113 protein-coding genes and 2 tRNA genes (1 of these 115 cut by a window edge) are annotated in these 115,343 nt (G+C 37.5%); 64 read left to right on the forward strand and 51 right to left on the reverse strand.

What is annotated here, in order from left to right; all coding sequences use genetic code 11:
* A protein-coding gene (hemW, locus tag NOX80_RS01475) for a radical SAM family heme chaperone HemW (RefSeq protein WP_256551569.1) crosses the window boundary here: on the reverse strand, window positions 1-151 show its start. Its footprint begins 977 nt before the window's first position; 151 of the gene's 1,128 nt are visible here — the first part of the coding sequence; the start codon lies at window positions 149-151; its stop codon lies beyond the left edge, outside the window.
* Window positions 152-158: 7 nt separating this feature from the next.
* Window positions 159-713 (reverse strand): crossover junction endodeoxyribonuclease RuvC, encoded by a 555-nt coding sequence (gene ruvC, locus NOX80_RS01480; protein WP_256551570.1) that lies wholly within the window; start codon window positions 711-713, stop codon window positions 159-161.
* Window positions 714-736: 23 nt separating this feature from the next.
* On the opposite strand from ruvC, the gene NOX80_RS01485 reads away from it, so the two are divergent.
* Both NOX80_RS01485 and NOX80_RS01490 read left to right on the forward strand, forming a co-directional pair.
* The gene (locus NOX80_RS01485; RefSeq protein ID WP_256551571.1) at window positions 737-1,681 is read left to right on the forward strand and encodes a hypothetical protein; all 945 of its coding nucleotides are present in this window, start codon (window positions 737-739) and stop codon (window positions 1,679-1,681) included.
* Window positions 1,669-2,811 (forward strand): glycosyltransferase family 2 protein, encoded by a 1,143-nt coding sequence (locus tag NOX80_RS01490; RefSeq protein ID WP_256551572.1) that lies wholly within the window; start codon window positions 1,669-1,671, stop codon window positions 2,809-2,811. Before NOX80_RS01485 ends, NOX80_RS01490 begins: the two co-directional genes overlap by 13 nt.
* Here NOX80_RS01490 and NOX80_RS01495 read toward each other — a convergent pair.
* Complete coding sequence (locus NOX80_RS01495) at window positions 2,792-3,271, reverse strand: hypothetical protein (protein WP_256551573.1); 480 nt, start codon at window positions 3,269-3,271, stop codon at window positions 2,792-2,794. The two genes, NOX80_RS01490 and NOX80_RS01495, sit on opposite strands and share 20 nt — an antisense overlap.
* A gap of 92 nt (window positions 3,272-3,363) precedes the next feature.
* Between NOX80_RS01495 and NOX80_RS01500 the strand changes: the two genes are divergently transcribed.
* Window positions 3,364-3,864, forward strand: coding sequence for a DUF456 domain-containing protein (locus NOX80_RS01500; protein WP_256551574.1), 501 nt, complete (start codon window positions 3,364-3,366; stop codon window positions 3,862-3,864).
* Window positions 3,865-3,930: 66 nt separating this feature from the next.
* Here the strand turns inward: NOX80_RS01500 and NOX80_RS01505 are convergent, their stop codons facing one another.
* From NOX80_RS01505 to NOX80_RS01515, 3 genes are all read right to left on the reverse strand, one after another.
* Entirely contained in the window at window positions 3,931-5,373 is a 1,443-nt protein-coding gene (locus tag NOX80_RS01505; RefSeq protein ID WP_256551575.1) for a T9SS type A sorting domain-containing protein, read from the reverse strand.
* A 112-nt stretch (window positions 5,374-5,485) separates the two neighbouring features.
* Window positions 5,486-6,949 carry a tetratricopeptide repeat protein gene (locus tag NOX80_RS01510; protein ID WP_256551576.1) on the reverse strand — a complete coding sequence of 488 codons (1,464 nt, stop codon included), beginning with the start codon at window positions 6,947-6,949 and terminating at the stop codon, window positions 5,486-5,488.
* Window positions 6,950-6,960: 11 nt separating this feature from the next.
* Window positions 6,961-8,430, reverse strand: coding sequence for a hypothetical protein (locus tag NOX80_RS01515; protein ID WP_256551577.1), 1,470 nt, complete (start codon window positions 8,428-8,430; stop codon window positions 6,961-6,963).
* Between the two features lie 596 nt (window positions 8,431-9,026).
* On the opposite strand from NOX80_RS01515, the gene NOX80_RS01520 reads away from it, so the two are divergent.
* Both NOX80_RS01520 and NOX80_RS01525 read left to right on the forward strand, forming a co-directional pair.
* Window positions 9,027-9,728, forward strand: a complete 702-nt coding sequence (locus NOX80_RS01520) for a S24 family peptidase (protein WP_256551578.1) — start codon at window positions 9,027-9,029, stop codon at window positions 9,726-9,728.
* Between the two features lie 265 nt (window positions 9,729-9,993).
* Entirely contained in the window at window positions 9,994-10,710 is a 717-nt protein-coding gene (locus NOX80_RS01525) for a LexA family transcriptional regulator (protein ID WP_256551579.1), read from the forward strand.
* A 328-nt stretch (window positions 10,711-11,038) separates the two neighbouring features.
* On the opposite strand, the gene NOX80_RS18595 is transcribed toward NOX80_RS01525, so the two are convergent.
* From NOX80_RS18595 to NOX80_RS01575, 12 genes are all read right to left on the reverse strand, one after another.
* Window positions 11,039-11,278 carry a GIY-YIG nuclease family protein gene (locus NOX80_RS18595; RefSeq protein WP_371926069.1) on the reverse strand — a complete coding sequence of 80 codons (240 nt, stop codon included), beginning with the start codon at window positions 11,276-11,278 and terminating at the stop codon, window positions 11,039-11,041.
* 113 nt (window positions 11,279-11,391) lie between these two features.
* Window positions 11,392-11,631: a GIY-YIG nuclease family protein gene (locus tag NOX80_RS01530; RefSeq protein ID WP_256551580.1), complete on the reverse strand. Its 240-nt coding sequence runs from the start codon at window positions 11,629-11,631 to the stop codon at window positions 11,392-11,394.
* A 113-nt stretch (window positions 11,632-11,744) separates the two neighbouring features.
* A complete protein-coding gene (locus NOX80_RS18600; RefSeq protein ID WP_371926070.1) occupies window positions 11,745-11,984 on the reverse strand; it encodes a GIY-YIG nuclease family protein in 240 nt (79 codons plus the stop codon).
* A 51-nt stretch (window positions 11,985-12,035) separates the two neighbouring features.
* A tRNA-Asp gene (locus NOX80_RS01535) sits at window positions 12,036-12,112 on the reverse strand.
* Window positions 12,113-12,395: 283 nt separating this feature from the next.
* A tRNA-Asp gene (locus tag NOX80_RS01540) sits at window positions 12,396-12,472 on the reverse strand.
* An 86-nt stretch (window positions 12,473-12,558) separates the two neighbouring features.
* Window positions 12,559-13,485, reverse strand: a complete 927-nt coding sequence (locus NOX80_RS01545) for a DUF58 domain-containing protein (protein WP_256551581.1) — start codon at window positions 13,483-13,485, stop codon at window positions 12,559-12,561.
* Window positions 13,486-13,600: 115 nt separating this feature from the next.
* Entirely contained in the window at window positions 13,601-13,918 is a 318-nt protein-coding gene (gene trxA, locus NOX80_RS01550; protein WP_136404020.1) for a thioredoxin, read from the reverse strand.
* Window positions 13,919-14,074: 156 nt separating this feature from the next.
* The gene (gene dnaE, locus NOX80_RS01555; RefSeq protein WP_256551582.1) at window positions 14,075-18,577 is read right to left on the reverse strand and encodes a DNA polymerase III subunit alpha; all 4,503 of its coding nucleotides are present in this window, start codon (window positions 18,575-18,577) and stop codon (window positions 14,075-14,077) included.
* A 104-nt stretch (window positions 18,578-18,681) separates the two neighbouring features.
* Window positions 18,682-20,265 (reverse strand): MFS transporter, encoded by a 1,584-nt coding sequence (locus NOX80_RS01560; RefSeq protein WP_256551583.1) that lies wholly within the window; start codon window positions 20,263-20,265, stop codon window positions 18,682-18,684.
* Window positions 20,266-20,267: 2 nt separating this feature from the next.
* The gene (locus NOX80_RS01565) at window positions 20,268-21,317 is read right to left on the reverse strand and encodes an HlyD family secretion protein (RefSeq protein WP_256551584.1); all 1,050 of its coding nucleotides are present in this window, start codon (window positions 21,315-21,317) and stop codon (window positions 20,268-20,270) included.
* A 38-nt stretch (window positions 21,318-21,355) separates the two neighbouring features.
* Window positions 21,356-22,714, reverse strand: a complete 1,359-nt coding sequence (locus NOX80_RS01570) for a TolC family protein (RefSeq protein WP_256551585.1) — start codon at window positions 22,712-22,714, stop codon at window positions 21,356-21,358.
* 147 nt (window positions 22,715-22,861) lie between these two features.
* Window positions 22,862-23,545: a DUF6252 family protein gene (locus NOX80_RS01575; RefSeq protein ID WP_256551586.1), complete on the reverse strand. Its 684-nt coding sequence runs from the start codon at window positions 23,543-23,545 to the stop codon at window positions 22,862-22,864.
* 252 nt (window positions 23,546-23,797) lie between these two features.
* Between NOX80_RS01575 and NOX80_RS01580 the strand changes: the two genes are divergently transcribed.
* From NOX80_RS01580 to NOX80_RS01600, 5 genes are all read left to right on the forward strand, one after another.
* Complete coding sequence (locus NOX80_RS01580; RefSeq protein ID WP_256551587.1) at window positions 23,798-24,355, forward strand: 30S ribosomal protein S16; 558 nt, start codon at window positions 23,798-23,800, stop codon at window positions 24,353-24,355.
* A 16-nt stretch (window positions 24,356-24,371) separates the two neighbouring features.
* The gene (gene rimM / locus NOX80_RS01585) at window positions 24,372-24,902 is read left to right on the forward strand and encodes a ribosome maturation factor RimM (protein WP_256551588.1); all 531 of its coding nucleotides are present in this window, start codon (window positions 24,372-24,374) and stop codon (window positions 24,900-24,902) included.
* A 17-nt stretch (window positions 24,903-24,919) separates the two neighbouring features.
* On the forward strand, window positions 24,920-25,627 hold the full coding sequence (locus NOX80_RS01590; RefSeq protein WP_256551589.1) for a tRNA1(Val) (adenine(37)-N6)-methyltransferase: 708 nt from the start codon (window positions 24,920-24,922) through the stop codon (window positions 25,625-25,627).
* A 241-nt stretch (window positions 25,628-25,868) separates the two neighbouring features.
* Window positions 25,869-27,047, forward strand: coding sequence for an acyl-CoA dehydrogenase family protein (locus tag NOX80_RS01595; RefSeq protein ID WP_256551590.1), 1,179 nt, complete (start codon window positions 25,869-25,871; stop codon window positions 27,045-27,047).
* Between the two features lie 169 nt (window positions 27,048-27,216).
* Window positions 27,217-28,002 (forward strand): DUF3050 domain-containing protein, encoded by a 786-nt coding sequence (locus NOX80_RS01600; RefSeq protein WP_256551591.1) that lies wholly within the window; start codon window positions 27,217-27,219, stop codon window positions 28,000-28,002.
* A 33-nt stretch (window positions 28,003-28,035) separates the two neighbouring features.
* Here the strand turns inward: NOX80_RS01600 and NOX80_RS01605 are convergent, their stop codons facing one another.
* The 8 genes from NOX80_RS01605 to NOX80_RS01640 all read right to left on the reverse strand — a co-directional run bounded on the left by NOX80_RS01605 (window position 28,036) and on the right by NOX80_RS01640 (window position 36,586).
* Window positions 28,036-28,368, reverse strand: coding sequence for a 2Fe-2S iron-sulfur cluster-binding protein (locus tag NOX80_RS01605; protein WP_256551592.1), 333 nt, complete (start codon window positions 28,366-28,368; stop codon window positions 28,036-28,038).
* 2 nt (window positions 28,369-28,370) lie between these two features.
* Entirely contained in the window at window positions 28,371-29,429 is a 1,059-nt protein-coding gene (locus tag NOX80_RS01610) for an NAD(P)/FAD-dependent oxidoreductase (protein WP_256551593.1), read from the reverse strand.
* A gap of 176 nt (window positions 29,430-29,605) precedes the next feature.
* Window positions 29,606-29,845, reverse strand: a complete 240-nt coding sequence (locus tag NOX80_RS01615) for a NifU family protein (RefSeq protein ID WP_256551594.1) — start codon at window positions 29,843-29,845, stop codon at window positions 29,606-29,608.
* A gap of 2 nt (window positions 29,846-29,847) precedes the next feature.
* The gene (locus NOX80_RS01620) at window positions 29,848-30,978 is read right to left on the reverse strand and encodes an Mrp/NBP35 family ATP-binding protein (RefSeq protein WP_256551595.1); all 1,131 of its coding nucleotides are present in this window, start codon (window positions 30,976-30,978) and stop codon (window positions 29,848-29,850) included.
* Between the two features lie 333 nt (window positions 30,979-31,311).
* Window positions 31,312-33,714 carry an ABC transporter permease gene (locus tag NOX80_RS01625; RefSeq protein WP_256551596.1) on the reverse strand — a complete coding sequence of 801 codons (2,403 nt, stop codon included), beginning with the start codon at window positions 33,712-33,714 and terminating at the stop codon, window positions 31,312-31,314.
* 2 nt (window positions 33,715-33,716) lie between these two features.
* Window positions 33,717-34,460, reverse strand: a complete 744-nt coding sequence (locus NOX80_RS01630) for a GIN domain-containing protein (RefSeq protein ID WP_256551597.1) — start codon at window positions 34,458-34,460, stop codon at window positions 33,717-33,719.
* A 25-nt stretch (window positions 34,461-34,485) separates the two neighbouring features.
* Window positions 34,486-35,199: an ABC transporter ATP-binding protein gene (locus NOX80_RS01635; RefSeq protein WP_256551598.1), complete on the reverse strand. Its 714-nt coding sequence runs from the start codon at window positions 35,197-35,199 to the stop codon at window positions 34,486-34,488.
* Window positions 35,200-35,344: 145 nt separating this feature from the next.
* Window positions 35,345-36,586, reverse strand: coding sequence for an efflux RND transporter periplasmic adaptor subunit (locus NOX80_RS01640; protein WP_256551599.1), 1,242 nt, complete (start codon window positions 36,584-36,586; stop codon window positions 35,345-35,347).
* A gap of 147 nt (window positions 36,587-36,733) precedes the next feature.
* Between NOX80_RS01640 and NOX80_RS01645 the strand changes: the two genes are divergently transcribed.
* Both NOX80_RS01645 and NOX80_RS01650 read left to right on the forward strand, forming a co-directional pair.
* Window positions 36,734-38,089, forward strand: a complete 1,356-nt coding sequence (locus NOX80_RS01645) for a sigma-54-dependent transcriptional regulator (RefSeq protein ID WP_256551600.1) — start codon at window positions 36,734-36,736, stop codon at window positions 38,087-38,089.
* A gap of 11 nt (window positions 38,090-38,100) precedes the next feature.
* Window positions 38,101-39,450, forward strand: a complete 1,350-nt coding sequence (locus NOX80_RS01650) for a sensor histidine kinase (protein WP_256551601.1) — start codon at window positions 38,101-38,103, stop codon at window positions 39,448-39,450.
* Window positions 39,451-39,454: 4 nt separating this feature from the next.
* On the opposite strand, the gene NOX80_RS01655 is transcribed toward NOX80_RS01650, so the two are convergent.
* Genes NOX80_RS01655 through trmB form a run of 3 tightly spaced genes read right to left on the reverse strand, consistent with a single transcriptional unit; the run spans window position 39,455 to window position 41,100 of the window.
* A complete protein-coding gene (locus tag NOX80_RS01655; RefSeq protein ID WP_256551602.1) occupies window positions 39,455-39,787 on the reverse strand; it encodes an MGMT family protein in 333 nt (110 codons plus the stop codon).
* On the reverse strand, window positions 39,787-40,413 hold the full coding sequence (locus tag NOX80_RS01660) for a LysE family transporter (protein ID WP_256551603.1): 627 nt from the start codon (window positions 40,411-40,413) through the stop codon (window positions 39,787-39,789). Before NOX80_RS01660 ends, NOX80_RS01655 begins: the two co-directional genes overlap by 1 nt.
* Before the next feature lie 12 nt (window positions 40,414-40,425).
* Window positions 40,426-41,100 carry a tRNA (guanosine(46)-N7)-methyltransferase TrmB gene (trmB, locus tag NOX80_RS01665; RefSeq protein ID WP_256551604.1) on the reverse strand — a complete coding sequence of 225 codons (675 nt, stop codon included), beginning with the start codon at window positions 41,098-41,100 and terminating at the stop codon, window positions 40,426-40,428.
* A gap of 238 nt (window positions 41,101-41,338) precedes the next feature.
* Here trmB and NOX80_RS01670 point away from each other — a divergent pair, with 238 nt between their 5' ends.
* Window positions 41,339-42,415 (forward strand): glycosyltransferase, encoded by a 1,077-nt coding sequence (locus NOX80_RS01670; RefSeq protein ID WP_256551605.1) that lies wholly within the window; start codon window positions 41,339-41,341, stop codon window positions 42,413-42,415.
* Here the strand turns inward: NOX80_RS01670 and NOX80_RS01675 are convergent.
* Window positions 42,380-43,423: a sensor histidine kinase gene (locus tag NOX80_RS01675; protein ID WP_256551606.1), complete on the reverse strand. Its 1,044-nt coding sequence runs from the start codon at window positions 43,421-43,423 to the stop codon at window positions 42,380-42,382. The genes NOX80_RS01670 and NOX80_RS01675 overlap by 36 nt on opposite strands.
* Window positions 43,424-44,107, reverse strand: a complete 684-nt coding sequence (locus tag NOX80_RS01680; RefSeq protein ID WP_256551607.1) for a response regulator transcription factor — start codon at window positions 44,105-44,107, stop codon at window positions 43,424-43,426.
* 188 nt (window positions 44,108-44,295) lie between these two features.
* Between NOX80_RS01680 and NOX80_RS01685 the strand changes: the two genes are divergently transcribed.
* The 9 genes from NOX80_RS01685 (at window position 44,296) to NOX80_RS01725 (ending at window position 57,286) form a co-directional block, all read left to right on the forward strand.
* Window positions 44,296-47,046, forward strand: a complete 2,751-nt coding sequence (locus tag NOX80_RS01685; RefSeq protein WP_256551608.1) for a TonB-dependent receptor — start codon at window positions 44,296-44,298, stop codon at window positions 47,044-47,046.
* A 198-nt stretch (window positions 47,047-47,244) separates the two neighbouring features.
* The gene (locus NOX80_RS01690) at window positions 47,245-48,423 is read left to right on the forward strand and encodes a hypothetical protein (protein ID WP_256551609.1); all 1,179 of its coding nucleotides are present in this window, start codon (window positions 47,245-47,247) and stop codon (window positions 48,421-48,423) included.
* A gap of 112 nt (window positions 48,424-48,535) precedes the next feature.
* Entirely contained in the window at window positions 48,536-48,862 is a 327-nt protein-coding gene (locus NOX80_RS01695; protein ID WP_256551610.1) for a T9SS type A sorting domain-containing protein, read from the forward strand.
* 111 nt (window positions 48,863-48,973) lie between these two features.
* A complete protein-coding gene (locus NOX80_RS01700) occupies window positions 48,974-49,765 on the forward strand; it encodes a T9SS type A sorting domain-containing protein (RefSeq protein WP_256551611.1) in 792 nt (263 codons plus the stop codon).
* 136 nt (window positions 49,766-49,901) lie between these two features.
* On the forward strand, window positions 49,902-50,732 hold the full coding sequence (locus tag NOX80_RS01705) for a T9SS type A sorting domain-containing protein (protein ID WP_256551612.1): 831 nt from the start codon (window positions 49,902-49,904) through the stop codon (window positions 50,730-50,732).
* A 129-nt stretch (window positions 50,733-50,861) separates the two neighbouring features.
* A complete protein-coding gene (locus tag NOX80_RS01710) occupies window positions 50,862-51,872 on the forward strand; it encodes a hypothetical protein (protein WP_256551613.1) in 1,011 nt (336 codons plus the stop codon).
* 12 nt (window positions 51,873-51,884) lie between these two features.
* Complete coding sequence (locus NOX80_RS01715; RefSeq protein WP_256551614.1) at window positions 51,885-55,235, forward strand: PKD domain-containing protein; 3,351 nt, start codon at window positions 51,885-51,887, stop codon at window positions 55,233-55,235.
* 36 nt (window positions 55,236-55,271) lie between these two features.
* Window positions 55,272-56,222, forward strand: a complete 951-nt coding sequence (locus NOX80_RS01720; RefSeq protein WP_256551615.1) for a hypothetical protein — start codon at window positions 55,272-55,274, stop codon at window positions 56,220-56,222.
* Between the two features lie 83 nt (window positions 56,223-56,305).
* Entirely contained in the window at window positions 56,306-57,286 is a 981-nt protein-coding gene (locus NOX80_RS01725; RefSeq protein ID WP_256551616.1) for a LuxE/PaaK family acyltransferase, read from the forward strand.
* A gap of 35 nt (window positions 57,287-57,321) precedes the next feature.
* Here the strand turns inward: NOX80_RS01725 and tyrS are convergent, their stop codons facing one another.
* On the reverse strand, window positions 57,322-58,614 hold the full coding sequence (gene tyrS, locus NOX80_RS01730) for a tyrosine--tRNA ligase (protein WP_256551617.1): 1,293 nt from the start codon (window positions 58,612-58,614) through the stop codon (window positions 57,322-57,324).
* Between the two features lie 124 nt (window positions 58,615-58,738).
* Here tyrS and NOX80_RS01735 point away from each other — a divergent pair, with 124 nt between their 5' ends.
* Window positions 58,739-59,752 (forward strand): NAD-dependent epimerase/dehydratase family protein, encoded by a 1,014-nt coding sequence (locus NOX80_RS01735; RefSeq protein ID WP_256551618.1) that lies wholly within the window; start codon window positions 58,739-58,741, stop codon window positions 59,750-59,752.
* Here the strand turns inward: NOX80_RS01735 and NOX80_RS01740 are convergent.
* The 3 genes from NOX80_RS01740 to NOX80_RS01750 are packed head-to-tail and all read right to left on the reverse strand — an operon-like array spanning window position 59,730 to window position 62,189.
* The gene (locus tag NOX80_RS01740; protein ID WP_256551619.1) at window positions 59,730-60,107 is read right to left on the reverse strand and encodes a DUF4296 domain-containing protein; all 378 of its coding nucleotides are present in this window, start codon (window positions 60,105-60,107) and stop codon (window positions 59,730-59,732) included. The genes NOX80_RS01735 and NOX80_RS01740 overlap by 23 nt on opposite strands.
* Before the next feature lie 4 nt (window positions 60,108-60,111).
* Window positions 60,112-61,452 (reverse strand): dihydroorotase, encoded by a 1,341-nt coding sequence (locus tag NOX80_RS01745; protein WP_256551620.1) that lies wholly within the window; start codon window positions 61,450-61,452, stop codon window positions 60,112-60,114.
* A gap of 14 nt (window positions 61,453-61,466) precedes the next feature.
* Window positions 61,467-62,189 carry a polyprenol monophosphomannose synthase gene (locus NOX80_RS01750; RefSeq protein ID WP_256551621.1) on the reverse strand — a complete coding sequence of 241 codons (723 nt, stop codon included), beginning with the start codon at window positions 62,187-62,189 and terminating at the stop codon, window positions 61,467-61,469.
* 106 nt (window positions 62,190-62,295) lie between these two features.
* On the opposite strand from NOX80_RS01750, the gene NOX80_RS01755 reads away from it, so the two are divergent.
* Window positions 62,296-62,961, forward strand: coding sequence for a DUF4271 domain-containing protein (locus NOX80_RS01755; RefSeq protein ID WP_256551622.1), 666 nt, complete (start codon window positions 62,296-62,298; stop codon window positions 62,959-62,961).
* Window positions 62,962-62,981: 20 nt separating this feature from the next.
* Window positions 62,982-63,740 carry a uroporphyrinogen-III synthase gene (locus tag NOX80_RS01760; RefSeq protein ID WP_256551623.1) on the forward strand — a complete coding sequence of 253 codons (759 nt, stop codon included), beginning with the start codon at window positions 62,982-62,984 and terminating at the stop codon, window positions 63,738-63,740.
* A gap of 547 nt (window positions 63,741-64,287) precedes the next feature.
* On the opposite strand, the gene pckA is transcribed toward NOX80_RS01760, so the two are convergent.
* Both pckA and NOX80_RS01770 read right to left on the reverse strand, forming a co-directional pair.
* Window positions 64,288-65,901 (reverse strand): phosphoenolpyruvate carboxykinase (ATP), encoded by a 1,614-nt coding sequence (pckA, locus tag NOX80_RS01765; RefSeq protein ID WP_256551624.1) that lies wholly within the window; start codon window positions 65,899-65,901, stop codon window positions 64,288-64,290.
* An 80-nt stretch (window positions 65,902-65,981) separates the two neighbouring features.
* Window positions 65,982-66,368: a DUF423 domain-containing protein gene (locus tag NOX80_RS01770; protein ID WP_256551625.1), complete on the reverse strand. Its 387-nt coding sequence runs from the start codon at window positions 66,366-66,368 to the stop codon at window positions 65,982-65,984.
* A 136-nt stretch (window positions 66,369-66,504) separates the two neighbouring features.
* Between NOX80_RS01770 and NOX80_RS01775 the strand changes: the two genes are divergently transcribed.
* Together NOX80_RS01775 and NOX80_RS01780 are read left to right on the forward strand one after the other, a co-directional pair.
* On the forward strand, window positions 66,505-67,857 hold the full coding sequence (locus tag NOX80_RS01775) for a saccharopine dehydrogenase family protein (protein WP_256551626.1): 1,353 nt from the start codon (window positions 66,505-66,507) through the stop codon (window positions 67,855-67,857).
* An 85-nt stretch (window positions 67,858-67,942) separates the two neighbouring features.
* On the forward strand, window positions 67,943-68,413 hold the full coding sequence (locus NOX80_RS01780) for an Lrp/AsnC family transcriptional regulator (protein WP_136403967.1): 471 nt from the start codon (window positions 67,943-67,945) through the stop codon (window positions 68,411-68,413).
* Between the two features lie 49 nt (window positions 68,414-68,462).
* On the opposite strand, the gene NOX80_RS01785 is transcribed toward NOX80_RS01780, so the two are convergent.
* The gene (locus tag NOX80_RS01785) at window positions 68,463-69,158 is read right to left on the reverse strand and encodes a zinc metallopeptidase (RefSeq protein ID WP_256551627.1); all 696 of its coding nucleotides are present in this window, start codon (window positions 69,156-69,158) and stop codon (window positions 68,463-68,465) included.
* 95 nt (window positions 69,159-69,253) lie between these two features.
* Complete coding sequence (locus tag NOX80_RS01790) at window positions 69,254-72,163, reverse strand: leucine--tRNA ligase (protein ID WP_256551628.1); 2,910 nt, start codon at window positions 72,161-72,163, stop codon at window positions 69,254-69,256.
* 183 nt (window positions 72,164-72,346) lie between these two features.
* Here NOX80_RS01790 and NOX80_RS01795 point away from each other — a divergent pair, with 183 nt between their 5' ends.
* Genes NOX80_RS01795 through truB form a run of 4 tightly spaced genes read left to right on the forward strand, consistent with a single transcriptional unit; the run spans window position 72,347 to window position 75,025 of the window.
* Entirely contained in the window at window positions 72,347-73,222 is an 876-nt protein-coding gene (locus tag NOX80_RS01795; protein ID WP_256551629.1) for a cell division protein FtsX, read from the forward strand.
* A 22-nt stretch (window positions 73,223-73,244) separates the two neighbouring features.
* A complete protein-coding gene (locus NOX80_RS01800) occupies window positions 73,245-73,502 on the forward strand; it encodes a DUF3098 domain-containing protein (protein WP_256551630.1) in 258 nt (85 codons plus the stop codon).
* Window positions 73,503-74,321, forward strand: a complete 819-nt coding sequence (locus NOX80_RS01805) for an undecaprenyl-diphosphate phosphatase (RefSeq protein WP_256551631.1) — start codon at window positions 73,503-73,505, stop codon at window positions 74,319-74,321.
* Entirely contained in the window at window positions 74,321-75,025 is a 705-nt protein-coding gene (truB, locus tag NOX80_RS01810; protein WP_256551632.1) for a tRNA pseudouridine(55) synthase TruB, read from the forward strand. The genes NOX80_RS01805 and truB overlap by 1 nt, the downstream gene beginning before the upstream one ends.
* Before the next feature lie 34 nt (window positions 75,026-75,059).
* On the opposite strand, the gene NOX80_RS01815 is transcribed toward truB, so the two are convergent.
* Complete coding sequence (locus NOX80_RS01815; RefSeq protein ID WP_256551633.1) at window positions 75,060-75,662, reverse strand: thioredoxin family protein; 603 nt, start codon at window positions 75,660-75,662, stop codon at window positions 75,060-75,062.
* Between the two features lie 109 nt (window positions 75,663-75,771).
* Between NOX80_RS01815 and NOX80_RS01820 the strand changes: the two genes are divergently transcribed.
* The 6 genes from NOX80_RS01820 (at window position 75,772) to NOX80_RS01845 (ending at window position 81,860) form a co-directional block, all read left to right on the forward strand.
* Complete coding sequence (locus NOX80_RS01820) at window positions 75,772-76,551, forward strand: patatin-like phospholipase family protein (RefSeq protein ID WP_256551634.1); 780 nt, start codon at window positions 75,772-75,774, stop codon at window positions 76,549-76,551.
* Window positions 76,552-76,660: 109 nt separating this feature from the next.
* The gene (pyrH, locus tag NOX80_RS01825; protein ID WP_256551635.1) at window positions 76,661-77,368 is read left to right on the forward strand and encodes a UMP kinase; all 708 of its coding nucleotides are present in this window, start codon (window positions 76,661-76,663) and stop codon (window positions 77,366-77,368) included.
* Between the two features lie 24 nt (window positions 77,369-77,392).
* Complete coding sequence (gene frr / locus NOX80_RS01830; protein ID WP_256551636.1) at window positions 77,393-77,956, forward strand: ribosome recycling factor; 564 nt, start codon at window positions 77,393-77,395, stop codon at window positions 77,954-77,956.
* A gap of 160 nt (window positions 77,957-78,116) precedes the next feature.
* Entirely contained in the window at window positions 78,117-79,550 is a 1,434-nt protein-coding gene (gene asnS / locus NOX80_RS01835; protein ID WP_256551637.1) for an asparagine--tRNA ligase, read from the forward strand.
* A gap of 205 nt (window positions 79,551-79,755) precedes the next feature.
* Window positions 79,756-81,219, forward strand: coding sequence for an RNA polymerase factor sigma-54 (rpoN, locus tag NOX80_RS01840; protein ID WP_256551638.1), 1,464 nt, complete (start codon window positions 79,756-79,758; stop codon window positions 81,217-81,219).
* A gap of 26 nt (window positions 81,220-81,245) precedes the next feature.
* The gene (locus NOX80_RS01845; protein ID WP_256551639.1) at window positions 81,246-81,860 is read left to right on the forward strand and encodes a hypothetical protein; all 615 of its coding nucleotides are present in this window, start codon (window positions 81,246-81,248) and stop codon (window positions 81,858-81,860) included.
* Here NOX80_RS01845 and NOX80_RS01850 read toward each other — a convergent pair whose 3' ends face one another.
* Together NOX80_RS01850 and NOX80_RS01855 are read right to left on the reverse strand one after the other, a co-directional pair.
* Window positions 81,861-82,565: a porin family protein gene (locus NOX80_RS01850; protein WP_256551640.1), complete on the reverse strand. Its 705-nt coding sequence runs from the start codon at window positions 82,563-82,565 to the stop codon at window positions 81,861-81,863.
* A 73-nt stretch (window positions 82,566-82,638) separates the two neighbouring features.
* A complete protein-coding gene (locus tag NOX80_RS01855; RefSeq protein ID WP_256551641.1) occupies window positions 82,639-83,313 on the reverse strand; it encodes a response regulator in 675 nt (224 codons plus the stop codon).
* 94 nt (window positions 83,314-83,407) lie between these two features.
* Between NOX80_RS01855 and NOX80_RS01860 the strand changes: the two genes are divergently transcribed.
* The 23 genes from NOX80_RS01860 to NOX80_RS01970 all read left to right on the forward strand — a co-directional run bounded on the left by NOX80_RS01860 (window position 83,408) and on the right by NOX80_RS01970 (window position 102,259).
* Entirely contained in the window at window positions 83,408-84,124 is a 717-nt protein-coding gene (locus NOX80_RS01860; protein WP_256551642.1) for a LytR/AlgR family response regulator transcription factor, read from the forward strand.
* Window positions 84,125-84,425: 301 nt separating this feature from the next.
* Window positions 84,426-84,689 carry a hypothetical protein gene (locus NOX80_RS01865; RefSeq protein WP_256551643.1) on the forward strand — a complete coding sequence of 88 codons (264 nt, stop codon included), beginning with the start codon at window positions 84,426-84,428 and terminating at the stop codon, window positions 84,687-84,689.
* Between the two features lie 172 nt (window positions 84,690-84,861).
* Window positions 84,862-86,835 (forward strand): ATP-binding protein, encoded by a 1,974-nt coding sequence (locus tag NOX80_RS01870; protein WP_256551644.1) that lies wholly within the window; start codon window positions 84,862-84,864, stop codon window positions 86,833-86,835.
* Window positions 86,836-87,684: 849 nt separating this feature from the next.
* Window positions 87,685-88,248: a DUF7677 family protein gene (locus NOX80_RS01875; RefSeq protein WP_256551645.1), complete on the forward strand. Its 564-nt coding sequence runs from the start codon at window positions 87,685-87,687 to the stop codon at window positions 88,246-88,248.
* A gap of 18 nt (window positions 88,249-88,266) precedes the next feature.
* Window positions 88,267-89,007, forward strand: a complete 741-nt coding sequence (locus tag NOX80_RS01880; protein ID WP_371926071.1) for a YqjF family protein — start codon at window positions 88,267-88,269, stop codon at window positions 89,005-89,007.
* A 27-nt stretch (window positions 89,008-89,034) separates the two neighbouring features.
* Entirely contained in the window at window positions 89,035-89,409 is a 375-nt protein-coding gene (locus NOX80_RS01885) for a hypothetical protein (RefSeq protein WP_256551646.1), read from the forward strand.
* A gap of 70 nt (window positions 89,410-89,479) precedes the next feature.
* Complete coding sequence (locus NOX80_RS01890; RefSeq protein ID WP_256551647.1) at window positions 89,480-89,947, forward strand: hypothetical protein; 468 nt, start codon at window positions 89,480-89,482, stop codon at window positions 89,945-89,947.
* 59 nt (window positions 89,948-90,006) lie between these two features.
* Window positions 90,007-90,597: a hypothetical protein gene (locus NOX80_RS01895; protein ID WP_256551648.1), complete on the forward strand. Its 591-nt coding sequence runs from the start codon at window positions 90,007-90,009 to the stop codon at window positions 90,595-90,597.
* 88 nt (window positions 90,598-90,685) lie between these two features.
* A complete protein-coding gene (locus NOX80_RS18605; RefSeq protein WP_371926072.1) occupies window positions 90,686-91,120 on the forward strand; it encodes a c-type cytochrome in 435 nt (144 codons plus the stop codon).
* A gap of 85 nt (window positions 91,121-91,205) precedes the next feature.
* Entirely contained in the window at window positions 91,206-91,823 is a 618-nt protein-coding gene (locus NOX80_RS01905) for a class I SAM-dependent methyltransferase (protein ID WP_256551649.1), read from the forward strand.
* A 26-nt stretch (window positions 91,824-91,849) separates the two neighbouring features.
* Window positions 91,850-92,305, forward strand: a complete 456-nt coding sequence (locus tag NOX80_RS01910; protein ID WP_256551650.1) for a hypothetical protein — start codon at window positions 91,850-91,852, stop codon at window positions 92,303-92,305.
* 84 nt (window positions 92,306-92,389) lie between these two features.
* Complete coding sequence (locus NOX80_RS01915) at window positions 92,390-92,914, forward strand: hypothetical protein (protein ID WP_256551651.1); 525 nt, start codon at window positions 92,390-92,392, stop codon at window positions 92,912-92,914.
* A 39-nt stretch (window positions 92,915-92,953) separates the two neighbouring features.
* Complete coding sequence (locus NOX80_RS01920; RefSeq protein ID WP_256551652.1) at window positions 92,954-93,547, forward strand: hypothetical protein; 594 nt, start codon at window positions 92,954-92,956, stop codon at window positions 93,545-93,547.
* Between the two features lie 157 nt (window positions 93,548-93,704).
* Complete coding sequence (locus NOX80_RS01925) at window positions 93,705-94,472, forward strand: hypothetical protein (protein ID WP_256551653.1); 768 nt, start codon at window positions 93,705-93,707, stop codon at window positions 94,470-94,472.
* Between the two features lie 419 nt (window positions 94,473-94,891).
* Window positions 94,892-95,464, forward strand: a complete 573-nt coding sequence (locus NOX80_RS01930) for a hypothetical protein (protein WP_256551654.1) — start codon at window positions 94,892-94,894, stop codon at window positions 95,462-95,464.
* An 84-nt stretch (window positions 95,465-95,548) separates the two neighbouring features.
* On the forward strand, window positions 95,549-96,766 hold the full coding sequence (locus NOX80_RS01935) for an ankyrin repeat domain-containing protein (protein ID WP_256551655.1): 1,218 nt from the start codon (window positions 95,549-95,551) through the stop codon (window positions 96,764-96,766).
* A 7-nt stretch (window positions 96,767-96,773) separates the two neighbouring features.
* A complete protein-coding gene (locus tag NOX80_RS01940; protein ID WP_256551656.1) occupies window positions 96,774-97,301 on the forward strand; it encodes a hypothetical protein in 528 nt (175 codons plus the stop codon).
* Between the two features lie 7 nt (window positions 97,302-97,308).
* Entirely contained in the window at window positions 97,309-97,923 is a 615-nt protein-coding gene (locus tag NOX80_RS01945) for a hypothetical protein (RefSeq protein WP_256551657.1), read from the forward strand.
* A 2-nt stretch (window positions 97,924-97,925) separates the two neighbouring features.
* Window positions 97,926-99,593 (forward strand): hypothetical protein, encoded by a 1,668-nt coding sequence (locus NOX80_RS01950; protein ID WP_256551658.1) that lies wholly within the window; start codon window positions 97,926-97,928, stop codon window positions 99,591-99,593.
* Window positions 99,577-100,251 (forward strand): hypothetical protein, encoded by a 675-nt coding sequence (locus tag NOX80_RS01955; protein ID WP_256551659.1) that lies wholly within the window; start codon window positions 99,577-99,579, stop codon window positions 100,249-100,251. The genes NOX80_RS01950 and NOX80_RS01955 overlap by 17 nt, the downstream gene beginning before the upstream one ends.
* A gap of 2 nt (window positions 100,252-100,253) precedes the next feature.
* Window positions 100,254-100,817 (forward strand): hypothetical protein, encoded by a 564-nt coding sequence (locus NOX80_RS01960; protein WP_256551660.1) that lies wholly within the window; start codon window positions 100,254-100,256, stop codon window positions 100,815-100,817.
* A gap of 9 nt (window positions 100,818-100,826) precedes the next feature.
* Window positions 100,827-101,576, forward strand: coding sequence for a hypothetical protein (locus NOX80_RS01965; protein ID WP_256551661.1), 750 nt, complete (start codon window positions 100,827-100,829; stop codon window positions 101,574-101,576).
* A gap of 74 nt (window positions 101,577-101,650) precedes the next feature.
* Window positions 101,651-102,259 carry a hypothetical protein gene (locus NOX80_RS01970; protein ID WP_256551662.1) on the forward strand — a complete coding sequence of 203 codons (609 nt, stop codon included), beginning with the start codon at window positions 101,651-101,653 and terminating at the stop codon, window positions 102,257-102,259.
* Window positions 102,260-102,343: 84 nt separating this feature from the next.
* Here the strand turns inward: NOX80_RS01970 and NOX80_RS01975 are convergent, their stop codons facing one another.
* The 5 genes from NOX80_RS01975 to NOX80_RS01995 form a co-directional block, all read right to left on the reverse strand.
* Window positions 102,344-103,033 (reverse strand): VIT1/CCC1 transporter family protein, encoded by a 690-nt coding sequence (locus NOX80_RS01975; protein ID WP_256551663.1) that lies wholly within the window; start codon window positions 103,031-103,033, stop codon window positions 102,344-102,346.
* Window positions 103,034-103,042: 9 nt separating this feature from the next.
* Window positions 103,043-103,852, reverse strand: a complete 810-nt coding sequence (locus NOX80_RS01980; protein WP_256551664.1) for a phosphatase PAP2 family protein — start codon at window positions 103,850-103,852, stop codon at window positions 103,043-103,045.
* Complete coding sequence (locus tag NOX80_RS01985; RefSeq protein WP_256551665.1) at window positions 103,849-105,039, reverse strand: efflux RND transporter periplasmic adaptor subunit; 1,191 nt, start codon at window positions 105,037-105,039, stop codon at window positions 103,849-103,851. The genes NOX80_RS01980 and NOX80_RS01985 overlap by 4 nt, the downstream gene beginning before the upstream one ends.
* A gap of 12 nt (window positions 105,040-105,051) precedes the next feature.
* Window positions 105,052-109,395, reverse strand: a complete 4,344-nt coding sequence (locus NOX80_RS01990) for a CusA/CzcA family heavy metal efflux RND transporter (RefSeq protein ID WP_256551666.1) — start codon at window positions 109,393-109,395, stop codon at window positions 105,052-105,054.
* Between the two features lie 97 nt (window positions 109,396-109,492).
* Entirely contained in the window at window positions 109,493-109,879 is a 387-nt protein-coding gene (locus tag NOX80_RS01995) for a hypothetical protein (protein WP_256551667.1), read from the reverse strand.
* Between the two features lie 369 nt (window positions 109,880-110,248).
* Between NOX80_RS01995 and NOX80_RS02000 the strand changes: the two genes are divergently transcribed.
* The 4 genes from NOX80_RS02000 to NOX80_RS02015 are packed head-to-tail and all read left to right on the forward strand — an operon-like array spanning window position 110,249 to window position 113,041.
* A complete protein-coding gene (locus NOX80_RS02000) occupies window positions 110,249-110,680 on the forward strand; it encodes a thioredoxin family protein (RefSeq protein WP_256551668.1) in 432 nt (143 codons plus the stop codon).
* 9 nt (window positions 110,681-110,689) lie between these two features.
* Window positions 110,690-111,613: an FAD:protein FMN transferase gene (locus tag NOX80_RS02005; protein WP_256551669.1), complete on the forward strand. Its 924-nt coding sequence runs from the start codon at window positions 110,690-110,692 to the stop codon at window positions 111,611-111,613.
* Window positions 111,610-111,837 carry a DUF4266 domain-containing protein gene (locus NOX80_RS02010; protein ID WP_256551670.1) on the forward strand — a complete coding sequence of 76 codons (228 nt, stop codon included), beginning with the start codon at window positions 111,610-111,612 and terminating at the stop codon, window positions 111,835-111,837. The genes NOX80_RS02005 and NOX80_RS02010 overlap by 4 nt, the downstream gene beginning before the upstream one ends.
* A 25-nt stretch (window positions 111,838-111,862) precedes the next feature.
* Window positions 111,863-113,041 carry a DUF3570 domain-containing protein gene (locus NOX80_RS02015; protein ID WP_256551671.1) on the forward strand — a complete coding sequence of 393 codons (1,179 nt, stop codon included), beginning with the start codon at window positions 111,863-111,865 and terminating at the stop codon, window positions 113,039-113,041.
* A 258-nt stretch (window positions 113,042-113,299) separates the two neighbouring features.
* Here the strand turns inward: NOX80_RS02015 and NOX80_RS02020 are convergent, their stop codons facing one another.
* From NOX80_RS02020 to NOX80_RS02035, 4 genes are all read right to left on the reverse strand, one after another.
* Entirely contained in the window at window positions 113,300-113,587 is a 288-nt protein-coding gene (locus tag NOX80_RS02020) for a hypothetical protein (protein WP_256551672.1), read from the reverse strand.
* Complete coding sequence (locus NOX80_RS02025; protein ID WP_256551673.1) at window positions 113,588-113,845, reverse strand: hypothetical protein; 258 nt, start codon at window positions 113,843-113,845, stop codon at window positions 113,588-113,590.
* 269 nt (window positions 113,846-114,114) lie between these two features.
* Entirely contained in the window at window positions 114,115-114,801 is a 687-nt protein-coding gene (locus NOX80_RS02030; RefSeq protein WP_256551674.1) for a lycopene cyclase domain-containing protein, read from the reverse strand.
* Window positions 114,801-115,256 (reverse strand): sterol desaturase family protein, encoded by a 456-nt coding sequence (locus NOX80_RS02035; protein WP_256551675.1) that lies wholly within the window; start codon window positions 115,254-115,256, stop codon window positions 114,801-114,803. The genes NOX80_RS02030 and NOX80_RS02035 overlap by 1 nt, the downstream gene beginning before the upstream one ends.
* Window positions 115,257-115,343: the final 87 nt, after the last annotated feature.

Consider the following 115,343-nt stretch of genomic DNA (forward strand, 5'->3'; position numbering starts at 1 on the left):
TTTCGTCCTTAAATTCGCTTTTGCGCAATTGTAATTCCTGTACCAAAGCCTGCACCATTTCGTCTTTTTTCTTTAGAGAAGTCGAAAAATGAAAATCGCAGTAATGACACGCCTGCTTACAAAACGGTATGTGAATATAGATTCCTGCCAAATGACTATTATTTTTTTACCCGATCTTCATTTTGTTTTACAAAAGCATCCCAACCGGAATAGCTTTTTCCGGCGGTAATTTTTCCGGAATTAAAGAAATGACAAACAGCCGCAGCCAATCCGTCGGTACTATCCAGATTTTTAGGTAATTCTTTAAGTCCCAACAACTGCTGTAACATTTTAGCCACTTGCTCCTTACTGGCATTTCCGTTACCGGTGATTGCCATTTTGATTTTTTTCGGCTCGTATTCTGTGATTGGAATCTGACGCGACAAACCGGCGGCCATAGCAACCCCTTGCGCTCTTCCGAGTTTCAGCATCGACTGTACGTTTTTTCCGAAAAACGGGGCTTCGATCGCAATTTCATCTGGGTGATGGGTTTCGATTAACTCAATTGTACGTTCAAAAATGATTCTTAATTTGGCATAATGATCATCATATTTAGACAGTTGCAATTCGTTTAACTGTAGAAATTCCATTTTTTTATTGATAACCTTTATCAAACCAAATCCCATAATCGTCGTACCGGGATCAATTCCTAATATGATGCGTTCGTTTGCCAATTTTAATTTGTTATTTTGCAGCGATGATTTCTGTATCCCACAAAGCTAAACAATTCCTGGTTCTTGTAGTCAAACTTTTGATTGTGGGAGCCGCTTTTTATTTTATTTACAATCAACTGATGCAAAACGACCGGCTCGACTGGGATAAATTCATCAATTTGATCAAAAGCAAACAATCTTTTGCCAGTTTTGCCTTTATTTTATTATTGACCTTTTTAAATCGTTTTCTGGAGATTTTGAAATGGCAAAATCTGGTTTCGGTGATTCGGAAAATAACTGTCGGCGAAGCTTCCCGACAAGTTTTAGGTGCTTTAACAGCTGCTATATTTACGCCTAACGGTATCGGAGAATATGCCGGAAAAGCGTTGTTCTTTGAAAAACCCCAAACCAAAAAGATCGTTTTCCTGAACCTTATCTGTAACGGCATACAAATGATATTAACCGTTATTTTCGGGTTATTCGGACTGCTTTATTTTAACGCTTCGTTTCAGGTAATAACACCTCAATCTGTACTTATTTTATTCGGAATACTGGTTGTTGTTATTCTACTTCTGTTTCTCGCCAAACGCCTTACCATTAAAGGTTATTCGATTGAAAAACTGATTCATAAAATCAATGAGATTCCGAAAACCGTACATCAAAAGAATGTATTGCTAGCTATAGCCCGCTATTTGGTATTTTCGCATCAATACTATATTTTGTTTCTCCTTTTTGATGTAGATCTGCCGTATTGGCTACTAATGGCTACTATCACCAGTGTTTACTTTCTGGCTTCATCGTTACCTACTTTTCAATTTCTGGATTTTGCCGTTAAAGGAAGTGTCGCGCTTTATTTTTTCGGATTATTAGGTGTAAACGAATGGATTGTGGTTTTTATCAGTACCTTGATGTGGTTTTTAAATGTCGTTTTACCGGTTGTCATCGGTAGTTATTTTGTTTTAAATTTTAAGTCACCATGGAAATCGTAATCTTGTTTTTTTGCCTGATTTTTATTGATTATCTCATTTTTATCGGCTTACTTATTTATGGTTCTTCAAAGATAAAACGCTTTGAGTCCCCTTCTGAATCCGCGCAAAAAACAACATTTTCAATTGTGGTTCCTTTTCGTAATGAAGCAGATAATCTGCCGGATTTACTTCACTCTTTAACGGCATTGACTTATTCGAAAGATTTATTTGAAATTATTTTTGTGGATGATGCTTCCGAAGACGATTCCGTTCGCATTATCAATACCTGGCGGATGGAGCATACTGCTTTTCATGTGACGATACTGGATAATGTCCGTACAACCAATGCTCCTAAAAAAGATGCTATTACACGTGCCGTCTCCATTTCAAAAAAAGACTGGATTGTGACGACGGATGCTGATTGTATGATTCCTTCCGGATGGTTGCTTACTTTCGACCGTTGTATTCAGCAACACGATTTTAAAATGATTATCGGAGCGGTTTCTTTTCGCAAAGACCCCGGATTGTTATCTCATTTCCAACAAATGGACTTGTTAAGTCTTCAAGGTGCCACTATTGGTAGTTTCGGATTAAACGAAGCTTTTATGTGTAATGGCGCTAATCTGGCTTACGACCGGGATTTATTCGCAGAATTGGATGGTTTTAAAGGTAATTCCAATATTAGTAGCGGTGATGATGTTTTTCTTTTACAAAAGGCTATCGTACGTTATCCGGAGCGTGTTTTTTATCTAAAATCAGAAGCAGCCATTGTACAAACAAAACCACTCAAAAGCTGGACATCTCTTTTTGTACAACATATTCGATGGGCTTCTAAATCGGGTGCTTATCAATCCGATTTTTCAAAAGGATTGGCTATTCTTGTTTTGTTAGCCAACTTTAGTTTATTGGTTTCCACAATTCTTTTCATTACCGGAAAAATAAGCGGACTTCTTTTAGGCATTTTTGTCGTAACAAAACTCTTAATCGACTGGATTCTGATTTTTCAAACCAACCGTTTTTTAAAAATGAAGACGACTTCGATATTGATCAGTAGTATTATTTATCCTTTCTTTTGTGTTTTGGTCGCGTTGTTTTCACTTGGCGGATCGTATTCATGGAAAGGACGGCGATTTACTCTACGTTCAAAATAACCGGAAGTACAAATTGTGTTTTTACCGGAACCCCTCTTTTAATTGCCGGATTGATTTTTGGAAAATCGACTAAGCGACTGTGTAGTATACTATCTATTTTGACCTTGTCATATGCCACACTATCTTTAGGAAACTGCGGTTCAAATTTAATTGTTGCATTGGGAAACACCGTTACTTTTACTGCAATAGTATCAATTTCCGGATATAAAATCGCAAGGGTATCAACATTGAGTTTTTCCTGTATGGTTTGTGTGAGGTATTCGAAAAAACACTGTCGGCGCTGTGTTTCATCCGTAATAGCTTCACAGGCGTCAATGGTTGGAAAGGCATCTACTTTTTTCCAATCTATCTTTTTAAGTTCTTTTTGCAACAGTTCTTCTTCTGACTTCACTTTTTTATCAGAAAACTGACAGGAAGTCATCGCAGCTATTATAAAGAATGAGAACCAGTATTTTTTCATTTTTTATTTTTCTTAAAACAGGTTTACAAATCACTGTTCTTTCTTAAAATGATAAATCGTAACTTTAAGTCGTCAAAAGTACTAAAAAAATTATGGAATACTTCTTATTGATAACGGGTTTCATTTGTATGCTGGTTGGCATTGTGGGTAGTTTTCTTCCCATTTTGCCCGGACCTCCCATTAGTTGGCTCGGATTATTATTGCTTTATCTTACCAAGGGCATTCCGTTTAGTTATTGGATTTTAGGTATTACCTTATTTATCGCAATCGTTGTCGGTATTCTGGATTATATTATTCCGGCTAAAGGCACTAAAAAGTTCGGCGGTAGCCAATATGGTGTTTGGGGAACCAATATCGGATTAGTAATCGGGTTAATCGCTCCGATTCCTTTCGGTTTTATCATCGGTCCGTTTGTAGGCGCTTTGGTAGGCGAACTGATTTACGATAACAAAGACCATCAACGTGCCGTTAAAGCCGCAACCGGATCTTTTATCGGGTTTCTGGCTTCCACTTTTATCAAATTCGTGGTTTGCATGGTTTATTTTGGTCTTTTTTTAGCCAAAGTATGGGATTATCGTCATATTTGGTTTTGATATACCCGACCGATTTTCGCCTTGACACACCCGACCGGTTTTAAAACCGGTCGGGTATGTGTTTGATTAACGTTTTGCGATTTTACTTTTTATCACTCCGTGGTTCGTATAAACTACCGCCGTATATAATCCGGCCGACAAGCTTTCAACTGATATAACTTCAGAGCTCTCCTTTTGCAATACTAATTTACCCAGCGTATCATATACTTCGATTTTTTCGACTTGTATGTTAGCCGGAATTTGGAGATTGATTGTATTTACTGTCGGATTCGGATATAGTTTTACGTTATTGATCTCCGGGTTTACAACTGACAATGTATTCGTCTGATTGATGTACAACTTTGTCAACGTTCCTAATGGCGAATTAGAACCGGCAATTACCACATCCATGTCGTTATCATTATCTACGTCTTCAAAAGCGAAAGCACTATTTGTCATTCCTATAAAAGGTGTATCCGCTACCATTGTAAATTCGGCATTTCCATTATTCAGATATAAATCGGCACGCATATTCGGGTTCCGGTATCCGGTAATTAGAATATCTTTTAAACTATCGTTATTTACATCTGCCAATTTCACGCTACCGTATTGTGCACCGATAAAAGGTGTATTACTTTTTAAAGTAAAATTTCCGCTTCCATCGTTCAGGTATAATTTTGCTACTTTGGCATATACCGGATCGGCGCCGACCATTATTAAATCCATATCGCCGTCATTATCGATGTCTTCAAAAGCAGCTCCTCCGGTAAAAACCGGTTCGATTCCCGGGTTATTCACTTTGGTAAAAATCCCGGATCCGTTATTTTTATACAGTGCCATCCGGATTTGATTATCTGATCCGTCCATTCCGGTTAACATTAAATCAGGATCACCGTCATTATCGATATCCGCCATTGCTATAGCCGGATTGATCAAATTAATTCGAGCCGGGATATTAGCATTAGCCAATGTAAAATTCCCGTTACCGTCATTAACATAAAGGTTTGTTACTGCTCCTCCCTGTGTAAGTCCGGCCATAAATAAATCCGGATCGCCGTCATTATCGATATCCTGAAATAGCACGTCACTTTGACTTACAGCTGTTAGTCCAGAATCCTGAATTTCCGTAAACAAACCGGATCCGTTATTTCGATATAATTTTACCCGCGTTCCATAGTTTCCGCTTGGCGTCACTACCTCGGTTATACCGGTAATCAGTAAATCCTGATCACCGTCACCATCAATATCTGCAAAAGCCGTGCTCCCTTCCCGGATTACCATAAGCCCGGAATTACCAGACGGAGCGAAATTCCCTTGTCCGTCATTCAGATATAAATCTGTACGCAGTAAATAACCTCCGTCAGCACCACTGATCAATAAATCTGGATTGTTATCTCCGTTTACATCAGCAAAAGTCACTGCACTATATTGTACATTGATCAAAGAAGGCATTTCTCTTATAACAAATTCCTGTGCCTTTACCGTTCCCAATGTAAGACAGAACATCCAAAACAAATGCTTTTTTATCATATTATGAATTTATTAGTATTTTATATAAAAATAAAAAACAAAAATTCATAAAAATCAAAATAAAACATGTTTCAAACAATTATAACAAATTTAATTTTCCGCTATCATTTTATTATAGCATTTCAAACCATCCTCTTTTACCTTCATCAATTTGTTCCTTTATTCTTTTTCGAACCCGATAGATTCTGGCTTCTACAGATCGTACCGAAGCATCTGTAATAATAGCAATTTCCTTAACTGAAAATCCCAGTTTTTGCATCGCACATATTTTCATTTCTTCCTCTTTTAATTGCGGTTTCAATTCTGTCAAATGCTCAAAAAAATTCAGGTGAACAATAGCAAATTGTATTAAAAACTGCGGGTCATCTTCTTTAGCCAGTTGTACGATATTTTCTATTGTAATACTGTCAACATCTTTCGCTTTCTCTAACAATTCTTCTTTTTGTTGCAAACGTAATCCGTTAAAATCTACTTCTTGTTTTTCCTCTTTTGACTTCCGTATATACCAAATAATCCTACCTATCAGGAACACTATAAAGACCACAGCAAAGAACAAGGCCGTAACCATTCCCATATTACTTTTTTTAATCTGCTGTTCTGTATTCTTTACCGCTAATTTCACAGGAAATTCACCGATACTCCCCGTAAATACATCAAGGTGGTTGTTTATTTTATGACATTCTAAAAAACACTGATCTGCTTTATCATCATGCCCTGTTTTTTCATACAGCATAGACAATTTATAATACAGCAGGCTTACTAATTCTTTCCTATTTAGTTTTTTTGCCAATGCTAAAGCTTCTTGGTAATTGTCTATTGCGGCCTTATCATTTCCTTTTGCCAGTTCCAGTCTGGCTTTATTTCTGAAAATTTTTAATTGTGCTTCAACACAATTTGTAAATGCGACCTGTTTTTCTGCTTCAGCCAAATAAATCGCTGCCAAATCATATTGTTTTTTTTCTGTACAAACCATAGCCATTCCGGAAGCAGCCAGTGAACGATTACAGTTTTTACTATATCCAGCTTTCATTTTACTAAAAGCATCATCACTTTTTTCATAAAACACTAATGCTGAATCTTGTTTTTCCGTTCGTTCATAGTAGTTGGCAAGATCCTTAAAAACACACCCTTTTTCGTAGTGCATTTTATATTGATCACGGATACTTTCTGAAAGCGTCATTGCTCTTTTAAGAAGTTTATGCTCCTGAAATTCCATTCCCAACGATTTATAACATTCCGCCTCCAGTCGGCAAACGCCACATAGCACTACATTATAACATTGTTTTCCGGCAATGGCTTCACTTTTGACTGCATATTTTAAAGCTTCATCATACTGTCCTAATAACATCATTCCTCTTCCTGACAATAGCAAACTCTTAGCCATTCCCTTTTTATAATCGATCTCACGAGAAGCATTATAACAGTCAAAACTGACAGGAAAAATTTTATTTGGATTATCTTTTTCAAACTGACCAATACTATCAAGTAAATGATCTATTTGTTTTTCCGAATATTTTTGAGAGTAGCACCATTGCGGTAAGAAAACAATCAGTCCGAATAAAAATATTTTTATCATTTTATTTTGTTTTAAAGCTCCTGAAACCATTCATACATATCTTTACCACTTGGTATTTCTAATCTTTTCCTGATTCTGTACTTTCTTGACTCTACTGCTCTCATCGAGCTTCTCGTAAAATCCGCTATTTCGGCAGTGTTAAAATTGAGTCGGATTAACGCACAAAATTTCAGATCTCCGTTAATTCTTAAATTTAATCCGATCAGTTTATCATAGAAATCCGGGTAATATTTTTTAAATTCAATAAGAAAAGCCTGGTTTCCTTCTTTAGCCAATTGCTCCAATCTTACATTATCGATATAATCCGGGGTATTTTTATCTTTTAGTTGATCAAGAGTACTGTTATTTTCTTTTAATTGATCATCAATTATTTTTTTCTCTTCTTTCAGTACGATGTATCTCTTATGAAACTGAAATAATTTAGAAGAGCCTACCAAAACAAGAATAACACATAGCATTATGATGATGAAATACCGGAAGGAGCTTTCCTTCATTTCCTGTTTTTTTTCCTCATCAAAAAAATGAATTGCTTTACTGACATTCTTTTTATACATCCGATGAATGCTATCACTGTATATCATATATTGTCGTCTGTAATACCGGCTACTATCCGTCATTTGTAAAGCCCGGCAAACAGTAAACAATTCATAATACAGTTCTTTTCTATAGGTGACCTTATGTTCCTTTTTAAGAATTTTTAATGACCTTTGAAAATATGATTTTCCGGCATTAAAATCAGCCTCCGAAGATTTTACAATTCCCTGATTATAAAAGAATTCTGCCTTTCCCAGATCATTCTTTAAAGAATCTGAAAATGCCGTTGCTTTTTTCAAATACAACTGCATTTTTTCCAAACTTTTCTGTTTCCGATAAAATGATGCTATTTTCACCAGTATAAAGAAAGTATACTGCTTTTTAAGTGGCTCTAGATTGTCTAATGAATTAAATATTTCCAGGCTTTTTCGATAGGCAACTAATGCTTTTGGTCGTGTTTCCCTATTTTCGTAATAGTTCATTCCAATATCAGCATAGATTATCCCCTCTTGGATTTCTCTGGTCTTTTCATCCGGTAGCTTATCTATATAATACAGGATTTCATCCAATGCTTTTTCAGCCCCTTCATAAAACCCTAAATAGGTCAGACATTTTGCCTTAACCCGTTTTAGTTTTACTTTATCCCAATCGTCCGGCAACGATTTTATTTTCTCTGATTTAGCTGCATATGACAATGCTTTTGCATAATTACCTTTCCTGATATAATACTCGCAAACAAATAAGGTTGCCTTAACGATTCCTTTACCATAATTAATTTGATTAGCATAAGCTAACGCTTTTAAACCTTCATCTAACGACTGGGATGGCGTAATACTGTCCAGACATAATACCCGTCTGAACATGTTATCAAATTCCACTTGCCTTTTCTGTCCGTGTATCAACTGGGACATTGCCGACAATAGTATACACAAAATTAAATTCTTCATAAAATCCCCCTAAATTATCCAATACCCATAATGACAACCTCGTTGCACATATAAAGTTCCATCATTTATATAGCAGACCAAATGTATTCATCTGGCAGATTTGGGGATAAAATGATTCGCTTTTACTAAATAATCAGCAATTATCCAGTATTTACATCGTTCATTGACAGAGTATTTTCAACGCGCAAAGTGACAAAATTAACATTTTTTACATAATATGTTACATATAAAACAACTATAACATAATCTTAATATACCTGCCAATACAAAAATTCTTATTGACGCATTGTCAATTCTCTTCTAATAACTTCACAATTGCCTTGTTCAAAAAACTATACTCTTTTCTCAATTGATCAGCGGTTAAATTCTTTCTATCACCTCTAAGACATTGCCTAACATAATATCCCGTTATGCCGTATTTTTCAGATAATCTATTAATTACAAGCACATTGTATTTGTTACACTTATTTTTTTCCATAACTTTACATATTATTTTAATTGTTTCTGATATAAAATTTTATTAACAAACTCTTTTCTAAATATAAAACAATATTCTAAAAAACACAAGAATATTGTTTAAAAACAAAAAAAATCTTATGAAGCCCATACAACGCGTAAAAAAAATAATACAATACTACAACCTTTCCATCAGCAGTTTTGAGAAGAGAACCAACATGTCAAACAACTCTATACAGACTGCGATAAAGCGAACTGCCAAATTAAAAGACGAAACACTAAACAACATTCTCACAGCTTTTCCTAACATCTCGCCCGAATGGCTTTTAACAGGAAACGGCAAAATGTTACGAAAAGAAAAGATATACCACACAACACCCACCAATAGCATAACCCATGAAAACGCCGGGAGTTATCAAACGACACAAACAAATAGTCGCGACGAAAACTCAAAATTCATCCCTCTAATTTCCGACACAACACTACTTAATATCAGACAGATTCCCTTTATTACACCGGATCATATTATAGAAGAATATCACATACCCAACCTCACAAATGCAGATTTTCTAATTACAATCAAAGGAAACAGCATGAGTCCAAAATACAACAACGGAGATCTTGCCGCCTGTAAGACCATACCAACAGACACTTTTTTACAATGGAATCACATCTACCTGATCAATACTCCACAAGGATTACTAATCAAACGGATAAAAGAGGGCAATAACCAAAACCATGTTTTACTTGTTTCGGAAAACTCAGAATTTCAACCGTTTCAGTTACATAAAAACGAGATAAACACTATCGCCATAGTCATTGGAATTATCCATTTACTATAAGAGTTTCATAATAAGAAACTATTTTACCACTGAATTTCATTTTAGTCTTAAAATCCATTCTTTCCGCTCAACTAAAGAACAATATTCACCCAATAGCAGACATTAGTTCCATATAAACACAACCTTCATTAATCCATTTATATATTTTTTATATTTTTACATATTGATGTTTTTGTTTCTAATAACAAAACAAACGCAATCTCCTCATAACAATCAACCCCAACCCCACAACAACCTATTATTTGAATCTAAACATTTTTTTTACATGAAGCCTATAGAACGCGTCAAAGAAATAATACGATACTACGGTCTATCCATCAGTGGTTTTGAAAAGAAAACACAGATGTCCAACAATTCTATTCAAATCGCCATAAAAAGAACCGCAAGCCTAAAAGACGACACGTTAAACAACATACTAAGGGCTTTTCCCGACATCTCACCGGAATGGCTTTTAACAGGGAATACGACTATGTTTCGAAAAGACAACATATATAAATCACCACCCCAACATTCCGTTACAAATGAAACCAATGAAACCTATCCACCATCGGATAAAGATGTCAATTTCGACAGTGTTTCTCTTAAAAACGCAACACTTATCCCACTAATCTCCGATACTGCTTTTGCAAAAATCAAATACAAAGCTTTGATTGCATCGGAACATATTATTGAGAAATATCATATTCCCGCATTTAAAGACGTCGACTTTCTAGTTACCGTTAACGGAAATACCATGAGTCCGAAATATAACAGCGGTGATCTGGTAGCTTGCAAAAGAGTTCCGATAGACTCCTTTTTGCAGTGGAACCGCATTTACATTATAAGTACCGCTCAAGGATTATTAATAAAAAGAATAAAGGAAGGTAAGGACGAAGATCATCTATTAGCAATCCCGGAGAACCCGGAATTCCTGCCTTTTCAACTACATAAACGCGAAATCAACGCAATCGCTATTTCTGTCGGCGTTATTCATATGGAATAACATTTCAAGATACAAAACCTAAAAAAGAAGGCCCCTCATATTGAGAGGCCTTCTTTTTTTATCGAAAGTTCAAGTCTAAAATAAAACAATCTACAGAAACACCAATCACACCCACCCAGGAGCCTTGTAATACATTATTACATCTTTTCTTTCCACTCATACATAAATTAAATTCCACCTCCATAAACCGCCGATTTTTCAAACTCTATAATACAACTTAATAGACACAAAAAAAGCCCTACATTTCTGTAGAGCTTCCTTTTTACTGGCGGTCTGGACGGGACTCGAACCCGTCTCGTCCCTTAAGACGAGATGACAGACCTATATTCTAACCTTGAAATAATCGTTCAAGAGAAGCTCGATTTAACTTCTTTAAACGCTTTTCTTCTATCAGCGCTTCTTTTTTTGTTTCATACATTTTACTATAGACCGACACCCAATCTGATGCACGCGAAGTAAACCCGCTACCTCCATTTAAATGACGCTCTAAACGCCTATCCAAATTCATTGTAAATCCTTTATAATAAACATCCAGTTCTCTCGAATAAATCACACAAACATAGTACATCTATTAAAGATACAAAAAAAGCCCTACATTTCTGTAGAGCTTCCTTTTTACTGGCGGTCTGGACGGGACTCGAACCCGTCTCGTCCTTTAAGACGAGATGACAGACCTATATTCTAACCTTGAAATAATCGCTCAAGAGAAGCTCGATTTAACTTTTTTAAACGCTTTTCTTCTATCAATGCTTCCTTTTTTGTTTCATACATTTTACTATAAACCAACACCCAATCTGATGCACGCGAAGTAAACCCGCTACCTCCATTTAAATGACGCTCTAAACGCCTATCCAAATTCATTGTAAATCCTTTATAACAAACATTCAGTTCTCTCGAATAAATCACATAAACATAGTACATCTATTAAAGATACAAAAAAAGCCCTACATTTCTGTAGAGCTTCCTTTTTACTGGCGGTCTGGACGGGACTCGAACCCGTCTCGTCCCTTAAGACGAGATGACAGACCTATATTCTAACCTTGAAATAATCGTTCAAGAGAAGCTCGATTTAACTTCTTTAAACGCTTTTCTTCTATCAGCGCCTCCTTTTTTGTTTCATACATTTTACTATAGACCGACACCCAATCTGATGCACGCGAAGTGTACTCGCTCTCTCCATTTAAATGACGCTCTAAACGCCTATCCAAATTCATTGTAAATCCTTTATAATAAACATCCAGTTCTCTCGAATAAATCACATAAACATAGCACATCTATTAAAGACACAAAAAAAGCCCTACATTTCTGTAGAGCTTCCTTTTTACTGGCGGTCTGGACGGGACTCGAACCCGCGACCCCATGCGTGACAGGCATGTATTCTAACCAACTGAACTACCAAACCAGTGCTTGATTGCGAGTGCAAATATAGAACGTTTTTCACGATTTGCAAACATTTTTTAAAGAAAAAATCATGTTTTTTATAACTCCCTGAATTTCAACATTTACAAAACTTAGGACTTAAAAAATCAAAAAAGCCCTCCGGAATCTGAGCACTCAGAAACATAGGAAAGCTTTTCATTGGTCTAACTACTAAACCTGGTACTTGCGTACCTAAACAACACAACTAATCTTAAATATTTTAAGAGGGCAAAAAAGCCTTTCTCTTCGAAAGGCTTCCTCTTTACTGGCGGTCTGGACGGGACTCGAACCCGCGACCCCATGCGTGACAGGCATGTATTCTAACCAACTGAACTACCAAACCAGTGCTTTATTGCGGTTGCAAATATACAACCCTTTTCCATTTCTCCAAATAAAATAATAAAAAAAATCAATATAATTTTACTACAATCAACCAAACTTTTGTTTTTCAACTAAATAGGTTGTCATAATTTTTTCAAATTTTTCATCGACTGATACCGGAACATACTTAATTTTATACTGTGAACAGGTATTGGCGACTTTAGCAAAATAGTCACTAACCAATTTTTCATAGTCATTTTTAACATTTTCAGCAAAAAGATTGATCTGTTCACCCGTCTCCAAGTCAATAAATTTTCGTGGAGCATTGTCAAAATCAAAACGAAATTCCGTTTTTTTATCAATTACATGAAACAAAACTACCTTGTGCTTATTGTGTTTTAAATGTTGTAATGCTTTAAAAAGACGTTCATCATCTTCCCCCTGAAACATATCAGTAAACAAAATCACCATCGATCGTCTGTGGATATTTTCAGCAATCTGATGTAAAAAAGTAATAGTATCCGTATTTTTTGATTCTTTAGGCGATTGCAAGGTTTGCTCCAGCACATTCAATAACATCCGGTGATGCCGCTCGCTTCCTTTTTCAGGAGCATAATATTCATACGTATCCGAATAAATACTCAACCCTACCGCATCCCGCTGTTTTTTTAATAAATTCATTAGTACCGCAGAAGCCAAAACGGAAAATCCGATCTTGTTTTCAAAAAACAGCTGATCCCCTTCCAGCTTCGGATAATGCATGGACGAGGAATTATCCAGAATCAAATGGCATCTTAAATTCGTTTCTTCTTCGAAACGTTTCGTATATAAACGATCGGTTTTAGCAAACAACTTCCAATCGATATGTTTCGTACTCTCGCCGGAATTATACACCTTATGCTCTGCAAATTCGGCTGAAAACCCGTGAAACGGACTCTTATGCATACCTGAGATAAATCCTTCAACAATTTGATTGGCTAAAAGCTCCAAATGCTGAAAACTGGAAATTTTTGCTATTTGATTATCAATTTTCATATTTCCAAAGATAATGAGATAATTTTTATACCTGACAGGTTTTAGAAATCTGCAAGGTATAAAAATATAAAAAGCCCTGCATAGCAGGGCTTTTTATATTGAATAATCGCAAGGATTATAATAATGCATCAATTGCATCACTGTACGTTTGCTTTGGAGCAACACCAACCTGGCGTCCTACCACTTCTCCGTTTTGGAAAACCAAAACAGTAGGAATATTACGTACTCCGTATTTTGCAGCAAACTCCTGATTAGCATCTACATCAACTTTACCGATAACCGCTTTTCCTGCGTATTCCTCGCTAAGTTGATCAATAATAGGAGCCACCATTCTACAAGGACCACACCATGCTGCCCAAAAGTCAACCAAAACCGGTTTATCTGATTTCAATACTAGCTCTTCAAAAGTAGCATCTGTTATTGCTTGTGCCATTTTATTTTCTTTTAGAATTTATTGCTACAAAAATAGCTTTTTATTTTCATTTTTATAAAATCTTCAAATCAGTTTTCATTATGCCCGGATTACTAAAATTGATTTCACATTTTTTTAAGGAATCCTGCACTATTTTTCATCTTGTCAGAAAAAGATTTAGTTCAAACGGAAATTCAGCTGCAATTTTTCCAGTTCCTGCAATAGTTCATTTGAAATATTTATTTTCAGTTTTCGACTTGGCATAGTTAATTTCGTCACTACCCGTATCTCTTCTTTTTCTTCCGGAATTTCTATTTCTACATCCTCAACCGCTTCATCTGTAGTATTTTCGTCTTCATTTACCGGCGCAACCTCAACGGTGCGTTTAATTTTTTCCAGTTCCATCACTTCAAAAGTCACACTATGATCTCCTCTATTCATCTGGAACACTTCATTTAAAGCTGCAATCATATTTTGTTGCAACTCATTAATATTCATTTGAATAATCAATTTTTTCGCAAATGAAGGAAGTACATCCTGTAATGGTTTCACATCTAAAAACTGGATTCTCGGCTCTGTACGCTTTCCTTCTTTATTAACCCAACCTTCTTTTATATTTACTTTAAAGTACATAAAATAATTGGCTACCAGAAAATGACGGTATTTCAGATAATCTTCTCTAAACATCGAAAAGCGGTAACTTTCATCATAACCTTCAAGGTTAAAACTGGCGAATCCCATTCCGTTTTTGGCCACCCTGTGTTCTACTCCGGTAACAATACCTCCGAAACTAAGGTTTTTCCCGACGTGTAATTCCATATTTTTAAGAGCATCCAGATCCGAATTACAGAAATATTTCATTTCAAATTTATAATCATCCAGCGGATGTCCGGAAATATAAATCCCGACCACTTCTTTTTCTTTAGCCAACTTTTCCATTGTACTCCATTCTTCGCAAGGAGGTACAACCGGCTCCGGAATTTGCACATCACTGGATTCTCCGAAAAGACTAACCTGAGATGAATTTTCATTTTCCTGGAATTTTGAGCCATAGCGTATTGCTTTTTCAAGGAAGGTCAGATTGTCCCCATCCGTATGAAAATACTGTGCCCGATGTGTACTGGCAAAACAATCAAATCCTCCGGCCAATGCTAAATTTTCAAATGCTTTTTTATTTGCCGCCCGTAAATCGATTCGCTTCGACAAATCAAATATTGATCTGTATTTTCCGTCCTTTCGATTTTCAACTATTGTATTTACAGCACCACCACCAACACCTTTGATCGCTCCCATTCCGAATCGGACTGCATAATTTTCATTTACCGTAAATTTATAATACGATTCGTTCACATCCGGTCCAAGTACTTCAAGTCCCATCCGCTTACATTCTTCCATAAAGAAGGATACCTGTTTAATATCATTCATATTATTCGACAGTACCGCTGCCATATATTCAGCCGGATAATGCGCCTTTAAAAAAGCCGTCTGGTAGGCAATCCAGGCATAACAAGTCGAGTGGGATTTATTAAATGCATAACTCGCAAACGCTTCCCAGTCTTTCCATATTTTATCCAGTTTTACCGCATCATGCCCTTTGGCTACTGCCTGATCGATAAACTTGGATTTCATTTTATCCAGTACTTCTTTCTGTTTTTTACCCATCGCTTTACGCAATACGTCGGCATCCCCTTTTGAGAAATCGGCAAGTTTTTGCGACAGCAACATTACCTGTTCCTGATATACCGTAATTCCGTAGGTTTCTCCCAAATATTCTTCGCAGGCATCCAAATCGTATACAATCGGTTCATCTCCGTTTTTTCGGCGAATAAAGGAAGGAATATATTCTAACGGTCCCGGACGATACAAGGCGTTCATCGCAATAAGATCGGCAAAAACAGTCGGTTTCAGCTCTTTCATGTATTTCTGCATCCCGGGTGACTCGTATTGGAAAATCCCGACGGTTTCACCTCTTTGGAACAGTTCGTATGTTTCCACATCATCAATCGGAAAGTTTTCAGGATCCAGTTCGATACCGGTTCTGTACTTCACCAATTTCACGGTGTCTTTAATCAATGTAAGGGTCTTCAGACCCAGGAAGTCCATTTTCAGCAATCCGGCACTTTCCGCTACAGAGTTATCAAACTGCGTAACATATAAATCCGAATCTTTCGCCGTAGTAACCGGAACGAAATTAGTGATATCATCCGGTGTAATGATTACCCCACAGGCATGGATTCCTGTATTTCGTAACGATCCTTCCAATGTTTTCGCTTGCTGAATTGTTTCACCGGCCAGATCTTCTTCTCTTGCAATTGCAATTAATTCTTTAACCCGATCAAATTCTTCCGATGATTTCAGGGCTTTTTTCACCAGGTCTTCATCTTCCGAAAGGAAACGCGCCAAATTCCATTTGGACGGCATCATTCCCGGGATCAGTTTTGCAATCCTGTCGGCTTCAAACAACGGCAAATCCAATACCCTCGCCGTATCCCTGATCGCCGATTTGGTTGCCATTTTACCATAGGTAATAATCTGCGCAACCTGATTGGCACCATATTTATTGATTACATAGTCCATTACACGTCCACGGCCTTCGTCATCGAAATCGATATCGATATCGGGCATGGATACACGATCCGGATTCAGGAAACGCTCAAAAAGCAAGTCGTATTTAATCGGGTCAATATTGGTAATTCCAAGACAATATGCTACCGCAGATCCGGCAGCCGATCCCCGTCCCGGTCCGACCGATACATCGAGATTTCGGGCTTCGGCAATAAAATCCTGAACAATCAAAAAGTATCCCGGATATCCGGTTTTTTCAATCGTTAATAATTCAAAATCCAGACGTTCGCGAATAGCATCCGTGATTTCCTCATATCTTTTTGCCGCTCCAACATAGGTCAAGTGGCGTAGGAATTTATTCTCCCCTCGTTTTCCGCCATCTTCTTCATCTTCGGCAACCTGAAATTCTTCCGGAATATCAAATTTCGGAAGTAGTACATCCCGATACAGGGAATACGGTTCAATTTTATCGACAATCTCCTGAATATTGATAATCGCTTCAGGCAAATCGGTAAAAAGCTTTTTCATCTCTTCACCTGATTTGAAATAGTATTCCTGATTCGGTAATCCGTAGCGGTATCCGCGTCCTCTACCTATCGGTGTCGCTTGTTTTTCCCCATCTTTTACACACAGTAAAATATCATGCGCATTGGCATCTTCTTTAGCTGCATAATAGGTATTATTGGTTGCTACAAGCTTAATATTATGTTTTTTAGAGAAGGCAATCAATGTTTGGTTTACCCGATTTTCATCTTCCTGATTGTGGCGCATGACCTCAATATATAAATCATCGCCAAACCGTTCTTTCCACCAAATCAAAGCTTCTTCTGCCTGATTTTCTCCGATATTTAAAATCTTACTCGGCACTTCTCCGTAAAGGTTACCGGTTAAAACAATGATATCTTCTTTGTATTTTTCGACTATGGCTTTGTCAATTCTGGGTACGTAATAAAATCCGTCGGTATAGGCAATCGAAGACATTTTAGCCAGATTGTGATACCCTTTTTTATTTTTAGCCAGTAGGACTACCTGATAACCGTTGTCTTTTTTGGTTTTGTCTTTGTGGTTTTCACAAATATTGAATTCACAGCCTACAATTGGCTTCACTTCAACTTCAGTTGGCTCTTCTCCTTTTTCCTCGGCTTCTTTATTTTTAGCTGCCGCTGTTTTATTATGGTTTAATACCGCGCTTACAAACTGAAACGCTCCCATCATATTTCCGGTATCGGTCATTGCCACAGCCGGCATTTTAAATTTTACCGCTTCTTTTACCAGATCGTTAATTCCGATGGTAGACTGTAAAACCGAAAATTGTGTATGATTATGTAAATGTGCAAAAGCAGCATCTTTTAATTCTTTTTTATCCTCTTCCGATACGGTTTGCCGGTTTACAACTTCTTCTTGTTGTAATCGTTTACGAATAGCATCCGAAGCCGCTTTCAGATTGATATGTTGCAATCCGATCAGCTGAATTTCTCTCGGGTGATTCTGACGGAAATTTAAAAAGTAGTCGGCTTCAACATCCAGTTCCTCTTTTGTAAATATTTCCCTTTTTATTAATTCCAGGAAACAGCGTGTGGTTGCTTCAACGTCGGCCGTTGCATTGTGTGCTTCCGCAAACGGTTCACCGAAAAGATATTGGTGTAATTCTGTAAGCGTAGGCAATTTATATCGTCCTCCTCTACCACCCGGAAGTTTAAGCAATTCAGCCGTTACTTCGGTACAAGTATCCAGAATCGGCATTTGAGCCATTGTACTTCCTATATTCATCCTATGGAATTCACATCCCATGATATTGACGTCGAAACCGATATTCTGACCGACAATAAATTTAGCTTTAGAAAGTGCTATATTAAATTTTTCGAGTACTTCCATCAATCCGATACCCTGCTCCATTGCAAGTTCGGTTGAAATCCCGTGAATCCGTTCGGCATCATACGGAATATTGAATCCTTCCGGTTTTACCAGATAGTCCTGATGTTCAACCAGGTTTCCCATTTCGTCGTGCAACTGCCAGGCAATCTGAATACATCGAGGCCAGTTATCGGTATCGGTAATGGGTGCTGACCAGCTTCGTGGCAAACCTGTTGTTTCCGTATCAAATATCAAGTACATAGCTAAAAATCAGAATTTTAAAATCTGTAGTATTTCAAAAAAAGTAATTTTCAAATGTACTGCTTTTTAAAGAAAGAATATAGCAGAAGTTGTTAACAGCACTGCTAACTTCCCCATACCCTGTTTTTAAAAAGATCGAACGTTTGTTTCAGGTGTCGGTTTAGTAATAATAAGATTACTAAAAACAATAATGCATATCCCATCACGGTAAAAATCTCCATATTCGAAAGCAATACTGCCTGTTTTGAAACCGTATTAATCAGTTGCTGAACCGACAACCGATAAGCATCATCCGTTGTATATCCTTTACTAACAAAACTTTGCGTCACTTTTACCAATCGCTCATTTGTTTCCGGACTTTCGGACAACACAAACTGGCGAAGCTTTGTAAAATGTATTTTTTGAAGCATGACCTGCGCATTCTGCATCAGACAAAAGCCGATTGTACTCCCCCAAAAACGGCCTGTTACACCAATTGTCCCGGAAAAAGGCGCGTATTGAACCGGAACAGAAGACACTGTAAACAACACCAGCGGAACAAATAATACACCCACTGCCACGCCTTGTAATATATACGGAATCACAATATCCGACAAGGCTACATCCGGCACAAAAAGAAACGTAAACCAAAAATGATACACTGCAAAAATTAAAAAACCGATACTAAAAATAAGTCGTGTCGCCACACCTTTTGCCAGAAAAATCCCGGCCAGTATCATTCCGATTACATTTCCGATTACATTTAAATACTGTACCTGCGCCACCCGGGAAGGTTCCCAATTCCAGATTGCAAACATTGTACTATGACACATGTTTAGCGTTGCTCTCGAAATATAAAAAATCACAAAAAGAAAAAAGCCGGTTCTAAGATTTGCATAACGAAATACAGCCATATCAAAGCAAGGTCTTTTTACCAATTGCTGACGTACGATAAACAATCCGCCTGTAATTAAGGCTATTATTAACGCCATGATAATCTGCGGTGAATCCAACCAATATTTTCGTTCGCCGTAAATAAAGAAAAATGAGCCGCACAAAATAGCTGTCAGCACTAAAATATAACTCGCCCAATCGACCTGATACAACGGAATTTTTTTATGAAACCGATTATTGTTAAACGTCAGCATTACCAAAGCCACACATAACACCTGAAACAATGCCGATCCGTACGCCATATAAGTCCAGTCGTAATTTTCAAGCAACCAAACCGCTATATTCATTATAAAAGGAGAAGCCAACAACAAGGCTCCGTAATTACAACTAAAACCAATGATCACTGCATTTTTAGATTTAAATCGAGTGATCAACAATTGACGTAGAGGAATCCAGGGTAAAGCCATCAATATTCCTTCGGCCATTCGCAGCATAATAAAAACCGAATAATTATCTGTATAAGCCGACAATATAAACGTGATCGCCGCCAGACTATAAATGACAATAAAATACTTTTTCGTTGGGAAGAATTTAAACAATCGGCTTTCGATCATAATTGTAGCCAAAAAAGTCCCGTATGTCACACATAGCGAAAACTGCAAATCCTCAACATCAACATCGAGAAAACTAGCCGAGTATGTTACATTAGAAGTATAAACGCCCAACAGTACCATCGAATGCAGCATACAAAAAATAAGGATCAGAATAATTGCCCAGTTCGGAACCCAGGGTTTAAAAACACTATTTTGTGCCATCACTATCGGTGTTCCGCGATCACAATCACATTCATCCCCGCTCGTAAAAACCGGGTTTGCTCGTCATTTTCCATCAGTCGGATGCGAACCGGAATCCGTTGTTCGATTTTTACAAAGTTACCGGTGGCATTATCCGGCGGTAACAACGAAAATCGTGCGCCACTAGCCGGTGATAGCGATTCTACCACACCGCGAAAGACACGCCCTTTTACAGCATCCGCTTTTAATTCCACTTCCTGACCAATTTCCAGGTATTGCACCTGAGTTTCTTTAAAATTTGCCGTTACCCATTTCTCCTTACTCACAATCGACACCAATGTCTGACCTTCCTTTACCATCTGACCCGGCTGTATTGTTTTTTTTCCGACCCAACCATCATATGGCGCTGTAATTACAGTATACGACAAGAAAAGAGAAGCATTGTCCGCCAACGCTTTATTCGACTCCACAACCGCCGTTGCCGTTGGAATTTTCGAATTGGCTTCCGCCGTACTCAACGCTGTTGTACGAATCATTTTTCTTATTTCATCATAACGCGCCTTAGCGGTTTCGTAAGCCGCTTTCACTTGTTCCAATTGCTGTTCAGTAGCCGCTTCTTCCTGCAACAAAGCCTTATAACGCTGATAATCCTGACCCGTTTTCCAGACTTCCGTTTTGGCGGCTGCCAATTGCGATTCCTGTACTGAAGCCGTATTAGACACCGTCGCTACATTTTTTTCCAGTACGTTTATATTTTGCTGAGCATTCGTAACATCAGCCAATGCCCGGTTTAAATGCGATTTATATTCCCTGTTATCAATTACAACCAGCGTATCTCCTTTATGAACCAACTGATTTTCTTCGTAACGAACTTCTTGCACAAAGCCCGTAATCCGCGCCATTACCGGAGTAACATACTGATCGACTTGTGCGTCATTGGTTTCTTCATGGTTGTTATAAAAAATCAGAAACCAGATTCCGATTACGATTCCGCTAAAAACGATAATACTTGCGATAACGGTAATCAATGTATGAAAAGAACGATGTGCCTTTGGCCCCTTTTGTGTCCCCATCTTGTAAAACTGTATTAAGAATATTGAATTTGGAATAATCAGTGTAGCATGTCTGCTGTATGCAGTAATTCGTAGTATTTCATTACCGCATCAATTTTTGTGGCCGTATTTTTAAATCGGGCTTCCAGTAAAGCATTGTCGGCATCAATCATTTCGGTAATTAACACCAATTGGTTCAGGTATTTTAATTTAACTATACGGTAATTTTCAGTCGCCAGAGCCAATGCTTTATCCGTAACCGGAATACGCGCCCTCGTTTCCTGATAGTGTGTATAATCTGCAAAAATCGCATCCTCGACGGCATCTTTTATGATTCCGGCCTCCATTTTTTGCTTTTCCAATTGCTGATCGGCTAATCTGGATTTTGTTTTGTTTTTATGCAGATTCGACAGATTAAAAGTAGCTTCTACACCAACCTGTCCCAACGAATAGAGATACGGATCCGGCGGAAAAAACATATAATTCGGATATTTAAAGCTGTAGTTTCCGAAAAGGCTAATCACCGGAAAATAATTTGCCCGTACCCTTTTCTTTTCCAGCATACCGATTTCTACTTCTTTACCTGCCATTTTCATCTCTTCATTATTCATCGCCTCTTTTAAGAAAAATTCATACGTTTCTCCTTTGTGCAATGCAGAAAGTAATTGTGTAGTATCCAATTCTATTTGCTGCTCTTCTCTAAGCTGCAATATAGTTTTCAGATCATGTAGTGCAATTGCGATATTCTTTTGGTTGGTCAGCGAATCCAATTCCCGATCTGACAGTTGCAACTCCGCACTTAACACTTCATTCTTAGTTACCGTACCATGTTTTTTAAATGACTGAACCTCTTTAAGTCGTTCTTTTTCTTCCTTTATACTTTCCGACAGAATGCCCTGAAGTTCCATCATTTTATAAATATTCAGAAAGGAAGCAACCACTCTTAACTTCACATCATTAGCTGTTTTTTCAGCTTTTAATTCCGCTAATTCCGATTCTTTTTCCGCTATTTTTATGGTAGTACGAATTTTATTCCCGGCATATAACGGCATTCGGAATGAGGCCGAAACATCATAAATTTCCGGAATCGTCTTAGTCACCTGCTTTCCCTGAAGAAAGCCACTTTGAAATTCCGTCAGATTCGTAATTCGGGAGTACAGCGAATGCAATTCCACATCCGGTAATCGCAATTCTTTTTTTTCTTTTACGTTTTCCTTTGTGATATGCTTTTCAATAGCCGCTTTTTGAACAAACCGATTGTTCTCCGTTGCCGTTTGTAATGCATCATGCAAGTTTAACCGGGTAACTTGCTGGGCGTTTATTGTAGTCACCCCTGTAATGATCAGAATAGTCCCTAAAAGGCTACCTGAAATGCTCTTTTTTTTGTGGTCTGAAAAAACCAGCCTGTTGCGATGCATAAGTCCATCAATAAATATGGAGCAAAGTTGGCTAGTTTCCGGCGAGTGTTAAAATCTTAAAAAGACAAATATTTATTCATTTCAGCCATTTGTATTATATAAAAAAACCACCTAAAAAGGTGGCTTATTTTATACGATTGTTTTGTATTAATAAATTGGAATTTTATAGAATACTCCGTTTTGATACGATACAATACTATCATTATCATTTCTAGCATGGAATTTGAATTTTCCGGTAATTGTTCCGTTTTCAATTTTCTCAATAGTAATTTCACCATCGCTTCCCTGAACATTAACCACGCGGAATTTCGCCTGATTATCTCCACCAACAATTGTAACGATGTCACCCGGTACATATCCGTTTCCGCGTAAGCTAATCAAAGCATTCGTTACAACACCCGAAGTTGTTAAAACAGCTACCTGTAAACCCGTTCCGGAACCTCCCGTTGTAAAAGCAGCGGTACTGTTACCATATCCCGTTCCTCCGTTTAATAAAGCAATCTTACTTGCCGGTCCGTTAGTAACACCGGTTGTAAAAATATCTTCCACTCCGTTCATAGTCGAGATAAAACTTGCTCTGTTACTTTGATCTGTAGTTCCTAAAGAATAGGTACCATTTTGAAAAGAAGACGTTCTTAAAACCACTTGCTCATCAACAGTGATTCCCTCAATTGTAACCGATCCGTCAGCTCCGATAGAAGCATGAGCATCAGCAGCTCTCCATAAACCATAATTCTTTTCACCCTGAAGAGACGGATCATTAAACTGTACGTTCTCCTCACAAGAAGTGAATGCTGCCATAAGAACTACAAGGGAAAGTATTTTTTTCATTTTAAATTCAAATTAATATTTGGGTTCTTTTATTTCTACAAAAATAGTTTTTTATAGATAATAAGCTAATAAAATCATAAAAAATCACAAAAGTTCTCAACATATCTTGTTTTCAAAACGATAGTTACCGTTTTTACCTCTAATCCGCTCAGAATATTTATATTATATTGTATTCGTTTGTATTTAAAAGTTTTATATATTTGCACCCTTAATTAACAGAGGTCGAGTACCTCAAAATTTAATCACAAGATTATGTCAGTAAAAATTAGATTACAAAGACATGGTAAAAAAGGGAAACCTTTTTACTGGATCGTTGCAGCTGATGCTCGCGCAAAAAGAGATGGTAAATTCTTAGAAAAAATCGGAACTTACAATCCAAACACTAACCCGGCTACTATCGACTTAAACCTTGACAGTGCTGTACAATGGTTACACAACGGTGCTCAGCCAACTGACACTGCAAGAGCTATCCTTTCTTACAAAGGTGCTTTATTAAAACACCACTTAGACGGAGGTGTTCGTAAAGGTGCTTTAACTCAAGAGCAAGCTGATGCTAAATTAGCTGCTTGGTTAGACGAAAAAGTATCTAAAGTTGACGCTAAAAAAGACGGTTTAATCAAAGCTCAGGCTGATGCTAAAGCTAAAGCGTTAAAAGCAGAGCAAGAAGTTAACGCTAAGCGTTTAGCTGCTGCTGAAGAAGCTGCTAAAGCTGCTGAGGCTGCTGCTACTGAAGAAGCTGCATCTACAGAAGATGTTGCTGAAGAGGCTGCTCCTGCTGTTGAAGAAAACAACGAAGAAACTCAAGCTTAATTTATCCTGCGATTTCATGCGTAAAGAAGAATGCTTCTATTTAGGTAAAATCGCTAAAAAATTCAGCTTTAAAGGTGAAGTTCTGGCTTATTTAGACACGGACGAACCTGAAATGTACGAAGAATTGGAATCAGTTTTTGTTGAATTCAACAATAATCTGGTTCCTTTTTTTATTGAAAGCTGTTCGCTACATAAAAACGATTTTCTAAGAATTCGTTTTGAAGATGTAGAAAGCGAAGAGGAAGCCGACAAATTACTCGGATGTCCTTTATATTTACCGCTAAGTGCCCTTCCTAAACTGGAAGGCAATAAATTTTATTTCCACGAAGTTATCGGTTTTGATGTCGAAGACACCCGGCTAGGGTTAATCGGAAAAATCACTTCCATTAACGACAGTACTGCTCAACCTTTATTTGAAATCATTTTTAACGGAATTGAAATCTTAATTCCGATGATTGATAACTTTATTGTTACGATTGACAGAGCGAATAAAAAAGTGGTTCTTAACACTCCGGAAGGTCTGGTTGATTTATACCTGAACAATTAATTCCGCATTATTTCACTATGTTCCAGTTCAAGCAATTCCGTATAGAACAAGATCGCTGCGCTATGAAAGTAGGCACTGACGGCGTTTTATTAGGCGCCTGGACACCGGTTGATCAACAACCTTACAGCATACTTGATATCGGAGCCGGAACCGGATTAATCGCTTTGATGTTGGCACAACGTAGTTTCGCCGAGCAGATTGATGCTTTGGAAATCGACGAAGATGCTTATGAACAAGCTGTTGACAATTTCGAGAGCAGTCCCTGGAACGACCGTTTGTTTTGCTATCACGCCGCTTTGGATGAATTTGCAGAAGAAATTGAAGACGAATACGATCTGATTGTTTCCAATCCGCCTTTTTACACCGATACTTATCACTCTCAAAATGAGCAACGTGATCTTGCCCGTTTTGAAGATGCCATGCCGTTTGAAGAGCTTGTAGAAGCCGCGTCGGTTTTATTATCAGAAGCCGGTGTTTTCTCCGTTATCATTCCTTTTAAAGAAGAAACACGATTTATCGATTTAGCTAAAGAATCGGATTTATATCCTTTTAAAATTACCCGGGTCAAAGGCACTCCGACTACCGAAGTAAAACGCAGCCTGATTGCTTTTTCACGAAACGAAACGCTTCACCCGGAAACTGACGAATTAATTATTGAAACGGCTCGTCATCAATATACTCCCGAATATACCGAATTGACTAAAGACTTCTATCTAAAATTATAAATCACTTCTTTTCTCTTTTCTCTTTTCTCTTTTTTTTTACAAAATGTTACATTAAAAATAAAATGTTGTTATTTTTAACAAGGTTGTGTTTTTTAAATTTTTCACAGATTTTAAACAAAAACATTTTTAAATCACAGATTCTATATTCTTAAATTTTAATTCAAATCTATATTATAGGATGTTATAGTGTTGAAAAGTTGATTTTGTTTCCTTACTTTTGTGAACCAAAATTTATAAACAAATGAAACCAGACTTATTTCAAGCTCCTGATTATTACCTATTAGACGATTTATTATCAGACGAACATAAATTAGTACGTGATGCAGCACGTGCCTGGGTAAAACGTGATGTTTCCCCAATCATTGAAGAATATGCTCAAAAAGCAGAATTCCCTAAACAAATCATAAACGGTTTAGCTGAAATCGGTGGTTTCGGACCTTATATCCCGGTTGAGTATGGTGGTGCAGGATTGGATCAGATCTCTTACGGTTTAATCATGCAGGAAATTGAAAGAGGTGATTCCGGTGTTCGTTCTACGTCATCAGTACAGTCTTCTTTAGTAATGTATCCGATCTGGAAATACGGTAACGAAGAGCAACGTATGAAATACCTTCCGAAATTAGCAACCGGAGAATTTATCGGTTGTTTCGGATTAACAGAGCCGGATTACGGTTCTAACCCGGGCGGTATGGTAACTAACTTTAAAGATATGGGTGACCATTATTTATTGAACGGTGCCAAAATGTGGATTTCCAATGCTCCGTTTGCTGATATCGCTGTAGTTTGGGCTAAAAATGAAGAAGGAAGAATTTACGGTTTAATCGTAGAAAGAGGAATGGAAGGTTTCTCAACTCCGGAAACACATAATAAATGGTCATTACGTGCATCTGCAACAGGTGAGTTAATTTTTGACAACGTAAAAGTACCGAAAGAAAACCTTTTACCGAATAAATCCGGATTAGGAGCACCGCTAGGATGTTTGGATTCTGCACGTTACGGAATTGCATGGGGTGCTATCGGAGCCGCTATGGATTGTTATGACACTGCTTTACGTTATTCAAAAGAACGTATCCAGTTTGACAAACCAATTGGTGCAACACAATTACAGCAAAAGAAATTAGCTGAAATGATCACTGAAATTACAAAAGCGCAATTATTAACATGGAGATTAGGTGTTTTACGTAACGAAGGAAGAGCAACATCAGCTCAGATTTCAATGGCAAAACGAAACAATGTTGATATGGCTTTAACTATTGCACGTGATGCCCGCCAGATGTTAGGCGGTATGGGAATTACAGGTGAATACTCCATCATGCGTCATATGATGAATTTAGAATCGGTAGTAACTTACGAAGGAACACACGACATTCACTTACTAATTACAGGTATGGATGTTACCGGTTTAAATGCATTCAAATAAGATTTACTATTTTATCCGTTATATTTTAAAAAAGAGCTTTAATAAAGCTCTTTTTTTATGGTCAGAATCACCCACTATCAAGCCTATTGATATCCAAATTAATAAAATCAATGTTAAAAGCTATTCACATAACCTTTAGCTTGTTTATTTTTGTAGCAAACTCTCAACAATGAATATAATATCCATCAACAAAAAGATTCAGCCTCAGAAGGACATTCTACTTAACCATCCTTTATACAGTCAAATTCAAAACATAGACGACCTGCATTGTTTTCTTGAAGGACATGTATATGCGGTTTGGGATTTTATGTCGTTACTAAAAGCTTTACAAGCTAAACTTACCTGCACTACAACTCCCTGGTTTGCTACAAAAAATCCGGAGACCCGTTATTTGATCAATGAAATTGTATTAGCAGAAGAATCCGATATTTCACTTGACGGCAAACGTTTAAGTCATTTTGAAATGTATATCGATGCAATGAACGACTGTAAGGCTAACACCACACAAGTGGCTCATTTCCTTGAGAACGTCGTTAGTACACAAAACATTTTTGTATCCATTAAGCAAAGTGATTTACACCCGAATATCAAAGCGTTCCTTGATTTCACTTTTCGTGTAATTGAAGAAGGAAAACCTCATGAAATTGCTGCAGCCTTTACATTTGGTCGCGAAGATCTGATTCCGGGTATGTTTACAGCGATTCTAAAGTATTTTCAGGAGAATTTCCCGGCAACCGACCTTTCCAAACTAGTTTATTATTTTGAAAGACATATCGAACTGGACGCAGATGATCACGGCCCGATGGCTATGCAAATGATCACTGAGCTTTGCGGTAATGATACTGAGAAATGGGAGGCTGTCGAAAACATATCTGTTCTCGCTCTGGAAAAACGCATCGGTTTATGGAATGCGATAGAAGAAAATATCCGCCAGAAAAATATGGCTACTACATAAAACAAAAAACATCCTTTTCAGGATGTTTTTTTATTAATATTCCGGAGCTAATTCCAGCTGTAATCCCTCCAGTGCTTCGGTAATGTGAATCTGACATCCGAGTCGGCTGTTATCCTTAACGTTAAAGGCTTCCGACAACATAGCTTCTTCATCATCATTCATTTCGGGTAATGCTACATCATTCAGTATATAACATTGGCAAGAGGCACACATTGCCATTCCGCCACAAACCCCGATGGTTCCTTCCGGCGCCAGTTCGTAGGCCCGTACCAGTTCCATGATATTCATATTCATATCGGTTGGCGCCTGAACTTCGTGAACTTCCCCTTCCCGATCTGTAATTATTATGGTTACATCCTGAGACATCTTTATTCTATTGATTTTACAACCGCTTTTTCAGCTTCCTTACGGGTACCGTCAAAACCGTCTACACCGCTTACGGTAGTATATTTTAAAACATATTTTTTACCCGGATTCAGCCGGTTAAACACACTCTGACACATTAAAGTTGCTTCGTGGAAACCACAAAGGATTAACTTTAATTTTCCCGGATACGTATTGATATCGCCAATAGCATAGATTCCCTCGATATTCGTTTGGTAATCCAATGCATTGTTTACCTTAATCGCATTCTTTTCGATCTCTAAGCCCCAATTTGCAATAGCTCCTAACTTTGGCGTTAAACCGAATAACGGAATAAAATAATCCGTTTCCACATTCATTCGGGCACCGTTGATTTCGATATCCACCGATTCAATTCGTTCCGAACCTTTAAATCCGACAACTTCTCCCGGTGTTATTAAACGGATTTTTCCGGCTTTTTTTAATTCCTGTACTTTTTCAACAGAATCCAAAGCACCACGGAATTCATTTCTTCTGTGAACCAATGTTACTTCCGAAGCCACATTTGCTAAAAAGATACTCCAATCCAAAGCAGAATCACCTCCACCGGAAATAACTACTTTTTTATTGCGGAATTTCTCAGGATCTTTTACAAAATACTCCACCCCGCGGTCTTCCTGTTCGTAAAATTCCAAATCTTTCAGAATTGGTTTTCTCGGTTCAAAACTACCCAATCCACCGGCAATTGCCACAGCTTTTGCATGATGTTGCGTTCCTTTATCAGTTGTTACGATAAAAGTACCGTCTTCCTGTTTTTCGATTGTTTCTGCTTTTTCATTCAACGTGAATCCCGGCTGAAACTGTTTGATTTGTTCCATCAGGTTATCCACAAGATCTCCGGCCAATACTGACGGGAATCCCGGTATATCAAAAATCGGTTTTTTAGGATAAAGCTCTGTTAATTGTCCTCCGGGTTGAGGAAGTCCGTCAATAATATGACATTTTAATTTTAAAAGACCTGCTTCAAAAACGGCAAAAAGTCCTGTGGGACCTGCGCCAATAATTAGTATATCTGTTTCAATCATTACGTAATGGATTAATTAAGGACACAAATGTCCTTCGAATTATTTTCTTGTTCTATGACAAATATCAAGAAATCCAACGATGGAAGGCATTATACACCTGGTCAGGAAAGAATCCTGAAGGTAAAAAAAGTCCCAACTTCTGACAATCGTCAAAAGTCGGGTACTGTATCCTGAATTTATGCTACGTTAACCACAGTTTCGATCTGCGGTACATATTTTTTGATCGTAGTTTCTACACCGGCACGTAACGTCATCTGATTGACACTGCAAGCTGTGCAGGCACCTTCAAGACGAACTTTTACATGTTTATCGTCTTCAATTTCGATAAGTGTAATATCGCCACCATCCGAATTTAAGAACGGACGAATTTCTTCAAGTGCTCTTTCAACGTTTAGTTTGATTTCTTCTGTTGTCATTTTTATTTCTTTTTTACAGCTGAACATCCAGCCATCGTGGTAATTTTTATTGCTTCTGTAGGTGGCAGACTTTCGTTTCTGCTCACTACTTCCTGAACTACGGAACGAGCCAGTTCTTCGAATGCTTTTTCGATTGGCGTTGCCGTTTGCAAAGCCGCCGGACGACCGTAGTCACCTGCTTCGCGAATACTTTGAACAATCGGAACTTCTCCTAAGAAAGGCACTTGTAAATCTTCTGCCAGATTTTTTGCTCCTTCTTTTCCGAAGATATAATATTTGTTTTCCGGCAATTCATCCGGTGTAAAATAAGCCATATTTTCAATGATTCCCAGAACCGGAACATTAATACTTTCGGCCTGGAACATTGACACTCCTTTTTTAGCATCGGCCAAAGCCACTGCCTGAGGTGTACTTACTACAACCGCTCCGGTTATCGGAAGCGACTGCATAATCGATAAATGGATATCTCCTGTTCCCGGAGGTAAATCCAGCAACATAAAGTCTAATTCTCCCCAATCGGCATCAAAAATCATTTGGTTTAATGCTTTTGCCGCCATTGGTCCTCTCCAGATTACCGCCTGATCCGGACTGGTAAAGAAACCGATCGATAAGATTTCCACACCGTAACTCTGGATAGGTTTCATTTTGGATTTTCCGTCAACCTCAACTGAAATCGGACGTGCTTTTTCCACATCAAACATAATCGGCATAGACGGTCCGTAAATATCAGCATCCAAAACGCCCACTTTAAAGCCCATATTGGCCAGTGTTACTGCTAAATTTGCTGTAATTGTTGACTTTCCAACGCCTCCTTTACCGGAAGAAACAGCAATAATATTACTGATTCCCGGAATTGATTTCCCTTTAATTTCAGGTTTTTCCGGAGCTTCAACTTTTATATTTACTTTTATTTTTGCCTTATCGTATATTTTTTCGTGGATGACTTTCATAATGTCAACCTCAGCGCGTTTTTTGATATGCAACGCCGGATTATGCAACAATAAATCGACCACTACTTCATCTCCGAAAGTGATTACATTTTGAACTGCACCACTTTCAACCATATTTTTACCTTCCCCGGCAACGGAAATTGACTCCAATGCCTTAAGAATTTCTTTTCTATCTAATTTCATTATTTAATTCACTTTAAGCCATTTATTAAGACTGACTTTATATTGCAAAGATAAGATGAAAAGTTCTTAAAATAAAGATAAAGAATTGTATTTGTTTATCGCTCGATAGCTTGATTTCATGCAACTATCCTGAAAAGCCCTGACGACCTGTAATTACAACACTTTCAAAGTATTCGCTTCTTCTGTTTTTTCAATTATATTCAATTCACGATTAAAAAACAACCTCAAAAACAACACTTTATCGGCAAAAAATCATTTTCTTTCTTTTATTTTCAAAAAAAACTGCAACCGAATTAGATCCGATTGCAGCTACAGGTAGTTAAATAAAGTGGATTATTCGTATTTCAGATATTTCAGGATATCAACCCGGGTTGCCTGATACGCTTTTGAAAGCACAATCAGCAAGGTTAACGATAGCAATACTATAAAACCGATAATAAAAGGTAATATCGTAATTGAAATCCGGAAAGCAAAATCTTCCAGCCATTTGTTCAGCAGGTAATAGGCCGGCATCGCAGCAAAGGCAAAACCAATGATACAAAAAACGACATATTGTACCGAAAGATTCTTTAATAACATTCCGGTTTCCGCTCCTAAAGTCCGGCGAATCGCAATTTCTTTAATTCTTCTTTCAATTGAATAAGAAGCCAGTGCAAACAATCCGAATAAAGCAATCGCAATCACGACAATATTAAGCAATGAAAACAAATTACGCTGTTTCACAAAAGTCTCATAGGTTCGCTCAAATTCCTTGTTCACAAAGTCATATTTAAACGGATATTCGGTATCGACTTTCTGTGTCCAGAATTTCTCCATATCAGCAAGCGTCTGATCCATATGCTGCGGGTCTACTTTTACATAAATCCGGTTAATATTAGATTGCATCCACGGAACGGTTTTAATATGAAAGAAAACCATTGGCGGTATTTCCCGCTGTAATCCGTATAAATGGAAATTATCGACTATTCCAACCACTTTTAATTTATGACCGTTCCATTCGATTTCCTTTCCAACCGGATCTTTCTCTCCCATCTTCTCCCATGTTACTTTATTGATCAACATTGTATTAACAGTGTCAGAAGCTAACTCCGGTGAGAGCATTCGCCCTTGAAGCAGTTTTATATCCAGCATATTCAGCAAATCAAAGTCGATTCCCATATTTTGTGCCTGAATCTGGTTATCATTATGCGTAAAACCTGTTGAAGACGAGGCCCCTCTACCGGAAAAATTAAATGTTCCTGCTTCTACGCCCTTAACGCCTTTTATTTTCTTCAATTCCTGCCGGATTGTTTTATATCGGTCGTAATCATTTCCGTCTCTTTTAGTACGATACGGGATTGTTATAACCTGATCGCCTTTATATCCCAATTCCTTATGACTCATATAACGTACCTGTTGGTATACGATATAAGAACCGATAATAAAAAATGTCGCAATAGCAAACTGAAGAATCAACATCCCGTTTCGAAGCCATATTCCGTTTTTACTTCGTCCGAAATTACCTTTCAGCACTTTTAAAGTTTCAAAATTCGACACATATATCGCAGGAAAAATACCCGCCAATGCAATAACCACTACCACGATCAGCAATAATTGCAAATAGAACTGACTTCCGATCATTTCGAGGTTTTTCTCTAAAAACGAATTGTAATATGGTAGCGCAAGTTCCACAATCATCAGCGACAAAATCAAGGCGCCACAAACCACTAATACGGTTTCAAAAACAAACTGCCATACGATTTGCTTTTTAGTAGCTCCTATAATTTTTCGGATACCGATTTCTTTCGCTCTTTTAATCGCATTTGCCGTAGCCAGATTGATATAATTCACAATAGAAAGCACGAGTATCAGCACCGAAAGGCCCATCATAATCCATAAAAACTGATAGTTTCCTTTCCCTTCTGCTAATCCGCTGGTTAAATCGCTTAATCGCGCTTTTGCCAATGGCGTCAATGAAACCTTGATACTTCCGTATTTTTTAATAAACTCCTGTTCCGTAATTCCCATTTCGGCAGCCGTTTTCCGGATACGGTGTTCGTAATAAATTTTTTCAATCTCTTTACAAACTGCATTCACTTTGGCCGGGCTATTGATTTTAAGCATTAATCCATAATTAAAATCGCCCCAGCTTTCGCTTGCCTTATCCATTTTCAAATACAACATCACATCAGGAGCCATCGAAGACTTACCCGGAATACGATATACGCCTCTTACCGCATAGGGTTTACCGTCATAGATCATTTGTTTTCCGATCGGATTTTCATCTTTAAAAAACAATTTGGCGACGTCTTCCGACAATGCTATACTACTCTGATCCTGTATGGCTGTTTTCGGATTTCCGGCTATAAATTCAAAAGGAAAATAGGAAAAGAAATTACTTTCGGCTGCTCCAATTTTCTTGATCATTTCTTTTTTCCCGTTGTAGTTCAGAATCTCTTCCGAATACCATGCCGTATAGTAACAGTAACTTTCAATATTTTTAGAGGATGCCTCCAGAATCGGAGCTGTCGGCGCTACATTCCAGGCCCATTTGCCCGCTTCACCCATATCGTTTATTACTTCATACACTTTATCTTTTTCCGGATTCCATTCGTTATAAGAATGCTCTTCGTTCCAATAGAGAATAGCGAATATCAATCCCGAAATTCCGATGCTCAACCCCAATATATTGAGTATTGAAAACAGTTTGTGTTGCTTAAAATGATACACAAACACGCTTAACCAGTTTTGTATCATCTTTATTTCGCAGTAATAGTTCCTAATGATTTTTTATCGGCCGTAACCGTTTTCGGCTTACCGTAATACTCAATTGCAGCCACCGAGCTTGCTTTCGCATCTAGTTTTTCACTTACGCTAACGCCTACTTTCGAAGCATTTTCCGCCTCAACAATTGCATATTTTGCTTTTAGATCGGCGCCTTTAAAAACAGCAGCCGAATGCGCTTTAAGTTTCATTTCATTGGTGTTTCCGGAAACGGTAGCTTTTGCTGCGCCGGAAAGAGACGCTACCAATACCGTTGCATTGATTTCGCCCTGAAAACCCGATCCGGAATTAAGTTCCAACTGTACATTTTTGGATTTGACATTCCCTTTAAATTGCGCTCCGGACGAAACATCAATCCTGGTTTCATCATTATTACTACTATTTTCAACCGTTAATTTTGCAGCTGATTTAATCTTAAATGTATTAACCGCCGGATTTGAAACGTCAACGCGTAATACTTTAAAATTTTGCTCTCCTTTTCCCGGTTTTACTGTAATTTTTAACACACCATTGTTTACTTCGGTACTAATCTTTTTTAATTTATCAGCATCATCAGTAGTCACTTTTAAAGTCGTTGCTTTGCTTTGTGTATAACGCACTTCTACTCCACTGGACGCTTCTATCGTTTTAAAATCGGCTATCGTTCTGTTTTCGCTTACCTGGGCTTTACAAATGAAGCCGATAAGACTTACGGTTAGCGCTATTACAATTCGTATCATGTTTTTTCTTTTTTAGCAGGTTTTTTTAATTTTCTTTGGCATCGACTAAAACGTCCACATTTCTGGCATTTTGTTTTTCGTTTAGAATTGCGCCGTCTTTCATATAAATTGTTTTTTGCGAAAAGGACGCATCATAATCCGAGTGGGTTACCATTAGAATCGTGGCACCATTCGCATGCAAGTCGGTTAAAAGTTCCATAACCTCGTTTCCGTTTTTACTGTCCAGATTACCGGTTGGTTCATCCGCCAGAATGATTTTCGGATTTGTAATCAACGCTCTCGCTACCGCTACTCTTTGTTGCTGACCACCTGAAAGTTGTTGCGGATAATGTTTTAGCCGGTGTCCCAATGAAAGACGCTCCGCAATCGTTTCCACTCTTTTTTTCCGTTCGGCACTCGCAACATTGTTGTAGATTAACGGCAATTCGATATTGTCATATACCGAAAGCTCATCGATCAGGTTGAAATTCTGGAAGATAAACCCGATATGTTGTTTCCGTAATCGCGCTTTATCATTTTCTTTCATTCCGATGATTTCCTGCTCCAATAACTGATAGCTACCTTCTGTACCACTATCCAAAAGTCCGATAATATTTAAAAGTGTCGATTTTCCACAACCCGAAGGTCCCATTACCGATATAAAATCACCTTCGTTTATTTGTAACGCAATCGCGTTTAAAGCAGCTGTCTGAACTTCTTCCGTTCGAAAAACTTTGGAAAGATTTTTAATGTTGATCATAACTGTTCGTTTTTAGATTGATTGATTTTTATTTGATGTAACGCTATAATGCGTTTTTGATTCTACTTCTTTTGTTTGATTTTTCCGTCATCCGGATAAAATTAATTCTTTTTCTGATTTGCTCTTTTACGGAACGGAAACTGCTCTATTTTTCGAATTGCAAAACAGCTACTTCTTTATAGTCCTGATAAGATGATGTAATTACACTTTCACCTTCTTTTAATCCTTCCAGTACTTCAAAATACAGTGGGTTTTCCCTACCTAATTTGATATTGCGTCGTACAGCTTTGTCTCCGTTGACAACAAAAATCCAGTTTCCGGATGTTTCCTGATTAAAACTTCCTTTAGGCAGTACCAGTGTTTTAACACTTTCAGATAAGGTCAGCTTTACACCAAAACTCAGTCCTTGTTTTAAATCCAGCTCTTTGGCTTGATCGAAGTCCAGTTCGACCAGAAACTTACCCTCTTTTACTTCCGGAATCACTTTTGTAATATGAACCGGAATCTGTTTTCCTTTGTATTCGATTTGTCCTTTTTGGCCTACCGTTACTTTTTCCAGATAAAATTCATCCACTTTAGCCAGTAATTTATAGCCTTGCATCACATCGATTTTTCCGATACTCTCACCCGCCTGATAATTTTTCCCTAAAATCGGTTCGAACGAAGAAAGTCGGCCGGACAAAGGTGCAGTTACCAAAAAGTTTCTCTTATTATCACGCAATATTCCAAGGCTTTTTTCCATTGTGGCAATCGACCGGTTAATTTGCTGAATCTGGATTTGATTGGTTTGTTTTTCCTTTTGTATGCTTTGCTGAATAATATTTTTTCGTTCCTGTTGGTAGCGAAAACCTTCGCGGGTTGTTTCCCATTCGTTTTTAGCAATAATCCCTTTTTTAAACAATTTCTCATTAAGATCATACAATTGTTTCGCCGTGTTATAATCGTGTTCAATGGCAACGAGGTCTTTCGCCAGATTCAGTTCCTGATTTCGGATATCAAGACGTGCTTTATTCAGGTTATTGATTTGTTCGATCATTGATGTTTCCTGTGTCAGATAACTTAATTCCGTATTCGGATTATACAATTTAGCTAATGCTTGTCCTTTTTCTACATGATCTCCGTTTTCAACAAAAATTTCCTGTACCGATCCGCCTTCGATAATATTAACCAAAATAGAGTTTAACGGTTCCACTTTAGCCTGGAAAATGATAAAATCTTCAAAGTAAGCTTTACTCACTGTTTTAATGCTAATTTCTTCTTTTTTTATGTTCAGGCTTTTCTCTTTTGTAATCATAGAATAAGCGAAATAACTTACAATCAAAAAAAGCAGCACAAACCCTATCCGATAGCTATTTTTTTTATTTTTACGAGTGATAACAGTATCCATTGTATTAATTTTTGACACTACATACAGTATCAATTTCGTGCCACAGATTTAAAAATCAAAAACTTACTGATTATCAACCTTTTTTAATTTCGTCATATTTTAGAAGTGTCCGATAATGAACACTTTTTTGACCGAAACCGAACACTCATGAAAAAAACACAAGCGCAGATTCTTATAATTGATGATCAGGATGACATTCTTTTATCCGCAAAATTGTTGCTAAAAAAACATTTTGAGGTTATCCACATCGCAAATTCGCCGAAAAAACTGGTTCAGTTGCTTGCCGATAACCCGATCGATGTCGTACTTCTGGACATGAATTACAGGATTGGCTTTGAAGATGGCCGTGAAGGCATTCATTGGTTAAAAGAAATCAAATTACTTGCTCCGAATACAGTGGTTGTTTTGATGACCGCATTCGGAAAAGTAGAAACAGCCGTTGAAGGTCTTAAATCCGGTGCTTTTGATTATGTTATGAAACCCTGGGACAACGACAATTTACTCACGGTGATCAACAATGCCGTAGCCAAAAGCCGGAAAGAGCATAAAAATAATCCGCTACAACAGCTAGCTGCCCGATCTGTTTTTATCGGTAATTCACCGACAATCAAACAGGCCTATACTATTGCCGATAAAGTAGCCCGTACCGATGCGAATGTCCTTATATTGGGAGAAAACGGAACCGGAAAATATGTTTTTGCCGAGTATATTCATCAGCATTCGAACCGAAAAGACCATCCTTTTATACACGTTGACCTGGGTTCCTTAAACGAAAATATTTTTGAAAGCGAATTGTTCGGTTATGCCAAAGGTGCTTTTACCGATGCTAAAGCGGATACACCCGGGCGTTTTGAAGCTGCACAGGACGGCACGATATTTCTTGATGAAATCGGGAATATTCCTTTACACTTGCAATCGAAATTGCTTCAGGTAATTCAGAACAAAACCGTTACCCGTTTAGGAGAAGCCAAAGCACGACCTTTAAATGTTCGGATTATTACAGCGACCAATCTGGATTTGAAACAGGAAGTTGCTTTTAAAAATTTCAGAGAAGATTTGTTTTATCGCATCAATACGATGACCATTATATTACCGCCGTTACGCGAAAGAAAGGACGATATTATTCCGCTTGCTCATTTTCTATTGTCACAACTGACAGAAAAATACGGTCGAAATACTCTTCTGTTCCATGATAAAGCTTTGGAAAACATGGAAAAGCACAACTGGAACGGTAATATTCGGGAAATGGAAAACCGAATTGAACGAGCCGTCATCCTTTGTGAAGATAATATCATTACTGCCACCGATTTGGATTTAGCATTGATCATTCCTGTAAACAATTCTCAAGAAGACGTACAGCTATCCGATCTGGAAAAACGAACAATCGAAAAAACACTGGCAAAACATCAGTATAATATCAGTAAAACCGCCGAGGAATTGGGGTTGTCCCGCGCTGCGCTTTACCGTAGAATTGAAAAATTCGGAATTGCAACAAACGAATAAACTACAACAAGATGACAAAATCTCTAAAACTTTATACCGCTTTTTTTATTCGGTTATTACTCGTACTGGCGATCGTCATAAGTTGTTTTTTTCTTTTCCAGAAGCAACTGTATTATAGTCTTTTTTGTGGTATTTGTCTTGTTGGCTTACTACTATTGGAATTGTTTTATTTTATTAAAAATGCTTTTTTATTTTACGACAAGACCATTTCGGCCATCTTACAAAACGATTTTTCGGCCAGTTATTCCGATGCCTATAAAACCGGAAATTACAGGAAACTTCATGAATTATACGAAACATTAAAAAACCAAAAAAATGAGATGACGTCAAAAGAAATAATATATCGTACGATCTTAAACAATATCGACAGCGGTGTTTTAATTCTTGAAAAAGCGGAAAACGATTGGCGGATTTTTCTGATGAATGATTATTTTTCAAATCAGTTTACCGTTCCGAAAGTTTCAAAGTGGCATTATCTTAAAAAACAAATTCCGTCCTTTTGTTCGGCAATTGAACAGTTCGGATTTCAGGAAGTAAAAACATCGGTTCAAATCCGTATCAATTCCGATAATGATTATCAAACCTTCCGACTTCAAGCCGCATTAAGTAAGAGCTACGACACCGAATATTACATTATCTTTTTGGATTCGATTCAGAAAGTAATCGAGAAAAAAGAGAAAGAAGCCTGGATTAATCTGATGAAAGTGATCTCACACGAATTAATGAACTCATTAACTCCTATTCGTTCGCTTTCACAGAATTTACAGGAAATTGTAAGCCAGGAAAACCTGACGCAAGAAGATTTTGATGATATCCGCCTAAGTCTTTCTACTATAATCAACCGTAGTGATCATCTTCAGTTTTTTGTCGATAATTACCGAAAATTAGCGATGCTTCCATCCCCACAAAAAGAAAAAATATCGTTGGCATCACTTATAACATCCTGTATTGCCACCATGGCTCCGTTACTTAAAACGCATGGCATTACATTGTATAATAAAATCGACTTTGACCGTTGGCTATTGATCGATCAAAAACAAATGGAACAGGTCATTTTAAATCTGCTGACGAATAGTATGTATGCCCTTTCAGATGATACAACGGATCGAAAAGAAATAGAAATTTCGGCTTCAGTTGCTCATAATCGGGTTTTTATTACAATTGCTGATAGCGGCAGCGGCATCGAAAAAGAGATACAGGATAAAATATTCCTTCCGTTTTTTACAACCCGAATAGAGGGTGCCGGTATCGGACTAACGCTTTCCAAAAATATTGTTGAGGCTCACGGCGGTTATCTTAATTTTCAACGTGACAGTAGTCATACTACTTTTATAATCAGTTTGATTGAAGGAGAAAAATAAGTTTTTACAACATCACTTCCGGTTGCCAGAATATTTTATCGAAATGAACCACCTGATTATTTTTCACTTTAACGCCCTCACTTTCGAGTAATTGTTGCATTAGGTTCGTTCCTTCAAAGTGATGTTTTCCGGTTAGCATTCCGGTTCGGTTTACCACACGATGCGCCGGTACATCATCTTTTCCGTGGGCGGCATTCATCGCCCATCCTACCATCCGGGCTGAGCGCGCTGCTCCTAAAGCTTTGGCTATCGCGCCATAGGAAGTTACCCGTCCGTAGGGAATTTGTCGGACAATAGTATACACTTTTTCGAAAAAATTCTCATTTTCGGCTTTCATTATCCTAAATGATTATTGATCAGTTTGATTAACGTAACGACAGACACCAATCCGGTTATAGAGCCGATAATGTAGTTGATATTGTTCATCAGAAAAGACGGTTTCCCGTTTTCTTTCTTTTTAAAAAAGACGATATAAAAGTAAAATACCAAAAAAGATCCTAGTACGGCACCTAACACAAACAGTGAGATATACGATTGATTAAAGAAAAAATAGCCGTTTCGCGAAAGCCATACGCTTACAAATACATAATAGGGTATCGGAAAAAGATTAAGTGCCGACAATAGCATTCCTAAAAAGAAGCGACTGGTCCGGCTTTTCATTTTAAGTTCTGCTTCCGGTTTTTTCGGTTTATTGGCGATCGTAAAGAAATAGATCGTTAGCAAAACAAAAATCCCGAGACCGATTTCCTGTAACAGGTTGATGATCTCCGGATTTCTGTCGATAAATTTTGCAAATAAAACAGCCAGATAAGTTTGAAAAAGAACGGTCAATGTCGCTCCCAATGCAAACATCATGGCTTTACTTCTGCCATCTCTAACACTTAGTTTTGCGGCCGTCATATTTAGCAAGCCGGGCGGAGTAATTCCGATCGACGCAACGGTAAAACCAAGTATAAGGGGCATGAAATAATTCATTTATTTTATTTTAAATTGAATATACGTAATTGCTTTGTTTTGTTCCAAATATTGTTGCTCATAAAATGTTTGAATTGCGGTTACCACTTCCGGTGCGCCTTCATTTTTATAAACATTATGATTGGCATAAATAACCTCATGTCCTTCACCGTGTAATAATCCAAGGGTATAACCGTGCATAAATTCGCTATCGGTTTTCAGGTTCATGGTTCCGTCCTTTTTCAGGATTTTTTTATACCGCTGTAAGAATTCCGAATTGGTCATTCTGTGTTTGGTACGCTTGTATTTAATTTGCGGATCCGGGAATGTAATCCAGATTTCATCTACTTCTCCTGCATCAAATACATGTTCTATAAGTTCAATCTGTGTTCGTATAAAAGCAACATTCGACAATCCGTTTTCCACAGCCGTTTTTGCTCCTCTCCAGAATCTTGCTCCTTTTATATCGATTCCGATAAAGTTTTTCTCCGGATATCGCGTTGCCAGTCCCACAGAATATTCTCCTTTTCCGCAGCCCAGTTCCAATACCAAAGGATTATCATTTTTAAAAACTTCCTTTTTCCATTTTCCTTTAAACGGAAAAGTTTCCGACACAACCTCTTCCCGGGTCGGTTGAAATACATTTCCAAACGTTTCGTTTTCTCTAAATCTCTTTAATTTATTTTTACTTCCCACGACTAAACTTAAAATTTTGGTAAAATTACGGAAATATCCATGAACTAAAATAGTTTTACTTTGCAGTTATCAAATAAGTTATTAAATATAATCTTATTTACATCGTAAACAATTAGAAACGGTTTACCATTCCCGTTATGCATTACAGGCTTTATCAAGCTTGTTCTTTCAGGGGTTGATTCGTGTCTTTTGAATTGCCCGCGGGGTAAAATGAAAAACTTTTGGAATTTTTGAGACAATGCATAAAGAACGAAAAAAAAGAATCTTAGTAGCTCCTTTAAACTGGGGTCTCGGGCATGCCACACGTTGCATTCCGATTATTGAAGCGTTAGAAAATCACGGATTTCAACCGGTGATTGCTTCTGACGGGGTTGCACTTTCACTTTTAGAAAAAGAATTCCCGCATCTTCAGGCTTTACAATTACCTTCCTATAAAATACAATACGCTCAAAACGGCGCTAATTTTAAATGGAAAATGTTTACCCAGATTCCGAACATGTTTCGCGCGATGAAAGGTGAACGTAAAATGGTGGAGCAATGGATCGAGGAAGAAGCAATCGATGGTATTATCTCCGATAACCGATTGGGTGTTTTTTCTTCCAAAGTACCTTCCGTTTTTATCACGCATCAGTTAAATGTATTAACCGGGAATACTTCCTGGATTACAACCAAAATACACCATCAGTTTATCCGGAAATATAAAGAATGTTGGGTGCCGGATATTGCAGGCAGTCCGAATCTTTCCGGGAAGCTAGGTCATACGGAAACTCCGGTTATGAATGTAAAATATATCGGCCCGTTAAGTCGGCTTCATAAAAAAAACATTGATCCGCTATATGATCTTATGGTTATTTTATCCGGTCCGGAACCGCAACGTACATTACTGGAAGAAAAATTAAAACTGGAACTAAAATATTTCGAAGGTAAGATCCTTTTTATTCGCGGTGTAATCGAAGAAGAACAAACGATTTCACGCCGACTTAATTTTACCTGTTACAACTTTATGAATACAGAAGAGCTGGAAATGGCCTTTAACCAAAGTAAAATGGTTTTAAGTCGTTCCGGATACACCACCATTATGGATTTGGCTCATTTGGGTAAAAAGGCCTTTTTTATCCCAACTCCAGGTCAATACGAGCAGGAATACCTGGCCAAAAAACTAAAGAAAAAGGGATTGGTTCCGTATTCCAGACAAGAGGACTTTAAAGCCAGTGATTTAAATCAGGTGGATTTGTATAAAGGATTAAAGAATATCACGCAGGAAATTACCTGGCGTCAATTATTTTGTCTTTTCGAGCGTAAAGGAAAACTCTGATCCTACTTCAAGTTTACTTTCCACATAAATACGTTCGTCGTGGGCTTCAATGATATGCTTTACGATTGCCAGACCTAAACCGGAACCGCCTTCCGATCGGGCACCGCTTTTGTCGACACGGAAGAAACGTTCGAACAAACGGGAAATATATTGTTTCTGAATCCCTTCGCCATTGTCGTTTACCCGAACAATCACTTTATTGTTCACCAAATCTTCAATACTGATTTCAGTTGTTCCGTTTTCTTTTCCGTATTTAATCGAATTTTCTACCAGATTCGTGACCACCTGTTGTATTCTTTCCTTATCGGCAAAAACCCGAATCGGTTTGGTATATTTCCGATCGAACATCAGCATGATATTTTTTTGATCGGCACGCATTTCCAGCAGATCGAATACATTCTGAACCACATCAACAATGTTGAATTCGGTAAACTCCAGATTCAGATCGCCCGTTTCGAGTTTGGTAATCATATCGAGATCTTTAACGATATAAATTAGTCGCTCTACTCCTTTTTCAGCTCTTTGCAGGTATTTTTTACGGATCGCCTTGTCATTCATCGCACCGTCCAGTAAAGTCAGCAGATAGCCCTGAACGGTGAACAACGGCGTTTTTAATTCGTGAGAAACATTTCCAAGGAATTCCCGGCGGTATTCCTCACGAATTTTTAAAGTTTCAATTTCAATTTTTTTGTCTTTTGCGAATTTTTGTACTTCATTCATCAAGGTAGCCATATCGGTTGTAACCGGCTGACTTCGCAATGTGGACGAATCCAGTAACGACACGTCGTCATAGATTTTTTTAACCCGTCTGTAGATAAAGCGCTCTACACGATATTGCAGTACAAAAAAGGAAAAGAAATAAACGCTTAAAGCAAAAACAATACAGAATTTATAGTTCAGTTCGTAAAACCAATAGGTCAATCCCGCAATTAATAAGGTTGAAAAAAGGGTAATATAAAGTGCAGATTTGACTGCAAATCTGTATGATTTTTTAAAGCTTATGGACATTTATATCTCTAATTTGTAGCCTACTCCTTTGATTGTTTTGAATAAATCGTCACCGATTTTTTCTCTCAGTTTTCGGATATGAACATCGATGGTTCTTCCGCCCACTACTACTTCGTTACCCCAAACTTTATCTAAAATTTCCTCTCTTTTAAATACTTTTCCGGGTTTTGAAGCCAACAGATAGAACAATTCAAATTCTTTACGCGGCAGGATAATTTCTTCTCCTTCTTTTACAATTTTATATTCCTCACGGTTGATTTCAATCTCACCTACTTTCAGCACATCACCCTGTTGCTCTTCTTCTTTTAAGCGGCGCAATAACGCTTTTACCTTACTCACCAAAACTTTCGGTTTAATTGGCTTTGCGATGTAATCGTCGGCTCCGGCATCAAACCCGGCTACCTGTGAATAATCTTCACTTCTTGCCGTCAGGAACGTAATAATAACGTTAGACAGTTCCGGAATTTTACGAATATTTTCGCAGGCTTCCATCCCATCCATTTCGGGCATCATCACATCCATAATGATCAACTGCGGCAGCTCTTTTTTTGCTTTTAAAATGGCTTCTTTACCATTGCTTGCCGTTACTATCTGATAACCTTCCTGTGATAAATTGTACCCTACGATTTCGAGGATATCCTGCTCATCATCAACCAATAAAATCTTAATGTCTTTTTTCTTCATAATGGACACGCTATGTGTGTTTTCGGGTTGTAAAGGTAAAGATAATACAAAACGATTATATGTGTTAACGATTATTTAATCTGTTAACGATTTCGTAATAAATACGGAACAAAAGCATAACGGGCCGCTAACTTCAGGTTAACTTTCAAAGGGTTCCTTTGCGCAAAATTTAATAAACAACAACACACATGAAACTTAAGTTATTATTAATCACATTATTATTTACGGTCTTTGCCTTTGCCCAAAAGGGAACTGTTAAAGGTACCATTACCGATAAAGAAATGAATAATGAACCGCTGCCCTTTGCCAGTGTTACTATTAAAGGCACGACAATCGGAGCCAATACAGACGAAAAAGGAACTTTTAGTTTAAGCGTTCCGGAAGGGAACCATACATTAATGATTGCATTTTTAGGATACGAAACTATCGAAGTTCCGTTTAAAATTGCATCAGGAGAAACCAAAACAATTGACAAAGCTTTAGGTACCGCAGGTGTACAGTTAGAAGATGTGGTTTTAAAAATCGAAACCAACCGTCAGAAAGAAAGTGCGCTTTTGGTTGAACAGAAAAAAGCCATCGAAATAAAACAAAGTATCGGAGCACAGGAACTTTCCCGTAAAGGGGTTAGCGATGTTGCTACTGCCGTAACCAAAACAACCGGTATTACCAAACAGGAAGGTACCGGAAATATTTATGTAAGAGGTTTGGGTGACCGTTACAACTCTACTACAATGAACGGCTTACCGATTCCTTCCAACGATCCGGAAAAGAAAAACATTCGTTTGGATATTTTCCCGACTGATATTGTAGAATATGTATCGATTGACAAAGTGTACAACGGTAAAACTTCCGGTGATTTTGCCGGTGGTAACGTTGATATTACTTCCAAAGACTATAAAGGAAAAGGATTTTTAAGACTGGATATTGGTGCTAATGCCAATACTAATGCACTTGCAGAAGACAATTTCCGTCTTCCGAAAGGTCCGAACAGTTTCGGATTCAGTAATCCGGCTAATCCAAAAACGATTTCTTCTTATGATTTCAATACCTTACAATTGGAAGGAAAAACACCAATGGCCGGATCTTTCGGAATTTCAGGTGGAAAATCTTTTGACATCGGTACAGAAGGAAAACTAAGCATTTTCGCTACAGGATCTTTCGGAAATGAGTATACTTCAAAAAGAAACGGTAGCGCTAAAGGAAGTGTTAACGGTGACGGAAGTTTAGTTAACCGAAACTTCAACTCCTTCTCTTCAATGGGGTATAACACAAACACAACCGGATTAGTAAATGTTGGTTACAAATTCAACAACAACCACAAAGTAAGTTTCAACTCTTTATTCATCAACTCATCCAGTCAGGTTAAAGATGAATATTATGGTTATATCGCCGACCTTGCTGACGCGGGTAACGGATTGATCCGTCGTTCAGAATATGTAAAAAATACGTTATTTGTAAACCAGTTATTAGGTGAGCATACAATCAGCAACCGTTCTAAATTCAACTGGGGCGTAGCACAAAACAATATTACAGGAGATACTCCGGACAGGATGTATAACACTCTAAGAAACACCGATAACGGTTATACCATTATCAGTCAGTCAAAACCGGATAATCATCGTTATTTCCAACGTTTGAAAGAATATGAAACTGTTGCTACTGCTTCCGTTGACTATAAATTCGGCAAAACCAGCGAAGGCGACTTTAAAGGTAAATTTACAGCAGGTTATAACGGTCGTTTTAAAAACAGAGATTTTAAAGCTACTCAGTTTAACTTTAAAACATTCGGACCTTACACTACTACAATCGTAGATCCTCAAAATCTGGATTCATTCTATAACCAACAAAATTTAAACAATGGTTATTTTGAAATCAGTACGTTTGTCGGAAATGCCGAAATCAGCAATGCTTTAGATCCTCAGAAATATACCGGAGAGCAAATTATTCACGGCGGTTATTTAAATACCGAATACAAATTCAACTCTAAATTAACAGCTGTTTTAGGTTTACGCGCTGAGAACATTTCACAAAAGGTAGATTGGAAAACCCAATTGGATCCGGTTGGCGATAAAGACGAATTCAAAAAAACAACGTTTCTACCTAACTTAATCATGAAATATGAACTAAACGACAAACAAAACCTTCGTTTAGGATTAAGCAAAACTTATACATTACCACAGTTTAAAGAAAGAGCCTTATTTATCTATGAAGATGTAACCGAAGTAAAAGTAGGTAACCCGGATTTATATCCATCTGACAACTACAACTTAGATATTAAATGGGAAATGTTCCCTAAAAGCGAAGAGTTATTATCCTTCACAGCTTTCGGAAAATATATCCTGAATCCGATCAATGAAGTAACGATTGCTTCTTCAACCAATGATATTTCATTCTTAAATACAGGTGATCGCGGTTATGTAGCCGGAGCTGAAGCTGAATTCCGAAAATTAATTTTCGAATCCGGTGAAGCGAATTCTAAAAAATTAACAGCCGGTGTAAACGCTTCTTATATGTATACAACTCAGGACTTAAATGCCTCAAAAGTAGACAAAGAGACACGTTACAATGTTGACTTTACAAAATCGAAAAGTGCATTTACAGGAGCCTCTCCATTATTATTAAATGCTGATGTTACCTTCTTCAAAGAATGGAACAACAAAGAATCCAACATTTCAACAACACTAGCTTATTCTTACTTCTCTGATCGTATCTATGCATTAGGAACCAATATGCGTGGTGATCAGGTAGACAAAGCAGTGGGAACATTAGATTTTATTGTAAAATCGAAGATCAATAAAAACTTAGGTTTCGGATTAATGGCTAAAAACATTTTAAATCCTAAAATCGAACGCGTACAGGAAAACAACAATGGTGACGTTACGTTATTAACCTATACCAAAGGAATGAACCTGGGTTTCAACATCAACTACCAGTTTTAATTCCAAAACACAATATATCTGAAGGAGCGCATGATCGCTCCTTCTTTTTTTAAGTAAAGTTTGCTTAACAAACGAAACATTCACTTAATAATTACTTCTTCATATATTAATCCAACCATGACAATGGCTTAACCTCTGTATAAAAAAATCACAGCACTTTTGCATCAAGACATAACTAAAAAATTATTTAGAAAAAAAATGAAAAATTCAATTGTAAAATTATTTGGGATTTTCGCAGTAACTACTGGAATCTTAACAAGTTGTTCTTCTTCTGACGAGAGCACACCAAGCGCACCTTCATCTTCTTTCGTAGCTAACGCTAACGATTTTAAAGGTGTAATCACTGATGGTGTTGTAACTTTAGTTGCCGGAGCTACTTACAAGCTTACTGGTAAAATCCAAGTAAATAGCGGTGCTACTTTAACGATCCCTGCCGGAACAAAAATCGAAGGTACAGGAGGAACATCTGCTTATATTGCAGTAGCACAAGGTGGTAAAATCAACATTTTAGGAACAGCTGCTAACCCGGTAGTAATGACAAGTGGTTTAGCTACTAAAAATGCTGGTGACTGGGGAGGTTTAGTAATTTGTGGTAAAGCTCCAATCAACAGAGGAACAGTAACAGCTCAGTCTGAAGTTGCAGATTTAACTTACGGAGGAACAGTAGCAAACGATAATTCCGGTGTAATCCAATATTTAAGAGTAGAATATTCAGGTGCTGCATTTAACACTGAAAAAGAATTCAACGGTATTTCTTTCTTCGGAGTTGGTTCCGGAACTGTAGTAGAAAATGTAGAAGTATATCACGGTGCTGATGACGGATTCGAATTTTTCGGAGGAACAGTTAACACTTCAAACTTAATCTCTATCGGAAACGAAGATGATCAATTTGACTGGACAGAAGGATGGAACGGTACAAACACAAACTGGTACGGTAAACTTGCTTTCGGAAAAGGAAACAGAGGTATCGAAGCCGACAACTATGAGTTCAACTTTGACGCTAACCCGGTATCTAATCCTAAAATCACTAACTTAACTTTAATCGGAGCCGGAAGTTCTGCTGATGCAACAGCTTACCCAGAAAACCAGGCTTTAAAATTAAGAAGAGGAACTAAAGGAATGTTCAGCAACGTAGTGTTGAAAGATTTCAAAACAGGATATGATGTTGAGCACGATCAAACAATCTCTTTCGTAGGCACTACTTTAAAAGGGACAAACACTAAATTCGAAGGAATCGGATCTAACGCTAAAGGTAAGAAAACTGACGGTAATAACGCTGACGTAGCCGGAGTATTCACTGAGTCTGCTGCTGCAACAGGAGCCGGAAACGGAACTGCTGCTCCAAGCTGGGCAACAGGATGGACAGTTGGATTCTAATCTTTACAAAAAATAATCTTTTTCAAAAAAATATCTCTCTTTCATAAGGGGGATATTTTTTTTGGCATAAGTTTTGAACTTTTTTTCATATCTTTATACCCTATTTAAACCTATGAAGAAAAATTACTTTTATATTATTTTAGTTGCCTTTTTTATGTTTTCCGTGGATTCATTTGCACAGGAATCAAAAGGTTCTTCGGGTACCACTATCGAGGGTCTGAACATATATCCAAACCCGACCAACGGTGATAAAATTTATATCACCTCAAAATCATCTCAAGATAAAGAAGTTGAAATTTTTGACGTATTAGGAAAGCGCATTTTACAGGCCAGTTTAAACTCAAAAGAGCTTAATATAGCCAACTTAAACGCCGGTGTATACATCATTAAAATAAAAGAAGGTGAAGCTTCTGCAACAAGAAAGCTTATTATCAAATAGTTAACAAAGCGTTATTTCTTACATTTAACCATAATTTTACATTAAAAGTTTTCATTTATCACGAAATACTTCTTAACTTTGTTGTCCACTTTTTAAAAAACAATTCAAAACATGAAAAAACTTTACACTTTATTAGCAACTGTTGCATTATCGTATGCTGTCAATGCTCAAAACTTAATAACCAATGGTGGATTCGAAAACTGGACAGCTGGAGCTCCTGATTCATGGACTGTTACTGTTCCTGCTAATGGCGGATCTGTCACTCGTGAAACTGCTGCTGGTAACATCCACGGCGGTACAAGTTCAGCTAAATTTACAGCACCTGCCGGAACAGGTAACGTAAGAGCTGGTGTTGCTGACTTCGCAGTAGTTGCTGGTCACCAATACACATTGACTTACTGGTACAAAGATGAAACCGATAATGCTAAAGGAAGACACTGGGGAGCTTGGAGAACAAGTTCTGCCGCTATTACTGACACTTCTTTGCAACCTGATTACTATGGTAACACTACAGGATGGCAGCAAGTTACCGTAACTGCTACTGCTCCTGCTGGCGCAACAATCTTACGTTTTGATTTCCGTGTATACCAAGACACTGGTAACTCAGGAGCTATCTATTATGATGACGTAACATTAGTAGACAATACACTAGGTTTACAAGAAAATATCATCGCTGGTTTAAAAGTATATCCTAACCCGGTATCAGGAAACAACTTTTACATCGCTTCTGACGCTTCTGCTGTAAAATCAGTTGTAGTTTACGATGTTTTAGGAAAACAAGTGATCAACACTCAAGTTGAAAACGAAGCTGCTATTAACGTTTCAAACTTAAACGCTGGTGTTTATATCGTTAAAATCACTGAAGAAGGAAAAACGGCTACTAGAAAACTAGTGATCAAATAATTTTTCTTCAAAAATATATTTAAGCACCAACAATGTTGGTGCTTTTTTTTATGCCCTAAGCTCAAAATTTAAACAACCCTTTACTTTAAGGTGATCAAAAGAAAACATCCAGGTACTATCTTGCCAATAAAAAACCATGAGACAATTTTACCTGATTTTATTTAGCATCGCATTAAGCGTAACCACTAACGCCCAAACGAACTTAATTCCAAACGGGAATTTTGAAACCTGGACTAACAACACTACTCCTACCGGATTTTCATCTACAAACACAGAAACTTTCTCTGCTAATAATTTTATCACCAGAGAATCCGGCATCATCAAAAACGGGGCTGCTGCGGTAAAGCACCAATCCCAAGACGACACACAAACTTTAAGTCCGGACAACCTGATTCCGGTAATTCCCGGAAACAATTATACGATTTCCTACTGGTATCTGGACAATGACACCAAAGCCCGTACCCGCGCCTGGCATTCATGGGTTAGCATTTCAAACGGCAATGAAATGGAATTAACAGACCATCGTGATCAATTACATCCAACCACTTATTCCAGCAACAGCGCACAATGGGTTCAGGTTAGCTTTACTTTAACAGCACCTTCTAACGCTACTCATTTCCGTTTTCAGGCTCGCACTTACAGACAATCCGGAACAAGTGTAGGAGGTTATATTTATTATGACGATTTCTCGATGGTAAACAACACACCGATGGGATTAACGGATCATCAAATAGACGGCTTAAAATTATATCCGAATCCGGCCGGCAACAATGATAATCTTTATATCACTTCGACTACAGGATCTGACAAAACAATTGAGATTTATGACATTCTGGGAAAACAAATTCAAAATATAAAAACGGAAAGCAACAGCCCAATCAGTATTTCCAACCTTACTACAGGCGTATATCTTCTAAAAATTACAGAAGAGGGAAAAACCGCTACTCAAAAGCTGATTATTAAATAAATCCCATATCCTTAACCTTACCCGGCACCAACATTAGTTGGTGCTTTTTTGTTTTAAAACACAAAATGTTATTTTCAAAACAATGAATTATTTTCCTTAATTTGTCAGAAATTTTTTAAATCTATTTATATGAAAACAAAACTACTTTTAACAGGGTTCTTTTTAAGCGGATTTCTATCATTAAATGCACAAAACGTAGCTTCTAATTCAACCGTCACAAGTGGTGGCCTACAATCCGGTAGTAATGGAGAAGGCAATACTTTTTATGGTTATCAAGCCGGCATGTCAACAAACAATGTTACATTCAGCGACAACACCTTTATTGGCCACTCAGCCGGAAAAACAAATACTTCCGGCAAACAAAATGTCTTTATCGGAAATCATTCAGGCATAGACAATATAACAGGAACAAACAATCTCTTTATTGGCTATGGTTCTGGCTCTAATAATACTACGGGCAATCAAAACACATATATAGGCAGCCTAGCCGGTGCATTTGCCCCTGGAACCACAAACACCTTTATAGGATATAATACAGGGCGAGAAAACCAAGGCAACAACAATACATTCATTGGAGCAGGAGCGGGAGCAGAAACCACAGGGTCAGGAAACGTTTTAATTGGAACAAACGTTGCATTAAGCTACAATATTGACAATAAGCTTTACATTGACAACAAAGAAACTGATACGCCTTTAATATGGGGTGATTTTGTAACCAGTCAATTAAAACTAAACGGAAAAGTAGGTATCGGAACTAATTTTGGCAACTTCCCAACAACAGCTGGTGGCGTTAATCTAAACAATTATAGTCTTTTTGTAAAAGGAGGTATTTTAACAGAGGAAGTCCGTGTTAACCTGCAATCTGCCTGGGCGGATTATGTATTTCAACCGGAGTACCAATTACCTACACTAAACGAAGTAGAAAAACATATTCAGGAAAAAGGCCATTTAATAAATGTTCCGTCTGCCGCACAAGTTGCTTCACAAGGAATTGCATTAGGAGAAATGATAAAAATTCAACAGGAAAAAATCGAAGAATTAACCCTGTACATCATTGAACAGAATAAAACCAATGAAAAGCAAGCTAAAGACATTGAAGAATTAAAAAAGCTTGTAAACAACCTGACAAATAACAAATAATCCTTTAACAGCATGAAAAAACAATACCTTACTATCCTTATAGTGCTGTTAATCGCCATAAAAGGATTTGCACAATCGGAACCCTGTCTTACCGATGAACTGATGCGCAATGCTATAAAAGAAAATCCTTCGCTCCAAAATTATCTGGACGAGATGGATCGAACAATAAATCAGACTTCGAATTCAAGCTCAAAATTAGCATCAACCTCTATGATAACCATTCCGGTTGTTGTCTATATTATTCACGGTGGCGTAAATAATCCTGAAAACATTCCTGATTGCCAGGTTAAGTCGCAAATTGACGCGCTAAATTCTTATTACAATCCATATGGTCTCAATTTTTGTTTAGCCACCAAAGCCGGCAATAACCCAATACCTTCTGCCGGAGGCGTACAAAATACTCCCGGAATTATCCATCTCCAAAAACCAACTCTTACGGATCATGATACCCAAACTGAAATAGAAGCCCTTGTCAATACTTCTTCGAGTTTAATATTCCCAAACAAATATCTGCGCATATGGGTAGTCAGAAGTATTAACGATCCAAATCAATCCGGAACTGTACTTGGTTACTCAATGCATCCCGGAACATCTGTGATTTTTGACGGAGTTGTTATTCGATCTGATGTTTTTGGCAGCATCAATCATTGCGCCGGCTGTAGCTCTAATTGCACAAACTTGAGACCTTTAAAAAATCAAGGTAAAACATTAGTACACGAAATCGGACATTATCTGGGATTATACCACACTTTTCATAATGGCTGTGAAGGAATGGATCCAAACACCTGTAACACAAAAGGGGACAAAGTATGTGACACGCCACCAACAAAAAATCCAAACTTTAGTTGCTCACCAATGGATAGTTGCAACGAAACAAATAATTTACCTGATGACATTCATAACTATATGGACTATGGAGACAATACTTGTCAAAACCATTTTACTCCAGGACAAATACAACGAATGTCAGCCACCTTAACAAACTACAGGAGCGAACTGTTTAGTTCGGCAAATTTAATCTATACCGGCATCTGTAATTATCAAAACTTACTGGTTGCTGATTTTACTGTAAACACCTATTCTCCTTGCGTTGGCAGTCCTATAACTTTTACACCAATCGCTACGGGAACTGGGATTACCTATCTTTGGGATTTTGGTGATCCGGCATCCGGAACAAACAATACTTCTACATTACAAAACCCATCCCATGTTTTTTCCGCTGTCGCTAATTCCCCATACACTGTCAAATTAACTGTAACGAGAGGAACAGAAAGCACCTTTTTTATCACTCAGATCTACCCAACAGTATGCACTCCGATAAACAATAGTGAAAGCACATGGTACTTTAGTCATCATAATGATTTAAATTTTAGCTCCGGAACACCTGTAAACAATTCTATATTACCTATTACAGTAGCATTTAATGAAGCTTGCGCGATACAAAACAATACATCGGGTAATGTTTTATTTTACACTAACGGACAAGACATATGGAATAGCACTCATACAAAAATCAATACAGGCAATAATCTAAAAGGGAATTTAAGCTCAAAACGAGGAGCAATAATCACACCCAATCCATCTAATAGTTCACAATATTATATTTTCACAACCGATTCTGAAAGTAATTCAAATGGTTTTAGATATACAATAGTTAATGTGAACGGAAGTACCGTAACGCTATCTCCCACCGTCAATCAACCCGTTCCGGTACCTGCCGATTATTTAGTCGGAGGCATCAGTGCAGCAATTGGAGGTGAAGGTGTAACTGCTATTCAAAACTGTAATGGATATTGGATTATCACAGTATTAAAGAAAAATTCAGGCTATTATCTTTGTGTCTTCTCATTGAGCTCTTCCGGATTGAGCTTTACCTCCGAATTCGCTTACCCGACTAGCACAATAAGCTTTCAAGCCTATATAGAAGTTGCTCCGAATGGTAACAAACTCGTTTGCTCCGGAATTGAAACAAATGGATACATTTTTGACTTTGATAAATTCTCAGGAACCATAAATAATCCTAAACCCCTGGACACTACAAATGGTTTTGGTGCTGCATTTAGTCCCGATTCAAATTTACTCTATGTAAATAATGGTTCAAGAATTTTCCAATACAATGTCGGCGCTGCAAATATTGCAAACGCAAGATCCAGTATAGCCTTTATAATGAATCAGATTGGGGATTTTCAGATGGGACCGGATAATAAAATTTATATAAGCCTTTCAAACATCAATAAATTAGGTGTTATACACAGTCCTAATATTCCTGTTTCCGAATCCACTCCAAATGCTTGTCTATTTACCACAAACGGGCCGATAGTCAGCAATAATCTTTCTTATGGATTACCCAACATGATAAATGCAAAATTAGCCAGTACTTACAACAACACCATAAGTCATAGTGCTAACGGATGTCTAACCTACAAATTCAACGCAAATGTCTGTGCTTCGACTTTTAGCTGGAATTTTGGAGATTCAGCATCAGGAGCAAATAACACCTCAACTCTGGCTAATCCATCACATACTTTTTCAAGTGCCGGTACCTATACCGTAACTTTGATTTCCGGCGGAAGTACAATAACAAAAACTATTACTGTAGGTATGGCAACCGCTACTATCTTAGGCAGTACATCAGCCTGTTCAACAAACAGTAATGCAACAAACAACTTTGTTATATTGGAAGACGGACAAAGAGCACAATGGTCAATTACATCAGGAGCAGGAGCAATTAACGGTTTAAACAATCAATCCAACGTGCTTATTAACTGGACTTCATTACCGGGTACCATTTCGGTAACCGTTACTGATATTAACGGTTGTAGCAGCACGGCTACCAAAACGATTACTGCTAATTGCAACCCAACAACTACCTGCGACAGTGATCTGGTTTTAAACATTACCGAAACAGCGAACACCACACATCAGGTTTCAAACAGCATTACTCTAAATAATAGCTACACAGTAAACAACGGCGTCACGGTAAATCTAAAAGCCGGCAATACCATTGTTTTCAAACCGAATAGTGTAATAAAAAGCGGTGCTATTATGTTAGCTAAAATTGAGAATTGTCCGGAACAAAAAACGGAAATCGAAGAGTTAAAAATGGCTCCTGAAGTTTCTTTTGGCGAAATCAGACTCTATCCGAATCCTACTACAAGCCTACTAACAATTGAAACATCGGGTGCACCAATGACGGAGATCACTATTAGTTCTTTTGAAGGAAAATCCATTTTCATTTACAAGCTAAAAGAAAGCACACCCCTATATCAGATTGATATAGCCGATTTACAAAACGGGATTTACTTCCTGACAATCAAATCAAGCACTGGCGAACTAGTAACAAAAAAAATAATTAAACAATAACATATTATGTCCTCTAAATATTTCATAACTCTCAGTTTGACATTTGCAATCAATATTATAAACGCTCAAAGCATTGCGACTTCATCAATAACAAGTGGCGGACTTGAAGCAGGATCTAACGGTCAAAAAAATGCTTTTTATGGTTATCAATCCGGTAAAACAAACACTTCTTCCGGTATTTCTAATTCTTTTTTTGGGCATCAAACCGGAATCGCAAACACAAATGGCCATTCAAATACTTTTATTGGAAATGCTGCCGGCATTACTAATACTACAGGGGCATCAAATGTCTATCTAGGACACGAAAGTGGAAAAGCTAATTCTAGCGGAAATGAAAACGTTTATCTTGGTGTTTATGCTGGTGGCGAAAATGAAAGCGGTAGTGGCAATACTTTTATTGGTCATAATGCCGGTGGCGAGGCACAAGGTTCCAACAATATCTTTATAGGCAGCTATTCAGGTTATTACGAACACACTAGTAACAAATTAATCATTAACAACAGCTTCAATACAAGTCCCCTTATTTGGGGTGACTTCACCTCAGATCTACTAAAATTAAACGGTAAAGTAGGTATCGGCTCCGGCTTCGGTAATTTCCCGACAACAGCCGGAGGTGTAAACTTAAACACTTATAATTTATTTGTTAAAGGAGGTATTTTAACTGAGGAAGTCCGTGTTAATCTTCAATCTGCCTGGGCGGATTATGTTTTCCGACCGGAATATAAATTACCAACTCTGACTGAAGTTGAAAAACATATTCAGGATAAAGGACATCTGATTAATGTTCCGTCTGCTACACAAATTGCCGTAGAAGGAATTGCATTAGGTGAAATGGCAAAAATTCAGCAGGAAAAAATTGAAGAACTTACACTTTATATTCTTCAGCAAAACAAAATAAACACAATTCAAAATGAAAGATTGGAACAACAATCAAAGGAAATAGACGATCTTAAAAAACTCGTACAAAGCCTGATTGAAAAAAAATAAACCAATCCGATTCCATCTTTTTCAAAAGCATCAGCCATAGCTGGTGCTTTTTTATTTTGTATTTTTGTCAAAAAGCATTGCACTTGATTACTTCAACCGATATATTTCAAATCGCATCCAAAAAGGAATTTGAAAAAACCACACTTAAAGTTTTTCGTCACCAGTACGACAACAACAGCGTATACCGGGACTTTTGCACCTTTTTAAAAAAGGATAAAACGAATGTCAAACAAATTAAAGACATTCCTTTTTTACCGATCCAGTTTTTTAAAAGCCATGAGGTTTTAAGCAGTACCGATCCGGCCCAAACCGTCTTTACCAGTAGCGGCACAACGGGAATGAGTACCAGTAAGCATTTTGTAACCGATTTGCGGTATTACGAAGAAAGCTTCCGATTGGGTTTTTCGCAATTCTACGGTAATATTGAAGATTATGTCGTTCTGGCATTACTTCCATCCTATCTCGAACGCGAAGGATCATCCCTAATTTATATGGTAGACGATTTAATTGAGCGATCCAACCAACCGGATAGCGGTTTTTATCTGAACAATTACGATGAACTGATTCAAAAACTGATCACTCTGGACAATCAGGGACAAAATATTGTTTTAATCGGAGTTACCTATGCCTTATTGGATTTAATCGAGATGCATTCTTTTGAGTTAAAAAACACCATTATCATGGAAACCGGCGGAATGAAAGGACGTCGTAAAGAAATCATCCGCGAAGAGTTACACGATATTTTATGCAAAGGTTTCGGCGTTTCTGAAATTCATTCTGAATATGGAATGACAGAATTATTATCGCAGGCCTATTCACTGGGTGACGGTGTTTTCGAATGTCCGCCGTGGATGGATGTATTAATACGCGATACAGAAGACGCTTTGTCTTATATTGAAAATGGTAAAACAGGCGGTATAAATGTAATCGATCTGGCCAATATTAATTCCTGTTCGTTTATTGCCACACAGGATCTCGGCAAAAAATACCCGAACCAGTCTTTTGAAGTATTGGGTCGCTTTGATAATTCCGACATCAGAGGTTGTAATCTGATGGTTTTATAAAAAATATAAGGGAGCTTAAAGCTCCCTTATATTTTTTATACAGCACGAATCACAAAATAATTCTTTTTCCCTCTTTGCAACAACACAAATTGTCCGTTGATAAGATCCGTATTTGTGATCTGATATTCTTCATTCACTTTTTCTTTGTTCACCGCAATCGAGTTTTCCTTTAAAGCTCTACGCGCTTCACTGTTGGAAGCCAGAAAACCGGATTTACCGGATAAAGCTTCGATAATACCCAATCCGGATTCGATTTCCACTTTAGCAATTTCAGCTAACGGCACTCCGTCGAAAACATCCAGAAACGTTTTTTCATCCAATAATCTTAAATCTTCCGATGTTGAATTCCCGAACAAAATATTTGACGCTCTGATTGCATTTTCCAACTCCGCCTTAGAATGTACCATAATGGTAATTTCTTCCGCCAAACGTTTTTGTAATGCTCTTAAATGCGGCTCATTTCTATGCTGCTCGGTTAACGTTTCGATTTCCTCTTTTGTAAGGAACGTAAAGATTTTGATATATTTTTCAGCATCCGCATCGGATGTATTCAACCAGTATTGGTAAAATTTATACGGCGAGGTTCTTTCGGCATCCAACCAGATATTTCCTCCTTCAGATTTTCCGAATTTCGTTCCGTCTGCTTTGGTAATTAACGGACAAGTTAACGCATACGCTTTTCCGCTTTCTTTACGGCGAACTAATTCTGTTCCGGTAGTAATATTACCCCATTGATCACTTCCACCCATTTGTAGTGTACAATTTTTTGCTTTATACAAATGCAAAAAGTCATACCCCTGAACCAGCTGATACGTAAATTCAGTAAAAGACATTCCTTCAGCTGATTCCGATGAAAGGCGTTTTTTTACGGAGTCTTTAGCCATCATGTAGTTTACAGTAATGTGTTTTCCTACATCACGGATAAAATCCAAAAACGAGAATTCCTTCATCCAGTCATAGTTATTCACTAATTCTGCTGCATTAGGCGCATCGGATGTAAAATCAAGAAAACGCGCCAATTGTCCTTTGATCGCATCCTGATTATGACGTAAAGTTGCTTCATCCAACAGGTTTCTTTCGTTCGATTTTCCCGAAGGATCACCGATCATTCCTGTTGCACCGCCCACTAATGCCAATGGTTTATGACCGCTCAACTGAAAATGTTTCAGCATCATAACCCCTACCAAATGTCCAATATGCAATGAATCCGCTGTTGGGTCAATTCCCACATACGCTACCCGCATCTGCTCCAACAAATGTTCTTCCGTGCCTGGCATAACGTCGTGGAGCATTCCTCTCCAAGTCACTTCTTCAATAAAATTCTTCATTTTTTTTCAATTTGCACAAAGATAGTCGAATTAAAGCATTTGAAACACGCTGATTTTTGACATTTTTTGATTTTAAGCTTATTTCTTACTTTTACCAGCGACTATAATTGCTACATTTGTAACTATGATACTTGTTACTGGCGGTACCGGATTAGTAGGCGCTTACCTTCTTCTTGATTTACTTCAAAAAGGGGAAAGTGTTCGTGCTATTTATCGTACAGAAAACAATATTGCATTAACCCGCCGGCTTTTTGAAGCCCATAATGCAAGCTCACTATTTGATCAAATAGATTGGTTTCAGGCTGACATTACCGATGTACCCCGATTAGGAAAGGCATTTCGGGATATTGATTACGTATATCACTGCGCAGCACTAATTTCATTTGATCCGAAAGACGAGGAAAACCTTCGAAAAACAAACATTGAAGGCACTGCCAATATCGTGAATTGTGCGCTCGATTTTAAGGTTAAGAAACTGTGCCATGTGAGCTCAATAGCTGCATTAGGTGACGCACCCGAAGGGCAATCGGTGATTACAGAAGAAACCGATTGGAATCCGGAAAAACTTCACGGTGATTATGCTATTACCAAATTTGGCGCTGAAATGGAAGTGTGGCGCGCTTCACAGGAAGGATTAAACGTAGTTGTTGTTAATCCCGGTATCATTTTCGGAAGTGGCTTTTGGAATAACGGAAGCGGACAAATTTTTAAACAAATTGCATCCGGTTTTCCATTCTATTCCAAAGGACAAACGGGCGTAATTGCCATTGAAGACGTGATCCATATTATGACCGCTTTAATGAACAGCTCGGTTTCCGGAGAACGTTTTACTTTGGTGGCCGAAAACCTACCTTTAAACAATATCTTGTTTGCAATTGCCGATGGTATGTCTAAAAAAAGACCTTCTTTCTATGCGAGTCCCTTAGCAACTTCTATAGCCTGGCGAATCGATTGGTTATTGTCTGCTATTTTATTCCGAAAAAGAAGCTTTACAAAAGCCACGGCCAAATCAGCCCATTCACAGGAAACTTTCAGCCAAAAAAAAATAGTTCAATTACTGAACTATTCCTTTATTCCTATGGAGTCTTACCTTACTACCTTAGCTCAAAAATACGCTACTGCGCATCAACGGGCTTAACTCCTGTTGTTTTTTCTACTTCAACTCCGGCTACTTTTCGCTGTTCATCCAAACGATCAATCACTTTGGCATACAACTTTTTATAACCTTCAACATCCGAAGCATAGTATTTATTACTGGTTTCGATATCCTTAATGCTTACCTTATATTTGTTATAAATAAACTCACTCAGTTTTACATTATTAGTCGTCAACTTCTGGGAATCATAGCCATCTATAGCCTGGTAAATGACAATATCAGTCAATATTCCAACCATTTTTTCTTCCGGAATCAGATTTGCCGGTTTTTGCATTACCGGTTTATCACAGGCAACCATTACACTCAACAAACTAATAAGCAATACGATCTTTCTCATATTTTTATCTATCAAACAACAAACGTTCACCACAACGAATGTCTTTCACTTTTGAATTTACATAAACCAATTGTCCGTTTACCAAAGTATGTGTAATTCTGGATTTGAAATTCGTCCCTTCAAACGGAGACCAACCGCATTTATACAGAATATTTTCTTTTTTCACTGTCCAGGGCTGTCCGGCATTTACGATGGCTAAATCGGCGTAATACCCTTCACGGATAAATCCTCTTTTTTCAACTTTAAAGATTTTGGCCGGATTATGAGCCATTTTTTCCACAATCTTTTCTATTGAAATTTTCCCTTGATGATAGGCTTCAAACATAGCGACTACAGCATGTTGTACTAACGGACCACCGGACGGAGCACTCGTATACAGATTTTGTTTTTCCTCAAGTGTATGCGGCGCGTGATCAGTAGCAATCACATCAATACGATCATCCAATAACGCTTTCCAAAGCTCATCTCTGTCTTTCGCTGTTTTTACAGCCGGATTCCACTTAATAAGCGATCCTTTTTTATCGTAATCGGCATCGGTAAACCATAAATGATGTACACATACTTCCGCTGTAATCTTTTTATCTTCCAACGGAATTTTATTCGTAAACAATTCTGTTTCCTTTGCTGTAGATACGTGAAATATATGCAAACGCGCACCGGTTTTTTTCGCCAGCTCGATCGCTCTTGACGATGAAATATAACAGGCTTCTTCACTTCGGATTAAGTGATGGAATTTTACCGGAATATCGTCACCGTATTCTTCTTTATATTTTTCCAGATTCGCTTTTATTGTTGCTTCATCTTCGCAATGAACCGCAATCAACATCGGCGTACTTGAAAATATTCTTTCCAGCGTCTCTTCATTATCAACCAGCATATTTCCGGTAGATGACCCCAAAAACAATTTGATTCCCGCTACATTTTTAGGATTCGTTTTCAGCACTTCCTCCAGGTTATCATTTGTTCCACCCATCATAAACGAATAATTCGCATATGATGTTTCTGCTGCGATCTGGTATTTTTGCTCTAATAATTCCTGTGTTACCGCATTCGGCACAGTATTCGGTTGTTCAATAAAGGACGTAATCCCACCGGCTACAGCGGCTCTGGATTCGGATGCAATATTTCCTTTATGTGTTAATCCCGGTTCACGGAAATGCACCTGATCATCAATTGCACCCGGAATAAGATAATTTCCTTCGGCATCGATAATAATACAGTCCGATGATTTAGGACTGATACTTGCTGCTATTTCCTTGATATATTTATCTTCAACCAGTACATCTCCTTCAAAGATAACGCCTTCATTTACAATCTTTGCATTTTTTATCAATATCTTATTCATTGTACTTATTTGTCTTATAAACGGTTTATCATTTTTTTGAATCGCAATGTAATAACACCAAAAATGGCCTCTTTGATGATCGCATTGCTCATTTTAGACTGTCCTTTAGTCCGGTCGGTAAAAATAATCGGCACTTCTACTATTTTCTTTTTCTTAACGAATGTTCTGTATTTCATTTCAATTTGAAATGCATATCCGACAAACTTGATTTTATCCAGATTAATCTGTTCTAAAACCTGTCTTCTGTAGCAAATAAAGCCTGCTGTTGCATCGTGGATTTTCATCCCGGTGATCAGATCAACATATACGGAAGCGAAATAGGACAATAACACACGATTTAGCGGCCAATTTACCACATTCACACCGGTAACATATCGGGAGCCGATTGCCATATCCGCTCCTTCTTCACAGGCAGCATATAATCGTTCCAGATCTTTCGGATTATGAGAAAAATCCGCATCCATTTCAAAAACAAAATCGTAATGTCGCGCTAATGCCCATTTAAATCCGTGTACATAAGCCGTTCCCAGTCCTGACTTTTTTTGGCGGACTTCCAGAAACAGCCGATTCGGAAACATCGCCTGCAATTCTTTCACTTTTACAGCGGTACCATCGGGAGAATTGTCATCAACAATTAGCACATCAAACGGAACTGATAAATCAAATACCGCTTTGATGATACTTTCGATATTTTCAATTTCGTTATAAGTAGGAATGACAACTATGCCTGAGCTCATTTTTTACCTAAATTTGCCTGCAAAAATACACTATTTCCGATGGTTGTTTCATAATAAAAGCATAATAAAAATATTCCATTTAAAAATTAGTACTTTTACAGGCATTATGATGGATTTACTATTTACCGAGAGAGTCATTGAAAACAAAGACTGGGCAACTGTACTATTTGTCCTTTGCTTTGCTTTGCTGGCCATCAACAAAACTATATTTGAAGTCCGATTCAACGAATTTATCCGACTGGGTATATCGGATAAATATATTAAAATTTACAAGGACAGCGGTAACATGCAAAGCTGGTTTACGATTTCAATGTTTTTGGTTCAGTTGATTTCGTTTGCCTTTCTTATCCAGATTATCCTGAGTTATTACGGTTTCACAACCAAAACCAACTGGATTTCTTACATCCAGATTGTCACACTTCTGGGCGTATTTATCCTATCAAAATACCTTATCGAAAAGATCATCGCTACTTCATTTAACATTGAGGAGTTTAACGAACAGTTTAATTTACAAAAAGTTAACTATCGCACCTATATTGGTTTACTGGTATTACCCTTAAATTTAGTACTATTTTACAATAATTTTCCATCAAAAAACCTAATTTTAGGCGTTATTATTACTATTTTAATAATAAACATATCAACTTACATACTAACTTTAAAGATTTATCAAAATTTAATACTGGGCAAGCTGTTCTATTTTATTTTGTATCTTTGCACTCTTGAAATAGCCCCCTATTATTTCATGTATTATTGGTTTACAAAAAGTTAGAGCATTACAATTATTTTAATATGAAAGTGAAAACAATCTTGGTTTCTCAACCAGAGCCTAAAGTAGAAAATTCACCGTATTTTGAGTTGCAACAAAAGCTTAAAATCAAAGTCGACTTTAGACCATTCATTCACGTAGAGGGCGTTCCTGCTAAAGAGGTAAGACAGCAAAAAATTGATTTAAACAATTACACTGCCATTATTCTTACCAGTAAAAACTCTGTCGATCATTTCTTCAGAGTTGCCGAGGAAATGCGCTACAAGGTCCCGGAAGACCTGAAATACTTCTGCCAGTCTGAAGCTATCGCTTTCTATCTACAAAAGTATGTTGTTTACAGAAAACGAAAAATCTATGTCGGGCAAAAGGACTTTGTTGATTTGTCGCCGCTGATTAAAAAATACAAAGATGAAAAATTCCTACTCCCTTCATCTGATCAGTTGAACGCTGACATTCCGCAAACACTAAACAATTTAAAGGTAGACTGGACACCCGGTACTTTTTACAGAACTGTAATGAGCGACCTGTCTGACTTAAAAGACGTTTATTATGACGTTCTTGCCTTTTTTAGTCCAACCGGAATTAAATCGTTGTTCAAAAACTTCCCGGACTTCCAACAGAACAATACCCGTATTGCGGTTTTCGGAAGCACCACACAAAAAGAAGCTATAGAAAACGGTTTACGCGTTGATATCATGGCTCCTACACCTGAAACACCATCAATGACAATGGCTTTAGAAAAATACATCGCCAAAGCCAATAAGGAATCCAAAGACAAATAAAACGAAATAAAAAAAGCTTCCGAATCGGAAGCTTTTTTCTTTTTAAACTCTCAAAAAAACAAAATCGAATATATAAAAGGATAAATCCGACTAATTTATTAATCACACATCTTATCTAAACAGATTATGCATGATAGCGCAACAACGCCTCTTTATATGTTAAAAAACTGATCAATCTGTAAAGGACTTTAAAATCCCCGATGCCTTTCGACCTCCGACGAATTTTATTTAATACTCATAAATCCGTCATTCTAATAATTTTATTCTAACTGCTCAAGCCTTTCAAAATTTCAACAGCAACTGGATTTCAACACGATAGCCCCGCTTACTGCTTACTCTCCAGTAACTGTTAAATTCAAAAATACTTTTACTTAAACAACCACTTAAAATTACTGTATTTTGTAGGATAGAAATTACGGTTTTTTCACAAATTTATTACGGATTGCACAAAATGTTAACATAACCCAATCCTAACATTAAAACAACACCAGACCTAACAAAAAAAGAGCCTTTCAATGAAAGGCTCTTTTTTTATTCTTAAAACGTATTATAGTTGCGGACCTGCCTTAACTAAATTCTTACCTTCCTCATTATCGATATATTGTACAAAGTTCTTAATAAACAATCCTGCTAAATCCGTAGCCTTAGTTGTCCATTCAGACGCATCTGCATATGTATTTCTAGGATCTAAAATTTCCGTATTTACACCTTCTAATGCTTTAGGAACTTCCAGATTAAAAATCGGAACAATTTCTGTATCCGCTTTTTCAATTGATCCGTCTAAAATTCGATCAATGATCGCACGGGTATCTTTAATAGAAATACGTTTTCCGGTTCCGTTCCAACCTGTATTTACCATATAAGCCGTTGCATTGTGCTCTTCCATTTTCTTCACCAATTCCTCTCCGTATTGTGTTGGATGTAAACATAAGAATGCTTTTCCGAAACACGCAGAGAAAGTAGGCTCCGGTTGTGTTACACCACGCTCAGTTCCTGCTAATTTAGCTGTAAAACCAGAAAGGAAGAAATATTTAGTTTGCTCCGGTGTTAATTTCGATACCGGCGGCATTACTCCAAATGCATCAGCCGTAAGGAAGATTACCTTAGAAGCATGTCCGGCTTTAGATACCGGTTTTACAATATTATCAATATGATAGATCGGGTAAGACACACGTGTATTTTGTGTTACTGAACCATCTTTAAAATCAATTTTCCCGTCGGCATCAACCGTTACGTTCTCTAATAAAGCATCTTTACGGATTGCATTAAAGATATCCGGCTCGTTTTCTTTACTTAGGTCGATTGTTTTAGCATAACATCCGCCTTCAAAGTTAAACACACCGTCATTATCCCATCCGTGCTCATCATCACCGATTAACTCACGTTTCGGATCTGTTGATAAAGTCGTTTTCCCCGTTCCTGATAATCCGAAGAAAACAGCTACATCACCATCTTTACCTTTATTAGCAGAACAGTGCATTGAAGCAATTCCCTGAAGCGGCAGGTAATAGTTCATCATCGAGAACAATCCTTTTTTCATTTCACCGCCATACCAGGTTCCTCCGATTAACTGGATTTTTTCAGTAAGGTTAAATGCAACATATACTTCCGAATTTAATCCGTGTGCTGCATAATCTTTAAATGATGTTTTCGAACCGTTCATTACTACGAAATCCGGCTCTCCGAAGTTTTCCAACTCCTCTTCCGTAGGACGGATAAACATATTTTTTACAAAATGTGCCTGCCATGCCACTTCCATAATAAAACGCACTTTTAAACGTGTGTTTTCGTTCGCACCACAAAAAGCATCTACTACATACAATTTCTTACCGGATAACTCATCTACAGTAGTCTGTTTTAAAGCATTCCAGGTATCTTGTGAAATCGGCTTATTATCGTTTACCGCTTTTTCCGATGTCCACCAAATTGTATCTTTTGTAATATCGTCTTTAACTATGTATTTATCCTTTGGAGATCTTCCTGTAAATACACCCGTCATAACGTTAACCGCACCCAGCTCCGTCAACTGCCCTTTCTCATACCCCTCTAACTCCGGATTTAATTCTTCATTATATAGGTGATCGTAAGATGGGTTATAAATAATTTCAACCGTGTCTTTGATACCGTATTTTTCTAATGAAATTATATTCGTAACATTCATAACTTAAAAATGTGTTGTTTTGTTATTTAAGAACGCAAAAGTAAAAATTTAATTTTAGAATAATTTTTTTTTAATAAATATTATGCTTTTTTCCTGATTACCTGCATTAAAAGTAGCATCCATGCCAATATCATTAAAAGCCCGCCGATCGGGGTTACAGGTCCCAAAAATTTAAAATCGATACCGGTAGCAGGACTTGTTGCCAACAGATAAATCGATCCGGAAAAAAGCAACACTCCGATAACCGTAAGATAACAAATTATTTTCTTTGTTTTTTCAGTCAGCAACGCGGTTGTCCCTACAAACAAAAGAAACAAGGCATGATACATCTGATATTTCACTCCGGTTTCGAAAGTAGCCAATTGCGTTTCATCCAATACCTTTTTTAGCCCGTGTGCCCCGAAAGCACCTAATATAATAGCGATAGCTCCCATAAAAGCAGCCGCTGCGATAATTTTTCTATTCATTGCTATCTATTTATTTCCAAAGTTACTATTATTTTAAAAAGTTAAATAATGACATTAATCATCTTTTATGTTTTAAAAGAATATAACAAATTCCTATTTTCGTAGACTTTTTAAAACAAACAACCAAACAAACACCATGAGACATATTTTAATCATCGGAGCCGGCCGCTCGGCTTCGTCACTCATAAAATATCTACTGGATAAATCAGAGCAGGAAAATTTACATTTAACAATCGGCGATTTGTCGTTGGAACTGGCACAAAAGAAAACCAACAACCATCCGAGAGCCACTGCAATTGCTTTTGACATTCACAATGAAACACAGCGCAAAGCTGAAATTCAGAAAGCTGATATTGTAATCTCTATGCTTCCGGCATTTTTACATATCGAGGTAGCAAAAGACTGTATTACGTATAAAAAACATATGGTTACAGCTTCTTATATTTCTGATGCCATGCAGGAATTAAACGAGGCGGCAATTGCCAACAGCCTTGTTTTTATGAATGAAATCGGACTCGATCCGGGAATTGATCATATGAGCGCCATGAAAGTATTGGATGAAATTCGCGAAAAAGGCGGAAATGTAATCCTTTTCGAATCATTTTGCGGCGGATTAGTTGCTCCGGAATCCGATACGAATTTATGGAACTATAAATTTACCTGGAATCCGAGAAATGTAGTATTGGCCGGACAAGGCGGTGCTGCTAAATTTATTCAGGAAGGAACTTATAAATATATTCCGTATCACAAACTTTTCAGAAGAACCGAATTTTTGGAAGTGGAAGGTTACGGCCGTTTTGAAGGTTATGCCAACCGCGATTCTTTAAAATACAGAAGTGTTTACGGATTGGATAATGCCTTAACCGTATTCCGCGGAACGATTCGTCGTGTGGGATATTCCAGAGCCTGGGACATGTTTGTACAGTTAGGGATGACTGATGATTCATACACGATTGATAATTCTGAAACGATGAATTACCGCGAATTTGTCAATCTGTTTTTACCGTATCATCCGACGGATTCCGTTGAAATCAAATTACGTCATATCCTAAAAATCGATCAGGATGATGTTGTTTGGGATAAATTACTGGAATTAGATCTGTTTAATGCTAATAAGATCATCGGACTGAAAAATGCGACTCCGGCACAAATTCTGGAAAAAATCCTAACCGATAGCTGGACTTTAGAACCGGACGATAAAGATATGATCGTAATGTATCATAAATTCGGTTACGAAGTAAATGGTGAAAAGAAACAAATTGATGCCACAATGGTTTGCATCGGTGATGACCAAACCTATACTTCAATGGCGAAAACCGTAGGCTTACCGGTAGCAATGGCTACACTTCAAATCCTAAACGGAAATATTAAAACACCGGGTGTACAACTTCCGATAAACAAAGAAGTATATCTTCCGATTTTACAAGAACTGGAAGAATACGGTGTTATTTTTAAAGAACAAGACGTTCCCTATAAAGGATACAAATAGTAGAGAAGCCTGATTATTGAATAATCAGGCTTTTTTATTTCAATTTAGCTTTCATTTTGTAACTTTAGCTATAAATTTACTTACAATGAAGCTAAACTCCTTACAAGTTGAAATGGACGGGATCGATAAAGAGATTCTTCGCTATCTGATGGAAGATGCCCGTAAACCAATATTACAAATCGCAAGTAAAATCGGAATTTCAGGAGCAGCCATTCATCAACGATTACGCAAACTGGAACAAGCCGGTGTGATAACCGGATCCCGTTTTACCGTAAGTCACAAAATACTTGGCTATAGCACTATGGCCTTTGTTGGTATTTATTTGGACAAAGCGTCCCGAAATCCGGAAGCCGTGCGGGAATTAAAAAAGATTCCGGAAGTTCTGGAATGTCATTATACCACCGGAAACTGGAGTATCCTAATCAAACTGATTTGCCATGATAACGAACATCTGATGCAGTTACTGAATAAAAAAATACAAGCCATCGAAGGCGTTTCCCGTACCGAAACCTTTATTTCACTTGATCAACAAATAGAACGTCAAATTCAGTTATAAAAAAATCCGATGCTTTCGCATCGGATTTTTATTTCAAATTGTATTTTATTTAGTCTCTTCTTCCAAAAACCTGAAAAGCCCAGTACAATAGTGAGGCTAACGCTCCTATAGCAGCTACCACATAGGTTCTGGCTGCCCATTTTAAAGCATCTTCCGCACCTGCATATTCCTGTTGGCTTAACATATTTTTATTTTTCAACCAGGCCAATGCTCTGTTACTCGCATCGTATTCTACCGGTAAGGTAATAAAACTGAATGCCGTTGCAATTCCCATCAACACCAATCCTAAAATCGCAATATAAAATCCGAATCCGATTTTAGCTGCCGCTCCTAAGAGCAATCCTCCAATGATTAACCATTGTGACATTCCGGAAGCAACATTAACAATCGGCACCATTTTAGAACGCATCTGCAACATACTATAAGCAGTTGCATGTTGTACCGCGTGTCCGCATTCGTGAGCTGCTACAGCTGCCGCAGCTGCATTTCGTTGGTTGTATACCGCTTCACTCAGGTTTACGGTTTTATCTACCGGATTATAATGATCGGTTAACCTTCCCGGTGTTGAAATAACTCTTACATCGCGAATTCCATTGTCAGCCAGCATTTTTTCGGCAATTTCCGCTCCGGACATCCCGTTACGCAAATGAATTTTTGAGTATTCCTCAAATTTGCTCTTTAACCGATTACTAACAATCCAACTAACTATAGCAATAGCTCCAATTAAAATATAATATCCCAGCATGTTCTTTTCTTTTAGTTCCTAATTTACTAAAAAGAATAGCAAACTGCGCGCCAATTAGCGTTCCGTTAACAAAATCTGCAACTTTGTCAGCGGAATTATCCTACTAAATTGATAATCTTACCAGGTACGATTACTACTTTTTTCGGTGCATTTCCGTTTAGCTGTGCTTTGGTTCGCTCGTCATCCAAGATAATTTTTTCAATTTCTTCAGCGGTAAGATCCATAGGCAACTCAATTTTAAAACGCATCTTTCCGTTAAACGAAACCGGATATTCCTTACTGCTTTCCACTAAATGCTTAGCATCGAAAACCGGGAACGGTACTTGCGAAATCGAGCCTTCATTTCCTAACGCCTGCCACAATTCTTCTGCAATGTGTGGTGCATAAGGCGAAATCAAAATCGCTAACGGTTCTAAAATTGCTTTTTCATTGCATTTTAGTGCCGATAATTCGTTTACCGCAATCATAAATCCGGATACAGAGGTATTAAATGAGAAGTTCTCAATATCTTCCTGTACTTTTTTAATCGTTTTATGTAGCGTCTTTAACGCATCCTTGCCTGGTTCGTTATGGGTTACAATCAAACCGTTGTCATCGAAATACAAACGCCATAGTTTTTTCAGGAATCCGGAAACTCCGGTAATTCCGGCTGTATTCCACGGTTTAGCCTGTTCTAACGGACCTAAGAACATTTCGTACAAACGTAGCGTATCCGCTCCGTATTGCTCGCAAATATCATCAGGGTTTACTACATTATATTTCGACTTGGACATTTTTTCTACTTCACGCCCTACAATGTATTTATCATTTTCATTTGTTATAAAAATCGCTTCTTTATAATCCTGATATAAAGCATGGTTTTTAAACGCTTCTACATCCAATTCATCTGAAGCATTTACCAGATTTACATCGGCATGGATTTTTAATACAGGAACAAAGTCTGCGTGATTTTGCGTAGTTACATATTTATTTTGCGCACTATCAAATACAACACAAACACCTAACTGATCACCTTGTTCAATCAATAGATTTTTAGATGCAAACAATACCGTAGATCCGATTGTAAATCGGTATACAAAGGCACTAGTTCCTAAAATCATCCCTTGATTGATCAACTTTTTAAACGGCTCTTCCGTCGGTGCCAGATTTTTATCTTTTAAGAATTTATTCCAGAATCGGGAATATAACAAGTGTCCGGTAGCATGTTCGTTTCCACCGATATACAAGTCAACATTTTCCCAATATTGCAATGCTTCTTTTGAGGCGAATGCTTCTGTATTATGTGCATCCATATAACGCATCCAATACCAGGAGCTTCCTGCCCAACCCGGCATTGTGTTTAATTCCAACGGGAACACCGTTACATGATTAATTTTATCATTATCAACCACCTTATGATTTACCGTATCCCAGGCCCAAACCGTTGCATTTCCTAACGGCGGTTGCCCGTCTTCCGTTGGCAGGTATTTTTCTACCTCCGGTAAAATGATCGGCAAATGTTCTGTTTCGATCATCTTCGGTAAACCATTCACATAATATACCGGGAACGGTTCTCCCCAATAACGTTGTCTGGAAAAAACGGCATCCCGCAAACGGTAATTCGTTTTTCCTTTCCCTTGTCCCAATTGTTCCAAAGCTTCAATCGCCTTTTGGGTTGCTTTTTTATAATTTAATCCGTTCAGAAAATCCGAATCGGCTATAATTGTATTTTCTTTATCCGAATAAGCTGTTTCCGAAATATCCACGCCTTCGAAAATATTTTTAATCGGAATATTAAAATGATTGGCAAAAGCATAATCTCTTTCATCACCGCAAGGCACCGCCATTACCGCTCCTGTTCCATATCCGGCCAATACATAATCACCAATCCAAACCGGAATCGGTTCTTTTGTAAACGGATGCTCGGCATACGCTCCGGTAAATACTCCGGAAATGGTTTTTACATCGGCCATACGATCTCTTTCGCTACGTTTTGCCGTTGCTTCAACATACGTATCAACTGCTTGTTTTTGTTCCGGCGTTGTAATTTTAGCTACTAAATCGTGTTCCGGTGCTAATGTCATAAAAGTTACACCAAAAATGGTATCAGGACGCGTTGTAAACACTTCGATTGTTTCTTCATGGCCTTTCAGATTAAAAGTCACAGCTGCTCCAACCGATTTCCCGATCCAGTTTCGCTGACTTTCCTTGATACTTTCGCTCCAGTCGATTGTTTCCAATCCTTGTAACAATCTTTCAGCATACGCAGAAATACGCATACTCCATTGTGTCATCTTTTTACGGATCACCGGGTGACCTCCGCGTTCGGATACCCCATTTATAATTTCGTCGTTAGCCAATACCGTTCCTAAAGCCGGACACCAGTTTACTTCTGTTTCCGCCAGATAGGTCAAACGATATTGCAACATGATTTTTTCTTTCTCTTCAGCAGTAAAAGCATTCCATTCTGCTGCCGTAAATGATACAATAGCATCATCGCAAACTGCATTTACTTTTGCGTTACCTTCTTTTTCAAAAAGAGCTGTTAGCGTACTGATATCTTCCGCCTTATCGCTATCGTTATTATACCATGAATTAAACAACTGGATAAAGATCCATTGTGTCCACTTATAATATTCCGGATTGGAAGTACGTACTTCACGGCTCCAGTCGAACGAAAAACCGATTTTATCCAATTGTTCGCGATAACGGGCAATGTTTTCTTTGGTTGTTTTTTCAGGATGTTGTCCGGTCTGAATAGCATATTGCTCAGCCGGTAATCCGAAACTGTCATATCCTTGCGGATGTAACACATTGAATCCTGTGTGGCGTTTGTATCTTGCATAGATATCGGAAGCGATATATCCGAGCGGATGACCAACATGCAGTCCGGCACCTGATGGGTACGGAAACATATCTAATACAAAATACTTAGGCTTAGCTGAATTGTTTTCTGCTTTAAAGGTCTGGTTCTCGGACCAGTACTTTTGCCATTTGGCTTCAATTACGTTTGGATTGTACTTCATTACTCTGAATTGCTATAATACCGGGAATCCCCCCGGCCATGTTATTCTTCTATTCCCCGAATTCCAGGCTTTGGTTTTCAGGCAGGCAAATTTACACTATATTTATAAGAAAGTTAAAACTTTGAACGTTATAAACCTCAAAAACAATTTTCTTTCTTATTTTTACGGCTTAAAACAGATTCTATGGCTACATCTTTTGAAAAGTATCAAAAACGCAGACTTATTTCTTCCTATTTTTCGGTTATTCTAAGTATTTTCCTTGTGTTATTCCTTTTAGGTGCATTGGGGCTTTTTGTTATTAATTCAGAAAAGATTTCCAACGATTTTAAAGAGAATATTCCTATGTCCGTTTATTTTAACAACGAGGCAAACGATAGTATTTTAAAAGCGTTCGGTACCCAATTAACGACCTCAAATTATGTAAAAGATCAATCTTTTGTTTCGAAAGACGATGCGGCCAAAAAACACAAAGACATTATCGGCGAGGATTTTATGGAGTTTTTAGGGTTTAACCCGCTACAAAACTCGTATGACATTCACTTAAAAGGAAATTATGTAGTTTCTGACAGTATTAAAGAAATTGAAGGTGAGATCCGTAAAAATCCAATGGTAACGGAAGTCATTTACGACAAACAATTGGTTGACCTTGTAAATGAAAACGTAAAAAAGATCACTTTTTGGATTTTAATTGTCAGCGGTGTATTGGCTTTTGTGGCGATGCTGCTTATCAATAGTTCATTGCGATTATCCATCCACTCCAATCGTTTTATCATTAAAACAATGCAAATGGTTGGTGCTACTAAATCCTTTATTCGAAAACCGTTTATCTGGAGAAGTATTAAATTGGGATTAATCGGTTCCGGATTGGCTATTGCCGCTTTAATCGGACTTGTTTTTTATGTTGACGGACAATTCCCAAGTCTGGGTATCGCTACTGATTATCTTTCCACAGGAATTGTTTTGGCCGGCGTTCTGGTTGTCGGTATTATCATTACCTGGATCAGCACTTTCTTCGCTACACAACGCTTTTTAAATTTAAGAACCGACGATTTATATTAAGAGTCATCAATTGTATACAATAATGGAAAACGAAAACAAGCACAAGCACGACTTTCTTTTTGAAGGTCTTAATTATAAAATCCTTTTTATCGGTCTTGCCGTAATTGGTTTAGGTTTTATCCTGATGTCCGGCGGAGGTAGTAATGACCCGAACGTTTTCAGTACGGATATTTTTGATTTCAGACGAATCAAATTGGCTCCGACAGTTGTACTGATCGGTTTCGGAATTACCATTTATGCAATAATAAAAAACCCTAAAAAGGATACTTACAAGAATTAAATGGATTTATTACAAGCGCTTATTATTGCCATAATTGAAGGCCTGACTGAGTATTTACCGATTTCTTCCACCGCACATATGGGCTTTACTGCCGCTTTATTGGGAATGGAAGAAACCGAATTTTTAAAAATGTTCCAGGTTTCCATTCAATTTGGCGCCATATTATCCATTGTGGTTTTATACTGGAGAAAGTTTTTCGACTTCTCTAATTTCAATTTTTATTTCAAACTGGCTTTTGCAGTAATTCCTGCATTAGTTTTAGGTTATCTTTTCGATGACAAAATCGAAGCTGTATTAGGCAATCAAATTGCCATATCATCTGTTTTGGTTTTAGGCGGTGTTGTCTTATTATTTATAGACAAGCGCTTTAAAGATCCTAAAATTCACGATGAAAAAGAGATAACTTTTAAGAAAGCAATTACTATCGGTTTTTGGCAATGTTTAGCAATGATGCCGGGAACTTCACGATCAGCTGCATCTATAATCGGCGGTATGACACAAGGTTTAAGCCGAAAAGCAGCCGCTGAGTTTTCTTTTTTCCTTGCCGTACCGACTATGCTGGCCGTTACCGTATATTCCATCTTTGTAAAAACATGGGGAAAAGGAACACCGACAGAAATGAAAGGTTACGAAATGATCTTACAGGATCAAGATCACATTATACTATTCCTTATTGGTAATATTGTTGCTTTTATTGTTGCATTAGTCGCCGTAAAAACGTTTATCAGCGTCCTGACCAAATATGGTTTTAAATTTTGGGGCTGGTACCGGATTATCATCGGAATCGGTTTATTAATTTATTTTTATTCTGCTAAATAATGGAGTCCTTAACCGCTGAACAATTTCAGGAAGGCCAGGTACTTCTAATTGACAAACCGCTAAACTGGTCATCATTCCAGGCTGTAAACAAGATCAAATGGTCACTTAAAAAACACCTGGACTTAAAAAAAATTAAGGTCGGACATGCCGGAACATTGGATCCGTTAGCAACCGGCCTGTTGATTGTCTGCACCGGAAAATTCACCAAGCGTATTCCGGAATTGCAGGGCATGATTAAAGAATACACCGGAACTTTTCATATTGGCGCTACTACTCCGTCCTATGATTTGGAAACCGAAATTGACGCAACTTTTCCAACGGAACATATTACCGAAGAATTGCTATATGAGACGATAGCCCAATTTTTAGGCGAAATCGATCAAAAACCACCGGTATTCTCAGCGATTAAAAAAGACGGAAAACGTTTATATGAACATGCGCGAAAAGGAGAAGAAGTTGAAATCGCCGCCCGTAAAACCGTTATTCATGAATTTGAAATCACCCGTATCGCATTACCGGAAGTGGATTTCAGAGTCGTTTGCAGCAAAGGAACTTATATTCGTTCGCTGGCTTACGATTATGGTTTAGCTTTACAGTCCGGAGCACATTTAACCGCATTGCGACGCACTAAGATCGGAGACTATTCTGTTGACAATGCCATGCCGGTTACCGATTTTGAAGCATCTGTCACACCACAATCTTAAAATAAAAAAGGTACTCAATGAGTACCTTTTTCAATTATTTCAAGCCTTGCATCAACTCCAGTAATTCTTGTTGCGTCGACAATCCTTTATCTTTTAAATACCATTTTTGCAAATCCGTTTTAGCTGTCTCATCAATTACGCCATGTTTCGCTTTATAATCGATGATTAATTGTTTAGCTTCGGCCGGACGTGGTCCCCAATCCCCTAAAACATCATTTGTTGCAGCATCAAGCACGATTAATTTCGGTATTGATCTTCCGCCGTTTGTCAGGAAACGATCCATCAACACTTCATTTTCATCCCTAAACACGATTTTCATATCAATATTCGGTGCCGACACTTCCATCTTATGCAATATCGGTAAAATTTGAGCTGCATCACCACACCATCCTTCCGAAAGAACTAACCAGATGTATTTTTTTTCAATATGCTTTAATCCGTCATTAATAACATCCGGAACGGCTATTGTTTTATCAAGACGATTCATACGAACCTCATTCAATTCACTGTAATGCAACAAATCGTCCGACTGTTCATTTCCGGTTGACTTTCCTTCTTTCAACAATTTCGTCACCAATTCTCTATACTCCTGATACGAATAACTTCTTTTCAGGCTGTCTTCAATATATGTCTCCATTTTATTGTTTATTATGCCCTACAAAGGTAGCGCAAATGGCCTCATTAAAAAGTAACAAAAGTAACAATCGAATGGACAAAAAGTGTAACTTTATCTTTTTACAACAGAGATGGATTTACAAACTAAATCAATTGGTCTGATCCTTTCCGGTGGCGGTACCAAAGGATTAGCCCATGCCGGCGCGCTTAAATTTTTAGAAGAAATAAACATCCGCCCGATTCAGATAGCCGGAACCAGCGCCGGATCAATCATCGGAGCTTTATACGCCTGGGGCAAGTCACCCGAGCAGATTCTGGAATTCTTTAAGTCAATTTATTTTTTCCATTGGAAACATTTTACGCTAAAAAAAGCCGGACTGATCGATTCAGAGTCGTTTAAAAAATATTTTTCCTCCATTTTTGAAGAAGCCACTTTAGCCGATTTAAAAGTCCAAACGCATATCACTGCAACGGATATGGTTAAAGGGAAACTAAAAATTTTCAGTCCCGATACCAAAATTGTGGATGCGATTCTGGCTTCCTCCTCTTTCCCCGGTGTAATGTCACCTTATGAAATCAAAGGAAGTATTTACAGTGACGGCGGAATTCTGAATCATTTCCCGACAGATATCCTGCAAGGTCGTTGTGATACCCTTATCGGTGTTTATGTAAGTCCGATCCAAAAAATTGAAGCTAAAGACTTATCCTCAATAAAAGCAGTAACCACAAGGGCTTTCGATTTACTTTCCGCTAATTCCAATATGCAGAAATTCAACAACTGTGATTGGGTTATCGAGCCGGAGGAACTGAGTATTTTCAGTACGTTTGAAACCAATAAAAACCGGATGGAAACCATTTTTAATATCGGATATGAAGCTGCAAAAAAATCGTATCTTGAATTAAAATTGTAAGACAACCCTGTTTTTATTTCACGCTCTCCGCTTGTTAAAGAAATATTTACGGAGTTCGTTTTAAAAAAACAGATAATAACTATATTTGCACCACTAAACAAAACTTGCAATGAAATACAAAAGAATCCTTTTGAAATTAAGTGGTGAAGCTTTAATGGGTGAGCGACAATATGGTATTGATCCGAAAAGATTAGCTGAATATGCGACTGAAATCAAACAAATCCATGATAAAGGTGTTGAAATCGCTATTGTTATCGGAGGCGGAAACATTTTTAGAGGTGTAGCCGGAGCCAGTAACGGAATGGATAGAGTTCAGGGGGATTATATGGGAATGTTAGCTACTGTAATTAACGGAATGGCTTTACAAGGTGCTTTGGAAGAAGCCGGAATGCAAACCCGTTTACAAACAGCGTTAAAGATCGAGGCTATCGCTGAACCTTATATTAAAAGAAGAGCTGTACGTCATCTTGAAAAAGGAAGAATTGTTATCTTCGGAGCCGGAACCGGTAATCCTTATTTCACAACCGATACTGCCGCAGTTTTAAGAGGTGTTGAAATTAATGCTGATGTTATCCTGAAAGGAACACGCGTAGACGGAGTATATACTGCCGATCCGGAAAAAGATGCAAATGCCGTGAAATTCGACAATATCACGTTTGATGATGTATTGAAAAAAGGTCTAAATGTAATGGACACAACTGCCTTTACATTAAGTCAGGAAAACGAATTGCCTATTATCGTTTTCGACATGAATAAAGAAGGTAATTTATTAAAAGTTTGTGAAGGAGAAACAGTTGGTACAACTGTAAATATTTAATTTTGAATTATAAAAATTAGTATCATGACGGAAGAAATTAATTTTGTTTTAGATAGTACAAAAGAATCCATGAACGATTCTTTAGCTCACCTGGAAAAATCATTCCTGAACATTCGTGCCGGGAAAGCTTCTCCTCAAATGCTGGGTAGTGTTTTTGTAGACTATTACGGTTCGCAGACACCCCTTTCTCAGGTGGCCAACGTAAATACGCCGGATGCGCGTACGATTACTGTTACGCCATGGGAAAAAGCCATGTTACAACCTATCGAAAAAGCCATTATGATTGCCAATCTTGGTTTTAATCCGATGAATAACGGAGACAATATCATTATTAGTGTTCCGCCATTAACCGAAGAGCGTCGTCGTGACTTAGTAAAACAAGCCAAATCGGAAGCGGAAGATGCTAAAATCAGCATCCGTAATGCCAGAAAAGAGGCAAATACCGAAATTAAAAAATTAGAAAAAGACGGAACTTCAGAAGACATTTGTAAAAGCGCTGAAGAAGACGTTCAGAAATTAACGGATATTTACATTAAAAAAATTGATGAGGCTTTGGTAACAAAAGAAGCCGAAATCATGAAAGTATAAGTAAAAGATCCGCTCAACAGCGGATTTTTTATTGATACATCTTTTATAGTCTGCTCTGGTTTTAAATTCAATTAAGAAGCTATCTTTTTGACAGGCTTTTTATTACCTTTGCGGGCACTATAATTTTTTTTCAACTAAAATCAATATAAAAATCACTACAATGAAGCACACTAAAGTTAAAGACCTGCTAAACGGTACGAAGACATTACATGAAGTAAAAGCAAAAGGTTGGGTTAGAACATTTAGAAATAATCAGTTTATCGCGTTAAATGACGGTTCTACGATAAATAATATTCAGTGCGTTGTTGATTTTGAAAATACTCCGGATGAAATCCTAAAAAGAATCACTACCGGTGCAGCCGTTAGTATTACCGGAACTTTAGTAGAAAGTCAGGGTGCCGGACAATCTGTAGAAATCCAGGTGACCAAATTGGAAATCCTAGGTGATTCCGATCCGGAAAAATATCCGATGCAACCTAAGAAACACTCATTGGAATTTTTACGTGAAAATGCCCATTTACGCATCCGTACAAATGCTTTCGGAGCCATCATGCGAGTACGTTCTACCTTGTCATTTGCCGTACATCAATATTTTCAGGAAAAAGGGTTTTTCTATGTAAACACGCCTATTATTACCGGATCTGATGCGGAAGGTGCGGGAGAAATGTTCCGCGTAACAGCACTTCCTTTTGACGGTACGCCAAGAACGGAAGACGGAAAAGTAAACTTTAAAGAAGATTTCTTCGGCAAAGAAACCAACTTAACCGTTTCCGGTCAGCTGGAAGGAGAAACGTATGCAATGGCTTTAGGTCAGATTTATACATTCGGCCCTACATTCAGAGCTGAAAATTCGAATACATCACGTCACTTAGCTGAATTCTGGATGATCGAGCCTGAAGTTGCTTTTAACAACCTGGCGGACAACATGGATCTAGCGGAAGATTTTATCAAATATGTTATTAAATATACTGTTGATAAATGTGGTGATGACTTAAAATTCCTGGAGCAACGCTTACTGGATGAAGAGAAATCAAAACCACAGGCGGAAAGAAGTGAAATGGCGCTATTGGAAAAATTAAGCTTTGTAATGGACAATAACTTCAAACGTGTAAGCTATACGGAAGCAATTGACATTTTAAAAAGCTCAAAACCGAATAAAAACAAAAAATTCAACTATATCATCGACGAATGGGGTGCTGACTTACAAAGTGAGCACGAGCGTTACCTTGTTGAAAAGCACTTTAAATGCCCGGTAATTCTATTTGATTATCCGGCTAAAATCAAGGCTTTCTACATGCGTTTAAATGAAGACGGAAAAACGGTACGCGCCATGGACATTCTTTTTCCAGGTATCGGAGAGATTGTCGGAGGTTCACAAAGAGAAGAGCGTTTGGACGTATTGTTACAAAAAATCGCAGACCTTGGAATCGATGAAAAAGAACTATGGTGGTATCTGGATACCCGTCGTTTCGGAACAGCTGTTCACAGTGGTTTCGGACTTGGTTTTGAAAGACTGGTATTATTTGTGACCGGAATGTCAAACATCCGTGACGTAATTCCGTTCCCGAGAACACCGCAAAACGCTGAATTTTAATACTGAATATTTTTAATAATCAGGCTGCTTTAACCTGCTGATGAAAATGTGTTAATTTTCACACTCTGTTACAGTACCAGCCAAAGAAATAGTAACCTTTGCTAAATTTTTTATTATTTTTGAAGATAATAATTTGGCAAAGGTTAATTTATTATGTCTGCATCACAGCAACCCTGATTAACCAATAACCGAATACATAATAAAAATGCTTAAACAACATTTACAACTCAAATTATCACAGAAATTATCTCCTCAGCAAATTCAACTGATGAAGCTGATTCAATTGCCTACACAAGCTTTTGAACAACGGCTAAAAGAAGAATTAGTTGAGAATCCGGCTTTGGAAGCCGGTAAAGAAGAATCGGCAGATCACGACGATTATGCAGATGATGATTATGATGAATATGATGATTTCGACAACGAACGTATTGATGCCGACGAAATCAATATTGATGAGTATTTGAGTGACGATGAAACGCCTGATTATAAATTACAAGCTAACAATTACAGTGATGACGATGAAGACAGAAGTCTGCCGTTTGCCGCACCGGTTAGTTTTCATCAGGATTTGATCAACCAATTAAACACTTTTATTCTTTCGGACAGTGAACGCGAAATCGCCGAATTTTTAGTCGGTAGTATTGATGACATGGGGTATATCCGTCGCGATATTCAGGATATTGTAGACGATATGGCTTTTACACAAGGAATTTATACCGATGAGAAAAATGTAGAGCGAATCCTTAATATCATCCACGAACTGGAGCCATCGGGTGTCGGTGCCCGCGATTTACAGGAGTGTTTATTATTACAGCTTCGCCATAAAACACCAACAGAAGCGATCGAACTGGCTATTGATATTCTTGAAAATCAATTCGATGCTTTTACCAAAAAACATTACGACAAGTTACTACAGAAATACGATATCACACAGGAACAGCTTCGCAAGGCAATTGACGAAATTGAAAAATTAAACCCGAAACCGGGTGGTTCTTTCGACACCAATTCCAGAACGGTCGAACATGTGGTACCGGACTTTTCCATACGCCTTATCGACGGTGAACTGGAACTTTCCCTAAACGGCAGAAATGCTCCGGAATTACACGTTTCCAAAGATTATCAGGAAATGCTGCAAACCTATAAGGAATCGCGCGAAAAATCGAATTCCCAAAAAGATGCCGTTCAGTTTATCAAACAAAAGCTGGATTCCGCTAAATGGTTTATCGATGCGATCAAACAGCGTAACGAAACTTTATTTGTTACCATGAATGCGATTATGCACTACCAAGAGGAATATTTCCTTGACGGTGACGAAACCAAACTTAAACCGATGATCTTAAAAGATATTGCGGATATGGTTGGTTTGGATATTTCGACCGTTTCACGGGTAGCCAACAGTAAATATGTTGAAACACCTTACGGCACAAAGCTGATTAAAGAATTCTTTTCTGAGGCGATGAAAAACGATCAGGGCGAAGATGTTTCTACAATTGAGATCAAAAAGATATTACAAAATGTAATTGAAGACGAAGATAAAAGCAAACCGCTTCCTGATGATAAGTTAGCTGACATTCTAAAAGAAAAAGGCTATCCGATTGCAAGAAGAACGATTGCTAAATATCGCGAGCAACTGGACATTCCGGTGGCTCGAATGAGAAAGAAAATATAATTTGCTGACCTAACCTATTTATCACAATGGATTTCAAAAAGATTTTCCCGCTATTCTCTTATTTGTTTCATCCCTTGTTTATTTCGGTTTACGCTACGCTGTTTTATTTTTTTGTGACCCGAAGTTATTTTTACCCGCATGAAATTTACCTCATCCTGTTTCAGGTGGTTATTTTAACGCTGTTTTTACCGGTTTCCACCTACTTTCTTCTAAAATCACTGGGCCTGATCCGATCCGGAATTATGATGTCCGAAAAAAAAGAGCGCCGTTTACCATTGGCTTTTCAGGCGATGTTTTTTTTGGTACTAATTGAGCATTCTCTGACTATGCTGCCCATTCCGGAATTGTATTTCTTTTTCCTGGGCGCTTTAATCAGTTCTGTCTTAGCTTTATTACTCTTGTTATTCCATTTTAAGGCCAGTCTGCATATGATCGGGATTGTCGGAATTACCCTTTTTATCATCGGAATTTCGATGCATTATCATATCCGGTTTATTAACCTGATTGCATTTGCGATCTGTAGTATCGGTTTGGTCGCTTCTTCCCGTTTATCCATGCAAGCCCATTCGATGAAAGAAATTATCATCGGAATATTAATCGGCGCTTTGCCGCAAATCGGATTGTGGTATTATTGGATATAACTATAGAATATAGAAAATCACCAGGAAGCTAAAAACATTAATCTTAATTTTTTCGCCGTCAATTTCCCCGGATTTAAAAAGTGGATTTAAGCCATAATAAGCATAAGCATTAAAAGTATTATACCCGATACCAACATATGGTCCGTATTGAATTTTATTCAGATCGGAATTATTAAATACTTTGATTTTTTCACTGCTACCGGTGAATACCGATTTGCTATACATCAGGTAACTGAATTTAAAACCGGAATAGATTCTCCAGAATTTATGACTTTCGGGTGTTGAAGTTCGCCAACGCACTTCAATCGGAATATCCAGATAATGTGTTTCCAGCTTATTTCGGTCGAAATCGGAACTGATCGAATAATTCACAACATTTTCCTGTTCCATAATTTTCATATTCTGACGAAAACTATTGAAAGTATAGCCCAAACCCGGTGCTATTGCGAAAGTTCTTTTTTTGTTAAGCGGGATATCTCTTAGAAAACCGGCACTTAATCCCAGAGAAAAGGAATTTTGCGAAAATCCGGCCGGACTGTTGGTCAATAAATTATAAGCTATACTGACATAGAACTGATCTTCTCTGTATAATGAGTCAACAACAACTTTCTTTACCTCTTCTTTTTTTTCCGTTTCTTCGGTTTGTGCCCAAATTCCGGCTATCGGAAGAAGTAATAAAATATAGAGCAGGCCAGCTTTAATCATACTTTACATATTTCTGTACTAAAGTAGTAAAAACTAGCTTTATTTTTATTTATTGTCCGGAATCTTTTACGGATTAAATCAACCCTATTTTTTTCGCTTCTTCAATCAATTCTTTATCTCCGCCTTTGGAACGTAGCAACTGACTTTTAATGTTTGCTTTTCTTTTTTCCAGAGCACTCATTGACAACGGAATATAATTCGGAAGATCGGCTGTTTTAACACCCTGAGAAATTAAAAGTAAAATCTGACTGTCGATTGAATCCCATTTGATGTTCTTCATCATCAGTTCTTTCAGCGCGTTGGAAATAGTATGACTTGCAAAAGTTTCGCCGGAATACATTTTTTCGAACACATTCGGGAACATTTCAAAATTCACATCACATTTTGAAATAAAAGCTTCCGGATTAACCTTGTTCATGATCTTATCAATCAGCACCGGTTCGTTGTGCATTGTTAAAAGTGCAATCTTACATTTTGGAAATTTATCCCGGATTAACAGCGCTAAATCGACACCCGATTCAATATTCATTTCTTTATAGGGCGGCAGACTAATATCCAGATAAGCAAAATCGATATCCTTTTTTAAACGGGAAAAATTGATAATTGTATTATAAGCAACTGTACAATTATGTGCCGTTGTAAAGGTTAGGGTTAAATTTTCTGTATTGAATTCGGAAAGCAAGTTGATATACCCATCGAGAGTCATTGGATGGTCATCTACTAACAGAATATTTATTTCTTTAGCCATACTTTTTATTTCTATTACAAATCTAACAAAAAAGTACGGAATATCCGTAAAACAATTTCACGCGAAAGTGATAGCTTGCACTAAAATTAAAGCTGTGCACTATCCGTTTTTGCTAATTGATGACGATGAGAAGGTAGCCAAGAACATTTTGGAGGTTTTTGAAGATTTTGAAGACTTTCTATGCCTTGGTGTGATAAAAACAAAAGAAGAAGCTATTAACAGGATTTTAGAGCTTAAACCAAAACTGGTGTTCATTGAAATTGCTTCAAAAAAACAGGATTCGGATTTATCCTTTGCGATTTTAACCGAATTAAATGAGTTTCTCGAAGAATTACCGTATTTTGTGGTGCTTACTTCTGATGAGAGTCATGCTTTTGAAGCTATAAAAAAAGGGGTTTCGGATTATTTATTAAAACCTTTAAGTCAGAGTGAGCTTCGTAAGTGCCTGCTTCGCTTTCAGAAAAAAAATCCGGTCAAAGAACCTGAAACTATTTGTGTAAAATCATACGGTGATTATCAATTTGTGCATTTAAAAGACATTACTCATTTAAAAGCAGACAATAATACCACCGATATTTACCTTAGCTCCGGTCAGAAAGTAAGTGCTTACAAAACTTTAAAACATTTTGAAAGCCTGCTTCCTTTTTACTTTTTAAGGATACACAACAGTTCGATTGTTAATATTAATTATGTTTCCCGAATACATTTGGGCAAATTGAAATGCTATTTAAATAATAATGAAATTTCCATACCTTTCTCCAAATCGTATAAAGATAACATCGATACAATTATAAGGCGGATTTCTTCTTAGTAAAAACCTATTGTTTACACGTATAAATGACACATTCACTAGCAAACGCCTTACAACCACTAAATACAGGATTAATCATTACTCAAACTGCACCTGCATTATATAATTTTGTAACTGTAATAATGACGGAACAATTTAAGGCTTTAAACAATTACTAAGATGAGGGAACATGCTTTACACATGACATCTTCAGTAATACTGAAAAGTAATCCCAACTTTCAGCAACTAAAACAAATCAAATACCACTACTTCATGAATAATGTTGTAGCGACCCCATTATCTTAACATTAAAATATTATTTATGAAAAAAGCTCTTTTTATCTTAACACTTATTATCGTTGGCGGATTAACATTCTCATGTTCTACAGATGAATATGATGTAACTCAGGAAAAAGGCGCTCGTAAAACCTTCGATTCAACTGAAGAAATGATGCGTCCAACTACTCCTGCTGATTCAACCAGCCTACCTACTAATACGCCAAATATGAACACAGAACCAATCGGAACCAACCTTGATGACGGTAACGATAACGGAGGTGGAACACTTAATCCTCCTAAAAGATAATATACCCATAAAACATTTTTAGAACCCGGGCAATATAAGTGCTGATATTAACTTATATTGCCCGGGTTTTATATTATTTTTGATTAAACTATAATTTGTACTGATTTTGAACGCCCCTGTATCGAGATTTATAATTTTACTTAGCCTCTGTTTCTTTATGTTCGCCTGTGAGATGGACAAAAAAAGTGACGTTGCCGTTTCGGATAAAAAAATAAATGCGCTTTTCAAAAATGCTACAAACACACAACAATCGGCGTCCGAAAAAAAGAGGTATCTCGATTCTATCTATCATCAGATCTCCTTACGCAAAAACGATTCAATAACCCGGAACTTCCATTTTCAACTGGCGGATGAATTTTACCGGTTAAACGATTTTCAAACTTCCCGATATATTAGCGAGAAAGCGTATAAACTATCGGAAGAAGCAAATGATAGTGTCGCCACAGCCAAAGCTTTTTATTATATCGGCGATTGTTATGAACCCATCAAAAAAGACAGCGCTTTCTACTATTACCTCCAAGCCGAGAAAATATACCGCCGACTTAAAGATTCAGAGAATGTAGGTCGGATGCTATTATACAAAGGCGGTATTTTATACAGCGAGGGTAACTATATTGAAAGTGAAATCGAAGCCAGTAAATCACTACAGTTATTAAACAAATCCGGAAATTATAAGCTGACTTATAGTGCTTATAACATCCTTGCCAATTCACTTCAGGGATTAAACGATTTTAACGGCGCTTTGAAATACCACGAACTGGCTTTAAAAGAATACGACAAACTCAAATTAAAAGAAACCGATCCGAAAGTTATATTGGGTTATTATATCCCGACGTTAAACAACATCGGTTATATGTACGATAAAATCGGAGAGCATCAGAAGGCAATCAAACAATTTGAAAAAATTATAGCCATTAAAAACCTCCGAAAAGTTTTTCCCGAATATTATGCCGCCACGTTAAGTAATCTCGCTTATTCCAAAATGAAAGCCGGCGATTACAAAAACCTTAAAGAGATGTTTTACGAATCGATACATCTTAGAGACAGTCTGGGCAATCAAGCCGGTGTAGCGTATAGTAAAGTACAACTTGGTGAATTTTATCTGATTCAGAAAGACACTTTAAAATCGATTGCCACTTTAAAGGAAAGTTACCAGTTGGCAAACGACACCAAGAGTTACTACGAATTATTGCGATGCTTAAAACTTTTATCCAAAATAGACACCAGTAAAAGTCAGCAATATTCTGATGAATATATTGCCGTAAGCGACAGTTTACAGAAAAAAGAGCGTGCAACCCGTAATAAGTATGCCCGTATTGCTTATGAAACCGAGCGATTGGAAGAAGAAAACGAAGTATTAACCAAACGAAATTTATACATCTTACTAGGTGCCGCTTTCTTTATTTTTATAGTAACCGCACTCGGAATTATCCGCCATTTAAAAGCCAAAAACAAAGAATTACAGTTGATTCAACAACAACAGGAAGCTAACGAAGAGATTTATCATCTTCTGGTTGAACAACAAACAAAAGTCAACACGGCAAAAGAAGAAGAAAAAACAAGGATTGCAATGGAATTGCATGACAACATTATGAATAAAATTTACGGTGTCCGGATGAATCTTGGTTTTTTCAACAATAAAGCCGATGAAAAAGCGACCGAAAAACGAAAAGAATACATCCTTGAACTTCAGAATATTGAAAAAGAAATCCGGACAATTTCTCATGATTTAAGTAAGAACTCCTATTTTGAGGAACGCAATTTCACCGAATTATTAAGCTTTCTGATCAAAAACCAGGAGAACATCAACAATACGGATTTTCATTATGAAATTGATGAAAACATCGATTGGAACAATGTCCCGAATACGTGTAAGATTAATATTTACAGAATCGTACAGGAAGGCATTCTTAATATCAACAAATATGCTAACGCTAAAAATGCTTTTATAACGATCACCATTACCGAATCCGGTAAAATAAAATTGATTATCAGTGATGACGGAGCCGGTTTTGACGTAAAAGTGGCTAAAAAAGGTATTGGACTGAAGAACATGACCGAACGGATTACGGCGCTGAAAGGCGAATTAAACATTAAATCCAACATCGGAAAAGGAACGCAGATAGAAGCCATATTTTCTTTATAGAATATAATCCGATTCATTGAGCAAATACTATTCTATAAATAGACAACATAAAAGAAGGGTTACTATAATAGAGTGCCCCCAAAAAGTTAGACACTATTTGGGGGCAGTTCATAAGTAGCCCTTTTTCGTTTTTAAAAACCTCGAACTATTAGGGTAAATCAAGAGCAAAATCTGAAATTATTATATTTACCGGATAAATCTCTTATCCCTATAATATAGAAATACAAAATGGTTACAGAAATATTCTACAGCATTGACAAGATTACTCAGGATTTTTTTATTGCTTTCGGTTTATTCACTTTTCTTATTTTCCTGATACGAATTTTTGTTAAAAAGCCGATCTTAAATCAAATTGATGAAGTATCCTGCCGATTTATAACTGTAATCGGAATTGGCTATCTGATAATATGGATTGCGGGAATTATTGTGAGGTCATTTTTAATGCCCGCCAATGAATTTCACCTAATGATCAACGAAATTTTCAATACCTATTGGTCACATTATCTGTTACAACCCCTACTTTGGTTCTTACTATCACAACTTTTACGGATTCATAAAGTTCGGAAAAACATCCCGTTACGATTACTTATTGCTTTTCTATTCCTATTCAGTATTCAAAAAATAGTCTTTTCCATTATAATTTTCCACCGGGATTACCTTCCAAGTAGTTGGACAATGTATACTGAACTCCCTTTTTATCCTTCAAACACAATAGTAACTTTACTATTAAAAGTCATAATCTTTTTATTTGCTGTCTTTATATTTAATCGCATTCATAATAAATTAAAGAACCAATAAACAGCTATTTTCATTTCCATTACCTATTATTGCCTAAAACAAAATCTCAAAATGAAATTACCCGCTCATCAGAAGTCTAACATCCGACATTTTATATACTATCTTGTTAACGGGACGCTTAATTTTACTATAATCCGGGAGACATTTGGCGACAGTTATCATCATTCTTTAAAAACAAATCCCGATCTTTTTTACAAAACAGCTTGCATTTATATTGATCAAGAAACAAATCCGAATTACAATACTATAAGTAATTCAAGATTAGGATCTTTTATTTGCCGACTTTATCAGAATCCCACCGACTTAAACGATTTTCAAGATTGGGAAATTGATTTTACAACCGATAAACCAACATTTTCTTCCGATTTTAAAAACTTTACAAAATGGTTTATTACAGCAAATACCGTTGACTCCATTTCTTTTCACGATTATATTGATGACGGTGCCACATTTGTAGAGCAATGCTTTGCAATCTGGACCAATGTTGTAACACTAGAGAATAACACCGTAACCAACTACCAATATGCTATTAGTCGTGTAGAAGAATACATTAAGTCCTATTATATAAACAATTATCCGGATAATCTTGAGGATTGGGAATGCGAACTGTATTAGTTCTCCAACAAACATATTATGATCAAGCTATTTTTTCCAATGACAGCAATTGAACAATTACTTTCCGACACCGCCCACCGAACCTTTGATTATCCCAAATCCCGATGGATCTATTATCAGGAATGGAATAATGCTTTGTTTTTACATTGGAAAGTTCCTGTGACTTTACTAGAAAAGCTTGTTCCCGAAAAACTCAATATCGATACTTTCGACGGTCATGCTTATGTATCATTAGTTGCCTTTACCATGCAAAAAATCCGACCGCGAAATTTACCGGCAATTACTTTTATTTCTGATTTTGATGAAATCAACATACGAACCTATATTGATAACGACAATAAAAAAGGGGTTTACTTTTTAAATATTGAAGCTGCGAAATCTTTATCTGCTTATATTGCTAAAAAATTATCCGGACTTCCTTATGAAAAATCGGTTATAAATCGTTCCGATACCTCCTATAGTTCATACAATACGCAAAAAGCTTTTGCTCTGGAAACCGAATTCGAAATCAAAGAACCCATCTCATCAAAAACAGCTTTAGACAAATGGCTTACTGAGCGTTATTGTCTGTATCTTGATCAGGAAAAATCTTTATACCGTTACGACATTCATCATAAAGAATGGGAGATTAAAAATGTTCATTTAAAACAACTTAGTCTAAACTATACTATCGATAATATATCGCTTTCCAATACGCCCGACTTTATTCATTATTCCGATGGTGTAAAAGTTGTCGCCTGGGAAAGAAGTAAAATATAAAAACCTTAGATAATTTGATCAAATAAAATGAGTGTCAAATATAAAATCGCTGCTACCACTTACATCATTTTATTACTTGCAATAGTATTGTATTGTATGATGTGGGCTTTGGGCATGAAAGAAAACGCAAAACCTAATACCGTACTTATCTCTTTAATTATTTTAGTTGTATCGAATATCCTTTCACTAATTGCCTTTCCTTATGTTCCTAAGACAAATAAAAAAAGTATTCGCCTTTTGAGTTTACTAAATCTGATCTTTTTACTTGCCGGATCTTTTTTTATAATAGCATTGCTTCGATCACTCGATTTTTCTTTGTATTCCGTCGTTACATTGGTCACACTTGGACTATCGGATATCGTTTTATGTTTAGAATTTAAAAAGCAACTCCAAACGAAATAGTTATCAAACAATAATTACTCTTTTTCAAGATCTTCCGGTATATTTACAAGCCGCTATCACTAAGTCTGAAATGAAATTTATCGCTATTATTTTCTTACTCTTTTTATCCTATCATACAACTGCACAGCCGGATAATTCCGAATTCACTCAAAAAGTTCTAAAGAGCAATGTGATTGGAAAAAAAATTACTTCCGGCGTTTGGAATGAAAAGGGAGATACAGAAACAAATCTTACCTATTTGGGTGCTGTAAAAGTAAAAAACGGAAAGACTTATAAGATAATGAATTCAATATGGACCTGGGGAATATCGGGTCGTGTTACAAATCGGATTTTGATATTTAATGATCGGAATCAGTATCTGGGAAATTATCCGATAACTGACTCCGAAAATCTCCCAATAGCACTCAAAAAGAGGTATTTGATCTTCAAAAACAACACAGGAAGCATATTCAAGGTTTATTTAGGAAATGGCATACCCGAAAAATTATATCAAAAAAACACTACTGAATTTAATTATATCTCCGATTTTCAACGTTAAAAGAATCATATCCGTAATTGTATACCATATCTTTTATGCTGCCAAACTAATGATCAACCATGACCAAAAAAGAACAAAACTATTATGCCAAAATTAAATCTGACTTAATTGGTCAGAAAATAAAAAGGGTATTTTATGATGAACTACACTATGCTACCGATGATCATTTTTGGGAACATTCCGATAGTATTCATTCCGTGGATATGAACATTCTGTTAGAATTTGAAAACGGAAAAATTTGTCAGATTAAATGGGATGATACCTTTTATTGCTACGGAATCGGATTTACTATTTTATCCGATTTGGAGGAAAATAAACAGTTAAAGACGATCGAAGTAACACACCATAAAAATTGGTCCGGAATTATTGATTCTGAGTTAACAAAGATCACTGTTTTCTGGGATGAAAGTAATGACTTTCAACACACAAACAAAGAAATGGCCGGGATGACCAATAATACGATACGACTTCCGCTAACCTGGCAAATGGAATTCGACAAACAGCAATTGTGGATTTCAGCATTAGAAATACAGGAAAACGGATATACGAGTTATTGGGCGGATCATTTAACTGTATTTTTTAATAAAGAGCAATTGGAAAAATACAATAATCCAATTCAAAAGGATTCAGAGCCTTATACCGTTAGCTAATCTTTAACCGAAAAGAAACATATATTGATCAATTAATAAAGATACTTTTCCTATATATTTGTATATCTCCAAAAGGAGAAAATTGGTAATGATGACATTATTTCAAAAATCGGTCGTTAAAATTCTGCTTGGATCTGCGGCTTTTTTACTCTTTACCGCTATCGCTATATCCTTTTATTTTCTTTTTTGGAATTGTACTACCGAAACAACGCAATATACCGTCTGCGCAAATGAATTTGTTACAATGGACTGCGGAATGCACAACTTATCCGGAGATGCCACGGAAGGGAAACATCTTTTTAACAGGCACTGTGCTATGTGCCATAAATTAAATGCCGTAATGACAGGACCGGCATTACGCAATACGGATTCAGTTGTTTTTCGCAAATGGCTTTATTATCAGAATGTTAAAATCGATACAACCAAATTAGACCGGTTCAATGTCGACTTTCATCGTGATCTGTCCAAAAACAATTTAAAAACAACCGATTTAGAAAACCTTTACGCTTATATTGGTTTTTAGCTATACCTGGATTAGCCTATTTTTATAATAATCCGAAAGTACAATCCAGCCAAAAAAAGTATTTTCACATTATTGATCTCACAATATGATAGCAGAAGAAAAACCTGAATTTTGGGAAACTAATTTTATCGATAAAAAAGAAATGTGGGGCTTAACACCTTCTCATTCGGCTCGTATTGCCGGTGAATACTTCGCTGAAAAAGGGCTTAAAAATATTCTTATTCCGGGAATCGGTTACGGTAGAAATGCTGAGCCTTTCCGACAAAACGGAATGACGGCTACCGGAATTGAAATCTCGAAAACGGCCATTGAAATGGCACGGGAACATTATGGAACCGACCTAAAAATATATCACGGTTCTGTTACCGATATGCCTTTTGATAATCAAAAATACGACGGGATTTTTTGTTATGCCTTGATTCATCTTTTAGATGAAAACGAAAGAGAAAAGTTAATCCGGGATTGTTATAACCAACTCGAAGACGGCGGTTATATGATTTTTACGATGATATCCAAAGAAGCGCCCACCTATGGAACCGGAAACTATATCAGTCCGGATCGTTATGAAATTATAGAAGGCGTCAATATGTTTTTTTATGACCAGGAATCGGTTCAGAAAGCGTTCAACACTGCCGGATTGTTTGAAATCACAACGATACAGGAAAATTTTCCTTTCTTTTTGATCAAGTGCAGGAAAAATTAAATCGATAGCCGCTTTACTTTCAAATTATGTGTGATTTTACAAAAGGTTTTAAATTATGTAGCTGTGAACCGGAAAAAATTAAATTCCGGGAAAAAGAGGTTTACAAAAAATCCGATGGTCAACTTATTCCGGTGAAGAATAAAAAGAACGACTCCATTCCGTTGATCTATATCTGGCAATTGTTTCGCCTGGTCGGGGAATATAAGAATAGTAGTATGCTCGGTCGCTATATACTTCCGACTGATACTGTCGGAAACGGGTTAGATGCCGAATGGATCGCCTTAAACCTCAATTCTGAAAACTGCTTTGATTTCGAATATGATCCGCAGGAAGGCGATACTTTATTTATCCGGCAAAATGTAATTCTTGGCCCTTATATTTCTCTTCTTTATAAAGATGGTCAATGGATAATTGATCATTATAGCCCTTTTGAATTTGAAATAAAGGAGCTTAAAGAAGGCTTAATTAGAGAAATCTCTTAACATTCCGATTCCAGCTTTTACTTTTATACTGATTATTAACACAATAGTCATTATATTCGTATTTCATCATTTCAAAAAACAACCATGAATCTCATAAAAAGTATTGTTGTACTCAAAAAATATCCGAATTTAAAACGAGAAGTTCGTATTGGGTTAACTAACGAATCCTATCCGGAAACCGGAGAACTCAGCGATCTGGATCTTGACGATATTGCAGAAATTATTTCCGAATTAGATGCTTTAGTAGCTAAAAATGATCCCGAAAGCTATCTGGAATGGGGCGTCGATTTATTTTCAGTATGCTCCTATCCCGATATTTCAAAATGCTCGGATGTTATCCATGATCTTGATTATCCCGATTGCAATACCGCTCATTTATTAGCGTTTATGCGACAATTGTTGGCTTTTAAAGAACAATATACACAGCCGGATACACTAAAAAATATTTTGAAACCGGCTTTTCAACAAATAAAAAAGGATCCTTCCGGTTTTAAAAAATGGGAAATCGGCACCTATTATGAAACCATTGTAGATACTATTCGTATCAACTTAAATCTTTCGGAAGACGATTTTCAACTTACAGCTGATGAATATATTGATCAATTATAGAAAGTAATATAACAACCAACAGTTCTTTAAACGTAGCCTATGTCTCCCTTTAATTTTGAAACTTTCAGACAAAAATATCCTGACGATTGCAAAACTAAAAGCAACAATTCCTGTGTATTAGCACTTTACAGTATTGTATTGGCCGGCGAACACAAGGACAGCGACTATTGGAACGAGGAACACGGTGCATCGGACATTATCCGGCTATTTGAAACTATTTTTACGACATATGACTGGGAAGAATTAGAAGCAGATTTAAAAAACTGGACGACTTCCCAACTGGAACTCTTTACCGAAGCGATACTTTCCGGCTATTATAGTTATACCAACAATGGTATTTATAATGATCACTATGATATTGAAAAGCTGACGCAAACGATTCCGAATCGATTAAATTTACTACTCCCGATACTGGCTATTGAAAAGGAAAGAGATCTTCAATATCACGAACTCTCCTGGATTATTGTAGAAAACAGTAATTTCATTAATGATCATTTTGAAATAGTACTCCAAAAAGATCCTCAGCATTTAAATACTATTAAAACGATTTTCGAATCATTTGCTCGTTTCGATTCCACCGATCCGATGATCATAACATTAAAAAATAAGATTGACAACGTCTCTAATAAATAGTAGTTATCAAACACTTATAAAAACAAAACACGTTTAGCACAGTTTTCTGTAACAGTTCTGACTAACAATTAAACAATAACCGAAAACAAAATAAATCTTGGAGTACATTACTTTTAAAACACAATTATATTTCACAAGTGCCCGATTAATTACCCTCATGAAACTCTACCTTCTTTCAGAAAATGATTTCAGGTTGCAATTCCAGGAAGAATGTGCTGCATTAGAAAAAGAATTTTTCGGAACCTATAAAATCGGTGGCGGCGGTATTAAAAATAATGGATTTGACCTGGATCGTTTCCTTAATGATCAAAATATTGGTGCTTTCGCTGATATTCTCCTTAGGGTTCTTACTACAAATGAACTAACAAACGATCAAACGGCTAAAAATGTAGCAACTGTTGAAGCATTCACTCAATATGACGAAGCAAAAATCAAAGATTTCCTGATTGACAATCTTATTTTTAATGACCCTCAAAAAGAGAATGAATTAAAGGTGCTTTTCGTAGTCGTATATGCAGCATTAAAAGAAGGCTATTTTTACAAAGTATCTGCCCCTCTTACTGATCAGCTTCTTGGTGAGTGGCTTTCAACTCGTGAAACCGGACAATTAAGAATTAATTACAATATGACCGATTTTATGCCGATTGGGAACCAGATCCATCTTATAGTCAGTCGATATAACCAGGATTTTCACCTCTTTTCCTGTCTGGCAAAAGTGGCCAATTATACTACACGAAAAGAGAGTGAACTTACAGTTCGCGAAACTTTAATCAAAATATCAGACGGGTATATCCACCATCATTATTTAGATAATGAGAACTTTATTTTTTTATACAAAAGCCCGATTTTCAGATATGACGGGGATAGTTTTGAAACACAAATCGGAGATATTGGCTTTACCTTTAAAAGAATAGAACAACAGTAGCACTTATTCCGAACAGAACTTTCTTTAAAACAGCTACAGGATATATAAAAATCACGTTTTGTGCACCTGACAATATCATTTTACAAATAATTATTTTGTTAAATTAATTTTATTTTTCGTTTTTGAAAGAAATTTCTTATATATTTGAGATGTTCAAAAACAGGAAATAAAAAAATTGAATCAGAGGAAAAAGAAATCCCACATCATATTCAAAATATTTTTATTAAAATCGAAACAATAAGTTCACATTTTCCTTAAAAAATGTTATACGATTTTTCCTATTTTTGTTAAAATCAACTTCTGACACCCAACAGAATTGTATTCAATTGACGATCACTATAGTTCAGACCGACTCGTCTAAAGGTTTCCGCATACGTTTAAAATAGCTATAAAAACCAATCATAAACTATATAATAAACATGAAAAACAGAAAATTCCTCCTTTTTGCAGCCATTGCAACACTTACCTTCACAACTTACAGTTGTAATGGTAACAAATCAGAAGGCGCGACCGAAGCAGCTGCTACAGAAGAAACCGCAGCTCCGGAAAAACCGTTGGTATTCGCTGAATTTGTTGATCTTGATTTGAGCAGCTACGGAATTCCGGTTGTTACAAAAGCCCCGAAAGATGCTAAAGTTATCAAAAGCACTACAGAAGGTGAAGTATTTGTATATGGTGGAAAACTATTTAAACTGACGTTTTCGATCCATGAAGGAACTGCGGAAGAATCAGTAGGAATAATCAAGGAAATTACCGGTGACAAGGAAATGAACCCGGGCTTCGATAAATTCGTAGCGGAAGATCCGACCGGTTTCATGAAACAAAACAAAGAAGGCAAACTGGCGTTCACCCATGGGGTAACCACAGGGCAATCTTCAGTAATTATTCAGGAAGGAATGGGATTTGACCAATCTCCTGATCAATTTACTGATTATAGTGCCGATGACATCAAATTAATGTACGAAGCAGCAAAAGCTACCGTAGCAAAATAATTTTCAATTCATCTTACTTTTTTAGACCTCGGGCAAAAATTTTGTCCGGGGCTTCTATACAAACAACCAAACCAACAAAAAAATATGGACATTAACAAAGAACTAGTAATCGCTTCAGAAGCAGGTGATTTAGAAACAGTAAAACAAATGTTAGCAAAAGGCGCCGATACCAGTGCCATGGGACCTAATTCCGGTGCTTTACATTGCGCGGCAGCAAACGGTCATCGCGAAATCGTGCAACTTTTGCTTGAAAACGGTTCTAACCCGAACATCCCCGACAACCAATCGTTTTATCCGATTCACTTAGCGGCAGCTTTCAAACATATAAATATCGTAAAAGATCTGATTCAACACGGCGCTAAACTTGACGTGGTGACTTCAAGTCTCGGAACGGTACTTCACGTTGCTGCGGCAAACAACTTCTACGAAATACTCGACCTTCCTGAAGTCAAAAAAGGACCGATCGAAGCCAGAGATCAGGAACAAAAAACAGCTCTGAACGTAGCTGCCTGTTTCGGTAGTTATACGATAGGATGGAAACTTATTGACGCCGGTGCAGACGTAAACACGTTGGACGATTTCGGTTTCTCACCTCTACTTAACGTTTTAATGCGTTTGGAAGAAGCTAAAGTACCACATTGGGAATCAGAAGGAACAAATTCGGGTGTCTATGTAAAATACCAGATCACAAACGGTTGTTTCCGTTATATAAAACCATACAATGGCGGAGCAAACGAATTGGGCCGTGTACTTTCGATTATGGATCAATACGACATCTCCGGATATTCCTGGGGACCTAAGCAACACCGCAATTATGTAGAATGCATTTATCTTGCTCAAAATCTTATCCGTAAAGGAGCTGATATACACATTCGCGGCAATAACGGCAATACTCCGATGATCATGGCTTGCTCTGCCGGTGAACCAGAAATGATGAAAACATTGGCTAAAAAGGGTGCCTCTTTTGACGTGAAAAACAATCAGGGAATTGCTCCTTTACATTACGTAGCCCGTAGTAAACGTCTTGACGGTTTGAAAGCCTTTTTAAAACTTTACCCGGAGCAAGACATTAACGCAGTTGACGAAAACGGATGGACAGCCGGACATTATCTGGGCGATGTTGGCGGACATCCTGAAATGGCTAAAGTTTTAGTCAAAGCCGGTCTCGATACGACTATCGGAAGTACCAAATATGTAGGTCCACTTGCGCCCGGAATCACCGCTAAAGAAGTAGCCGAACATTGGAACGACGACGAAATCGCAAAACTTTTAACACCGAAAAAAACAAAATCAAAAGCATAATTTGATCATGGAAAATATTATTTATAAAATTGACCCTAACGCAAACCGAAACACTGCACTACAGCAAGCATCAAACCATATAAAAGCAACACTTCAATCTAAATTCGGTTCCTCTTACGTGATTTCTGCTGATGCTTTTATTGATGCAGACAAAAACTGGTCACATGAAATACAAGTCCGTCAAGGCAACAAAATCGGAGCTGCCGTTGGTTTAAAATGGGAAAAATCCAATCCGAATGTCGTCCTGCTTGACGCTAGCGAATCTTCCAAAATAGGTAACATAATCACCATTTCCGTTCTCCTTTTATTTTTGGTAATCGGTGGTTATATGGGGTACAACAAAATCGAACCATTCGCCTTTTTACCGGGATACAGAATCGCTGCCGGTTTGGGTGGTCTGTTTGCACTTATCCCCGGGATTATTCTTGTTTTTATTTTGAAATCAATACTACTGAAAGGCGAAAAAGAGCAAAATGCACAACTTGTTAACGAAGTCAGACAAGTGATTCAAAATATATCTGCTAACAATATATAATAACGTAATGGCGAAATCAAAACCTATCGGACTTAAGAAGGTTGCGAAACCGGAAGATATGAGTAAAGTAATCATTTCTTTTCCAAGACCTGCAGACGTTCTTGCCGAACCCAAACATTTCGAACAGAAAATCCTGTTGCCGCAGTATAGTATTCCGGGACAAATTATAAAACCGGAATTCGCTGATGTTGTGTTCCATTTTATCGTGACACCGGTATTTCTGGATTATGCTGATTTCAGACTTACTGCTGATAACAAATACGAAATCGTATCCTACAGTGAAACCCCTATTTCGAATTTCGATGAAAAGTTTCTCAAATGGTGTGCCGGTGATATGGAGGACAATTTTTACGGATACGAAGACAAACCAACCTATTTTGAAGTTGACAAATCGGTAAAAAGCGAAAGCATTTATAAAGGTGGAGAACCTATTTGGGATCAAACCACCTACGAAAAAGACAATGTGCGCAAAACAGATTATTCACTCGATATCTTTAAAGATGAAAACGGTGAGCTTATGGAATTCATCGCTGCTCTTTATGACAGCAACATTTATGGTTCGTATAATCTGTTCTATTCACCTAAAACGCGTTTAATACGTCAGTTTCATCAATCGACCTAAAAATGATACCACTGAATAGTTTACAAACCGATCTAAATCGCTTGTATGAAGGGCAGGATACCAAAGCTTTAAAAATCGAATTCAACAGGAAGGATAGCTTGCTTAAACAGATGCATATCTTTGAGAACGGATTCTGGTTTCTGGCACCCTTTGCATTCGATTTGGCCTCTTACAAAACTTTAGCCGTTTCACTTTCACCTCGTATGACGTCTTTGAAAGACGAACCCGTAGTAAAAGTTTACACCGGATCTTACGGTGATGTAGCAGCCGTCACCCAAGCGCCCGATGTAAAGGCAATAATTCCGATGGCTTACCTGAAATTGATGGAAACCGCTACTGCAATCAAAGCTTTGAAATCCGATTTGGAGGCCGCAATCAGTCAGTCGAAACCGCTTTTTGATTATCTGGGAGAAGGGGATCTTGATTTTCTTAAATCCTATTTGTCGGATGAGGAAAATCAGGAACGTTTTAAAAAAGCAAAAAGAAATTATGATTCTTTTTTCTGTGATTTCTGGAATCATTATTACGACACGCCCGAACACAAAAAAGCGTTTGATCTTTTCGCTCAGTTAATCGACAACAAGAAATTTCTACCCGAATTTCAGGAAGAAGATTACGGTATCTGGAATGCATACGTCTATAGTGCGCTCACAGAACGGGCTGACAATTTGGAGCCTAAAAATAAAGTCCAAATGGAAAAGCAGTACTGGCATTTATGGAAATATGCGCGCATGCCGCTTGGGGTGGATTGCGATAGTATGCCCTTTAAAAAATATGAATACTACACTGGTCAATCAAAAGACATGATGTGGCATGTGAGTTTGTCGATTAATTCGGCACGTGACCACTATGGTTTTTTACCCGATGAAGTAGCCAACCATCCGTTGTATGAAGCTACGACTCTTATTCAAGACAAACAATATGCAGGCGACCAACACTGGATTGCCGCAAAGCGTTTTGATGAAGAATTTAACGATCCCGAATCCTGCTGGAATGCTTTGGTATGTACGGCCTATTGGGCGGGACTTGCGAGACGTTTCGATCTTGTGGAGGCCTCGTGGCAATACGCAATCGATTTGTCGCAAAGACAGGGTTGGAATGTGCTAAACGAAGTACTCAAGGATCAATGGGCTTTTTATGAGTATCACAGTAACGACAGGCGCACCAAAATGGATAGCGTAAAAAACCTTTTAGATAATTTTATCAAAATCGAAGTCGAAGCACTTCGTACTAACGATACTTCCCTGATAGGTCAATTGCATGCGATGACGTATCTCAAATGGAGTTTTCTACCGGAATTCGATTTCGGATGGGAAGAACAAGCGACAAAAAACGAACAGCCAATACCGCGTCATCTGTATAAAATCGTACAATACGAACACGAACATTACGGAGAAATCTGGGCGTGCTACCTATCTGCCGCCAATCCGGAAAACGGACGCAAGACGTTGGACGATTGTTTTATATTGGCACAAATTGACGGTGAACACAAACTAATTGCCCGATGCATCACAACTGACAGCAAAGCAGACAGATGGACAAGAGCTTCCGGAAACCCGGATATCGGGGATTACGTTAGAAACACTTCTATTACACAACAGTTCTTTAACAAGCCTACCGATACGGAATGGGCATTAAACGATTTCGGAGACTATGAAAAAATTTTTTAAAATTGGCTGTGGAGCCATTATCGGCTTATTTGCCATCGCTTATGCTATTTATTACTATAATTATGGAAGCGGCGGACCAACGCAAGCCGTTAAATTCATGAATACAGGAACAGAATTGCGCTCTGTGACTTTTGAACAGATAATGCCCGACGGGAAACTGGAGAAAATATACACCATCGACAGTAAAATCAAACCGGATGAATCGCTTATTCGACAAGTTCCGCCAGGTAATTATAAGATTTCCGTTTGGGACACAAACGATAGTTTGGTTAAAACTTCTGAATATAAGCTTAAACTTCCAAAAGCGGATGAATCGAATTACAAATTGCTGCGTTTCGATTTGGCTGTAGACAAACTTTTAGTACTCGTAAACATGAACAGCTTGTACGGAGGTAATGCAATCGCCGATCATATGTCGAAAGCAATGGGAACAAAAAGCGACGGGATTAAGATTGCAAGGGTATATGACGGAGAATTTCCGTTTCTAATCGAAGAAATGTATACGATACGTACTATAATCGACCTGGAGGAAGACTTTCCGGACCGAATAAAATACGGTAATGTAGTCTATGGATTGTTTGCTATTCCGAAAGCACTACCTAAAGATCAACTTCAAAATGCTTTAATTAAAGAAATTGCCAAAAAAACAGTAAAATAAGTATGTCAAAATACAATATGCTTGAAGCTCAGGGCAAACAAGCCTATCTTGCTGCTTTGGATGAAATCGGATGGTTTGACCTTCCGCAAAACGATCGTTCCAAAATCGAAGCAAAAATCAACGAAAGTAACGGTGATTTTTACCTCAGCCTGCATCATTTGACCTTTTTGGCCGAAGATTTTGAAACCGAAGACGGATTTAAAGATTTGATTGCAACCTTTCAAACAATAACAGGAATCCGTTTTCAATCGGTTGATTTTGATTTCAACGAAGACAAAATGGAACTCAAGATTATTGCCAAAACCGATACCCAAACGATCACAACATGGGTAGACATGAGCGAATATCCGGTTTCAGAAGTCGAAGGAATATTAAATGAGATCATCAACGAGATCGGTATGGAAACGCATTTTGTTTGGCTTCCGCTCGAAAGTGAAATTCTTTTTTACGTTTTTGTACCTCACGAACTGTATATGAAAGCTGTTAAAAAAGGTATTATCCCACAAGACGATTATTATATTAACGGTTTATACGATGAATACAACATCGACGAAAGCCAGCCTTAAATTGACAATATGAAAGAACAAATACTAGAATTACTTAAAAGTGATTCGCTTCACCATTACCTCGTCGGAATCGACCTTTTCCTCACTAGCTACCGCAACAATTCGATCACCAGTGCTGATTTGGATCATGAAATCATCGAACGTATCTGTGCTGTTTTCCTGATTGAGAGATGGGCAGAACATGAGGATTGGACCGGCATTCTCGATGTTTTTATGGATGTGTTACCAAAGTACGGTTACTATTTGTCCCATGAAGATACAGGGCATCATCTGAGAGGACTTACGATATTCATCGATGGAATTCATCAGGGAGAAATCGATCTTTCCGGTTTTTTATACGCTTCCAAAAATGCTTATATCGATGCGCAGACCACTGCTCAAGCGCTCAAAGAATATTTTCAGAAAGAAAATGATGAGATATCGACCGGTATATTCGAAGAAATGGAGACGTTTTTTGGTAGTATTGCCTCGGGTCAGTTCGGTGCGGCACAAATTATAAGTGAATTGCGCGATTGGTCGGTAGAAATGGCACAAGGTTTTTATGTCGTGATGTCTCATACGGACTATAACCGTAACTGGATGTTACGCAGTTTGTACAAAGTAGTCGACTCGCCTATTATTCAGGAACAAATTTTTGACAAATTCCTGAATGTATTACGTACGATACGCGTCCAATACGAAGAAAACGGCGAAAACGAAAAACTCGAACCGATGGATGAATTTATTGAATCGATTGTTTCGGCAAGTAAAGGCGAATAATCTTCTTCGAAGGCAAAAAATAAGATTGATAATGTTTATTTTCGATGCCGGATATTCGAATTAATTAATCAGGAATGGAATATAAAGTTTTACGAAAAACCAATAAAAAACACATCACATTTAATACGCTATTCTATGGCGGAATATTGGTTTGGGTACTTACGCTATTTTCATCCGCTATTTTCGATTATATCGATATTATCTGGATAAAATTGCTTGTATTGGCGGAGTTATTCTTTGTTATGGCAATTCCATTAATCAGTTTTTTTAAATTTAATGAATACAAGACCTTAAAAGGCGAGTTGTCTTCACTATTAATCTTCCATCCCGATGGTATTCAGATCGACTCCAAATTCCACGAATTGGATACGATAAAAAAAATCAACCTGGAACATACCAGCGATTACAAAGGGCGTTTTGCTCCTGAAAGAGGCGATTTTGACGGAAATTTATCCAATGGTGTTGCGAATTTACTTGTGCTTAACCTGATTAACGGCACTCGTATTTCGTTACACTTTCAACAAAGTAAACAAGATGAAATATTTCAGGAAAAGGAAAATCTGATACGGTACTGTAATGACGGAAAACTAGGTCTCCTATCCCTTTTGGATATTTTAAGGATTACCGATTACAACGAAATTCAGCGCTTTAAAAAAGAAAATATATCAAGGCTTAGTAACTAAAAATTTTCCTTTCAAAATATAGTTGTTGTTATACTGCCGGCCTTACAGCCGGCATATAAACCAATTCACTCAGGTTTCCCGTCCTTATACTGTATTAACACCAAAAAGATACCCAACTAAAGCAGTTGCTCCCATGGCAATAGTTCCCCAAAAACAGATTCGGGCCATCGCTTTTACTATTCCGGAGCCTCCGGTTTTTGCTGCTATAGCTCCTAATAACATTAAAAAAATAATCGAAAACAGGTATTGATACGGTATCATATGCGGTAACGGTGCGAACCAGGAAACCAACAGTGGTAATACGGCACCGGCAACAAACGAAAAAAACGATGCCAATGCCGCAAGAAATGGCTTAGCCTGAGTAATTTCATTTAGTCCCAATTCGTCCCGGGCATGCGCTTCGAGCGCATTATGACGTGTTAACTGTTCGGCAACCTGTAAAGCTAAATCGGCCTCAAGTCCTCTTTGGCGATAAACTTTTGCGAGTTCCGTTAATTCAACATCCGGCATTAACTCCAATTCCCGTTTTTCTCTGGCCAGATCCGATGCTTCCGTATCTTCCTGAGAGCTTACCGAAACATATTCACCGGCCGCCATCGACATGGCTCCTGCAACTAACCCGGCCAAAGCCGTTAGTACAATAACCGTACGGTCGTTACTGGCCGCAGCCACACCGATTACAATACTACTGGTCGATAAAATTCCATCGTTTGCTCCTAAAACGGCTGCACGTAACCATCCTACTCTATTGATATAATGTTTTTCCAATTCCATAATAAACTTCTAAAATTTTCGAATAAAACCTAATCCGACAGTATTAGACTGATAATACGGATAAACCATCGTGGTTACTTTTTCTTTTTTACCTTTTAACAGATGATCAATCTTAGGAAAAAGCCAATAGGCTAACTCGGTAGACAAAATACCGATTCCGGCACCTGCAACAACATCCCCTACCCAATGTTTATCATTTAAAATCCGGTAAATACCGGTAAAAGCAGCCAAAGGATATCCGGAAAGAGCCAGCCAAAGCGATTTGTCTTCATATTCGCGAAACATAAAATGTGCCGATGAAAAAGCGGTAGCCGTATGTCCGGAAGGAAAAGAAAGATTATTCGACTTATCGGGTCGCTCTTCTTTAACCAAATACTTTACCGGCATGATTACTGCTCCGGTAATTAGTTGTGAAGTCGCATAAATTATAGTACGGTCACGCAAATTATGCTTTCCTTCAACACCAAACAGATTTAAGGCATATACCGCTGCTGCCGGTGCATATTGGGTATAATTATCATATACAATATGTTTGGGAGTGTGCTCATTAACCTCAAATTGAGTGGAATTATTGATATTTTTAATATCTTCAACCATCAAACTCAGCAATCCATAAGTAATGAATATAGCGGGAATGATCATTTTTTTTCCTGAAAATTGATAAACGGGATCTGATTTTTTTACCACATCGGTAGTATCGGGATTACTTCCCAAAAACAGATCCGTATCCGAAACCGTCGTACCATAAAAAGTACTTCCCCAAAATACTACTGTTATCAGCACTATTATCTTTTTGATTTTTTTGGTATTTTGTATCATTCTTCCTTATTTTTTAATTGCATTAATAAAGTATAAGCCCCGTTTGAAACAATTGTCTTTCCCTCTAAGGTACTACTATTTTGTATCGCAACATCCGATTTTTCTTTATTTCCAATCGTAACTTCCTGCATCATATATTTACGCGGGGCAGTTTGTACGAATACATAATCTTTCCCTTCATAATTAACAATACTCGCTTCAGGAAGGGTTTTTGCTTTCCCGGAAGTTAATTCGACCTCAGCATTCATATACATTCCGGGTAATAAGTCCTTATCATAACGTGTAAAATGGCAATGTACCGTAGTTAATCCATCCGTATTAATATCTTTACTGATCAATATTATTTGCGCTTCGTATTTTTTATCGGGTTCTGCATTGCTGTAGGCTATTATTTTCTGACCGATGGCGAGCTTGATTACATCTTTTTCGTAGACTCTTAAACTTAGGTGAATGTCTTCCGGATCAATGAGTTCGAACATCACATCAGAAGGTGCTATATATTTACCTATGTTGGCATTTACTTTACTTACAAAACCACTAATGGGGCTGTAAACGGACACGTTTTTCGAAATTTTGTCCGCCGTGAGTGTTGCCGGATTAATTGTAATCAGTTTTAATTTTTCGGCCAGTGCTTTCATCAGAATACGCTGATTATTCATTTCTGCCTGAGCTAACTGTAAGACTTTATTACTGCTGGCCTGACTTTGATTCAGGTCTTTTTGGCGGTAATAATCTAACTCTGCAAAATTAAACCTTGATTTTGCCTGTAAATAATCCTGTTGTAACTGGATGTATTGCTGATCTTCCATAATCGCAATGCGTTCTCCTTTGCGGACATGTGTTCCCGGCAAAAGCTTTGTTTCCAGCAAATATCCGCCCATTGGAGCACTAACTGAAATAAGATTTTGTGGCGGCACATCTATTTTTCCGTTTAGTTTCAATATACCGGCCATATCTTTTTCGATCAATTTTATGGTTTCGATGCCCGCATTTTTAAATTGCGTTTCAGTTAATACTACCTGATTTTCATTTTGAGGCAGGTTATTTTCAGCAGCAACTTCTCCTTTGTCTTTACAGCTTATCAGCAATTGCAGGACAAGAAGCAGTACTGTTTTGACGATTATACGAGGTCCGTATTTTTTGTTACTGACAACCATTTGTTTTGTATAAGTGTCTGATAGTATCATTATCATATTGTTTTAATTAGAGGTAAGATAATTAAGCTGAATAACAGTATCATTCAGTGTTTTTAAGGCTTCTGCATAATTGCTCTGAATACCGATGGCCTGATTTAAAAGCAGTACAAAATCGAGATAGTTAATTTCTCCGTTTACGAACTGTTTTTCGGCTGTTTCTGTAATTAACAGGGCATTCTTAAGTCCGTTATTTTCAAAATACCGGACAATTTCGAGGTTACTCTGATAGGCTGCCATCAGCTTTTTATTTTGTGTTTGCAGTTGTGCTGTTGCAGCTTCGTAATCACTTTGTGTTACTGTCTCCATTATTTTTGACGCTTTCGCTCTGTTTTTTTGCCCCTTTGTAAATAGGGGTAAGGAAACTCCGGCCTGGATAGAATGGAAGCGACTACCGGCATCATATACCACTTCATTCGCTCCGGTACCTCTAAAGCTCGTATTACTATAGCCTACCATAAATCCGGGAAGTAAACGGGCTTTTTCCAATTCTGTTTGGCGTTCGGCTACCGTTTTTGACTGGCCAAGCAGCTTTAAAAAAGGGTGCTCCTCAACAGCAGAAGTCGGTATTAACACTGCTTTTTTATTGGCTTTTTCAGGTTTATATATAGTATCCGAATTAAGCAATAACTGAAATTGCAATAACCCGACTGCTATTTCCTGTTGGATTTGTTTCAATTGAGTGGCTATAGCCATTTTTTGGGTTTCGGCAGTTACTTTTTCCAGGACATTACTTTCCCCTTTTTGGAGTCGGAGGCTGGCCTTCTGATAAAAATTCCCGTAGAGTGTATCGGCTTTAGAAAGGAGCTTTTCTTTTTCGTACCAATATTGTAACTGATAGTAAAGCTGAGTAACGGCTTTTTTAATTTCATATTCCTTTAACGAAACACTCAAAATGCTTTGCTTCCATTCTTCTTCATAAAGTTGTCGTTGTCTTTTGTATACGGTTGGAAAAGCAAAACTTTGAGATACTCCGAATTTAGTATCATTATAATAGCTGTTAATCTGACCTACATCTGCTGTAAGATCAGTTTGAGGGAGACTGGCAGATGATTTGATCAATGCTTCGGCATAATCGGCTTTTAATTTTTCGCTTTTAAGGCTCCGGTTATTTTTCACTGCAATTTCAAGGGCTTTATCAAGTGCAATTTCCGTTTGAGCCTGTAGCTGAATTCCCAGCATTAAAAAGGCTATGAGACTAAGCAATTTTAAACTTTTTATGCCCGCTTTTAATTTGATTCCCTTTTCAAATAAGATGAAAAGTATGGGTAGTACAAAAAGTGTCAGGAAGGTCGCAATTAGTAATCCTCCAATTACTACCGTTGCAAGCGGACGTTGTACCTCGGCTCCGGCTCCGTTACTTACCGCCATAGGCAAAAAGCCTAGTGAGGCTACAAATGCGGTCATTAATACCGGACGAAGTCGTAATCCGGTACCGGTTGTTACAATTCGGGCTATATTTTCCATACCTGTTTTCTTTAATCGGTTAAATTCAGCAATCAGAACAATACCATTTAACACCGCCACACCAAAAAGGGCAATAAATCCAACGCCGGCACTAATGCTAAAGGGCATTCCCCTTAATGCCAAAAACAAAATCCCCCCTATAGTCGATAATGGAATCGCCGTGTAAATAAGTAAACTTTCTTTTACGGATTTAAAAGCAAAAAACAACAATACAAAAATCAGCAGTAATGAAACCGGAACTGCTATCAGCAAACGTTTTTTCGCTTCGTTCAGGTTTTCAAACGAACCGCCATAGGTAATATAATATCCGTCGGGTAACTTAATGTTCGAACTGACTTTTGTCTGGAGTTCTTCTACAATACTCTGTACATCACGACCTTTTACATTAAATCCCACAATTATACGGCGTTGTGCATTTTCCCTTTGAATCTGATTCGGCCCGTTTTTAACCTGAATGTCTGCCAGTTGTATTAAAGGAATCTGATTTCCGTTTGGTGCCGGAACCAATAAATTACGAACATCTTCAATACTCTTTCTATCATTCGTATTAAGTCGTACGACAAGATCGAATCGTTTTTCTCCTTCAAAAACTAACCCGGTACTTTGTCCGGCAAAAGCCGTATTAACGACTTTGTTGATATCGGCTATCGATAAATGATATTGAGCAATTAATGGTCGGTTATAGGCAATAATAATCTGCGGCATACCGGTTACCGGTTCGATATAAATATTTTCTGCGCCATTTACAGTTCCAATCACTTTACCTAACCGGTTTGCTACTTTTGCCAATGAATCGAGGTTTTCTCCAAAAATTTTTAAAACCACATCCTGTCGGGCTCCGGTCATCAGTTCATTAAATCGCATTTGTACCGGGAACTGGAATCCGGCGGTAATTCCGGGAACATCCTGTAGTGCTTTATGCATTTTGGCAGACAGTTCCGGAAACGTGCGCGCCGAAGTCCATTCGCTTTTATCCTTTAAAATAACCATCATATCACTGGCATCCATGGGCATGGGATCGGTTGGAACTTCTCCGCTACCGATTTTTGTAACCACTTTAATCACTTCGGGAAACTGTGATTTTAAAATATGCGCTGCTTTTTGCGTAGTTTCTATCGTAGTGGTTAGATTACTCCCCGTTAATACGCGGGTATCTACTGCAAAGTCACCTTCTTCAAGCGAAGGGATAAACTCCCCTCCCAAAGTGCTCATTACTCCTATGGCTATAACAAACAAAGCAAATACGGCTCCTAAAATGATTCCCGGAATTCGTAAAACCTTTACTAATGCTTTTTTATATGTGTTTTCCACACGTGCCATAACCCTGTCGGACAAGTTCGCCTTATGACTTACTTTTTTACTTAGAAAAAAAGAACTCATCATCGGGATATAGGTCAGCGACAAAATAAACGCTCCGAGTAGTGCAAAAGCTACAGTTTGCGCCATTGGCCGAAACATTTTACCTTCAATTCCTTCCAATGTGAAAATAGGGAGATAAACTATTAAGATAATAATTTGTCCGAACACAGCACTATTCATCATTTTACTGGCCGAGCCGACTACAGCTTTGTCCATTTGCTTGCCGGACAGATTGGTAATCTTTTGAAATCGGGCATTGTGCGATAACTGATGCATCACCGATTCTACAATAATTACGGCTCCGTCTACAATCAGCCCGAAATCCAACGCACCTAAACTCATCAGATTCCCGCTAACTCCAAAGGCATTCATCATACAGATGGCAAAAAGCATCGATAACGGGATTACGGAAGCGACCAGTAAACCTGCCCGGATATTGCCGAGAAAAATTACCAGTACAAAGACAACTATCAGTGCACCTTCCAGCAAATTGCGTTCGACCGTACCGATCGCATTGTTCACCATTTTCGTCCGATCGAGAAAAGGTTCGATTACTACGCCTTTCGGCAAGGTTTTCTGAATCTGATCAATGCGCTCTTTTACATTTTTGATCACCTGACTACTGTTGGCACCTTTAAGCATCATAACCACAGCACCGGCTACCTCGCCCTGATCATTATAACACATGGCGCCGTAACGGGTTGCAAATCCGGTTTTAATATCGGCTATATCCCTTAAAAACAAAGGCGTTTCGTTATTTTTACCGGCTATCGCGATGTTTTCAATATCGCTGAGCGTACCGATGAGTCCTTCACTTCGGATATACAATACGGTTGGCCCCTTTTCGATATAAGCCCCTCCGGTATTCTGATTGTTGTTTTCGAGTGCTGTAAAAACGTCGTTTATTGTAATACCGTATGCATTTAATTTATCCGGTTTAACAGCGATTTCATATTGCTTTAGCTTTCCGCCAAAACTACTGACCTCGGCAACTCCTTTTACACCCAATAATTGACGACGAACAATCCAGTCCTGTAATGTCCTTAATTCAGTAATATCATATTGCTGTTCATAGCCTTTTTCCGGGCGTAATACATACTGATAAATTTCTCCTAATCCGGTTGAAATCGGTCCCAAACCCGGTGTTCCTATCCCCTGCGGGATCTGGCTTTGTACTTGTTGCAGACGCTCTGCTACCTGTTGCCGCGCCCAGTAAATATCAACATTATCTTCAAACACTATGGTTACTAAAGACAATCCGAATCTGGAAAAGCTGCGTATTTCCTTTAATCCTGAAATGTTACTGTTGGCCTGTTCAATCGGAAAAGTAACCAGTCGTTCGATATCGGTGGCACCGAATGACGGTGCCGTGGTAATCACCTGAACCTGATTATTGGTTATATCCGGAACGGCATCGATGGGCAATTGAGTGGCCTGATAGCCTCCATAGCCAATCAGCGCCACTATCAATAATCCTATGATGAGTTTATTTCTTACCGAAAACTCTATTATTTTATTTAGCATAATTCTATTTTATTAATCTGATACGCTTCGAATATTTGTATAGAAATCCGCAAACACCACTATTGGTGTCTGTATAAAATCTACTACTCAAAAAAAATTAACAAAACCTCGGAGGCTGCCAAATACTTGAAAGATATGAGGAAATATAACCGGGGGAGTCATAAAATGCCTGTTGCTTTTCTACCCGGTTAGTGTTTAGTGGATTCGTAAAAGAAATGGGTGTTGGAATAACAAAAGAGATGGAAGCCACCACGGGATACGTCAATGCTTTAAATGGCAATTGCATATCGCGGTCATAATCGGCATCGTGTACATTTCCATTAGCATAATGCAGACATAAAAAGTCCCAAAGTGTTATTTTGTCATTCTCGTGTCGATGCTCTAAATAATGCTCAACTAATATCGGTATTTTCAACAATTCCGACAATTGAGTTGCTGAAAACAGATACAGGCTTACAAATAGTATCGCTATCGTTTTTTTCATTACTATAAATATAAGTTTTTTTTAAGTTGTTTGTTACGCTTATTTTAATTCTTATTCAGATTGCTTAAAAAAACAAAGCGCTCATATACAAAAAGTTACCTCAGCACTTTATTATTATTTATTCTTTGTATAAACAATTGTTTTTGATTATTTTTTAAGTCTGTGAATCAAAAAAAATCATATCTTAGATAGCCATTTTATATACAGCGCTTTTATTTTAGGTTACCGTTTCTTTTTTACGAATACACAACTTCAAAAAAGTAACAACATAACATTCAGACAAATAGAAAAAACACTACTCAATTCTATATTTGCTAATCTCTAAAAAGGGACGGTATTGTCTTCGTATTACTTATAATAACTATTCTTATGAAATTTATAGCCTTACTTCTAATGATATTCCTCCCTACGCATTGGGAGCCGGATTTTGAGCATGCTAAAAAATTAGCAAAAGAAAAAAACGAGTTAATTCTGCTGAACTTTTCCGGTTCAGACTGGTGTGTTCCCTGTATTGTAATGCATCGGGACTATTTTAACGACAGTGGTTTTACTGCGATGGCAGATGACAACCTGGTTATGGTTAATGCCGATTTCCCAAGAAAGAAAAAAAATAGGGGAACAGCAGATTTGATCAAAAGAAATGAAGCCCTCGCTGAAAAATACAACAAAGAAGGCCTTTTTCCTCTAACCTTACTTTTAAATGCAGATGGTAAAGTGATCAAAACCTGGAAAGGAAAACCGGATGTTTCGGTAGCACAATGGACACAGGAAGTAAAAAATATCTGTGATGCTCAAAAATAATCCGACTCTATGAAAACCTATTCTCAGTCGTTAAAGCTGATGGGCAACAATTTCACAATATCGGTAGTAGCCGAACAGGAAGCGTTTGCCCAAACAAATATAGAAAGGGCAATTGCCGAAATAAGACGAATTGAGCAACTATTTACCACCTATAAAGATGACAGTCAAACAAACCGGATTAATAAAAATGCCGGAATCGCCCCCGTAACAGTTGATCAAGAAGTGTTTGATTTAATTGAGCGAAGTATAAGCATCTCAAAAATAACGCAGGGAGCGTTTGACATTAGCTACGGGAGTATTGACACATCGTTATGGAACTTTGATAAAACCATGACCGCATTACCGTCTAAAGAAGAAGCTAGAAAGCGGGTTCACCTCATCAATTATAAAAACATTATTCTGGATAAAAGCAATTATAGTGTTTTTTTAAAAGAAAAAGGAATGCGGATCGGTTTTGGAGGGATCGGGAAAGGATATGCCGCAGAACGGGCTAAAAAAATTCTAATAGAGAATAAGGTTATAAGCGGTATTATCAATGCAAGTGGGGATCTTACTACCTGGGGAAAACAACCCAACGGTAAACAATGGACTATTGGTATTGCCAATCCCGATCAGCCGACAGCTGCATTCTCCTTTATTGAAATATCGGATAAAGCAGTAGCCACTTCCGGCAACTATGAAAAATATATCCTGATAGACGGTCAAAAATATTCACACACCATTGATCCTAAAACCGGATTACCTATCAGAGGAATTAAGAGTGTTACCATTATTTGTAATAATGCCGAGCTTGCCGATGCGATGACAACTCCGATTGCCATTATGGGAATTCAGGCCGGCTTGTATCTAATCAATCAGATACCGGATCTGTATTGTATTATAATAGACGATAACAATAAAATTTACACATCCAAAAACATCAACCTCCAATGAAAAAAGTAATGTCTCATCTGCTTTCCGTTTTATCCGGCGTACTTGTATTTGCGACGGCATCCTGTACTTCGGTAAAAGAATATCAGAAAGGAAAACTAAACGATTCAGAAATGGTCCTTTCCAACCGAAAAATAGAAAAAACCGAATTAAGTTTTCAATCCTATCGTGAGGGTTCTTCCGGAGCAAACTCCGGTAAGAGCGGCGGTGGGTGCGGTTGTAATTAATCTTTAACTTCTAAAAAACTAACCGATGAAGCGAATCGTTATAACAGGCTTTGCCTTATTAGGAATACTGCGTGTACAGGCACAGACGCCGCCTGATTCGACGGGTTATAAGAGTACCCGATTAAAAGTAGACGAAATTAATCTGGTCTCCAGTTACTATCGTCAGGATGGGAATAATTCGGCTGTCACGGGGGGCATCGGTACGGAAAAACTAACCGATGTATCCAATACCATTGATGTAAAACTGATCCGGTACAGTAAATCGGGAAAAAAGCACACGCTTGATGTAGAAGCCGGCATCGATTATTACACTTCTGCTTCATCGGATATGATTGATCTTCAAGCCAATTCATCTGCATCATCATCAGATATTCGTTTTTATCCCTCTTTTAATTACAGTATCGAAAACGAAGAGAAAGGAAACACCCTTGGCTTTGGTTTGTCATCGTCATCGGAATTCGATTATCAATCTTTTGGTGGTAATGTGGGCTATTCCAAAAAAACAAAAGACAAAAACGGCGAATTTACAGCCAAATTTCAGGCTTATCTGGATCAGGTAAAGTTAATTGAACCCATCGAGCTGCGAACAAACGGAAATCATTACGGTTCGGCATCAAGGAATACCTTTGCCGGTTCCCTTAGCTATTCTCAAATTATAAATCAGAATCTTCAAATCGTCTTTTTAGCCGATATTATCACACAAAACGGCTATTTAAGCCTTCCTTTTCACCGGGTTTATTTTACGGACGGAACAGTGCATCAGGAAAACTTACCCGGCAACCGGTTAAAAATTCCTTTGGGCGTGAGAACCAGTTATTTTTTGGGTGATAATATCATTATCCGTGCCTATTATCGTTATTATACTGATGACTGGGATATCAAATCCCATACAGCAGATATTGAGGTTCCGGTAAAAATATCACCTTTCTTTTCGTTAAGTCCGTTCTACCGGTTTTACACACAAAGTGCCGCTAAATATTTTAAACCCTATGAAGCGCATACAGGTACCGATGATTACTATACCAGCAACTACGATCTTTCAAAGTTTGACAGTAATTTCTTCGGAATCGGGATGAAATTGACGCCGCCTAAAGGAGTATTCGGAATTAAACATTTTAACACCCTCGAAATACGTTACGGTCATTATTCCAGAACAACAGCCTTAAATGCTGATATTATCAGTATTAATCTGAAATACAAATAATCAGGATATCGCTTTATCAAACACAAAAAATTAAAATAGCAACAATTAAAACCTGAGGTATCCCCCAGCAACTTTGTATGATTGAAAAAAAAAAAACAGACAGGCGATGGAATTTTAAAGTGACCTTTAACACCAATCACTTAGGATATGTTAACTTAGGATACAGGTTAGCATATCTATGCTTAAAGAATGCAACAACTTAAACATATACAACAATATAGCTTAACTCTATTTTGTTTGTATATTCTATTATTTAAATCACTTGCCACTTATGATTTTGTTATACTCCGTTTTATTCATCAGCCCTTTTACCAATTCGTTATACTGAACAGGTGTTAATCCTAATTGTTTAATTGTAATTTTAGTTCTGTCTTCTCCAAATTTTCCATCACTTAAAGAAGGCAACTTTATCATACCGTAATATTTATTCTCTACAATGATTTTTGCGGTATCATGCCTGCCATTTTTATAAATATCCTTCACTGGAATTATTTCGCGAATGGCAACATTTACTTCTTTTTCAGTAAATATTATGAATTTCCCCATTTACTTTAATATTTTTTCAAATTCCTTTTTAAGCTTGACTGCGTTACCTGATGGAATATAATCACTATTAAATAAGTCCTGATATAGATTCTTTAAATCCTCTTTTAACTCTTCGATAGTTTCATTTAAATCATCACTTTTTGCATACAAATTCAAGTCCTGGACTATGGATAAGTACTCATTATTCTCCCTTAGCACCTTCACTTTTAATGGGCGTACCAACGGGATTCCTTCAATAAAATTGATGAAATGATACATTTTACTACTATACGATTTTATATTTTATGCAATTTCATCGCATCTTAATTTTTAGAATTGATCTTCCGGAATTTGCCGATTAATCGATTGTACACCAACAAATTTTGTTAATTCACATGTAATATCGAACTATCCTTAACACAAAACTACAGTAAAAATGTTTCACCAAATTAAAATAGAGGGACTCCAGACAAAATATAAAATCGTTCTAAATAGCAATAAGCTATAATATCCTGTATCCAGAACTTACATAAGGACATCAAAAAACACTAATCCCGTTTTTGGAACATCTTAAAAAAATAAAGATTGAGAAGAAATTGAGCATATCCGTAAACAGCATCTTCTACTGGAATGGTAAGTAATCGTATATTCAAGAATTCTTCCGGATTGTAATTCACAATCGGCGCTTCCAGTCCGGTACCGGTTAATACGCCATTAACAGGAAAAAAGCCAAGCATTAATATAAAAAACACCAGAGAAGCTTTTCCGATCCAATCTACCCGGGCTATAAAATGTAAAAAGATCAAGGTTAGCATTGTAATAATTGCCGTAACTAAAGTATAAATTTTATCTGCATACAATAAAGCAAATACGGCACATACAATCACGCTGACAAATACAATGATATTGTTGTAGGCTATGGTCCAGTTGAGGTTAAAAAATTTATCGAGACAAAAAAATGTAAAGATGCACGAAAACGGAATGCATATAAAAAACAACCACTCTTCCAGCGGTAAACCGAAAAGGCTAATGCCAAGGGTATAGGTTTTATTAAACCACCAGACCCCTATTTTTGTAAAAAAGATATCCCATATTATAAATGGTATTGCAACCAATATACCGGATCTTAAAAATACCGGAAACTGTTTATTGAACTGTATTCTTTTGTCAAATGAAAAAATAAAGCAAATAATTACGGTCAGTAAATTAATCAATAAATAAGTATACGGTTTCATTATTGTTTAGCGTTAAAATACATTCTGAAATATTTCAAGGGAACCCATAAAAAACCAAAACATTCTCCATCGTGCTTACCGGTATGCTTGTGATGCTGTTTATGTGCTCTCCGTATAGCCAGGAAATAGGGATTTTGTGTTTTTTGCAATGCTTTTATACGTTGGTGAATAAAAATATCGTGTACCCAAAAGTAAGCGATACCGTATAAAGTAATTCCTAAACCAACATAAAACCGGAAATCGAAATTATTCAAGGATCCCCAATAAAGTAAAGCTATGGCCGGCAATGCAAAGATCACAAAAAAGTAATCGTTTTTTTCAAGAGGGCCTTTATTGGTGTGATCGTGATGATCCCGATGCAAAGCCCATAAAAATCCATGCATCACATATTTATGGATAATCCAGGTGGCACCTTCCATTAGTATAAATGTTAAAAGAACGATACTAAAATTCATATCGGTTTGAAAAATTAATTAGACAATGATTCCGACTAAGCATAAATTCCTGCCTTTTACAGGTATAAAACATCTTAAAAACACCTA

It is taken from the genome of Flavobacterium cerinum (genome assembly GCF_024496085.1).
In the GTDB taxonomy this organism is placed as follows: Bacteria; Bacteroidota; Bacteroidia; order Flavobacteriales; family Flavobacteriaceae; genus Flavobacterium; species Flavobacterium cerinum_A.

What these genes read in the sequence shown, in the direction of transcription:
- NOX80_RS01485 (WP_256551571.1), top strand. Translation starts at nt 737, where the DNA reads ATGATTTCTGTATCCCACAAAGCTAAACAATTCCTGGTTCTTGTAGTC.
- NOX80_RS01490 (WP_256551572.1), top strand. Translation starts at nt 1,669, where the DNA reads ATGGAAATCGTAATCTTGTTTTTTTGCCTGATTTTTATTGATTATCTC.
- NOX80_RS01495 (WP_256551573.1), bottom strand. Translation starts at nt 3,271, where the DNA reads ATGAAAAAATACTGGTTCTCATTCTTTATAATAGCTGCGATGACTTCC.
- NOX80_RS01500 (WP_256551574.1), top strand. Translation starts at nt 3,364, where the DNA reads ATGGAATACTTCTTATTGATAACGGGTTTCATTTGTATGCTGGTTGGC.
- NOX80_RS01505 (WP_256551575.1), bottom strand. Translation starts at nt 5,373, where the DNA reads ATGATAAAAAAGCATTTGTTTTGGATGTTCTGTCTTACATTGGGAACG.
- NOX80_RS01510 (WP_256551576.1), bottom strand. Translation starts at nt 6,949, where the DNA reads ATGATAAAAATATTTTTATTCGGACTGATTGTTTTCTTACCGCAATGG.
- NOX80_RS01515 (WP_256551577.1), bottom strand. Translation starts at nt 8,430, where the DNA reads ATGAAGAATTTAATTTTGTGTATACTATTGTCGGCAATGTCCCAGTTG.
- NOX80_RS01520 (WP_256551578.1), top strand. Translation starts at nt 9,027, where the DNA reads ATGAAGCCCATACAACGCGTAAAAAAAATAATACAATACTACAACCTT.
- NOX80_RS01525 (WP_256551579.1), top strand. Translation starts at nt 9,994, where the DNA reads ATGAAGCCTATAGAACGCGTCAAAGAAATAATACGATACTACGGTCTA.
- NOX80_RS18595 (WP_371926069.1), bottom strand. Translation starts at nt 11,278, where the DNA reads ATGTACTATGTTTGTGTGATTTATTCGAGAGAACTGGATGTTTATTAT.
- NOX80_RS01530 (WP_256551580.1), bottom strand. Translation starts at nt 11,631, where the DNA reads ATGTACTATGTTTATGTGATTTATTCGAGAGAACTGAATGTTTGTTAT.
- NOX80_RS18600 (WP_371926070.1), bottom strand. Translation starts at nt 11,984, where the DNA reads ATGTGCTATGTTTATGTGATTTATTCGAGAGAACTGGATGTTTATTAT.
- NOX80_RS01545 (WP_256551581.1), bottom strand. Translation starts at nt 13,485, where the DNA reads ATGAAAATTGATAATCAAATAGCAAAAATTTCCAGTTTTCAGCATTTG.
- trxA (WP_136404020.1), bottom strand. Translation starts at nt 13,918, where the DNA reads ATGGCACAAGCAATAACAGATGCTACTTTTGAAGAGCTAGTATTGAAA.
- dnaE (WP_256551582.1), bottom strand. Translation starts at nt 18,577, where the DNA reads ATGTACTTGATATTTGATACGGAAACAACAGGTTTGCCACGAAGCTGG.
- NOX80_RS01560 (WP_256551583.1), bottom strand. Translation starts at nt 20,265, where the DNA reads ATGGCACAAAATAGTGTTTTTAAACCCTGGGTTCCGAACTGGGCAATT.
- NOX80_RS01565 (WP_256551584.1), bottom strand. Translation starts at nt 21,317, where the DNA reads ATGGGGACACAAAAGGGGCCAAAGGCACATCGTTCTTTTCATACATTG.
- NOX80_RS01570 (WP_256551585.1), bottom strand. Translation starts at nt 22,714, where the DNA reads ATGCATCGCAACAGGCTGGTTTTTTCAGACCACAAAAAAAAGAGCATT.
- NOX80_RS01575 (WP_256551586.1), bottom strand. Translation starts at nt 23,545, where the DNA reads ATGAAAAAAATACTTTCCCTTGTAGTTCTTATGGCAGCATTCACTTCT.
- NOX80_RS01580 (WP_256551587.1), top strand. Translation starts at nt 23,798, where the DNA reads ATGTCAGTAAAAATTAGATTACAAAGACATGGTAAAAAAGGGAAACCT.
- rimM (WP_256551588.1), top strand. Translation starts at nt 24,372, where the DNA reads ATGCGTAAAGAAGAATGCTTCTATTTAGGTAAAATCGCTAAAAAATTC.
- NOX80_RS01590 (WP_256551589.1), top strand. Translation starts at nt 24,920, where the DNA reads ATGTTCCAGTTCAAGCAATTCCGTATAGAACAAGATCGCTGCGCTATG.
- NOX80_RS01595 (WP_256551590.1), top strand. Translation starts at nt 25,869, where the DNA reads ATGAAACCAGACTTATTTCAAGCTCCTGATTATTACCTATTAGACGAT.
- NOX80_RS01600 (WP_256551591.1), top strand. Translation starts at nt 27,217, where the DNA reads ATGAATATAATATCCATCAACAAAAAGATTCAGCCTCAGAAGGACATT.
- NOX80_RS01605 (WP_256551592.1), bottom strand. Translation starts at nt 28,368, where the DNA reads ATGTCTCAGGATGTAACCATAATAATTACAGATCGGGAAGGGGAAGTT.
- NOX80_RS01610 (WP_256551593.1), bottom strand. Translation starts at nt 29,429, where the DNA reads ATGATTGAAACAGATATACTAATTATTGGCGCAGGTCCCACAGGACTT.
- NOX80_RS01615 (WP_256551594.1), bottom strand. Translation starts at nt 29,845, where the DNA reads ATGACAACAGAAGAAATCAAACTAAACGTTGAAAGAGCACTTGAAGAA.
- NOX80_RS01620 (WP_256551595.1), bottom strand. Translation starts at nt 30,978, where the DNA reads ATGAAATTAGATAGAAAAGAAATTCTTAAGGCATTGGAGTCAATTTCC.
- NOX80_RS01625 (WP_256551596.1), bottom strand. Translation starts at nt 33,714, where the DNA reads ATGATACAAAACTGGTTAAGCGTGTTTGTGTATCATTTTAAGCAACAC.
- NOX80_RS01630 (WP_256551597.1), bottom strand. Translation starts at nt 34,460, where the DNA reads ATGATACGAATTGTAATAGCGCTAACCGTAAGTCTTATCGGCTTCATT.
- NOX80_RS01635 (WP_256551598.1), bottom strand. Translation starts at nt 35,199, where the DNA reads ATGATCAACATTAAAAATCTTTCCAAAGTTTTTCGAACGGAAGAAGTT.
- NOX80_RS01640 (WP_256551599.1), bottom strand. Translation starts at nt 36,586, where the DNA reads ATGGATACTGTTATCACTCGTAAAAATAAAAAAAATAGCTATCGGATA.
- NOX80_RS01645 (WP_256551600.1), top strand. Translation starts at nt 36,734, where the DNA reads ATGAAAAAAACACAAGCGCAGATTCTTATAATTGATGATCAGGATGAC.
- NOX80_RS01650 (WP_256551601.1), top strand. Translation starts at nt 38,101, where the DNA reads ATGACAAAATCTCTAAAACTTTATACCGCTTTTTTTATTCGGTTATTA.
- NOX80_RS01655 (WP_256551602.1), bottom strand. Translation starts at nt 39,787, where the DNA reads ATGAAAGCCGAAAATGAGAATTTTTTCGAAAAAGTGTATACTATTGTC.
- NOX80_RS01660 (WP_256551603.1), bottom strand. Translation starts at nt 40,413, where the DNA reads ATGCCCCTTATACTTGGTTTTACCGTTGCGTCGATCGGAATTACTCCG.
- NOX80_RS01670 (WP_256551605.1), top strand. Translation starts at nt 41,339, where the DNA reads ATGCATAAAGAACGAAAAAAAAGAATCTTAGTAGCTCCTTTAAACTGG.
- NOX80_RS01675 (WP_256551606.1), bottom strand. Translation starts at nt 43,423, where the DNA reads ATGTCCATAAGCTTTAAAAAATCATACAGATTTGCAGTCAAATCTGCA.
- NOX80_RS01680 (WP_256551607.1), bottom strand. Translation starts at nt 44,107, where the DNA reads ATGAAGAAAAAAGACATTAAGATTTTATTGGTTGATGATGAGCAGGAT.
- NOX80_RS01685 (WP_256551608.1), top strand. Translation starts at nt 44,296, where the DNA reads ATGAAACTTAAGTTATTATTAATCACATTATTATTTACGGTCTTTGCC.
- NOX80_RS01690 (WP_256551609.1), top strand. Translation starts at nt 47,245, where the DNA reads ATGAAAAATTCAATTGTAAAATTATTTGGGATTTTCGCAGTAACTACT.
- NOX80_RS01695 (WP_256551610.1), top strand. Translation starts at nt 48,536, where the DNA reads ATGAAGAAAAATTACTTTTATATTATTTTAGTTGCCTTTTTTATGTTT.
- NOX80_RS01700 (WP_256551611.1), top strand. Translation starts at nt 48,974, where the DNA reads ATGAAAAAACTTTACACTTTATTAGCAACTGTTGCATTATCGTATGCT.
- NOX80_RS01705 (WP_256551612.1), top strand. Translation starts at nt 49,902, where the DNA reads ATGAGACAATTTTACCTGATTTTATTTAGCATCGCATTAAGCGTAACC.
- NOX80_RS01710 (WP_256551613.1), top strand. Translation starts at nt 50,862, where the DNA reads ATGAAAACAAAACTACTTTTAACAGGGTTCTTTTTAAGCGGATTTCTA.
- NOX80_RS01715 (WP_256551614.1), top strand. Translation starts at nt 51,885, where the DNA reads ATGAAAAAACAATACCTTACTATCCTTATAGTGCTGTTAATCGCCATA.
- tyrS (WP_256551617.1), bottom strand. Translation starts at nt 58,614, where the DNA reads ATGAAGAATTTTATTGAAGAAGTGACTTGGAGAGGAATGCTCCACGAC.
- NOX80_RS01735 (WP_256551618.1), top strand. Translation starts at nt 58,739, where the DNA reads ATGATACTTGTTACTGGCGGTACCGGATTAGTAGGCGCTTACCTTCTT.
- NOX80_RS01740 (WP_256551619.1), bottom strand. Translation starts at nt 60,107, where the DNA reads ATGAGAAAGATCGTATTGCTTATTAGTTTGTTGAGTGTAATGGTTGCC.
- NOX80_RS01745 (WP_256551620.1), bottom strand. Translation starts at nt 61,452, where the DNA reads ATGAATAAGATATTGATAAAAAATGCAAAGATTGTAAATGAAGGCGTT.
- NOX80_RS01750 (WP_256551621.1), bottom strand. Translation starts at nt 62,189, where the DNA reads ATGAGCTCAGGCATAGTTGTCATTCCTACTTATAACGAAATTGAAAAT.
- NOX80_RS01755 (WP_256551622.1), top strand. Translation starts at nt 62,296, where the DNA reads ATGATGGATTTACTATTTACCGAGAGAGTCATTGAAAACAAAGACTGG.
- NOX80_RS01760 (WP_256551623.1), top strand. Translation starts at nt 62,982, where the DNA reads ATGAAAGTGAAAACAATCTTGGTTTCTCAACCAGAGCCTAAAGTAGAA.
- pckA (WP_256551624.1), bottom strand. Translation starts at nt 65,901, where the DNA reads ATGAATGTTACGAATATAATTTCATTAGAAAAATACGGTATCAAAGAC.
- NOX80_RS01770 (WP_256551625.1), bottom strand. Translation starts at nt 66,368, where the DNA reads ATGAATAGAAAAATTATCGCAGCGGCTGCTTTTATGGGAGCTATCGCT.
- NOX80_RS01775 (WP_256551626.1), top strand. Translation starts at nt 66,505, where the DNA reads ATGAGACATATTTTAATCATCGGAGCCGGCCGCTCGGCTTCGTCACTC.
- NOX80_RS01780 (WP_136403967.1), top strand. Translation starts at nt 67,943, where the DNA reads ATGAAGCTAAACTCCTTACAAGTTGAAATGGACGGGATCGATAAAGAG.
- NOX80_RS01785 (WP_256551627.1), bottom strand. Translation starts at nt 69,158, where the DNA reads ATGCTGGGATATTATATTTTAATTGGAGCTATTGCTATAGTTAGTTGG.
- NOX80_RS01790 (WP_256551628.1), bottom strand. Translation starts at nt 72,163, where the DNA reads ATGAAGTACAATCCAAACGTAATTGAAGCCAAATGGCAAAAGTACTGG.
- NOX80_RS01795 (WP_256551629.1), top strand. Translation starts at nt 72,347, where the DNA reads ATGGCTACATCTTTTGAAAAGTATCAAAAACGCAGACTTATTTCTTCC.
- NOX80_RS01800 (WP_256551630.1), top strand. Translation starts at nt 73,245, where the DNA reads ATGGAAAACGAAAACAAGCACAAGCACGACTTTCTTTTTGAAGGTCTT.
- NOX80_RS01805 (WP_256551631.1), top strand. Translation starts at nt 73,503, where the DNA reads ATGGATTTATTACAAGCGCTTATTATTGCCATAATTGAAGGCCTGACT.
- truB (WP_256551632.1), top strand. Translation starts at nt 74,321, where the DNA reads ATGGAGTCCTTAACCGCTGAACAATTTCAGGAAGGCCAGGTACTTCTA.
- NOX80_RS01815 (WP_256551633.1), bottom strand. Translation starts at nt 75,662, where the DNA reads ATGGAGACATATATTGAAGACAGCCTGAAAAGAAGTTATTCGTATCAG.
- NOX80_RS01820 (WP_256551634.1), top strand. Translation starts at nt 75,772, where the DNA reads ATGGATTTACAAACTAAATCAATTGGTCTGATCCTTTCCGGTGGCGGT.
- pyrH (WP_256551635.1), top strand. Translation starts at nt 76,661, where the DNA reads ATGAAATACAAAAGAATCCTTTTGAAATTAAGTGGTGAAGCTTTAATG.
- frr (WP_256551636.1), top strand. Translation starts at nt 77,393, where the DNA reads ATGACGGAAGAAATTAATTTTGTTTTAGATAGTACAAAAGAATCCATG.
- asnS (WP_256551637.1), top strand. Translation starts at nt 78,117, where the DNA reads ATGAAGCACACTAAAGTTAAAGACCTGCTAAACGGTACGAAGACATTA.
- rpoN (WP_256551638.1), top strand. Translation starts at nt 79,756, where the DNA reads ATGCTTAAACAACATTTACAACTCAAATTATCACAGAAATTATCTCCT.
- NOX80_RS01845 (WP_256551639.1), top strand. Translation starts at nt 81,246, where the DNA reads ATGGATTTCAAAAAGATTTTCCCGCTATTCTCTTATTTGTTTCATCCC.
- NOX80_RS01850 (WP_256551640.1), bottom strand. Translation starts at nt 82,565, where the DNA reads ATGATTAAAGCTGGCCTGCTCTATATTTTATTACTTCTTCCGATAGCC.
- NOX80_RS01855 (WP_256551641.1), bottom strand. Translation starts at nt 83,313, where the DNA reads ATGGCTAAAGAAATAAATATTCTGTTAGTAGATGACCATCCAATGACT.
- NOX80_RS01865 (WP_256551643.1), top strand. Translation starts at nt 84,426, where the DNA reads ATGAAAAAAGCTCTTTTTATCTTAACACTTATTATCGTTGGCGGATTA.
- NOX80_RS01870 (WP_256551644.1), top strand. Translation starts at nt 84,862, where the DNA reads ATGGACAAAAAAAGTGACGTTGCCGTTTCGGATAAAAAAATAAATGCG.
- NOX80_RS01875 (WP_256551645.1), top strand. Translation starts at nt 87,685, where the DNA reads ATGAAATTACCCGCTCATCAGAAGTCTAACATCCGACATTTTATATAC.
- NOX80_RS01880 (WP_371926071.1), top strand. Translation starts at nt 88,267, where the DNA reads ATGATCAAGCTATTTTTTCCAATGACAGCAATTGAACAATTACTTTCC.
- NOX80_RS01885 (WP_256551646.1), top strand. Translation starts at nt 89,035, where the DNA reads ATGAGTGTCAAATATAAAATCGCTGCTACCACTTACATCATTTTATTA.
- NOX80_RS01890 (WP_256551647.1), top strand. Translation starts at nt 89,480, where the DNA reads ATGAAATTTATCGCTATTATTTTCTTACTCTTTTTATCCTATCATACA.
- NOX80_RS01895 (WP_256551648.1), top strand. Translation starts at nt 90,007, where the DNA reads ATGACCAAAAAAGAACAAAACTATTATGCCAAAATTAAATCTGACTTA.
- NOX80_RS18605 (WP_371926072.1), top strand. Translation starts at nt 90,686, where the DNA reads ATGATGACATTATTTCAAAAATCGGTCGTTAAAATTCTGCTTGGATCT.
- NOX80_RS01905 (WP_256551649.1), top strand. Translation starts at nt 91,206, where the DNA reads ATGATAGCAGAAGAAAAACCTGAATTTTGGGAAACTAATTTTATCGAT.
- NOX80_RS01910 (WP_256551650.1), top strand. Translation starts at nt 91,850, where the DNA reads ATGTGTGATTTTACAAAAGGTTTTAAATTATGTAGCTGTGAACCGGAA.
- NOX80_RS01915 (WP_256551651.1), top strand. Translation starts at nt 92,390, where the DNA reads ATGAATCTCATAAAAAGTATTGTTGTACTCAAAAAATATCCGAATTTA.
- NOX80_RS01920 (WP_256551652.1), top strand. Translation starts at nt 92,954, where the DNA reads ATGTCTCCCTTTAATTTTGAAACTTTCAGACAAAAATATCCTGACGAT.
- NOX80_RS01925 (WP_256551653.1), top strand. Translation starts at nt 93,705, where the DNA reads ATGAAACTCTACCTTCTTTCAGAAAATGATTTCAGGTTGCAATTCCAG.
- NOX80_RS01930 (WP_256551654.1), top strand. Translation starts at nt 94,892, where the DNA reads ATGAAAAACAGAAAATTCCTCCTTTTTGCAGCCATTGCAACACTTACC.
- NOX80_RS01935 (WP_256551655.1), top strand. Translation starts at nt 95,549, where the DNA reads ATGGACATTAACAAAGAACTAGTAATCGCTTCAGAAGCAGGTGATTTA.
- NOX80_RS01940 (WP_256551656.1), top strand. Translation starts at nt 96,774, where the DNA reads ATGGAAAATATTATTTATAAAATTGACCCTAACGCAAACCGAAACACT.
- NOX80_RS01945 (WP_256551657.1), top strand. Translation starts at nt 97,309, where the DNA reads ATGGCGAAATCAAAACCTATCGGACTTAAGAAGGTTGCGAAACCGGAA.
- NOX80_RS01950 (WP_256551658.1), top strand. Translation starts at nt 97,926, where the DNA reads ATGATACCACTGAATAGTTTACAAACCGATCTAAATCGCTTGTATGAA.
- NOX80_RS01955 (WP_256551659.1), top strand. Translation starts at nt 99,577, where the DNA reads ATGAAAAAATTTTTTAAAATTGGCTGTGGAGCCATTATCGGCTTATTT.
- NOX80_RS01960 (WP_256551660.1), top strand. Translation starts at nt 100,254, where the DNA reads ATGTCAAAATACAATATGCTTGAAGCTCAGGGCAAACAAGCCTATCTT.
- NOX80_RS01965 (WP_256551661.1), top strand. Translation starts at nt 100,827, where the DNA reads ATGAAAGAACAAATACTAGAATTACTTAAAAGTGATTCGCTTCACCAT.
- NOX80_RS01970 (WP_256551662.1), top strand. Translation starts at nt 101,651, where the DNA reads ATGGAATATAAAGTTTTACGAAAAACCAATAAAAAACACATCACATTT.
- NOX80_RS01975 (WP_256551663.1), bottom strand. Translation starts at nt 103,033, where the DNA reads ATGGAATTGGAAAAACATTATATCAATAGAGTAGGATGGTTACGTGCA.
- NOX80_RS01980 (WP_256551664.1), bottom strand. Translation starts at nt 103,852, where the DNA reads ATGATACAAAATACCAAAAAAATCAAAAAGATAATAGTGCTGATAACA.
- NOX80_RS01985 (WP_256551665.1), bottom strand. Translation starts at nt 105,039, where the DNA reads ATGATACTATCAGACACTTATACAAAACAAATGGTTGTCAGTAACAAA.
- NOX80_RS01990 (WP_256551666.1), bottom strand. Translation starts at nt 109,395, where the DNA reads ATGCTAAATAAAATAATAGAGTTTTCGGTAAGAAATAAACTCATCATA.
- NOX80_RS01995 (WP_256551667.1), bottom strand. Translation starts at nt 109,879, where the DNA reads ATGAAAAAAACGATAGCGATACTATTTGTAAGCCTGTATCTGTTTTCA.
- NOX80_RS02000 (WP_256551668.1), top strand. Translation starts at nt 110,249, where the DNA reads ATGAAATTTATAGCCTTACTTCTAATGATATTCCTCCCTACGCATTGG.
- NOX80_RS02005 (WP_256551669.1), top strand. Translation starts at nt 110,690, where the DNA reads ATGAAAACCTATTCTCAGTCGTTAAAGCTGATGGGCAACAATTTCACA.
- NOX80_RS02010 (WP_256551670.1), top strand. Translation starts at nt 111,610, where the DNA reads ATGAAAAAAGTAATGTCTCATCTGCTTTCCGTTTTATCCGGCGTACTT.
- NOX80_RS02015 (WP_256551671.1), top strand. Translation starts at nt 111,863, where the DNA reads ATGAAGCGAATCGTTATAACAGGCTTTGCCTTATTAGGAATACTGCGT.
- NOX80_RS02020 (WP_256551672.1), bottom strand. Translation starts at nt 113,587, where the DNA reads ATGGGGAAATTCATAATATTTACTGAAAAAGAAGTAAATGTTGCCATT.
- NOX80_RS02025 (WP_256551673.1), bottom strand. Translation starts at nt 113,845, where the DNA reads ATGTATCATTTCATCAATTTTATTGAAGGAATCCCGTTGGTACGCCCA.
- NOX80_RS02030 (WP_256551674.1), bottom strand. Translation starts at nt 114,801, where the DNA reads ATGAAACCGTATACTTATTTATTGATTAATTTACTGACCGTAATTATT.
- NOX80_RS02035 (WP_256551675.1), bottom strand. Translation starts at nt 115,256, where the DNA reads ATGAATTTTAGTATCGTTCTTTTAACATTTATACTAATGGAAGGTGCC.